We start from the raw sequence: 113,493 nt of genomic DNA on the forward strand, positions 1-113,493 counted from the left end.
GAGGGGGTCGCCCCCCTTCGGCAGCCGGTGATGGGTCAGGGGAGGTTCCACCGTTGGTTGGCGCCGCCGTTGCAGGTGTAGATCGTCAGTCTCGTGCCGTTCGCGGTTGCGCTCGCCGGATCGTCGAGGCACTTGCCGGAGCCGGGGTTGACCAAGCTGCCGTTGGCCTGCGACTGCCACACCTGGGCGGAGCCGCCGTTGCAGGTGTAGAGCTCCACCTGGGTTCCGTCAGCAGTGCCCGCGCCTGTGACGTCCAGGCACTTGCCCAGGACCCGCAGGGTGCTGTCGGCCGATACGGTCCACGCCTGGGCAGTGCTGCCGTTGCAGCCCCAGAGCTGGATCGCCGTGCCGTCCGCCGCGCTCGCCGCGTTGTCGTCGACACACAGTGCGGTCGACAGAGCCGAGGTGATCGGACCGACATGAACGGTGGGAGCGGTGCTTGCGCCGGTCCACTGCTGGTTGGCGCCGCCGTTGCAGGTGTAGAGCTCCAGGCCGCTGCCATTGGGGTTGGCGGAGCCGGTGACGTCGAGGCACAGGCCGGACTGGACGCCGGTGATCGTGCCGTCGGCATTGCGGAGCCACTGCTGGTTCGCGCCGCCGTTGCAGTCGTAGATGTCGACGGGTGTGCCGGTCGTGGTTCCCGCGCCGAAGGCGTCCAGGCACTTACCCTCCAGGCCCAGCGCCTTGGTCGAGGCGTTGTAGGTCACGCTCTGGTTCGGACCGTTGTTGCAGTCCCAGACCTCCACCTGCACACCGTTGTAGTTGCTGCCCAGCGGCAAGTCCGCGCAGCGCCCGGAGAGTTTGCTGACCAGGGGTGCCCCGATGGTGCCGTGCCCGGTGGTCGGGGTGACCCGCAGGACTGCGGAGCCCTGGCTGGGGAGCGAGGTGCTGTAGGAGGTGGTGGAGGTGCCGAGGTCGGTGTGGCTCCACAGGTTCCGGATCGTGGCGCTGCCGGTGAAGCCCAGGTCGGAGAAGTTCGCGGTGACGTTGGCCGTGGTGCCGGCGAGGTTGAACAGGCCCACGGTGTAGGTGCCGTCGCCGTTGTAGGCCCACCAGGTCTGCTGCTGTGCGCCTTGGACTACCGGGTGGGCGGGTTTGCCGGAGCGGTCGACGCCGAGGATCTCGTCGTTGGTCAGTAGCGCCAGGTCGCCGGAGTCCATTTTGGTCAGGTCGGTTCCCAGGACCAGCGGGGCTGAGGAGATGGCCCACAGGCTCATCTGGGTCCTGCGCTCGTCGTCGCTCAGCCCCACGGAGGAGCCGTTGCCCAGTTCGACCGAGTCCGGGTCGGCCCAGCCGCCCGATCCGTCGTACTGCACCCAGGCCGGTAGATCGTTGAACCGCACCGAGACCTTTCCCCAGTTGGTCAGGGTGCTGCAGTAGCACTCGATGTCGTCGTCGACGCGCCAGCCGTTGGCCAGGCTCTTCCAGGTCGGGCCGTTCTTGACGTCCAGGGAGTTCGACAGCTGGAAGTGGATGGTGCGGCCCGACTGGTTCAGGGCCTGCGACCAGTGCTGCACGTCGGCGATGTCGCCGCCGGAGCCGCCGACCCCGTCGATCTTGAGGTAGTCCACCCCCCAGGACGCGTAGAGATCGGCCCACGAGTTGAGGAACGCCTGTGCGGCCGCGGGGTTCTTGGCGTAGTCGATGTAGTACATCGCGCCTTCGTGGAAATTGTAGTTCGGCTCGTAGCTGGTGGTGTTGGAGACGATGTCGCGGGCGTGGAACGAGGTTCCCTGGATCGGGGTGTTCTGGTTGTACGCGGCCACCGGGATGCCCGGGGTCACGTACATGCCGAACTTCTCCCCCTTGGCGTGCACGTAGTCGGCGACCGGCTTCATCCCGTGCGGGAAGTGGGCCGGGTCGATCGCCCAGCGCCCGTAGGTATCGACGGTGGTGCCGGGGTTGAGGTAGTAGAAGTCGTCGACGTTGATGTAGGTGAACCCATGGGACACCAGGCCGCTCGACGCCATCGCATCAGCCTGCGCCTCGATGTTCGCCTCGGTCGGGTTGTACCGGACCGAGCTCCAACTGCTCCATCCCGCCTGGGGCGTGGCCGCCGCGCCGTTCCCCTCGGCGACTGCGGGTGCGGCGGTAACGCCCACACCGAGCAGGGACGAGGCGAACAGGGAGGCCGCACCCAGGAGCCCCCACCTGCCCCGGTTCCTCCTGCTGCCGGAAATCCGGGTCGATGGCTGCGGAACAGAACTCACGCAGTGCTCCTTCCAGAACGGTGAGGGGAGGACCTGGATGCCCGACTCATGACGAGCAAGAGGACTCGTCGCATATTGAAAGGTTCTGGTGAATTACTGTCAATGATTCTGACGTAATCCAACAAAATTACGCAGGTGGCGTGACGAAGCACCAGGTCGGGCAACGGAGCTCATCGTTGGGTTGAGCATCTGCAACTCGGAGGCTCGCTGTAGTTGGCAACCTCGGGTCTGGCGGGTGGAAATCATGAGCCGGTCGGCGAGCGCCGCGATGAGCACCGAACGTGATGCCTCGCACGCCAGCGTCCTGGCCCAGATGCGCACCCTGCACGCCTCCTCCCTGGACGCCGCGGAGCAGCGCTCCCAGGCCAGTGTCGAAGCGATCCACCTTCGCTACGCCGCAGCCCTGGTGCGGCTGCAGGCGCGCTGTTGAGCTCTTCGTCCAGGCGTGAGGACACAGGGCCGAACCTCGATCGCCTAGGCGCGCCGGGTCGCGGCTCCCCGCCGGGCCCGTACCCCAGGCCCAGGTGCATCGCGAGCTTCGTTATCGCCGATTGTTTCGCCTCAGAGGTCATGGCCGCCGTCTACGCGGCCAGCGCCGTTGCACCAGTGGTTGCGACCCAGACCGTCACGACTGTCCGCACCCCGATCCCGGCGGCGGTGGTGCGGGCTGACGAGGGGTGCGCCTGCCCGGTCGGCCTGGTGGCCCTGAACGGGCGGGAGCCCCCGCTTTCGGACGGAGGCTCCCAGTGCCGAGGCAGGGGACGAGGCTGCCCGGCTACCGGCGTAACCGTGCCCTGGAACGCACCGGCACCAGCAGCGTCCCCGTAGGGGGTGCCCGGATCAAGGACCGTGGGCCGCATGGGTGTGTCGCGAACATGCGAAAGCCCCCGGGTGTCCACTCGGGGGCTTGCGCGCCGGGGCGGACGACACCCGGCTGTGCTGGGCTCTTGGGAGGCCCTGCGGGACCATGCTCGGCCGCACAGGGCACGGGGTCAACTCGCTTGTGGGCCGAACGGGTCCAGGCATGCGAATGGCCCCCGCACGCGGGGGCCATTCCACGAACCGGGTGTCTGAGGCCCCGGTCGGTGCCCCGCAGCCGCCTCCAGAAACAGGACACACCACCATCAAGCCCCAGCCGCCAGTGGGGTGCGAGCCGGGTGGGCTGTTCGGGCGGACACCCAGGCCCCTACCGCGACTGGTTGGGGCCGCCGCCCTGCCACTCCACGGCCCCCGGCTCGTAGAGGCTCAGCTCACCCAGGCCCGCGGATCGCGTACATCTCCATGGGCCTCAGCATGGGCGGCGTCGAGATGGAACCCAGGACATCGAGCACCTCGCCCTGGCCCTTGAGGCCTACCTGCCGAAGCTGCGCCAGCTCGCCGCCCAACTGGTCAAGATCCGGACACAGGACCCTGGCGACCCTACTGCGAGGGCCTGATGCCCCGGCAAGCCGTGACAGGCCCGTAGGATGCGCGCGGGGGTCCTGGCCGAGGTCGAGCAGGGGGCTTCCCCCCGGCCTCGGCCTCGGCCCGCCGCAGAAGTGCGCCGGTATTGTGCGCCAGCACACTCCAGAGGCCCACTATCCGGGTCGGCGGCTGCGTCCTAAGCTGACCGTGCTGCCCAGGACCCCGACCGTGCGTTGCTGATGTGTGTGGACGAAGGCCGGCTTGGAGGGGAAGGCGGCATTTTGCGTTGCCGGTACTCCCTACTCCGATCCGGGCACGCCAGCGGCCGACGCTGGGCAAGCCGAGGGACCGCGTAGCCGTGGTGCGGAAATGGGTTCTCCATCAGGCGCTGCGCGTGCCGTCGAATGGGAGATTCGACAGCAGACGGCCCGTACCGGAAGGCGCCCGGTACGGGTCGTCCTCTGACAGCATCACTGCGCCGCCAGGGTCACACCGGGAAGGTGTGGCGTGCTGCCTTGTACCCCGCATCACCCGTGCCACCGCGATCAAAGCGCGATGCACCCAGCAAGCGCCTAGGCGTCTCGGGCACAGGTTGAGCTACTTGGCGGCCTTCCGCTTGGCGAGCTGCGCGGCGGAGGGCGCGAAGATACGAATGGCGTCGTTCTTCGTGCCGGCCTGCGTGCCCTCGACCAGGACGGTGTCGCCGCTCTTGAGGACCGACTCGGTGGTCTTCTTCCCGTCGCGGGTGATCTTCAGCTTCGGGTCCGCGTTCCAGGCCCAGGACGTGCCGTCCGCGCTCTTGACCGTCACGGTGGTGCCGGACACGGCGGTGACCTGGCCGCGCTGCCACTCACGGGTCACGTACTGCCCGGTCTTGACGTTCTTGACGGTGCGCTGGCCGTGGACGCCGCGCGGGGCGTGGCGGTGCGCCTGCTTGTGCTTGGCCTTCGCCGTGGTGGTGGTGGCCTTGGCCGTGGTGGTGCTGGTGGCGGCGGAGGCGGTGGCGCCGCCGGCTACCAGCACACCGGTCACGGCCAGCGCCGCGATCACAGTGCCGCGGCGACGCAGGGTCAGCTTGCCCATGGTGGTCTCCATCCTTGAGCTGCCGCCATCTTGAAGTTGCTGGTCAGGGTGCTGGCGTGATGTCTCCTTGGAGTGCTCGGGCTGGTGGTGGGCGGTTGTCTGCTGTGTAGATCGTCTGTCAGCGGTTCACTTCGAGGTTGGTCAGGACGAGCAGGGCGCGCAGGAGGCCGGTGGCCTTGGCGGGGTCGGTGCGGAGCTTGGTGAGCACGCGCCAGTTCTTCAGGTGGGCGAAGCCGTGTTCAACGGGCGCGCGTCCGGCTGCCAGGATCCGGTTGGCGGTCTTCTGACCTGTGGTGATCTTGCGGTAGCGGGTGGCCTTGTAGCCGGTGACGATCACCTGGTCATCGGGGTCCTTCGGTTTGTCGACGCCGATGAAGCCCAGGTCGCCCAGTGCGCCGAGCCCGGCGGCCTTCAGGTGTTCGACGATCTTGTCGTGGCGGGTGGCGGTGGCGTCGTGGGTGCGGCCGGGCCGGGCGGCGGAGATCCACACCAGCTTGCCCCTCTCGTCGGTCAGGGCGAGGAAGTGCAGGCCATGGCGGTGGTGCTTGCCCGAGTAGTTCGCCTTGTTGTCCTTGCCGGTGCGGCGCCGGGTGGGCACGAGGGTGCCGTCGATCAGGACCAGTTCCCCGCCGCGCTTCACAATCTTCTTCAGGGCGCGGTCCAGGCGCGGGGCCTGCCCGGCCAGCAGGAGGACCATCTCGTCGCGCCACCGGCGCACGGTGGATTCGGCGATGCCGTTTCCGCCGGCCATGTCGGCCAGGCGCTGGTCGTGGCGCAGGACGGCGAGCACGATCAGTGCGATCCGGCGCGGCGGGAGCGAGCGCCAACGCGAGCCTATGGCTTTGAGGCGGCGTATCAGCAGGTCAGCGAGGTGCTCGATGGTGCTCTTGGACAGCGGCAGGCGGCACTGGTAGACAAGGGAGTCGGTGCCCTCGGAACGCTCTTTGTTTTTCGTCACACAAATCCAACGAGCCCCGGGGGCACCTCAGTTACGGTCCTGTGGTGATGATGCAGGTCACAGGCCGGTGCTGTACCGCCCATCGGGCAGCTTGCGCAGCCAGCCGCGGTCGGCGAGCTTGGTCAACTTCCCGCGCAGCGGCTCCAGCTTCCCGCGCACCTCGGTGTCCAGGCCGAGTATCACTGCGACCTGCCGCATCATCACCGGACCTGCGGCCTTACGCACGGCAGCCATGATCCGCTGGTACTCAGGCGGCAGCGCCGACTCGGCAACCCCCGGCGCGCGGTACGGAACCTGCAGCACCGCAGCACCGGCGACCTGCACCGATACCGGCGCGGCAACGGCGCGCTCGGTAGCGAACTGCTCACGCATCCGGGCCCGGACCCGCTCGGCCGCGGCGAGGTCGCCCCGCTCGGCCCGCAGCTCTTCCAACTGCTTGACCAGTTGTTCCTCCAGCTCGTCCAGTTCTGCGCGGCGCGCGGCGATCCGCTCTGCGATCTCGGTGTCCGACATCCCTGGAGCGTAGAAGCGGTGCTGATCGCAACGGACAGGAACCAGCGAACCGGCCCTGCCGGACGATCTACATGCCAGACTCTTGCCGACCACCAGCACGAGTTCACGAACCGACCATCACGCAACCATTCTGACCAGCGACTTCAAGATGGCTGATCTTCAATGAACTCGGCGATCTGGGCCAGCATCGCGGTCCGTTCATGGCCGATGGGATCGAAGTCGAATCCCATGCTGTTGCTCCAGGCCATAGAGCCCAGGCTGGCCCAGGCCGGATCTTCGGCGAAGAACAGTTCCAGTTCTACGCTCCAACGCTGCGGCTGCCAGAACTCTTCATCGCGGTCATCCTCGTCGTTCACCGCGAACTGCCGGGTGAAGACCAGGGCGGGGCAGTTGTCGTTCCAACCCCACCGCCCCCACTGCACGATGAATCCATCGCCGTCGTCCTCGGCAGGCTCGATCCCGTCGACTGGCACCTGGACGAACTCCTGGAACGCAGACCACGCCCGCGCGACGTCATCGACTGCGTCCGGGTCCAGCCCATGGCGTCGGAGGATCAGCGCGAACATCTCGGGACTGCTCTTCCAGTGCGTGGCCATGCCGGATGCTAACCGATCACCGCCAGCTCCAGGACGGTGCCCGGCAACGAATCATCAGAGGGCGGCGACAACCGGCAGGACTTCGACTCGATGCAGCATTCGCAACAACATCCCGAACTGGGAAATAGCCATCAGGGAATCCGCGAACCGCGGATAACCGAGGGTCCGAGCAGGATCACGTTCTCCGCCTTCGCGACGAACGTGCCGGTGGCCAGGTGCGCGAGGACGTCGCGCCGCAGTGAGGGCAGATGGTCGAGGTTGAAGTCCTCCAGGGTTTTGACCTGCGGAAAGTGGGCGGTGCGGATGCGCATCGTGGTGCCCTTGGACTCCCGGTCGGCGACCTGGCGCTGCAGTACGGCGGCGAGGTACTCCTCGTGGGACCAGTTCTGGTCGCGGGCCTGGTCGGCGAGCTCCTCCCAGAAGGCACCGATCGTGGGCATCTTCAGGACCCGGGTGAGGTAGGCGAGCATGGACGGCATGCCGTCCTTGGGTCCGGTCGCCGCAGTGGACGGCTTGGGTTTGGCAGTCGTGGTCATGTCTCACTTCGCTTTCGTGGAGGGCGGGTTGAAGTCGACGCCGAACAGCGCGTCGTAGTCCGGCAGGGCCCGCAGTGCGACGCTGTGGCCGTCGGAGTGCTGGCGGGTGGCCGCGGCGCGTCTTTCACGATCCAGCGCAAGGGCCTGCCGCATCCGGGCGGCGGTGACGGCGTGGACCGGGTCGGTGACCACGGCCTGCCGGGCCCAGGACCTGGTGTGACGGGCGACGAGCTGGCCCTCGCAGAGGACCCGCACCTCGTGTGCCGAGGCGGTGACATCGACGAAGCGGCCGATCGCCTGCGGGTCGACGGAGTAGTCGACCGTGTCGAGGCGGACGTAGTAGTCCCGTCCCAGCCGGATGCGGTGGCTCAGTCCGACCGTCGGGTCCAGGGGCGGCAGTGGGAGCATCGACAGGAGGTCGGTCTCCAGCAGGTCCACCGGGCGGCCCTGGATCGAGCGGACGGTGCGGGTGTTCGCCTTGACTAGCCAGTCGCCGAGCTGGTCGTTGAAGTCCGTCGGCGAGGCGAACTGGCGGCCGGGCAGGAACGAGGTCTCCAGGTACTGGTTGTTGCGCTCGACGATTCCCTTGTATTCCGGATCGCGGGGCGGCGCGAGCTTGATCTTGGTGGCCAGGGTACCGGCGAACGCCGCGGCCGGGACGGTCACCTTTCCGGTTCCGCCGATCGCTGACTCGCGGTCCCAGACCAGGGTCCTGGTGACCCGGCCAACACCGCTGATCAGCAGCCACATCCCCGCTAGGATGTCTCCGGCCTGGCGGGTGGGGATCATCGTGGCGGTCATGAACCGGGAGAAGCCCAGCGCCATCACCAGCACCGGCAGGACCCGTTCCTGGCCGGCGGCGACCTGGACCCGGGTCTCGGGGAACCACAGGTCGCACTGGGTGATCTCGCCGGGTTCGTAGACCGTACGGTCGACCGGGTCGATGCCGGTGTACTGCGGCCGGATGACCGCCAGCCGCTTGCGCAGCGGTGGCATCGAGTGGGGCCAGCCGATCCGCTCGGCGATCACCGGCGCGGGCATCCGTGGCCACTCGTTCAGCAGGATCCGGATCCGTGGTTCGAACGCGTCCGCCACCGAGCCGCGTGGGGCCCGCTCGTACTTCGGCGGGTTCTCCGAGGACAGCGCGGCCCGCACCGTGTTGCGAGCCACCCCCAGCCGCCGAGCGATCTCCTTGATGGGCACGCCTTCCGCTCGATGCAGCCGGCGTATCTCTGCCCAGTCCTCCACGTTCAACATCCTCCAAGCTTCCGGAGGGGGTCAACTTTCGGAGACTGCCTGGGGGTCAGTTTTCACGAAGCAGCGACAACCGCTGTCGGTCTCCCTGGACAGGCCACCCTCGGTGAGGATGCCCGCCTTCAGGAACGCCTTCACCAGGTCCAGGACCCGCCGGTCCCCGACTCGCCGACGCACCCTGTCCATCAGGGCAGCGTGGTCGATCGAGTCGAAGCACGCCTCGATGTCACCCTCCACCATCCACTCGTACGAGCTTCTGGCGAAATGGTGCGCCTCGGCAAGCGCGTCATGAGCCCGGCGCTCGGGGCGGAACCCGTAGGAGCACGGGAGGAAATCCGCCTCGAAGATCGGCTCCAACACCAGCTTCAGGGAAGCCTGGACGACCCTGTCCCGCACAGTAGGCATGGTGGCTTCATACTGCCCCTCCTGCTGTGATTGTTCGGGTTGTGAGGTCGGATTTGACGCTCTGGTCGGCGAGTTGGAGGCAGAGGGCCTCGTTGTCGCTGGTCCAGGGGATGCTCAGGCGGCCGTCGGCTGGGCGGTGGGCGTCCAGGTAGCCGCGGGCGATCCAGTAGTAGACCGCGCCGGCGCGGACACCGAGCCGTGCGGCGACTTGTTGGATGCTCAGTTCGCCGCACTCGGTGGCGGTGGCGGGAAGTGGGTGGCTGCCGGGACCGGTGGGGCCGGGGTGTTTGGGCCGGTCCAGGTCGGCCCGCAGTTCGGCCGCGATCTGATCATTCCAGGGGATGGCGATGCGGCCGCCGGGGGTGCGGTGCGCGGGCAGGCGTCCGATGCGGACCTGGTAGCGCACGGCCGCGTCGAGGACGCCGAGGCGGGCGGCAGCCTCCGGGATGCTGATCTCGTCGGTGCGGGCGGCCTCGGCGGGCAGCGGGCGGCGTCCGGTGGGAACGAACTGCTCGGGGTGGGTGATCCAGTCCCGGCAGGCGGCCTCGACCTGCGCGTCCCAGGGGATGCACCAGCGGCCCCCGACGTCCTTGCGCGCGGTCAGCCGTCCGCAGCGGATCCAGTAGTAGAGGGCGTGCTCGACCACCCCGAGGCGGGCGGCGCCCTGCTGGACGCTGACCTCGCCGGGCAGCGTCTGCGGCGGTGTGGCAGGGCGCGGGGTGAGGTGGCCGGAGGCGTCGATCTGGCGTCGGCAGTCGGCTTCGACCTGCGGATTCCAGGGGATGCACCAGCGTCCGCCGACGTCCTTGCGGGCGTCCAGGCGCCTGTGGGTGAGCCAGTAGTAGACGGCGTCGGCGGTAATGCCCAGGGTTCGGGCGGCCTGGTTGACGCAGATCTCCCCGTCGTGGAAGGGGACCTGCGCGGGGATCTTGTAGGCGTGGCCCACCCATTTGACGGCCGCCACGTCGTAGGGGCGCCCGGTCCCGGTGGTCAATTGGGCGTCGGCGAGCGCGGCGACGATCTGCTTGTCGCTATGGCTCGGACGCAGGGCGGCGATCAGCTCCCGCGCCGCCGCCGGGGTGCGCATCACCTCCGGTGAAGTCCGCGGCCGGGCCAGGGCCAGTTCGTCGGTGGCACCGGTGTGCCAGCGCACCCCGACTCGGGCGCGGGCCCGGTCGGTCTCGGGCAGCAGGGTCACATCCGAGATCAGTGTCCGCAGCAGGCGCTTGCGGTCGCGGTCCCTGGTGGCAGGGGCGTGCCACAATCCGGGCAGGTCAGCGGCCAGGGCCTGCAGTGCGGAGCGGTCCGGCAGCACAGGTCTGGCTTCGCGGGCGCTGTTCAGGGCGGCGTGGGCCTGGTCGAGTGCGGCAAGTCGGGCCTCCCAGCGGGCCTCCAGGGTGCAGGCGACCATGCGGTTCTCCGGCTCGACGGCGGTGAAGGTGCGCTCGGCGCGGTCCGCGTCCCACTGGGCGCGCTCCACCGCCAGTTCGGCGGCGCGGTGCGAGCGGGTATGGCGGTCGGTGACCTCGTCGGCCGCGGCCAAGGCGACCTCGATCTGCCCCGGGCTGAGGGTGGTCAGGAGTTTGGCGACCACGGCGTCGTCCACGATGTCGGCGCGGATCGAGCGGCAGGTCGGTGTGGCCTCGTGGTCGGCCCGTGACAGCGAGCACCCATAGGCCGCCTGGCCGTCGTGGTGGTAGCGGGTGGTCATCGGACGTCCGCACGATCCGCAGAACATGATTCCCTGACACAGCGCCAGGCCCTCACGCGCGGGGCGTGCGCCGTCGTGGGTGCAGTTGGCCTTCAGTTTCGCCTCGGCCGCCAGGAAATCCGCCCAGGTCCAGTAGCCCTCGTGGTGGTCGTGCAGGACCACCGGCCACTGCTCGCGGGGCACCCGCGCCAAGCTGGTGTGCACGCTGCCGTCCGGCTGGACCCGGCGCCGGGTGATGTTGCGGCCGTAGACATAGGTGCCCGCGTAGCAGGGGTTGCTCAGCACTCCCAGCGCCCGGGCGTGGGTGAGCTTGCCCCACCGCAGCTGACCTGCCCAGGCTCCTCCATAAGCGCGGAGCGGGAAGCGTCGACCGACGAACGCCGCCACGACCTGGTAGACCGAGCCGCCGGCCGCGAACGCGGCGAAGACGTCGCGGATCGCGGCCTGCACCTCCGTATCCGGGTCGATCACGCACATCCCCTCGTCGTCGTAGACGTAGCCCACCGGCAGCGGGGAGCGCAGGTCGCCGAGCTCGGCCGCGGCCCGCTTCGCGCCCTGCAACCGGCTCGAAAGTATGTGCAATTCGGCCTCTGACATGCTGCCTTTCAAGCCGAGCAACAACCGGTCGTTGAAGTTGGTCAGGTCGTAGACCCCGTCGTCGTCGATCAGTAGCACGTCCGTCAGCCGCGCGAGTTCCAGCAGCCGGGCGAAGTCCGCCGAGGACCGCGCGAGCCGCGAGACCTCCAGACCGAAGATCGCGCCGACCTCGCCCAGGCAAACCTTGGCGACCAGGTCGCGGAAGCCCTCGCGGACCTGCCCGAACTTCCCCGACAGTCCCAGGTCCGCGTCGATGACCAGCACGTCCTCGCGGTCCCAGCCCAGCCTCACCGCCTCGTCGCCCAACGCGTACTGCCGCAGCGTGGACTCGGTGTTGTCCCTGACCTGGACCAACGTGCTCTGCCGCAAGTAGACCGCCGCCGTCCTGGAGCGGTGGGACGCGGTGATCTTCGAGGTCCCGTTCACGATCACGGCTGCCTCCCAACGCAGACTCGACCATGTTCGCCCACGCCATCACCATCTCGACGCGGCACTGCGGTGACGGCGGCACGGCCCCTCGATTCCGCCCACGACAGGGCTGGTGCCCGACACAACTGTCGTAGCATCAGGATCCCTCCCCGTCCGCGTCGCCACCACGGCTCACCAGGGCATCCACCAGCGCACGCAGCGCACCGAGCCCCTCGACCGCGAGCCGGTCCCCGGATGCCTCCCCGCCACGATCCGTCCACTCCTGCGGCAGCGTCACGCTCCGGCCCGCGCCGTACGCGCAGACGAACACCAGCGCACCGCTCCGGCGCTTGACGAACAGAATGTCCAACTGCTGGCCGGCCAGCGCGTGGAACGGATGGGTCACCGTCAAGGAACCCAAGGACTGCCTGGACGACCCGGCACTATGCCGTGTCCGTCGGGATACCCAACCGGCGGCTTGGCCGTTCCCGGCTTGGGGATCATCCTCTCCCGCACGGGCAGAGGCCGAAAGGCCCACCCCCGCAGATCAGAGCGCACCTCGTCGAGGAAGACCTCGACCCCGTGCCCGGCCTCCACGGAGCGGGCGGTCTGCCCGTCCACCCCAGCCGAGCGTGCGCCCCTGTTGCTCCGCACCCGAGCCCACGCGACCAGCAGGAACGCGGAATCAGCAACGAGATTGAACAGGTCGTCGAACCGGCGATCACGATCGCCGTTCGCCCAACAGTGCAGCTTGGTCTGCATCTCCAGTACCCGGCGCTCGGCCTTGAACACGGCGATCTCCAGCGCGTCGGTATTCACCAACGACCTCCCGGCATTGCAGTCTCCTCCCCGCCGACCTGCTGGCCCCCTTCGCCATGTACGGAGCTTTCCTCCGCTCGGACTAATACGGGGCCTCCGCCCCACCTGCGGCCATCAGCCGGCAACGGGCCTGTCCCCGACGGTCCGGACTGGCTGTCCGGTTCCAGGGACGACCGCAGGCGGTTCCCACGTTCACCATGCACCGATCGGCCAGGTCGGCGTCCCGCTACTACCCCGGCAGCATCGCCACGCCTACGCCGCAGACCTTCAACGTGGCCGCCCCACCGGCAGTTGGAGACCGGCTTCGGAGTTGACCACCCCAACCAGCAGGGGGTCACGCACTGCACCCCGGCCCACATCCTCCAGGTTGGAGCCGGTGACAAGACTTACGGGGCTTTACACGGATTCCTCTTCGTACGCCTTCTGGCCTCGCTTGCCGGACCCGGCACGTCTGGAAGTGCCGCACCGTCCCGGCGTTGTCAGGGCTGCTTGCCATCCTCCCCGGCGCTCCCCGGATCAGACTGCCCTCAGCTTCTACCCGGCCGCTGCGACGGCCCGGCGATGAAGGTCTCGCACCTCCACTCGGTCACACAGCGCCTCGTGGCGCACCCAGCCGTTCTTCCGCTTCGCGTCCGACAGCAGCCCCTGGACCACATCCGCGAACACCTCCCGCGGCTCCGGCCGCGCGAACAAGTGCCCGAAACCGTCCAGCAAGATCGCTAACTCCTCAGCCCAGCAGCCGAGTTGCTCCTCCGTCACACCATCCAGCATGACCGATCAACGACACACCCGATCACCAGTCACATGATCTGCTGCTGTAGTACCTGGTGCGTCGACAGCGACATCCCCGAAGTATGCCGCCACCACCGTCGACCGCTGGTGGCTCGGGATCGCCTCGTTCATAGCCGCCAGCCACGGCAACGCCAAAAGCGAGGGCATCAATTGCATGATCAAGCTCACCGACCGTACCGCACATGGTTTCCGCACCCCACCAACCAACGCCTACGCTGCGTCGCCACCCACCGAGCCTGCAAACACCTCCACACCGCCTAAATTTGAAGACCCGGCGACCGACAGTGCGCCAGTGGTGACCATGACTCACACGCGGCTGAGAATCATGAACCGGCCGCGATCTGTCGAGCTGAAATAGAAACTCGTGAGCTTCCAGCCCGGGCAATCTCGAAAGCTGCCAGACTGGCCTCGGTGATTCACGAGCCCTTGGCGTGTGGTGACTGAGCGTCACCTGGATGCAGAGACGGTGCCCCTACCTGCAATGATGCGAGTTATCTAGAAACGTATCGTCGCGAGGTGGGGCACCGAATCCGTGGGGAAGAATACTGGACGTCTGACCGATCTGGCCATGTCGGCTGACAGGAGGCGGCAGGTCGGGCATGCGGGTGGGGTGCATCTGCAGGTGCTGGCCGAGCGGGCGGGGCTGGCAGGGGCGCTGACGCAGGCGATGCGGCGCCCGGGTTTCCGGCCGGGGCACGAGCGGGGGCGGGTGCTGGTGGACCTGGCCTGCGCGATCGTGCTGGGGGCGGTGGCGATCGGCGACATCGCGGTGCTGGAGCATCAGCGCGAGGTGATGGCGGGCGGCCCGGCGGTGGCGTCGCCGCCCACGGTGTGGCGGGTCCTGGACGAGGTTGGCGAGCTGCAGGTGCGCCGGGTCGCCCGGGCCCGGGCGACGGTGCGCCGGCAGGTGTGGTCCTGGCTGGAGAACCGGCCGCAGGGGTTCCCGTGGATCGTGGTGGACGGTGCGGCGCTGACCGGTTGGACGGTGATCGACTCCGATGCCACGCCGGTGGCCTGCGCCTCGGAGAAGGAGGGCGCGGCCGGGACGTACAAGAAGGGCGTCTACGGCCTGTGCCCCATGATCGCTTTCTGTGACAACACCGGGGAGATGCTCGCGCAGGAGCTGCGTCCCGGCGACGCGGGCTGCAACAGCGCCGAGGACAACATCGCCTGCTTCGCCGCCGCGGTCGAGCAGCTGCCCGCCGCCTACCGCCGCAAGATCTTGTTCCGGATCGACGGGGCCGGGTTCTCCCACGGGCTCCTGACGTGGATCGCGAAGGCCGGTGGCCGTCGCCACCCCTCCTTCACCTGGCAGTACTCGACCGGCTGGGCGTTCACCGACCGTGAGATGACGGCCGTGACGGCGCTGGACGAACTGGAGAAGCAGGAGCGCAAGCAGGGCCGTTCGGTGTGGCAGGCCGCCCTCGACGCCGACGGTGCCGCGCGTGAGGACGCGCAGGTCGCCGACATCACCGGACTGCTCGGCGACCTCTCGCTCTGGCCGCCCGGGCACCGGGTGATCGTGCGCCGCGAACCGCTGCACCCGCGCTACGTCAAGGACGCCTCACCCTACGAGCTCGAACACGGCATGCGGCTGCAGACGTTCGCGACCAACACTCCCGACCGTCAGGCCTCATGGCTCGATGCCCGCCACAGGACTCACGCCCGGGTCGAGGCGAAGATCCGCGACAGCAAGGACGCGGGCCTGAACCGGTTCCCCTCGCGCCACATGAAGGTCAACCAGGCGTGGCTGCTGGCCACCGCGCTGGCCTGCGACCTCCGCAACTGGCTCCAACTCCTCGGCTGTGAGGGCGAGATGGCCAAAGCCACCCCAAAGACCCTGCGCTTCCGCTTCCTGCACGTGCCCGCCGTGATCGTGCGCGGCCAGCGCAAACGCACCCTCAAGATCCCCAGAACCTGGCCCTGGGCGAACGCGGTCGTCCAGGCCTTCCGCCGCCTCATGGCCCTGCCCTACCCAACCTGACCTGGGCAAACCGCCCAGCAGAGCATCGAGAGGAGGCCGACCCGCAGTCCCCGGGCCCGTGGAACCCGGCGCCACCGACGCGACAGTCGACGCGCAGCCCTACCCGGCGAAGCCCGCCAGGCAGAGCAAAAGCGACAACCCGGGCACACGATCAACGGGCCGCTGCGGTGAAAGATTCAGGCCAGGCCATCCGAATCATGGCCATGGACTTGGAAGACGCCGGTATCAAGGCCAAGTACCTGATCCGGGACCGGGACACGAAGTTCACCGACGCCTTTGACGCCGTCCTGGCCGACGCCGGCATCCAGGTCGTCCTCAGCGGCATCCGGATGCCCCGCATGAACTCGATCATGGAGCGGTGGGTGCAGACCTGCCGCCACGAACTCCTCGACCGCACTCTCATCTGGAACCAGGCCCATCTCCTGAGAGCACTGCGCGAGTTCGAGACTCATCACAACGGGCACCGGCCCCACCAGGCCATGCGCCAGGCGTCGCCACTCCGCGCAGTCCCCGAACCGATCACCGAACCAGGGCGAATCGCTCACCTCGACATACGCCGGCACGACAGACTCGGCGGCACCCTGCACGAGTACCGGCATGCCTCCTGACCAGCACGGACGGGTTTTCGGCAGGCGCAGGGTCGACAGTTGCCGACGGGCTTGGTGCACATGCTGGCCGGTGATCGGGAGGTGGACCGCGGCTGCGGCGCAGAGCATGGGCGGTTGCGGGGAGGCGTCCACCGTCACGGTGGCCTCGTTGCCCTCCAGTTCGATGCGCCCGGCACCCGACCCGGTCACGTGGTTGGTCGGCACCGGGCCCAACGAACCGGAGAACACCTGACTCCCGGTACCGGGGGCCGTCGGCGTGAGCCGCGGACAAGGGCACCAGGCCCAAGGGCCGAACCTCCCGCCAACGTGGGGACCGCCAGGGGGACTGCGGGCCGGTCCGTGCCCCCCATCCCCGGAATGGGCAATCGAGTGGCGTGTGGGGCAGGACAAGGTGGGCGCATCCACCCGCCACTCTTTTGGCCGTCAAATTCTGCCCGCTCCGGGTTTCTCGGTTGGGGGCCGCTGCACGTGCGAGTGCCCGGTCTGCGCCGTGGGCAGGACGCTCCGGTCACCCTTGGCCCGGATGTCGTGTGTGGCGGGGTGCAGTGCGTCGACGACGAGGTCGAGCAGTCGCCCGGTCTGCTCGGTGGTGGTGTTGGCTGCCGTGGACAGGAACACGCCGAAGATCATCGCGACGACGTCCTGGGGGGCGACGTCGTCGCGCAGTGATCCGGCTTTCGCGCCCGCGGTGAGGATCGTGGCGATCGCCGTGGTGAGCCGTTCGCGGACGGGCGGTGTCGCGATGCGCCCGGAGGCGTAGCCGGCGCGCAGGGTGTCGATCATCCCGCGTTTGGTCGCGGTGAACTGGGCGTAGCGGCCCATCCACGCGCGCAGTGCGGCGTCGGGTTGGTGCTGGTCCAGGAGGGTGGCGGCGCTGTTGGTGATGTCGTCGAGTTCGGCGGCGTAGACGGCTTCGACCAGTGCCTCGCGGGTGGGGAAGTGGCGGTAGAGGGTGGCGATGCCGACCGCGGCCGCGCGGGCGATGTCCTCGATCGGGACGGTGTCGTCGGCGGCGGCGAAGGCGGCCCGTGCGGCGGCGACGAGCCTGTCGCGGTTGCGCCGCGCGTCCGCGCGCAGCGGGCGGTCGGCCGGCGCGTCGAGGGGCGCCCGTTCGAGCGGAGTCAAAACGGAACCTCCTCCGGTAGTGTTACAGTCGCTTGAGCGGAGGGACCTCCACTTCCGTCATCTTCTCATAGGGCAGGAGCTTCGCGATGCCCAGCAGTACCCCCTCCGCGAGTACGACAGCGACAGGTGCCGCGCGTCCCGGTGGCCCGGGCCAGCTGGCCGGGCGCACGGTCTCGCGCGTCGGTTACGGTGCGATGCAGCTCGCCCGCCTGCACCAGGACCGCAGCGCCGCCCTGGCCCTGCTGCGCCGCGCGGTGGAGCTGGGGGTCGACCACATCGACACCGCCCAGTTCTACGGCGAGGGCCTGGTCAACGCCCTGATCCGCGAGGCCCTGCGGCCCGAGGATCAGGTTCAGCTGGTCAGCAAGGTCGGAGCCGAGCCGGACCCCGGCGGCCCCCGCCCCTTCCGTGCCGCGCAACGCCCCGAGCAGCTGCGCGCAGGGGTGGAGGCCAACCTCAGGGGGCTTGGTGTCGACCGGATTCCGGTGGTGAACCTGCGCCGGATGGACAGCGGTCCGGGGCTGCGGGCCCAGGGTGACCAGGTAGTGGACCTTGAGGACCAGCTCGCGGTGATGACCGCTCTGCGCGAGGAGGGCAAGATCGGCGCCATCGGGCTGAGCTCCGTCACCATCGACGGGCTGCGCCGGGCTCTGCCCGCGGGCATCGCGTGCGTGCAGAATGCCTACAGCCTGGTGGATCGCGGGGACGAGGACATGCTCGCGCTGTGCGCCGCGCACGACATCGCCTGGGTGCCGTACTTCCCGCTCGGCAGTGCCGTCCCCCACCTGCCTAAGGTCACCGACGAACCGGCGGTCCAAGCCGCCGCCGAGGCCCTGGGCTTCACCCCCTCGCAGGTCGGTCTGGCCTGGCTGCTGCACCACGCCCCGAACGCGCACCTGATCCCGGGCACCGCGACCATCGCCCACCTGGAGGCGAACATCGCCGCGGGCGCCGTCGCCCTGGACCAGACAACGCTGGCCGCGCTGGACGCCGTCCCTCCGCGCCCGGCGGCACGCATCGGCTGACCGGTCCCCAGAACCGCGGTACGTCCCCCGCGCGACCCGCCTGAGGACGTCCATTCGCACCTGACCCAGACCGCACCACGCGAGGAGCATCATGAGCGTCGTCGTCACCGGGGCAACCGGCCAGCTGGGGCGCCTCGTCATTTCCGAGCTGCTTGCCACGGTTTCCGCCGAGCACGTCGTCGCGCTGGTGCGTGACAAGACGAAGGCGGCCGACCTGGCCGAGCGCGGCGTGGAACTGCGCGTCGGCGACTACAACGACCCGCAGAGTCTTGACGGCGCCTTCCGGGCCGGTGACGTGGTCCTGCTGATCTCCGGCAACCAGACCGGGCAGCGCATCGCCCAGCACCGGGCCGTGATCGACGCCGCCACCGAAGCCGGGGTGGCCCGCCTGGCCTACACCGGCATCCTGGGTGGGCCGGCCGCCGACTACGACCTCGCCGAGGAGCACCAGGCCACAGAGCAGGCCGTCCTGGACTGCGGCCTGGCCTACACGTTCCTGCGCAACGGCTGGTACAACGAGAACTACACCGCGCAGATCCCCGCCCAGCTCCAGTACGGCCTGGTCGCCAGCGCCGGCCAGGGGCGTGTGGGCTCAGCATCGCGCGCCGACTACGCGGCGGCGGCGGCCACCGTCCTGACCACCGGCGGGCACGAGAACAAGGCGTACGAGTTGAGCGGCGACAACGCCTGGACACTGGTCGAGTACGCGGCGGAGCTCTCCCGGCAGTCCGGCAGGACCCTGGAGTACCAGGACGTGCCCCCGAGGTCCTGCTCGGCATCCTGACCCGCGCCGGGCTGCCCGAGCCGATGCCCCGCCTCCTGGTCGACGTCGACGTGCGCGGCATCAGGACCGGACTGCTCCAAGGCGGCACCGGGGACCTGAGCCGCCTCATCGGCCGACCCACCACCCCGATCGCCAGCAGCATCACCGCAGCCCTGAACCCCTGACGCCCGCCAGGACTCGGTGGCACCCGGCCAGTGCCTGCGCCTGCGCGCTCCGCCGCTGACCGAGACCGGGCGGTCAGCGGCAGAGCAGTACGCACAAGCGCTTGCCCCCTTCGCGCACGCCTCTCCACCGGAATGCGTGCTGGTGGGCCTGGACGCAGTCTTCGACCCCGAGGGGGTCGTCTTCGAGCGCAAACGTCCCGCGCCGGGGGCGCGCGAAGTCCCCAGCGCTCCACTTCCGACAGCGAGCCACCGTTCCTCTGAAGTCCTCCCAGTACATTCTGACGTTCCGACAAAGGGGCCCCCGGTATGCATGTGCGATCTCTTGGGCTTCGGCGCGCGCTGTCCTTGGGCGCGGCCTCCGCGGCCCTGCTGGCCGGGGCGGGCACCTGGTCCGCCCTCGCAGTGCACGGGCCCGCCCCGGTGCAGCGCACCGATCAGGTGCTGGCCCTGCCGCAGTCCCCCGGCAGCAGCCGGACCGTGGGCGTCGACACCTCCTACTTCACGTCCGGCAGCCCCGGGCAGCGCCGTCCGGCGGTGCTGCTGGCGCACGGTTTCGGGGGCAGCAAGGACGCGATGACCGCGCAGGCCCAGTCGATGGCCCGCCAGGGCTATGCGGTGATGACCTGGTCGGCGCGCGGCTTCGGCGCGTCGGGCGGCGACATCGGACTGAACGACCCGACCCGCGAGGTCGCCGACGTCAGCGGCCTGATCGACTGGCTGGCCAAGCAGCCCACCGTCCAGCTGGACGCGCCGGGCGACCCCCGGGTCGGGGTGGCCGGGGCCTCCTACGGCGGCGCGGTGTCGCTGCTGGCCGCCGGGTACGACAAGCGGGTGGACGCCATCGCCCCGGAGATCACCTACTGGAACCTGGCCGACGCGCTGTTCCCCGACGGGGTGTTCAAGAAGCTGTGGGCCGGAGTCTTCTTCACCACCGGGTCGACCGACGCCACCGCAGGGGCAGCGGCCCCGAAGGCCACGGCCGCCGCCCACTCCGCCTGCGGCCGCTTCGCCCCCGACCTGTGCGCGATGTACCAGCGGGTGGCCCTCTCCGGGAAGCCGGACGCGGCAGCCGAGCAGTTGCTTGGGCAGCGCAGCCCTTCCGCGGTGGCCAAGCAGATCAAGGTGCCGACGCTGCTGATCCAGGGTCAGACCGACTCGCTCTTCCCCCTGGACCAGGCCGACCAGGCCGCAGCGGCGATCAAGGCCAACGGCGCGCCGGTGTCGGTGGACTGGATCTCCGGTGGCCACGACGGCGGCGACACCGAGCCGGCCCGGGTCCAGCAGCGGACCGCCGCCTGGTTCGACCGCTACCTCAAGGACGACAAGTCCGTCGGCACCGGACCGGCCTTCCGGGTCAGCCGCAGCGGCGGCATCGACAGCACCAGCGGCACCGTCCCGCTGCAGGGCGCCACCGCCCCCCGCTACCCGGGCCTGGAGGGCGACCCGGTGGCGGTCGCCCTGTCCGGACCGCCGCAGACCTTCGCCAACCCGCCCGGCGGCACACCGCCGTCGATCTCCGCGGTGCCGGGCATCGGCGGGCTGAGCCAGCTCTCCGGTCTCGGCGTGGGGCTGTCCCTGGACTTCCCAGGCCAGTCGGCCCACTTCCTCTCCCGACCGTTGACCACCGCGCTCCAGATCACCGGCTCGCCCACCGTGCGCATCCACGTCTCCGCCGACTCCGACGACGCGGTGCTGTTCGCCAAGCTCTACGACGTCGCCCCCGGCACCGGCGGAAGCAAGGTGCTGCCCTCGCAGTTGGTCACCCCGCTGCGGGTGACCGGCGCCAGGGCGGGCGCCGACGTCCTGGTGCGGCTGCCCGCGATCGACCACCGGGTCGCCGCCGGGCACCGGCTGGACCTGGTGCTGTCCGCCACCGACCTCGCCTACGCCTCCCCCGCCGCACCGGCCAACTACACCGTCACCCTGCTCGGCAATACCTTGAGCGTGCCCACCGACCCCGACCTGGCCACCGCCACCGCTGCACTGCCCTGGTGGGTCTGGGGCCTGCCGCTGCTGGCCCTCGCCCTCGCCGCGCTGCTGCTGCTCACCGGCCGCCGCGGGCATCTCCCGGCTGCGCCCACGGCCGGGCAGGTGCCGGGCCTTGACCTGGTCCCGCTGCGGATCGAGGGTCTGTCCAAGCGCTACGCGGGTTCCGCTGACCGCTACGCGGTACGCGACCTGTCGTTCCAGGTCGGGCCAGGGCAGGTGCTGGGCCTGCTCGGGCCCAACGGCGCCGGCAAGACCACCACCCTGCGGATGCTGATGGGCCTGATCGTCGCGGACCAGGGCGAGATCCGGGTCTTCGGGCAGACGATCCGCCCCGGCGCCCCGGTGCTCTCGCGGGTCGGCGCGTTCGTCGAGGGCCCCGGCTTCCTGCCGCACCTGTCGGGCCTGGCCAACCTGGAGCTCTACTGGGCCGCCACCGGCCGCCCGCCCAAGGACGCACACCTGGACGAGGCCCTGAAGATCGCGGCCCTCGGCGACGCCGTGCACCGCGCGGTCCGCACCTACTCCCAGGGCATGCGGCAGCGCCTGGCCATCGCCCAGGCCATGCTGGGCCTGCCCGACCTCCTCATCCTGGACGAACCCCTCAACGGCCTGGACCCCCCGCAGATCCGCGAGATGCGCGACGTCATCACCGGCTACGCCGCGAGGGGGCGCACCGTCATCGTCTCCAGCCACCTGCTCGCCGAGGTCGAGCAGACCTGCACCGACCTGGTGGTCATGGACCACGGCCGACTCGCCCAGGCGGGACCGGTCGCCGAGATCATCGGCTCCGGCGACACCCTGCTGGTCGGCACCCCCCAGCCGCTGGACCCCGACCTGATCGGCAAGATCACCGCATTGCCCGGGATCGCCACCGCCGAACCGGCCCCCGAAGGACTGCTGGTACGGCTGGACGGCGCCTCGGCCGCCGAGCTCATGGTCCACCTGGTCCGACTTCAGGTCCCCGTGCACAGCCTGGGACCGCACCAACGCCTGGAGGACGCCTTCCTCACCCTGATCGCAGGAGCAACCCGATGACCACCACCGCGAACACACCCCCTGTCCCCGCCGGTCCTACCGCCGCCGCAGGCTTCCGCAGCCGCCGCACGCTGCCGCTGCGGGTAGAAGCGGTGCGCCAACTGCGGCGGCGCCGCACCGCGGCGATGGCCGCGCTGGTGGTGCTGCTGCCGCTGATCATCCTGGCGGCATTCGAGGTCGGCGGCACCCCCAGCGGGACCGGCTACCAGTCCGGGCTGCTGACCGTGGCGACCGCCTCGGGGCCGAACTTCGCGGCGACCTGCCTGTTCCTGTCCTGCGGCTTCTTCCTGGTGGTCCCCATCGCCCTGTTCTTCGGCGACACCGTGGCCTCCGAGGCCGGCTGGTCCTCGCTGCGCTACCTGCTCGCCGCCCCCGTGCCCCGATCACGGCTGCTGGTGAGCAAACTGACGGTAGCCGCGGGCTTCGGGGTGGCCGCGGCACTACTGGTGCCCCTGGTCGCACTCGCAGCCGGCACCGCCGCCTACGGCTGGGGCCCACTGCAACTGCCCCTCGGCGGCACGCTGCCGCCCGGCACCGCCACCCTGCGACTCCTGGAAGCCCTGGCGTTCATCGCGCTGAGCGAACTGGCCACCGCCGCACTGGCGTTCTGGCTCTCCACCGTCACCGACGCACCCCTGGGCGCGGTCGGCGGCGCACTGGGCCTGACCATCCTCGGCAACATCCTCGGGGCCATCACCGCCCTGGGCGGCCTGCGCGACTTCCTGCCCACCTACTGGACCTACTCCTGGGTCGACCTCCTGCAGACCGACCCACAATGGACCGGCATGGCCAAGAGCGTGTCGGTCTCACTCAGCTACGCAATCGTCCTGTTCGCACTCGCCTTCCGACACTTCCGCACCAAGGACATCGTGTCCTGACCACCCGACGAGCACCGCACAACACCACAGGTCGTCGCCCACCGCACCCCACAGCAGCCCGCGCGACCCACGACCCGCCTTCGCCCGCCCGGACAGGACTAAGCCATGCTCAGCTACCTGCCAGGGGGACGTGGATTACATCTTTTGAAATCTGTAACCACAGCAGGTAGGATTCGGTCCATGCAGAATCGGCACACGGAAGCCGGTGCCATCGCACTCCCTGCCCACGGCACGGCCCCTCGCACCCGTTGCCCGAGCCCGTCGGCCGGATCGGCGAGGTGGGACTGATGGCCGGGACCACGGTGCTGGACGCCGAAACGGTACTGACCGCCGCCGAGGAGGTGCTGCGCCGATTCGGGCCGGCGAAGGCCACCGTGACCGATGCCGCGCGGGTGCTGGGTGTCAGCCACGCCGCCGTCTACCGGTACTTCCCCTCCAAGGCGGCACTGCGCGAGGCAGTGACCCGGCGCTGGCTGGAACGGGCGCACAACGGCCTCGCACAGATCGCCGAGGACACCGGGCAGCCACCGCCGCAGCGGCTGCGGGCCTGGATCATCGCACTGTGTGCCGACAAGCAGGCACGGGCAACCACCGACCCCGAACTCTTCGCCGCCTACCGGGAACTGGCCGCCGAGCACGGCAACGCGGTCGCCGACCACCTCGCCACCCTCCTGGCACAACTGCGCGGCATCATCGCCGACGGCATCGCGTGCGGCGACTTCACCCCCTGCGACCCGAATGTGACCGCGCTGGCCGTCTTCGAGGCAACCGCCGCCTTCCACCACCCCGCCCACGCCGCCGCCTGGCCCCAGGAAGGGACGGCGGACCGCCCTCGCGGCAGTCTGCGCCCTCATCCTCGACGGGCTGCGCCCACACTGCCCCCTCCCGTGCCCCGGCCCCGGCCCCGGGCCCGGGCCCGGGTAAGCGCGCATCGACAAGAACCATCCGCACAACCTGGAGGACCCCATGTCACTGAACCGGGAAGAACAGCAGCGCACCAGCGGAGAACTGCACGCCAACATCCAGCTCTGCGGCACGCCACCGGAACAGCTCGCCGAGCAACTCGGCTTCAGCGCAGACCAGCTGGAGGACACCCTCAATATGGGCGGCGCCTGCCAGCCGCAGGACGTGTGGCTGCTGCGCGACCACCTCCAGGACCTGGTCCTGGCCCAGGGCAGGACCCCTGTCCCCTACAGCGTCCTGACCGAGCAGGCCCGCCGGGCCGCAGCCGTGTGGTTCCCGCTGCACCCGCTCTCACGCCCGTAACGCAGACCCCAGCCCGCAGCTCCCGCAGCAATCGATTCAGACAAGGCACCTCACACCATGACCGACACGATATCCACACTGGACCCGAGGCGGTGGAAGGCCCTGGCCTTCATCGCCCTGGCGCAGCTGATGGTCGTCCTTGACGGCACCATCGTCAACATCGCGCTGCCCTCGGCGCAGCACGACCTGGGATTCTCGGACGCCAACCGCCAGTGGGTGGTCACCGCCTACGCGCTGGCGTTCGGCGGGCTGCTGCTGTTCGGCGGCCGGATCTCGGACCGCTGGGGGCGCCGCCGCGCCTTCATCATCGGCCTGATCGGCTTCGCGGGCGCCTCGGCCCTGGGCGGCGCGGCAGTGAACACCGGCATGCTGCTGGGCGCGCGTGCGCTCCAGGGCGCGTTCGGCGCGATCCTCGCCCCGGCAGCGCTGTCGCTGCTGACGGTGATGTTCACCCAGCCCAAGGAACGCGCCAAGGCCTTCGGCATCTACGGCGCGATCTCCGGCGGCGGCGCCGCGATCGGCCTGATCCTGGGCGGCGTGCTCACCGAGTACGCCAACTGGCGCTGGACCCTGTACGTCAACGTCTTCTTCGCAGCCATCGCCCTGGCCGGCGCAATCTTCGAAATCAAGGAACCCGAAGGCGGCCGACAGACCGCCCGCCTCGACATCCCCGGCATCGTGCTGGCCGGCACCGGCCTCGCCAGTCTGGTCTACGGCTTCAGCAGGGCCGAGACCGACGGCTGGACCGCGACCAGCACCCTCGGCTTCATCCTGGCAGCCGTGGTGCTGCTCGCCGCGTTCGTGGTGGTGCAGTCCCGCACCAGGTCCCCGCTGCTGCCGCTGCGCGTGGTCCTGGACCGCAACCGCGGCGGCGCCTACCTCACCATCGGCATCTCGGTGGTGGGCATGTTCGGCGCCTTCCTCTTCCTCACCTACTACCTGCAGGTCGTCCTCCACTACAGCCCGATGACCAGCGGGTTCGCGTTCCTGCCGATGGTGGTCGGGATGATGCTCGGCGCCACCCAGGTCGCGGTGCGGCTGCTGCCCAGGGTCCCGGCCCGGTTCCTGATGGCCCCGGGCGCGTTCATCGCGGCCGGCGCCATGCTGATCCTCACCCAGATCAGCGCCGGCGGCTCCTACACCACCCACGTGCTGCCCGCCCTGCTGATGCTCGGCTTCGGCATGGGCCTGGTGTTCATGCCCGCGATGAACCTGGCCACCCTCGGGGTGCAGCGCCAGGACGCCGGCGTGGCCTCGGCCATGGTCAGCACCTCCCAGCAGATCGGCGGCGCCATCGGCACCTCCCTGCTGAGCACCATCGCCAACAGCGCCACCACCACCTACACCAAGGGACACGCAGCCACCGTCCACTCCGCAGCCGACGCCACACTGCTGAGGTCGAACGCCATGGTGCACGGCTTCACCACCGCCTATTGGGTCGCCGCAGCCCTGCTCGTCCTGGCCGGCCTGTCCGCAGCACTGCTCGTCAACGCCCCGCCACTGAGCGGACGCCACGGGGAAACCGGGTCCGACGACAAAACCGCAGACATCGCACCCGTACTGGCACACTGACTCGCGTCGGCCGCCCCCTGTCGGCTGCCGCCCGATCCCCCGGGCCAGCCGACAGCGCCCGCACACAGATCTGCCGACGCGTGGCCGGACACACCCAGGCCACGCGTCGGCGCTCGAACGGGCGCTGCGCCTCAGGCGCCCACGCCCCGGCGCCCGGCAACGCCATCCCCGACGCACTGCTGCGCACGCCGCCGCCGGGGATCTCGGTGATGATGCTGGAGCTGGCCCGGTACGGCACGCACAGGGGGCGGGTGGCGGGGAAGCCGGCGAACAACCGCGAGCTGTACCGGCGCCGTCCGAGGCGACTGCTCGCGAGCCGGCACCGACGGGATCCCGAAGTCGGCGGCGAGGTGGACGCAGATGGACCCAGGTCACCGCCGCGAGGGCGGTCCGCCGCTGGCCATCGTGTTCACCGGACGGCAGTGGCGGCTCGGGGCCTGATGGTGTGCGGCACAGGGGCGATGGCGGTCTTGGCGTGCGGTGTCAGTGTGCCGTCGTCGGCACTGCGTGGCCCGTGTCGTGGGCCCGGGCCTTGGAGTCGTCCGAGGGACCGTGCTGGCCGCGAAGCGGACCGGTGTTGATCAGCAGCGCCGCAGACAGTGCGGCCAGGGCCAGGAGTGCGGCCGCGAGCCAGTAGGCCGTGGTGAAGCCGTGCACCATGGCGTTCGACCTCAGCAGTGTGGCGTCGGCTGCGGAGTGGACGGTGGCTGCGTGTCCCTTGGTGTAGGTGGTGGTGGCGCTGTTGGCGATGGTGCTCAGCAGGGAGGTGCCGATGGCGCCGCCGATCTGCTGGGAGGTGCTGACCATGGCCGAGGCCACGCCGGCGTCCTGGCGCTGCACCCCGAGGGTGGCCAGGTTCATCGCGGGCATGAACACCAGGCCCATGCCGAAGCCCAGCATCAGCAGGGCGGGCAGCACGTGCGTGGTGTAGGAGCCGGCCGCCGAGATCTGGGTGAGCAGCAGCATGGCGCACGCCGCGAGGAACGCGCCGGGGGCCATCAGGAGGCGCGGCGCGATCCTGGGCAGCAGTCGCACCGCGACCTGGGTCGAGCCCGCGACCATGCCTACGACCATCGGCAGGAACGCCAGTCCGCTGAGCAGCGGGCTGTAGCCGAGCACTTCCTGGAGGTAGTAGGTCAGGAACAGGAACGCGCCTAACATGCCGACGACCGAGATGCCGAGGGTGAGGTAGGCGCCGCCGCGGTTGCGGTCCAGCACGACCCGCAGCGGCAGCAGCGGGGACTTGCTGCGGACCTGCACCAGCACGAAGACTGCGAGCAGCACCACGCCGCCGGTGATGAAGCCCAGCGTGCTGACCGCGCTCCAGCCGGCCGACTGGGCCTTGCTGAAGCCGTAGACCAGGGCGGCGAGGCCGGAGCTGGCCAGGATGATGCCGGGGATGTCCAGGCCGGTGGTGTGCCGTGCGCGCTGGGGCTCCTTGATTTCACGACGACTCGGCCGCCGATTAGGAAGTGCGAGCAAGTCGCTGAGTAGAGCAATGCCGGCGAGGTCGTCCGTGGTACGAACAACATGAACACGCACGTCAGGAGCACGATGAGCCGGATATGGGTGGGGATCGACAGTCGGAAGGGGCACCATCACGGCCTCGCGGTGGATGCCGACGGCAAGAGCCTGCTGTCGCGGCGGGTCGCCAACGACGAGCCCGAGCTGCTGAAACTGATCGGCGACGTGCTGGCCCTGGCCGAGGGCCGTGAGGTCACCTGGGCCATCGATATGACCGGCGGGGAGCCCGCGCTGCTGCTGTCTCTGCTGGTCGGCCACGGTCAGGAGGTCCTCTACATCCCCGGCCGCCTGGTCAACCGGGCCTCCGACGGCTACCGCGGCGAGGGCAAGACCGACGCCCGCGACGCCTACGTCATCGCGGACCAGGCCAGGATGCGCCGCGACCTGCGGCCGATCCGCCCCGGTGACGAGGCCGTGATCGAACTGCGGCTGCTGACCGGACGCCGGGCCGACCTGGTCGAGGACCGCACCCGCAGCGTGAACCGGCTGCGCGGCACGCTCCTGAGCATGTTCCCAGCCCTGGAACGGGCCCTGGACGTGACCAACGTCGGCCCGCTCAAGCTGCTGACCGGCTACCAGATCCCGGCCGCGATCCGCCGCGCAGGCGTCGCCCGGCTCGCGAAATGGTTGAGCAACCGCAAGGTCAGAAACGCGGTGGCGTGAAATGAGCGTGACGATCAGGGACGGTGTGGCGGCGACCGCGGAGAGCACCAGCAGGCTTGTCCGGTTGACTGAGGTAAGGGGCCGAGCGGTGCTGCCGAGCGTGCCGGGCACCAGCAGGATGGAGAACAGCGGGGCGGCCCCGGCGTTCCGACGCCACGGGCGCTTTTGCCAGGCTCTGATACCTCAGCGACCGTGCTGCGCGGCGAAGTTCGAAAGGATGTGTGGGGGTGCGGGGCGGTGGGGCCCCGGCGGGACTGCGCGGATTCGGGATGTCCGCCGAGCTTTGAGCGGCGTGGGTGGTGCCGTCCGCACAAGACGATGCCCGGCTGGCAAGACTCGGTCAAGGTCGCGCGCAACAGAAGTTGAAAGACTCTGAAACATCTTTCCTCCCGGGTCGGTCCAGGTGCCCGTCACCTTCGCTTCAGGGCCGCGACTCCGCCCGAAGGTGACACCTTCGATGCGGTAAGTCGCCGATTGCAAGGGTCTTTACGCGGTGCTTGCCCGTCAGTAATCTCATGATGATTCTTGCAGTGACCTGTGCAAGATGTGGCGGTCCCGGTGGAGACCGCTGTCATCAGTCACCTGTCGGGAAGTCGGCTCACCAGTCGACTCGGGAGGCTGCGGAGCGGGGCGTGAGTTGCCTGCCGTCCGCTTGACCTACCCGTTCCTACCCGAGGGGTACCTCTTGATATCGCCATCACGTCGCAGAACAGGGCCGACGGTCCTGGTGCTGACCGCGGCGGCCGGCCTCACGGCCACGCTGCTGTCGTCCGCGCCGACCGTCACGGCCCACGCCGGGACCGCACCGGCCGCACAGAGTGCCACCGCCAACACGGCGACGGTGTTCTACTACACCAAGACCCGCAACTGGCCCGCGTACAACCTGCACTACTCGCCCGACGGCGGGAGCTGGACCGCGGTGCCGGGCGTAGCCATGGCGGCCGCGTGCACGGACTGGGTGAAGACCACCGTCGACCTCGGCTCGGCGGCCGGCCTGCAGGCCACCTTCAACAACGGCCAGGGAACCTGGGACAACAACGGGGGCAAGAACTACAACCTGGGCACCGGCGCGATCACCGTCCAGGACGGTGTCATCGCCCACAGCGACCCGTGCGGCGGCACTGGCCCCTCGCCCAGCCCCACCCCCTCACCCAGTTCCAGCCCTTCCGGCAGCCCGACGCCGACGCCGACGCCGAGCACGGGCAGCTCCACCTCCACGGTCTTCTACTCCACTGCGGTGGTGGGCTGGAGCACTGTCAACCTGCACTACGCGCCGACCGGCGGCGCCTGGACGACCGCGCCGGGCATCGGCATGACGCTCGCCTGTCCGGGCTGGTTCAAGAAGACCGTCGGGCTCGGTTCGGCGACGACCATGGCCGCGACCTTCAACAACGGCAACGGCACCTGGGACAACAACAACGGCGCCAACTACACCGTCCCGGCCGGCATCGTCACCGTCCAGAACAGCAAGGTCACCGCGAACGCCGTGGACCCCTGCGCCGCTGTCGTGCCGGACACCACACCGCCCACCGTGCCGACCGCGCTCAGCGCCTCGGCCACCGGTACCTCGATCGTGCTCACCTGGAACCCGTCCACCGACGACCACGCGGTGACGGGCTATCAGGTCTCGCGGACCGGCGGCACCAAGGGCGCGATGGTCTACGACCTCGGCTCCACCGTGTACTCCGACGCCAACCTGGAGGAGAACACGCTCTACAGCTACACGGTGAAGGCCCTCGACGCGGCCGGCAACGCTTCCGCCGCGAGCCTGCCAGCCGCCGCGACCACCGGCGCCGCGCCGCCTCCTGCCAAACAGGGCACGATGCTCGGCACCGATCCGCGCAAGGACCCCATCTACTTCGTCCTGACCGCACGCTTCAACGACGGCGACTCCTCCAACAACCGCGGCGGCAACCAGGACGTGAAGTCCGGGAACGCGGCCAACCACGACCCGATGTTCCGCGGCGACTTCAAGGGCCTGGTGCAGAAACTCGACTACATCAAGGGCCTGGGCTTCTCCGCCATCTGGATCACCCCGGTGGTACTGAACCGCTCCGACTACGACTACCACGGGTACCACGGGTACGACTTCTACCGGGTCGACCCGCGCCTGGAGTCCGCCGGGGCCTCCTACCAGGACCTGATCAACGCCGCCCACGCCAAGAGCGTCAAGATCTACCAGGACGTGGTCTACAACCACAGCTCCCGCTGGGGCGCCAAGGGCCTGTTCGTGCCCACCGTCTACGGCGTCCGCGACGCGCAGTGGTCCTGGTACTACGACGAGAAGCAGCCCGGATTCGAGTACGACGGCCTGACCGTGGACCCGAAGACCGGAAAGTCGTACTACAACGGCGACCTGTGGTCGACCACCAAGCCCGCCGACTCCACCTGCGTGGGCTGGGGCACCCCCACCCAGTACAAGAGCCCCGAGGGCTACACGATCTACAACTGCCAGTGGCCCAGCCCCACATCGGGAATGTTCCCGGCCAAGTACTACCACCAGTGCTGGATCGGCAACTGGGAGGGCGAGGACTCGCGCTCCTGCTGGCTCGCCGACGACCTCGCCGACTTCAACACCGAGAACCCCGAGGTCCAGAACTACCTGATCGGCGCCTACAACAAGTACATCGACATGGGCGTGGACGGCTTCCGGGTCGACACGGCCGTGCACATCCCCCGCGTCACCTGGAACCGCCGCTTCCTGCCGGCCATCCAGCAGCGCGTCACCCAGGACTGGGAGCCCGCCAAGGCGCAGAACTTCTTCGTCTTCGGCGAGGTCGCCGCGTTCGTCAACGACAAGTGGAACCGCGGCTCGGTCAACCACTCCGCCCAGTTCTACACCTGGAAGGAACGCAAGGACTACACCGCCGACGACACCCAGGCCGCACTGGACCAGTACACCTACGAAGAGCAGCTGGGCACCGGAAACCAGCCCACCAGCACCAACGCGTTCCTGACCGGGAACGCGTTCCACACACCGGACCACTCGAAGTTCTCCGGCATGAACATCATCGACATGCGCATGCACATGAACTTCGGCGACGCCCACAACGCGTTCAACACCGGCAAGGACTCCGACGACTCGAACAACGACGCCACGTACAACGTGGTCTACGTCGACAGCCACGACTACGGCCCCAACAAGTCCTCCGTGCGCTACAACGGCGGCACCGACGCCTGGGCCGAGAACATGGCACTGATGTGGACCTTCCGCGGCATCCCCACGCTGTACTACGGCTCGGAGATCGAGTTCCAGGCCGGCAAGACCATCGACTGCGGTCCCTCGTGCCCGCTGGCCACCACCGGCCGCGCCTACTACGGCGACAAGATCGCCGGAAACGTGACGGCCAGTGACTTCTCGGTCGTCTCCTCGGCGGACGGCGCCGTCGCCACCACCCTGCAGCAACCGCTGGTCAAACAGGTCCAGCGACTGAACCAGATCCGCCGCGCCATCCCGGCGCTGCAGATGGGCCAGTACTCCACCGACGGTGTCACCGGAGGCGGCATGTCGTTCAAGCGCCGCTACACCGACGCCCCCACCGGAGTGGACAGCTTCGCCCTGGTCACCGTCACCGACGCCGCGACCTTCACCGCCATCCCCAACGGCACCTACACGGACGCCGTCTCCGGGGACGTCAGGGTCGTCACCGACGGCACCCTCGCGATCACCGCCCCCGGCAAGGGCGACCTGCGGGTCTACGTCCTGGACCTCGGCGGCAAGAACACGGCACCGGGCAAGATCGGCGTCGACGGACCCTACCTGAAGTAGCCGACCCGAGCAGCCGGGGGACACCGCCGAACAGCGGCGCCCCCCGGCCACGCCCGCGTGAGGTCACCGAACGACACGAGCGAGGGAAACCGACATGTCGCAAGTGCGCCGCCCCCACAGTCGCACGCACGGGCCCACAGCCCGGGACGTGGGCGCCGCGGCGGGTGTCTCCCGCACCTCGGTGTCGTTCGCGTTCAACGACCCGCAACAGCTGTCAACCACCGGGAACTCATCCTGCGGGTGGCACAGGAGATCGGCTACCGGCCGCCCGCCCTGGCCCGGATGCTCCGGTGCGGCCGGACCCGATCCATCGGTGTCCTGCTTCCCCAGAACCTCTCGACGATCATGAGCAATGCGTACTATACGGACTGGAGGACATGTTGTCGGCGCGGATGCGTCAGGTGACCCGGTCTCTGTATCAGGACCATTTGACGCTGCGGGCGGTGACCGAGACCCGTCTTCCCCGAGGCGCTGCCCGACTGGGTGTCCTTGGGCCGCCGCTCCCGGTTGGAGCCCTTCGTCAATCTGCAACGGGCCATCGTCAAGCAATGGGCCGCCATCACCGCTGCGGCCCAGCACGCCATGAGCAACGGGATCGTGGAGAGCATGAACACCAAGATCCGCCTAATGACGCGCAGGGCCTTCGGCTTCAAGGACTCCGCAGCGCTCATCGCCCTCGCCATGCTCAGCCTCGGCGGCCACCGACCCTACTATCCAGGCCGTCAAGCCGCATGAAAACACCCACGGAAGCGACAGGAGAGCCCGTTTACGAGCCTGAGTGATCGCGCTGGCCGACGCCGGTGTCCAAGACGCGTCCCCGCAACTCCACTTGTCCAGTGGCCCGGCGTTCGCACGGACCAGAAGTCGGTCCGTGCGAACAGCGCGTTCAATCAGGAACGATGGTCACGACTCGGTTCGTCAGGCCACCGTGACGCCGGACCCGAGGGTCCACTTCTGGTTGGCGCCTCCGGTGCAGTTCCACAACTCCAGGCCGGCGCCGTTGGGGTTGGTGGCCCCGGTGACGTCGAGGCAGAGACCGGACTGAACGCCGGTGATCGTGCCGTTGGAGTTGGCGTTCCACTGCTGGTTGGCGCCTCCGTTGCAGTCGTAGATCTCAACGTGTGTACCGGCGGTGGTAGCGCCGCTGTGGGCGTCGAAGCACTTGCCCAGCACGTTGAGCGTCTTGGCCGAGGAGCTGTAGGTGATCTTCTGGTTGGTGCCGCCGTTGCAGTCCCACACGTCCAGCTGGGTGCCGTTCACCAGGGTGCTGTTCGGGTCGTCGGCACAGCGGCCGGTGAGGCCACTGGTCAGGTTGCCGCCGACCGGAGTCGAGGTGCCGGACGGGGTGACCTTGAACAACGCGGACTCGTGCGGGGCCAGACTGCGGCTGACGGAGTTGGTGAGGGTCTCGTTCGACTTGCCCCAGAGGTTGCGCACCGTGGCGGAACCGCTGAACCCGAGGTCGGAGAAGTTAGCCGTCACCGTCTCGTTGCCTGCCCGGTCGGAGCGGTTGAACAACGCCACCGTGTAGCTGCCGTCCGGGTTCTTCTGCTTCGTGGCCCACACCTGCAGATCATTGTTGTTCGAGATCTGGCTGGCCACCACGGAGTCGGTCTGGTTGACGTTGGTCACCTCGGCGTTCTTCAGCATGTTGAGGTCACCGGCGTCCAGGTTGGTCAGGTCGCTCCCAGCATCATCACCGACCGCGTGACCGCCCACAGAGTGATCACGCTCTGCCGCTCGTTCACGGTCAGACCATTGTGGTCACCGTTGCCGACCTCAACCGAGTCGGGGTCGTTCCAGCCACCCTGACCGCCGTACTGCCCCCACTGAGCCAGGTTCGCCCAACGCGGCCCGACGTTGCTCCAGTTGGTGAGGGTCGAGCAGTAGCACTCGATGTCGCCTCCCGTCCGCCAGCTGTTGGCGTACTGCTGCCAGGTCTTGATGTTGTTGATGTCCAGGGTGTTCGACAGGCCGTAGTGGATGGTGCGGCCGGTCTGGTTCAGCGCCTTCGACCAGGCGATGACGTCGTTCTGATCGCTGGTGTGCACGCCGTCGATCTTGATGTAGTCGACCCCGTAGGAGGCGAACAGGTTCGCCCACGAGTTCACGAACGCCTGAGCCGCGGTGGGGTTCTTGTTGTAGTCGATGAAGTACATGACATTGCCCCACCCCCCGTAGTTCGACTCGAACGTCGACGTGCTCGAGACGATGTCCCGTGCGTGGTACGACGTGCCCTCGATCGGGGTGTTCTGGTCATAAGCCGCCTTCGGGATGCCCGGCGTCACGTACATGCCGAACTTCTCACCCAGCCCGTGGACGAAGTCACCCAGGTTCTTCATACCGTCCGGGAACTTGCCGGTGTCGACGACCCAGCGACCGTACTGATCGACGGTGGTGCCGGGGTTCTTGATGTAGTAATCGTCCAGGTTGATGTACTTGTAACCCGCGGCCAACAGGCCCGAGTCGTGCATCGCCTGAGCCTGGTTCTTGAGCTTGGCCTCGCTCGGGTCGTATCTGAGGGAGCTCCAGCTGCTCCATCCCATCGGCGGCGTCTGCGACGCACCGTTGTCCTGGGCTTGCGCGGGCGCCGAGCCCGTCAGGGTGGATATGAACAGCGACGATGCCAGGGCAACCGTCGCGACGAGCGCGCGTTTGTACATGACTCTCCTTTGAGTCGAATCACTTCACGCCAGGAGTTGTCTTACTGTTCTGTATTGAGCCCTAGTGTTCGATCGAGTGTCAATACATCCACACAAGTGGACTCGATCGGACAGATTCGTTCAGTTCCGGACTGACACGCGGCTGCAGTTCGTTGCTTGGTGAGTCGTCGTTGCTGGTCAAGTGCTTGCTGCAGATCCGCCGGGACACGGCCGTGGCTAGGCGCTTCTTCCGGAAACCGCTGAAGGGCGCCGGGTCGGTGCCGCGGGTGGTGGTGACCGACAAGCGGGACTCCTGGCCTTGACAGACCGCTCGACTCAACGGCGAATTCCCCCCACCCTGCACACCCACTTCGCCACCCACTTGGTCGAGTGCCGACTCTTCAGGGGACACGTGCTAACACTCTCGCCCTGATCAAGCAGTCCATGCGCACGGGCCCGCGGCCCCTGCTCAACCGCCTCGCCTACCTCCGACTGAGCCGCTACTCCCAGGGACTTGCCAACTGCAAGCGCACCGAGCCCCCAGCCCACTGCAGCATTCCCGCGGGGCACTCAGGCGAGCACCGCGGTGACGGCGAACGCGAGCAGGGCGGCGCCGGACAGCAGGAAGACCAGGGCGGCTGCCACGGTGCCCGCGGCCCTGTGTCCGACCAGGCGGTAGGCGCCGGGGTCTGCGGCCAGGTAGCACACCTGGTAGCCGCCCACTCCGGGCGCGGCGGGGGCGCGGCCCAGATCGAGCCAGAGGCCGATCCGCCGACCGCCCTGGGCAGTGAAGGCCAGATGGACGAAGGCATGCTCGACCTCGCGGTAGCGCCGTGGGTACCTCCGCGGCACGGGCCCTGGCATCGGCTCCTTGACGGTGTGCGTCTGCCGGCGCCCCGTCTCACAGCGCACCAGCACTCCGTCGCACACGATCCTGGCCGTGCGCACCGCCTCGAACACCACGCCCGACCCGAGAGCGATCATGGTAGTGCCGCCCAGGAGCAGGAACACTGCAAAGACGTACTTCACAGCACCGCCCCCGCCGCGGGCAGCCCGGTGCGCACGGCGTCTGGGCAGGCCGGGACTGTCCCAGTGTCCGGCGGCTGCGCGGGTTGTGAGTTGTTCACAGGGGACCGGTGTATCCGCAGGCGCGCCACAGGGCCTCGCGGTTCTGGTGTACCTCGATCAGTCGCGGCCGCACGCTCCGGCCCGGCGGGTGTTCGGGGGCGAGGAACACGGGACGCAGTAGGAGCAGTACCGGGCCCGTTGGTGCGCGGCCTGCGCGGCGGGTTCCGCTGCCGCCCGGGCGCCAGCGATCCTGTGCCAGCGCACCGGCGCGCGGACCAGTACCCACAGGAACGGGCCGTAGAGCAGCGCGAAGGTGGTGGTGATGATGTGGGCGGCGGTGGCGTGGGGGTGGTGGGCGGCGCTGACCCACAGCGCCACGAAGGGTCCGATGGTGAACAGCGCACCGGCTGCCACCTGCAGGACCAGCTCGGACCAGGGGTCCTTGAAGGGGGACAGGCCGATGCGGGTGTGGGCGCCGACGGGCACCGTCTGCTTGCGTGTCCGATAGGACAGGATGCGCGTGACCTGCGAGTGCCCGTCCCGCCAGGTGGTCTGCTCCTCGATCCGCACCCAGGTGGTGTAGTCCGCGGCGATGGTGTGCACTGGCGTGAGCCGGCCCCGGCGCCCGCAGCCCGGGCAGGCTGGCGCGGGAGCGGCCGGGCTGGTTCCAGACGGTGGAACCACGGGCTCGGTCATGCCGGGAGCATGGTTGCTCACGCCCGCGCCTGCCCTGTCGGGCCTTGACGGTGTTTCTACGCGGCGGGGTCGCCCGCGGTGTCCATGCCTGGGACTGTGACCGGGCGGGTGGTGCCGTCGGTGAGATGGTAGGAGAGGCCGACGACGGCGGTGCGGCCTGCGGCCACGGCGTCGCTGAGTGTGCGGGAGCGGTCCATCAGCAGGTCGACGGTGTGCCGTACGTGCTCGGCTATGAAGTCCTCGTCCTTGGTGTGTCCGGCGGCGCGCGCGGCCAGGACGCTGGGGGTGACACGCTCGATCACGTCGCGCACGTAGCCCTGTGCCGTGGTGCCGTCGGCGACGGCGGCGCGGGCGGCGGCGACCGCGCCGCACGAGTCGTGGCCCAGTACCACCACCAGCGGGCAGTCCAGGACGCTCACGCCGTACTCGATGCTGCCCAGCACCTCGGGCCCCATCACGTGACCGGCCGTGCGCACCACGAATAGGTCCCCCAGCCCCGGTCGAAGATGATCTCGGCGGCCAGGCGTGAGTCGGAGCATCCGAACACCACCGCGAAGGGACGCTGGCCCGGTATGCGGACGTGGACACGCTCGGTTGCCGGGGTCGGGCCACCTCGTTGGCCGGCGTGTGACAGTGCCTCACCAGGTTGCCGACGTCCAGGGCAGAGGCCGCCGCAAGGTCGCGCCCGGGGACCGCGGTTTTCTGCCCGCGGACGAGACACCGATCTTCACCGAGCTGTCCGCGCAGTGGCTCCAAGCCGCCCGCACCCTCCCCGGTCCCCTGGACGCGGAATGGTCGCGGCTGACCGCGGCCCCGCCGCGGGTGACGCCGGACTTCATCCCGGCATCACCCCACCTCGGGGCCGTTGATCGGCCATGATGGCTATGACCACGCGTCATCCTGAGGGGCCTCGCGTTTTCCGGACAGTCACCAGGCGGCTGAACTCTATGCCGTGAGCCGCATGTTGCGATGCTCAAGGTAGGCCTCACGCGGCGTTTGGTATCCAATAGCCGAGTGAAGTCGTTTGCGATTATACCAGAATTCGATGTACCTCGTGATGTCCTGTCGTGCCTCCTCTCGTGTGGCGTATGCCATGCGCGACACGCGTTCGTTCTTGAGGGCGCCGAAAAATGATTCAGCCATGGCGTTGTCATAGCAGATACCCGTTCGACCAGCTGAGCGGCAGAGGTCGAGCTGGTCGAGAGTCTTGCCATATTCTGCGGACATGTAGTTGCTGCCGCGGTCGGAGTGGAATATGGCCTTCTTGGCCAGATTTCGGTTGCGCGCCGCGTTCCTGATAGCCCGAGATATCAACGGGGTTTGATAGTGATCGTCCATGGCGTACCCGATCACTTCTTTGGTACAGCAGTCGATGACGGTCGCCAGATAAAGCCATCCCTCGCCGGTGGGGATGTACGTGATGTCCCGACCATTTTCTCTCCCGGCTTCTCGGCGGTGAAGTTTCGGCCGACGAGGTCGGGGACGGGGAACGGCAGGCCGGCCTTAGTCAGGTTGAACCGCTTGGGCTTGGGCTGGCAGGGGATCAGGCCGAGCTCGCGCATGAGCTGCCGGACCAGCTCCGGTCCTGCCTGCACGTCCCAGCGGCGGAGCTGTGCGTGCACGCGCCGGTGCCCGTATGTGCTATCGGATTCTTCAAATATCTTCGAGATTAGAACTCTAAGCTCTTCCCGGCGGGCCGCGGTGGCGGATTCCGGCCGTTTATGCCACTCGTAGTAGCCGGACCGGGAGACGGCAAGCATAGCGCACATGAAGTCGACGGGGAATGCGTACTTCGCAGTATCGAGCCGCATCTGGTCGATGAACTCGAACTTGTCACTTACCGGTGATCCTTCGCGAAGTCGGGTGGCCCGGGGGAATTTCGCCCCCGGGCTCCCACAGATCCGTACGTGACAGTCTCCCGTCATACGGCTCTTGTCGTCCTGGTCACCAGACCTGGGCGGGCGCTGTCATCCAGACCCAGTGCGCGAAGAACCGGGGATGTCGATCCACCCCGGACCACCACGCACGGAAGGTCGCTGCCCAACTCCGCCGCAGCCTGCGGTACTTCCCACGCAACCACCGGACCAAGTAGGCATTGATCCGTTTCAGGAGGGGAAACAGGGCCGACCTGTTGAAGGCCCCGTAGTACTGCATCCATCCCCGCACGACCGGATTGATCCAGTCGGCGAGGTCTCGGACCTCGCCCTGCACCCAGCGGTGCAGGCGCCAGGAGCGCACCACCTCGCCCATCCGCTTCAGGGCCTGGTCCGAGACCGCCGGAGAGAAACTCCGGAACAGCCCGTTACGCCCGTCCACGGTGCGCTCGCGAAAGTCGTAGCCCAGGAACGTGAACCGCGTGTGCTCGAAGGAGCCCGTGCGGTTCGCGTCCCGGCAGTAGACGATCTGCGTCTTTTCGGGGTGCAACTGAAGGCCGACCGAGTCCATGCGCGCCTCCAGCGCGGCCAGCACCGCTCTCGCCTGGGCGAGACTGCGGCAGTGAATGACCGCGTCGTCGGCATAGCGTTCGAAGCCGATGCCCGGGAAACTCCGGTCCAGCCAGGTATCGAACGCGTAGTGCATGAACAGGTTCGCCAGGACCGGGGAGACCGCCGAACCCTGCGGGGTGCCCGTGGTGCGCTCGATCAGCACACCGTCCGCACGCTGCAGCGGGGCAGCGAGCCACCGCTTGACGTACAGCAGTACCCAGGGGAGCTCGCAGACCGAGCCCACCGCCTTGAGCACCAGGTCCCACGGTACTGAGTCGAAGAACGCCTTGATGTCGAGATCGATCACCCAGTCGTACTTCCAGCACCGCTCCCGGCACCTGCCCACCGCCTCGATCGCCCCGCGCCCCGGGCGGTAGCCGTAGGAGTCCGGATGGAAGATCGGCTCGACCCTCTTCTCCAGCACCATCGCCACCACCGTCTGCGCGACCCGGTCGCCCACGGTCGGCACGCCGAGGACCCTGATGCCGCCGTGCGGCTTCGGGATCTCCACCATGCGTACCGGCGGAGGGAAGTAGCAGCCCGAGGACATCCGATTCCAGACCCGGTACAGGTTGCCCCGCAGGTCCTCCTCGAACTCCTCGATGGCCACCGCGTCCACGCCCGGCGCGCCCTTGTTCGCCCTGACCTTCTCCCAAGCCTCCATCACCAGCAGCCTCGGAATACCGAACGGCTTGACCGGTGCTTTCAACTCATCCACGCCAATTCCTCCCGGAGAACGTCCGGTTGATCGAATGAACAAGCCACGAACGACCCGGCCCCTTCGCTCCATCCTCATTACAAGGGCTTCACCGCTACTACGAACCGGTCCGCCGGCGCACGCCCAATACGGCAGTGCGCCTTCTCCTGTTCCGCACAGATCCCGCAGACCGGGCTCGCGCCACCTTCACGCCGGACACCGCCTGGCCAGAAATACGGACACCCGCCAGACTCATCCCGGGGAGCGTACAAGCCCCGGTTTCGATGTCGTCCAAGCATTTCGACGCATCAGCAGTGGTTCGCTCGCGCTCGCCTTCCCGATCCCCACCTGACGCCCTTTCAAGGACGCCTTTTCCTCCGACGCTCACCACGACGGTCTTCAGCCAACGCAGCAGGAGGCGGTTTGGAGCCTCCCTCCGCAGGAGCGACTCCGAGGGGCCAAAACCCTCATCATCTGTGCAGCATCATCCAGTTGCTACCGGCCTACACCGGCAACCACTTTCCGTTCAGGACACACGTACGCCGCTGCTTTTTTCAAGAATACGTTCTCCATCTCGACTTCGCGGAGACGCCGTTCGAGCTCCTTCAGGCGTGCGCGCTCACTCACCGTCAGCTCCGAGTCAGCGGCAGGCTGAGTCCCCTTCTCATGCTTCTTAACCCAGCTCCGCAGAGTTTCCGGATTCAGGTCAAGCTCGCGAGCGCTCTCCGAGATCGTCTTGCTCGACCCCAGTGCGATCCGTACTGCTTCCTCGCGAAACTCCGGCGAGTACTTGCTCGGTGGCGCCATTTCTACCTCGTTCCCTTTCAGAGAGATCCTATTGGGTCTCTGTCCGGGAACCTCAGGGCACCTCATCCTTCCGGCGTAGGCCCGGCACCAGGGAAGGTCACCATCACTACCCCGCCCCACCCAGACCAAGGATGCCAGGTCCGCCACCGCCCGGACGGGCGCGTCGGTCCGATCCTTGGCCAGCTCGTGGAGCACCTCAGCTTCAACGACGTCTTCGGGCGCTGCCGCGTCTTCGTCCGCCCCATCGGGGGCGGCATCGAATTCGAGGCCGACCTCCAGGACCTGGGCCTGACCTGACCGGCCCGCCCCTGCGCCAATCAGGCCTGACGCTGCGGATGGCGGGGGCGCGGCGGTTGCGGTGAGATCCGCGATGTCGGCCACGGTGGTTCCGGGGGGTAATGCGGCACTGCCGCCATTCGGCAGCGAGTTCTCCTGCGCCACAAACGTGGCCGCGTCAATGCCTCGTTGCAGCCTTGGGGTACTGAAACAATTTTCAACGCCAGGCCCCCGCCGGCCGAAGGGAGCAAGCTGGGGCGCCCCACTGCACGCGCAACCCCTTCAGCGCATTCTTTTACCTGCTCAGATGCCATCGGATGGCTTCGTCCCACTCGTGCTCACTTGCGCGGAGCACCCGGCACGGTCACATCGCGAGCGGAGCAAACCACCACTGGGCGCTCATAGGAGCGTCTTTCGACTATTGAAGGCAGATTCGTTCCAGCCGCGGAAATTACACCTCGATCCCCATGCGACGCAGGATCGGCGCGAGGTTGAATACAAGACTTGAACGCTTGCTGGGGTCAGTGGGTGGTGCTGGCCTGCTTCACAGGCCTGCGCTTTCGACCTGCCGCACGAACCGCCAGGAGTGTCGCCTTGTACGTGTCGTTGGAGCCGCGTTGGTCAGTGGACATTCCCACCCGGACCGCGGCCAGGTGGACGGGGGTGCACACGTTCATCATCGGGGCGGCCACGCGGGACGAGGCTGTCGATGCCGCCTAGCGGCAGGCCACCAGCAGCGACGGTGCCCGGCATCGCAGCGGCGCACCACCGCCTGATCGCCCACTGGTACCCGGCGGGCTTCTTGTGGCGACTTTCCGCTGGGCGGCCGCGCGCACACCTTCGACGCCCCACCCGAGCGGCAGCGGTGCCGCTCGGCTACGGCCCCTGATGGCCCTTCGGCGGCCGACGCAGACCCCCGGGTTCGCTCATTCGGGGACCGGGCCGGTGGTTCCGCGTACGACCAGGTGGGTGGCCAGTTCGATGTGCAGGGTGTCGACGGCATGGCCATCCATGAGGCGCACCAGCAGGGAGACGGCCATGCGGCCCATCTCCTGCAGGGGTTGGCTCACGGTGGTGAGCTGGGGTTCGGTGCTGCGGCTGAGGTCGATGTCGTCGAATCCGGTGACGGACAGGTCCTGCGGAATGCGCAGGCCGCGCTCGCGGGCGGCGCGCATGGCACCGACTGCGACCTTGTCGTTGAAGGCGACCAGGGCGGTGGGGCGCCGGGGCAGGTCCAGGAGTCGCGCTGCTACGGCGTAGCCGCCGTCCAGGGTGGGTTCGAGGTGGTGGATGAGTTCGGGGTCGGGCAGGGTGCCGGTGTCGGCCAGGGCCGAGGTGTGCCCCACGGTGCGCGCGCGGCCGGCGAGCCAGTTGCTGGGGCCGCCGATGACGCCGATGCGCCGGTGGCCCAGCCCGGTCAGGTGGGCGCTGAGGTTGCGGGCGCCGGTGAAGTGGGCGGCGGAGATGGAGGCGATATCGCGCGGCAGGTCGGTGCGCGGGTCGACCACCACGAAGGGGAAGCCCTGGGCGTGCAGGGCCTCCAGCTCCCCACTCGATTCAGGGGGCAGGATCAGGATCGCCCCGGCGATGCCCGGGTCCTTGGGCAGCGATCCCAGGACCGGGGTGTGCTGGGCGGCCTCGCCCGCGTCCAGGATCAACCGGCGCCCGTGCAGGCTGACCGTCTCGGCGATCGAGGACACGATCAGGCCGAAGTAGTCGGTCAGCACGTACGGGCAGCGCAGGTAGACCGCCCCGGTTCCGCGCCTGATGGGGGCAGGCGCGCCAAGGCGCGTCATGGCCTTCTGCACCAGGTCGCGGGTCTGTTCGGCGACCTGGTGGTGTCCGTTGATCACGCGCGAGACGGTCGCGATCGACACCCCCGCCTCGGCGGCCACGGCTCGCACCGTCACTTTGCCGCTGACCGGCCTAGCCACCTGTTACACCATTCCGTTTCATGGCCGGAAGCATAGGCGATCACTGCGGGCTCTGGTTCCGGGACTTGAAGAAATCCTTGACAGGGAATGAACGTGCCGCTTTCCTGATGTCCGCAGCAACGTTCCATAAAGTGTTTCATTCCGTTTCATGGAGTCGTTGCCGTGCGCGTCGAAGGCCTCGTCCACTCCCCGGGTGCCTTACCACCCCGACGAAGGAGCAGCAGATCTTGTCCCGCACCAGATTCATCCAGGCCTCGCTTGCCGCGGCGGCGCTGATCACCGGGTCGGTGACGGCGATGGGCACCGCGGCCCACGCCGCCTCCGGTACCGCGGTCTCCGTGTGGGAGACCACCGCCGACCAGAGCCGGCTCCTGGCCCCGCAGGCCGGCGCCACCTTCGCCTCCGGCAGCAGCAGCGCCTCCCAGACGATCACGGTGGACCCCACCAAGACCTATCAGTCGATGACCGGGTTCGGCGCCTCACTGACCGACTCCTCGGCCTGGCTGATCGCCAACTCCCCGCAGCGCAACACGATCATGTCCAAGCTCTTCGACCCCAACTCCGGTATCGGCCTGGACTTCCTGCGCCAGCCGGTCGGGGCCTCGGACTTCGCCCGCTCGGTGTACAGCTACGACGACATGCCCTCGGGGCAGAGCGATCCGTCGCTGTCCAACTTCTCCATCGCGCACGACAACGCCTACATCCTGCCCGTCCTGCAGCAGGCCCTGCAGCTCAACCCGTCCACCACGGTCATGGCCACCCCGTGGAGCCCGCCGGGTTGGATGAAGACCAGCGGCAACATGATCGGCGGCTCGCTCAGCAGCTCCAACTACCAGGCATACGCCAACTACCTGGTGAAGTACCTGCAGGCCTACAAGAACGCGGGTGTGCCGATCTCGCTGCTGACCGCGCAGAACGAGCCTGAGTACTCGCCCTCCAGCTACCCCGGCTCCACGTTCTCCTCCAACGACGAGGCGAACCTGATCGGCAACTACCTGGGCCCGGCGATCAAGGCCGCCGGCTTGAACACCGGGATCCTTGGCTACGACCACAACTGGGACGACCCGGGCTACCCCGAGACGATCCTGGGCAACTCCACCGCCTCCCAGTACACGGTCGGTACCGCCTGGCACTGCTACGGCGGCACCTCGGACGCGCAGACCACCGTCCACAACGCGTTCCCGAACAAGGACGCTTACTTCACCGAGTGCTCCGGCATCAAGTCCTCCAACACGTTCTCGGACTCCCTGCTGTGGCAGACCGAGAACCTGGTCATCGGCGCCACCCGCAACTGGGCCAAGTCCGTGGTCACCTGGAACATGGCCCTTGACCCCAGCGGCGGCCCCTCGATGGGCTGCAACACCTGCGCCGGTGTGGTAACCGTCGACAACGGCAACGGCACCGCGAGCTACAACGCCGAGTACTACGGCCTGGGCCAGGCCTCGAAGTTCGTCAAGCCCGGAGCGGTGCGCATCGACTCCAACACCTTCGGGTCCGGAAACATCGAGGACGTCGCCTTCAAGAACCCCGACGGCTCCACCGCCCTGCTGGTCGAGAACGCGGACACCTCCAACGCACACACCTTCGGCGTCAACCAGAGCGGCCAGTCCTTCACCTACACCCTGCCCGCCAAGTCGGTTGCCACCTTCACCTGGCCCGCCCTCGGCTCGGGCACCGGCGGCAGTGACACGACCGCGCCGAGCAACCCCTCGGGTCTTTCCGCCGGTGCTACCACCGCGAGCTCCATCTCGCTGAACTGGTCGGCGTCCACGGACAACGTGGGTGTGACCGGGTACAACGTGTACCGTGGCGGCGCCCAGGTGGGTACCGCCACCGGCACCAGCTACACCGACTCCGGCCTGAGCGCTTCGACGGCCTACAGCTACACGGTCAAGGCGTTCGACGCGGCCGGGAACCTGTCCGCGGCATCCAACACCGCCACCGTCACCACATCCGCCTCCGGCGGAGGCGGTGGTGGGGGGAGCATCAACGCTTCTGCCTGGTACACCGTCACCAACGCCAACAGCGGCAAGTGCGTGGACGCACAGGGCGGTGGGACGGGTAACGGCACCGCGGTCCAGCAGTGGGCCTGCGGGGCCGGTAACACGAACCAGCAGTGGCAGTTCCAGCCCACCGACAGCGGCTACTACAAGGTCGTCTCCCACAACGCCACCTCCGAGGCGTGGGACGTCAGTGGCGGACCGGGTTCCACCGGCAACGGCGTCCAGATCCAGCTGTGGTCCTACGGTGGCGGCACCAACCAGCAGTGGAAGCCCACCCAGAACGCCAACGGCTCCTACACCTTCACCCCCCGCAACAGCGGCACCCAGTGCCTGGACGCCGCGTCCACCTCCGACGGCGCCCGCACGCAGCAGTGGACCTGCAACGGCAACACCGCCCAAGCCTTCACCCTCGCCGCCCAGTAGAGCGGCCCGCCAGCACCGGTCGCCGGGTTCGCCCCCGGGGGACGCGAACCCGGCGACCGGCACCACCGCCTCCCCCCTGGCGCACCGTTCGGCCTTGATCTCAAGGCCGGGTGCTCCAGACGGGGCTGAGGTCAGGCTCCACCCTGTCAGGCGGGCCGCCACCCAACGGCCCGAAGCATCACCTCGTCCCGGGAAGGACGCACGATGCAACACGCTCTGAACCACCGCACCACCCTTCGAGGCAAGGCCGCAGCCTTAAGCGTTGTCACCGCCCTGGCCGCCGTGGCCCTGGGCACTGTCACCGCAGGCCCCGCGCACGCGGCCAGCGGCCCGACGATCTCGGCGTGGATCACCACCCCGGACCGAACCAACCTGCTCACCCCCGGCGCCGGCACCACCCTGGGCACCGGCACCTCCCAGGGAAACACCATCACGGTGGACCCCTCCCAGACCTACCAGAGCATCGACGGGTTCGGCGCCTCCATCACCGACGCCTCCGCCACCCTGCTCTCCGCCCTGCCCCAGGGGCAGCGCGACTCGGTGATGGGATCGATATTCAGCCCCACCGCCGGCATCGGCATGAGCATGCTGCGCCAGCCGCTCGGGTCATCCGACTTCGTCAACGGCCCCTTCTACACCTACGACGACCTGCCCTCGGGGCAGAGCGACCCCACCCTGGCGCACTTCTCCATCGCCCACGACCAGGCGCAGATCATCCCCCTGCTGAAGCAGGCCATCAGCCTGAACCCGAAGCTGAAGGTCGTCGTCGCCCCCTGGGGCCAGCCGGCGTGGATGAAGGACAACAACTCCGTGGTCGGCGGCCACATCCTGCCCGCCGACTACCAGGTCTACGCCAACTACCTTCTCAAGAGCGTGCAGGCCTACCAGGCCGCCGGCGTGCCGGTCTACGCGATGAGCGTGGAGAACGAGCCCCAGAACCGCACCCCGCTGGGCTACCCCGCCACCGACGTGCCCGTCGCCGCCGAGACCGCGATCATCAACGCCCTGGGCCCGCTACTGCAGGCCAACGGCCTGGGCAACGTCAAGATCATGGCGTACGACCACAACTGGGCCGAGCACCCCAACGACACCGCCTCCGCCGCCAAGCTCGGGGAGGCCCCCGAGCTGAACTACGCCAGCGACATCCTCAACAGCTCCGCCGCCCAGTACATCTCCGGCGACGCGTTCCACTGCTACTACGGCGACGCCGGCGCGCAGACCGCGATCCACAACCAGTTCCCCACCAAGGACGTCTGGTTCACCGAGTGCTCCGGCAGCCACGACGCCGGACAGCCCCTGTCGCAGTACTTCTCCGACACGCTGAACTGGCAGTCCAACAACGTCACGATCCCGGCCCTGCAGAACTGGTCCAAGTCGGTCCTGCTGTGGAACCTGGCCCTGGACTCCAACGGCAGCCCCCACAACCAGGGCTGCGGCACCTGCACCGGCACCATCGCCATCGACGGAACCAACGTCACCTACAACGCCGAGTACTACCTCACCGGGCACCTGAGCAAGTTCATCCAGCCCGGCGCGATCCACATCGGCTCCAACAACGCCGGCGACCTGCACAACGTCGCCTTCAAGAACCCGACGGCACCATCGCCCTGGTCGTGAACAACATCGGCGGCGGCACCCAGACCTTCGGCATCAGCACCGGCGGCCAGAACGCCAACTACACCCTGCCCCCCAACGCCCTGGCCACCTTCACCTGGACCCCCAGCGGTGGTGGTGGTGGTGACGTCATCGCGCCCAGCGCCCCGACCGGCCTGGCCACTACTGGCACCACCGCCACCTCCACCACCCTGAACTGGGGTGCGTCCACGGACAACGTGGGCGTGACCGGGTACAACGTGTACCGCGGCGGTGCGCAGGTGGGCGCCACCACCGGTGCCACCAGCTACACCGACACCGGGCTGAGCGCCTCGACCGCCTACTCCTACACGGTCAAGGCCTTCGACGCCGCCGGAAACCTGTCGGCCCCATCCAACACGGCCTCGGTCACCACCGCCGCCTCGGGCACCGGCGGCGGCATCAACGCCTCGGCCTGGTACACCGTCACCAACGCCAACAGCGGCAAGTGCGTGGACGCGCAGGGCGGCGGCACCGGCAACGGCACCGCGGTCCAGCAGTGGGCCTGCGGCGCCGGGAACACCAACCAGCAGTGGCAGTTCCAGCCCACCGACAGCGGCTACTACAAGGTCGTCTCCCACAACGCCACCACCGAGGCCTGGGACGTGGCCGGTGGACCCGGATCCACCGGCAACGGCGCCCAGATCCAGCTCTGGACCTACGGCGGCGGCACCAACCAGCAGTGGAAGCCCACCCAGAACGCCAACGGCTCCTACACCTTCACCCCCCGCAACAGCGCCACCCAGTGCCTGGACGTCACCAACCTGTCCACCTCCGACGGCACCCGCCTGCAGCAGTGGACCTGCAACGGCAACACCGCCCAAGCCTTCACCCTCACCGCCCAGTAACCCCCAACCAACCCCAACTACCCACACCCCATCGCGGGTCGCGGCCGCCCTCCCCGGCAGCCGCGACCCGCACCCCCGTCTATGCCCTTCCTCACGATGCGGAGACCCACCACCGATGCGCACCTCCCGCAGAAGCCTGCTGCTCGCTGCCAGCAGCACCCTTGTCGCCACCGCGATCGCCGGCACCGGCCTGGCGAACGCCTCCGCCTCCGCCGACCACCACCCCGGCCCCCCTCGCGCGGCCGGTTCGGCGCAGGTGTGGGTCACCACCCCCGACGGCACCGACACGATGGCCGACCTTGGCACCGTCGCCTTCACCCGCACGCCCGCGGATCCCGCCACCGCCCCGCCCACCGTCGTGGTCGACCCGAACCGCACCTACCAGACCATGACCGGCTTCGGCGCCTCCCTCACCGACTCCTCCGCCTCCGTGCTCTCCACCCTGGCTCCCGCAGCCCGCGACGCCGCCATGACCTCCCTGTTCGACCCGCGCACCGGCGACGGCCTGAACTACCTGCGCCAGCCCATCGGCGCCTCCGACTTCACCGCCGGCCCCGCCTACACCTACGACGACGTCCCCGCCGGACAGAGCGACTACACCCTGGCGCACTTCACCATCGCCCACGACCAGGCCCAGATCCTGCCCCTGCTGCGCCAGGCCCGCCAGCTCAACCCGGCCCTGCAGATCCTGGCCACCCCCTGGAGTCCGCCCGCGTGGATGAAGACCGGCGGCTCGCTGACCGGCGGGCGCCTGATCGATGACCCCCGCGTCTACCGTGCCTACGCCGCCTACCTGGTGAAGTTCATCCAGGCCTACCATGCCAACGGTGTCGAGGTGGACCAGATCACCGTGCAGAACGAGCCGCAGAACCGCACCCCGTCCGGCTACCCCGGCACCGACATGCCCTCCTGGCAGGAGGCCAAGGTCATCGAGCAGCTCGGCCCGATGCTCCGCGAGGAGGGCCTGCGGACGAAGATCCTGGGGTACGACCACAACTGGGCCGAGCACCCCAACGACGTGGCGTCCGCCCCGCCGGACGAGAGCGCCGACGCCGGGGACTACCCCCAGCAACTCCTGCAGTCCAGCGCCGCAAAGTACGTCTCCGGCACCGCGTTCCACTGCTACTACGGGGACCCCAGTGCGATGACCGCGCTGCACAACCAGTTCCCGACCAAGGACATCTACTTCACCGAGTGCTCCGGCAGCCAGTCCGGCGTCCCGGCGAACACCTTCTCCGACACCCTCAAGTGGCACACCCGCAACCTGGTCATCGGCGCGACCCGCAACTGGGCCAAGACCGTCGTCAACTGGAACATCGCCCTGGACCCGGCCGGTGGCCCGCACACCGGCGGCTGCACCGGCTGCACCGCCGTGTTGACCGTCAACGGCGACGGCACGGTGACGCGCAACGCCGAGTACTACACCCTGGGGGCGCTGGCCCGCTTCGTGAAGCCCGGCGCGGTCCGTATCGCCAGCACCTCGTTCGGCACCACCGGCTGGAACGGCCAGGTCCAGGACACCGCCTTCCGCAACCGGGACGGCAGCACCGTGCTGGTGGCCCACAACGAGAACGACAACCCGCAGACCTTCGCCATCCAGGAAGGCGACCGGCACCTGACCTACACCCTGCCCGGCGGGGCCCTGGCCACCTTCGTGTGGAACAGCAGCCACGGCACCGAGGACAGCCTTCGGCAGAGCGACCCCACCGGCTGGACGGCCACCTCCAACACCACCGGCACCACTGACACCGCGGCCGCGGCGGTCGACGACGACGCCAGCACCCGCTTCTCCTCCGGCGCCGCCCAGGCCCCGGGGCAGTACCTGCAGGCCGACCTGGGCAAGGTGCAGCGCCTGCAGCAGGTCGTCTTCGACACCGGCGCCTCCACCGGCGACTACCCGCGCGGCTACGCCGTCACCACCAGCACCGACGGCACGAACTGGACCACCGCGGTCGCCGACGCGACCGGCACCGGCCAGTTCACCACCGTCGACCTGGACAACCAGCCCGTGCGCTACATCCGGATCACCCTGACCGCGGCCAGCGGCAGCTGGTGGAGCATCGCCGACATCCGCACCTACCACGCAGACCGCTAAGAAGCACCCTTGATGAAGCGCCACGGGCACCCGGCATCCCCGTCGGGCCCGTGGCGATTCGCCCTCCGGCGGCGCCCCAGCTCGCCCGGGCACCCAGCCACCGGCCCAACCTTCGCGACGCCCCCTGGCAGTACCCGGAACACCATCAGGACAGGCACACCTTGGACGACGACGCCGACCGCCACCGCCCATCCGCGCACGCCCTGGAGGGCCGGCCCGATACCACCGGCCAGGCACTGGACCTGACCCGGACTTTCCTGCGCGGGCATGTGCCGGGACTGGATCCGCGCACGGCCCAGGACACGCTGCTGGTGGTGGCGGAGCTGGTCACCAACGCGGTGCGGCACGCGCCGGGCCCGCACACGCTGACACTGACCGGTGACAGCAGCGGCACCGTCGAGATCGCCGTCAGCGACCGCCACACCAGTGCGCCCGTGGCCCATCCCCCCGAACTGCTCGGCATCGAGGGGGGCCACGGGTGGCACCTGGTCAACCAGCTCGCCGACCACGTGGAGATCCGCTGGGAACCGGGCCACGGCAAGACCATCACCGTGCGCCTGCACCACCACGCATAACCCACCGAAGGACAGGGACCGTCGGCGAGCCGCCCCGGCCACCGCAAAAGCGCACCAGGAGAACCCCGTGACAAGCAGCGACATCAAGGCGCGACCAGCCCCGGACACACCACCGAAGGGGCCCCTGGCTGAGCCCGCGTTAGTCCACCCGGTCACGGCCGGGGCGCGGGCACCGGTGCCCGGGGCTTCGGAGCGGGTGCCGGTGGACTTCGCCGGGCCGGGCGAAGGCGTGGGCGAACTGACCTGGGGGATGTGGTCGATCTGGCACGCGATGGTGGCGCAGGGCAACTCGCTGCCCATCGGCGGCAGTACACCCCACTGCCGCCCGGGACCACCGTGGCCGACATCGCAGAGGAACTGCGCTACCTGATGGACCGGTTCCCCTCCATGCGCACCCTGATCAGGACCGACGCGCACCAGTGGCCCACCCAGGAGCTGTTCGAGCACGGCACCACGCACCTGGAGGTCTACGAAGCGGAGGCCCACACCGATCCAGGGCAGCTCGCGGCAGCGATCGAGGAGCACTGGCGCCAAACGCCCTTCGACTACGCGCACGAGTGGCCGGTGCGGATGGCCGTAGTTTGCCGCGACGGCCTGACCGTGCACCTGGTCACCATCATGAGCCACCTGGTCACCGACGCAGCCGGCGCGGAACTGATGCTGAGCCAGGTCAAAGTACGCGACAGCGCCCCCGCCACCGGACTGCAGCAGTTGGAGCAGGCCCGCTGGCAGGCATCGGCCGCCGGACAGCGGCAGAACGCCATGGCCCTGCGGTACTGGGAGAAGGTCCTGCGCAGCGTGCCCGCACAGCGCTTCCCCGCCTCCAAGGATCCGCGCGCACCGCGGTTTTGGAGCTGCGCCCTGGACTCGAAGGCGCTGCACGCGGCGCTGCCGGTGATCGCGGCCAGGACCGGCGCCGACACCCGCACGGTGCTGGTGGCCCTGTTCGCGATCTGCGTGCACCGGATCACTGCGTTGAACCCGGTGCTGGTGCGTCCGGTGGTCGGCAACCGGTTCCGGCCGGGGCTGGGTGACGTGGTGTGCACCATCGCCCAGTCCGGCGCCCTGATGGTGGACCTCAGCGACACCGCCGGGACCAAGGGCGGCGCAGAGCCCGGTGAGCGGGAGCGGACTGTTGACCAGGCGGTCGAGCAGGTCCGGCGCACCACGCTGGCCCTGTTCAAGCACGCCTACTTCCATCCGCAGGCCCTGGAGGCGCTGATCGGCACGCTTTCGCGTGAGCGCGGGGAGCAGATCCAGACGGCGGTGTTCTTCAACGACCGCAGCAGCCACCTGGCCGCCCCGGACCACGTTGCGCCGGCCGCAGGGGAGCTGGTCGAGATGCTGGACCAGGCGCGCAGGGAAAGCCACTTCCGCTGGACCGCGGCGCGCGACGGGCGGGCGACCTGCTGCACGTCAGCGTCGAGGACACCGCCACCGGTGGCCTGCGCGTCGACGTCCACGCGGACTCCCACTCCCTCTCCCCGGCAGACGCGGAAGCACTGGCCCGCGGCATCGAGGATGTTGCCGTCGAGGCCGCGACCAACCCCGGCGCCCTCACCCGGGCACCGGGCGAGCGAGTCGACCCGTCCCGGTGACCGGGCCCTGCGGCGAAGCCATAGGGCCCAATGCACCGCGACGCCGTCCCGGGGCACGGCCACCGCGCTGTCTTCGTACACGTGCGATCTCACTGCCACGCCCTGGCAGAGCCCCTCGCTACGACCCGCCTCCCGGCTTGCCCGCTCAGGCAACTGCCCGTAGGCCTCACCCACTGAACCCGTTTCATCCTGAAGTGGCTGGTCGGGGGTCTGGTGTGGTGACCGCTGGGTGTACTCGTGCTGGCAGGGCGGCATGATCGCTGGGCTTGATCATCTGTCAGCGGGTGGCCTGGAGGCCGGTGAGTACCAGCAAAGCCCGCAGCAGCGTGGTCGCGTACGCCGCGCTCATGCGGACCTTCGTCAGCACGCGCCATGCCTTCAAGTTCGCAAAGCCGTGCTCGTTGGCCGCGCGTTCGCGGCTGACCAGGCGGTTCGCCTCCTTCTGGGCGGCGGTCAGCGGCTTGCCGCGCGCAGCCTTGCGGCCGGTGATGATCACGGGGTTCTCGGGGTCGTCGTCCAGGCCGACGAAGCCGAGGTCGGCGATCGCGCCCAGGCCGGCCTTGCGCAGCTGCGCGGTGATCTTGTTGCGGCGGGCGGTGGTGATCTCGCTGGAGCGTCCCGGTGCGGCCGATGATATCCAGATCAGGTTGCCCTTCTCGTCGGTCAGGGCGAGGAAGAGCAGGCCGTGGGCCTTGTGCTTCCTCGAGTAGTTGGGCCGGTCCCGGTCCCCGGTCCGGCGTCGGGTGCGCACCAGAGTGCCGTCCAGCAGCACCACGACACCGCCCTTCGCGGCGATCTTCTTCAAGGCGCGGTCCAGCCGCGGGGCCTGCTCAGCCAGCAGGCCGATCACCTCGATCACCCAGCGCCGCAGGGTCGCCGCCGAGATGCCGTTGCCGCCGGCCAGGTCGGCCAGGCGCTGGTCATGGCGCAGGAACGCCAGGACCAGCAGGGCCTGCCGCCCCGGGTCGAGCTTGCGCCAGCGCGAGTCGATCGCCTTGCGCCGAGCCCGTATCAGGCCTGCGACGTGGTTCACCACGCTGGTGGACAGGGAGAGTTTGACTTGGTAAATCAGTGGGGGTGAGCCCTCGGCCGGGCTGTTGTTGTTGGTCACACGACGCCAACACCCGCCGGGGGCCACGCTGTTACGGCCCGATCCAGCCGTTCGGCACCGACCGGGCCTGCGGGGGGATCAGCTGGGCGGTGTGAACAGTCCCGGAGCCGTCTCGCGCAGCCAGCCCCGGTCCGTCAGGCGCTTCGTCCGCGCGCGCATCGCCTCCACCTTGCGCGGCTCGGTGCCGATCCCCAGCCGCTCGCACAGCTGTTTGCACCGCACCGGGGCGCCCGCCTCCGCCATCTCCGCCAGCACCCGCTGGTACTCGGCCGACAGATCACCAGGTCCGGCCGCATCCTTGCGGTAGGGCACCACCCGTGACGGCTCCACGCCGGCGACCATGGCCGGATCCTCTTCCCCGGCCGCCCCGTGCTCGGCGAGCAACTGCCCCACGACCTGCTCCGCCGAGACGACCCGGGCCAGCTCGGCCTGGGCCTCCGTCAGCTGCTTGCCCAGCAGTTCGACCTGCTCGGCGAGGTAGGCGCGCCGCGCGCTGATCCGCTGCAGTACCGGGTCCACTGAGCCCCCTGCTGCTCGAGTAGTGCTCTTGTTACGGATCGTAGGCGACCCGCACCCGGCATACGGGAAGAACAGACAGTCACCCAAGGATCCGTGGCGGACGATCAAGCCCGGCGATCATGCTCCCCTGCCAGCACGAGTACACCCAGCCGTCACCACACCAGACCCCCTACCAGCCACTTCAGGATGAAACGGGCTCACTGGGACGGATAGCCGCCCGCTACGGGATGTCGGCCACTGATCTGCGGGCATCGTGGGAGTGGGGGAACAACCCGCCACGCTCCCCCGGGATCGATGGGGTGCGCCCCGACGCCGAGGTGCTGTTCGACGCTGCCGGGCAGGACCTGCTGGCGGCCATCTGCCGCACCGACGCCGCCATCCTGCGACGCGCCCTGCCCACCTGGACCCATGAGCCGGCCCTGTTCACCGCGCCGGTCACCGAAGGCCGCCCGCAGGGCCGCTGGCAGATCGGAGCAGCGGCCCACGGCCCGGTCGCCTACGGGTGCCGGCTGTGCACCGCCCGGCGCACCGGGCAGCAGGTCGTCGCTATGCGCTACCGCGAACAGTGGCAGCGCGTCTGCCGGCGCCACCGGCGCTGGACCCTGGGTGCGGGCGAGGGTCACGACCTGGAGCACCTCGACCTGGGCGCCTGCCCGGAGATCGTGGCGGCGCAGCGGCGGTGGCCGGTCGTGGTCCGAGGGGCGGCGATGGCGGAGGTGGCGCCGGGGGCGGTGTTCGCGGTCGCGCGGGCGGTGGTGTGCCAGTGGTGGGAGCTCGCCCTGGAATGGAACGACGAGCGAATCTGGCCCGCCCGCCTGCACCGGCTGACCGGAGGCGACGCCGGTCCGCAGTTCTGGTGGTGGCGCGCGGTCGCCCGCGAGGCGGCAATCTTCCCCGAGGTCATGGCCCTGGCCCAGGCCCTGCTCGACCCGGCTGTCACGGAAATGGTGTGGCAGGACAGCGGCGCGCACAGCATCCGGCCCTTCCCGCCCGACGGACGGTTCGGCCAGGAACTCGGACGCAGGCTCGACCGGCCCTGGCTGGGAGCAGTTGGCGCGATCCCCGACAGCAGCGCACTGAACGCCTGGTGGGGCGCCCTGGTACGCCAGCGCCGCGGCACCGGACAACCTGGCGACTGGGGGCAGGACCCCTGGTGGATCAAACGCGACGACCAACCCCTCTCCACCGCCGCGCAGCTGCGGACCCTGGCCCAACGCGCGGACGGCACCATCACCTGGCGCGCCTCCATCCCCCGGCCAGAACGCAGCTGGATCAACGACCGGGTCCGCGACGCCACCGACCTCCTGGCCACCCTCGACGTCCACGACACCGCACCCCTGGCCACCACCACCCAGGACCTGATCGACACCCTCCACCAGGCCATCGCCACCCTCGACCAAGCCATCACCGCCATCGCCAGCTCCGCCCACACCGCCGGCATCCCCATCCACCAACTCGCCGACTGGACCCACACACCCGCCCAAGACCTCCAACAGAACATCGACGACCACCAAGCCGACATCGAAGACCAGTACGGCTACCGCCGCGGCCCAGCACCGGCTTGAGACCATCGGTACTGACGGCCCAGTGCGGCCGGGGCGGACGAGCTCAGGCCAGCGAGCTGTCGACGCCTGGGGTCTCGGCTTCAACGGGGGCCGGCGCACCGGGGTCGACGAAGAGGGCCAGGTACCGGAACTCCCCCGCGGCCCCAGCCTGGAGCGAGTACGGCCGCCAGCGCAGCGGGTAGGCACCGCGCAGGACCCGGGTATTGGGCGCGTAGTCGCCCCCGCCCCACAGCAGCGTCCCGCTCAGTTCGCCGCCCTCGTGCAGGCGGAACTCACGGTCGCGCGACTGCTTGCCCGCCAGCTTCGGCTCCTGCCACAAGGCCGGCTCGTTGCTGACCAGCAGCGCCAGGCCGTTCTGGTCGGGGCGGTCGCAGAACTTCTCCAGCCGGGCGACGTCGAAGACGAAGTCGCGCCTGGCCAGATCAGGGGCCCCGTGCGACTTCAACGCGTACCGCTCCTGCACCGGGCCAGTGCCCAGCACACCGTTCCAGGAACGCTTCACATACTTGAACTCCACCGCCGTGCGCCCCAACGGACCGACACACAGCAAGTCCAGATGCTCGACACCCGCTGAGACGGTCTGCCGCACCTCCAGACGACACTGCACCTCGCGATCCAGCTCCCACAGCACCCGCGCGAACCCGTGCTGCAGATCCGCCTCCGAATGGAAGACCGGCCGCGCCGCCGCCAGCCGCGCCATCACCTCCGACAATGCCACTCGTCCGGCTATCAGGCCGGAAGGGTCACCCGGCATACGGACGATCGGTGCCTCGGACGGGCGCTCAGCGGGCACGACAGCCTCCTGGAGGGTGATCGAGGTTGAGCCTGATCCGGCCCCGGGCCCCGCAGATCCTCTGGGGCAGCGCCGGTGCTCCTGCGTTACAGGGCGTCGGAGAGCTTGCGCTGCGCCGCGCGCAGCCAGCGGTCGATGACTGCGAAGTCCGTGCCGATCAGACCTGCGGCTGAGTCCACCCGGTGCAGCAGGGCCGGTTCTGGATAGTGCGCAGCCACCCAGTCCCGGTCGGTGTCGGTGATCTCGTCGTCCACCCAGACGAAAGGCTGCCCGCGGACCCAGTCGAGCAGGCTCCGGGTCTTCCAGTGCAGGCTGTTGTGCCCGTCCTCGTCCGACGGCTCCGGCCACAGCACCACAGGCAACTGCGGCAGGCCGATCCGCGGGCCCACCCACTCGTTCGCGTCGTCCGTCCAAGCCGTGGCCCAGACCAGCTCGCACCCCAGCATCAGCAGCCGCGGTCCGAGAGCGGGATCAAGCCTATCCAGCAGAGGATTCGCATCGACCTCACCCATCCCGGGGCCGACCGGATAGGTCCGGTAGCCGCCCGGCAACTGACGGGACGTGGCACCAAAGGGGATCAGCGGACCGTCCACATCGAGGAAGAGCAGCGGACGCCACGCAGAATCGCTCACCGCCGCACCATAGCCCAGGGGCCGCAAACTTCCGACTCCGGCAACTGGCTTGTGCGGAAGGGGCGGAGCAGCCGGGCACGGAGCCGTCGATCGGATCGCTCACCGGCTGTCGGGCCGAATGAACAGCGGGGATTGTTGATCTTCGTGGTTGGGCATCGCTTCACAGGCAGTAGTGCCGCTGACGGCCGGACCGGATGAAGGGGCGCTGTCGCGGGGAGGGCAGGTTCGGCCAGGGGAGGGCCAGATGGCACGGCAGAAGTCGATGGCGCAGCAGTTACTCGACGCCTACCAGGCGAAGCAGAAGGCGAAGGCCGCCGCTGTGAAGAAGGGGGCGGCGGAACGCGATCGGCTGGCCAAGAAGGCCGAGCGGGACCGGCTCCAGCGCGAGCGCCGGACCTTTCCCGTCCGGACCTTCTGGGCCGCAGGAAGTACGCCCAGTCTTCCGTGGCGCTGTTGCACAGGGTCCGCGAGCAGAGCGACTCGGGTGTCCTGGCACTGATCGGGCCGTGGGGATCAGGAAAGTCGTCGGTCCTGGAGATGACGATCGGCCTGCTGAAGGAAGCCACAGCCGACCAGTGGCTCGTCGCCGACCTCAACCCGTGGCTGTACCCGGATCTGGATTCCTTGACAGCTGCGCTGTTTACCGAGATCCGTAACGCCCTGCCCAAGGACAAGCGATGGTCGAAGTCGAGGGAGAGCCTCGCTGAGTTCGGTAAGGAGATCGCGCCCCTGGGCAGCCTGGCCAGGATTGTCGGTGTCGACGGGAAATCGATCTTGCAGGTCATCTCCAAGCGGGTCGGTGGTGACACCAGTGCGTCCGCCGCGAAGCGCAAGGTCGAAGCAGCTCTGCGTGAGGCCAACCAGCCGATCCTGGTCGTGATGGACGACCTGGACCGGCTCACCCCAGCCGAGCTCCTGCTCGTCTTCAAGCTCGTACGGCTGGTCGGACGCCTGCCAAACGTGAACTACCTGCTGAGCTACGACGAGCACACCCTGCTGGACGTACTGCGGCGCAGCGACCTGGTCGGCGGTGAGGAGTCGCGGGCTCGTGACTTCCTGGAAAAGATCGTCCAGGTGCGGCTGGACCTGCCCGCGTTCCGCGAGCGCGACGCGGTGAAGTTGATGGATCAGTACCTGACGGAGGTCTTGGAGGATCACGGCCAGCAGTTGACTTCCTCGGGTCTCTCCCGATTCGCCGAGGCATACAACGGCCACCTGCAGATGCGGCTGAACACGCCACGTGCGATCAAGCGGTTCATGGCGCAGGTCGATGCGAGCCTGGGCTCAGTGGTCGAGGACGTCGACCTGGTCGACTTCCTGCTCGTCACGTTTCTGCGCACGATGGAGCCCGGCATCTACGCCATGCTCAAGCTCCACCGCGCCGAACTGACGGGCACCACCTACACCCCGCAGGGCAACAACCCGCAGGAAAAACTGGAGCGCTGGCATGACCGGGTCCGGAAGGCAGGTGTGGCCGACAACCATGTCGATGAAGTGCTGGGGCTGCTCGCCGTCATGTTCACCCCGATCGCCGCGGTAGTCGACACCTGGAGCACCAGCGCCGCGAGCGATGCGGACCGTCGGCACGGAATCGGGAGCGACGACTACTTCGACCGCTACACCGCGTTCACTGTCCCCGACGACGACCTGTCCGAGGCCGCGTTCGACCGCGCGCTGACCCAGGTCGCCTCCGGCGCGCCCGGCGATGAACACGCCGCGCTGGTGGCACGACTTCGTGACGACACCCACCGAGTCACCCGCAGGATCCTGCTCCGGCTGCCCCTCGACGCGGAGACGAGCACGGGGCTGCTGGCACTTCTCGCCGACGAGTACGGCAACGCGGCCGGTCCGCCCGAGGCCTTCGGCCTTCTCCGTCCGGCAGCCGCGGTCCAAAACGCCGCCCGACACATCCTCGCCCAGCTCCCGTCCCAGGGACGCCCCGCCGCGCTCGCCCGCATGGCGCAGACCGCGGACGGAGCGGTACTCGCTGTCCAGACCCTGCGGAACACCGTCTACCCGCAGGACACGGCACCCGCCGGAGACCTCGCGACCGACACGAGCCTCGACACCTGGGCCCGCACCAGCAGGGACGACCTGTCCCGCCTCCTTCCCACACACCTGGCAACTGCCGCGCAAGCGCCCGCAGACCGCATCACACCCCTGGAACGGGAACTCCTCCTCGCATGGCGCCTACTCGCCCCGGACCAAGCAAAGTCCTGGATCAACGAGCGCCTGGACGACCACACCTGGGACCTCCTCCCCCTCCTGGTCAGCCTCACTGCCCCGGAACTGCTGCGCTCCAGCAGCAGCAGCCGCCGCGTGGTACTCGGCCCCGTAGACCTCGACCTGTTCGATGCGCTGGTAGGACTCAGCCGTATCACCACTCACCTGGCGACCGAGATCGACGCAGCCCCACCGCAGCTCCCGCTCACCGCATCCCTGGCAACCCCGGGCCTGGAGCAGCAGAGTGTCCTGAGCGCACTTCGCCGCCATCGCGACCAAAACCCCACACCACCCGCCCCGTAGCCACAAGGAGCAACCTACCCATCCGCGCCCACTGAACCTGAACAGCGATCAGGACACCGCACACCCCTCCGACGGACATCCTCTGCCTACGAGCCAGCCCGGGCGACGCCTCGGCACCCGGAGCCGCGCCATCGACCGGTGTCCGCGCAACCAGGGCGGCCAACCACACCATCTGCTCGTGATGATCGGAACGGCGCTCGTGGTCTCGGTGAGCCTGCGAGTACCGCGGAGAAGATCAACCGACGAGGCGGCGTCGCCAGTCCAGCGCGCAGATGGTGACGGCCCGCTCCGGGGTGCCGTCCCACTCCACCAGAAGCCCGGCCGTCTCGAGAGCCGCCGCGACCTCCCGGCCGATGGCCGCGGTGGTCTGGGCAGAACCGTCGAATCCGCCGTACAGGAGCTCCAGGCCCCGTCCGGCAGCAGCCGCGTCCGTGCACTGCCGATGGAAGTACACGAAGCCGCGCGCGCCCGGCGCCGCCTCGGCCCCGATCTCAGCCTGTCCGCAGTTACGGCAGCAGGTGAAGTTCTCCCGCGCCGTGATCCCCGCCGCCTCCAGCGCGCTAAAGGCACGGGTGACGCGCTCGGGGTCCGTTTCGCCCTCCCATCGAGACTGCTCCTCAACCCGCTCCAGCCAGAGACGGTCCGCCAGCAGCTTCGCCTGCCTGGGCGAGACGGGCCGGCGGTCCTGCGAGACGAGGTACTCCTCGGCGAGTTCGGCCAGTTCCGCCCGCGAGGCGTACCCGCCGACGATCACCTCGCGGACACGGGCTTCGAGACGCTCACGCTCCCGGCTCTCCAGATCCAGCGAGGGCACCGGCGCAGCAACCGGGACCGGGCCCAGGTCCAGCAGCTCCCAAGCAATCCCGACGTCCCAGTCGTCGTTCAGGCGAGCCCAGCCGGTCATTGCCTCGATCACCCGCTCGGGTCCCTCGATTCTGCTCTGGAAGTGCCGGTCGGGAGCACCGCCGCGGTGCTCCAAGGTGTAGTCCTCCCCCGCGTGGTGCAACACCTGGATGTAGACATCGGGCAGGTCCGGTATCCGCTCGACGACCAGGAACGTATCGCCCGGGGCACCGATCCGGCGGACCAGCGCGGCCAGGTCGACCGCGGGTACCCGCAGATGGCGCCGACTGTTTTCCGTCTGCACGGTGATCGCAAGCATGGAGCACACTCTGACACGCACCCCCGACACTCCGCCCCATCAGGCTACCGACAGGCGAGCAGCCCAGCGTCGGACGCCGTCTTCCCGGCCTGCGGGCATGACGCGGAGACCATCCCACTGGACCTGCGCACCGCCTGGCACAGCCCCCATCTCACCGGCCACCGGGAGCGCCACCGATCAGAACGCAACGCGGGTCCGACTACAGGGACCGGCGAGCACGGCGGAACCGATACCGCACGGCCACCCCACACAAGCGCCGAGAGGACCCCACCCCGAGCCACCCAGCCAACCTGACCAACAGCCAACGAAGCTGACCACCAAACCCCGACCTGCAGTAATCCCGGCAACCCCCGTAGAGATCCCGCAGACTGCCCAACCACCTACATGACCAAGGCCAGCTCAGACCACACAACCACCAGCCATGATCACCGGGTGCGGACACCTGCCGTCAGCCGGCGGAGAAGTAATGGCCGTTGTCCAAATCGGCGAGCAGGCTGGGCTGTGCGGGTTCCCAGCCGAGGGTCCGGCGGGTGATGAGGTTGGACGCCGGGTAGTTCTGCGTGACTATGTTCGCGAGGAACCCGAAGTATCCCGGCACCATCAGTACGTCCGCGGGAATGCTCACGGCGGGCAGGCCCAGGCGGCTGCCGATGGCCTCGGCGATCTCGCGGAACGCGATGGCGCCGTCCCCGACCGCGTGCCAGTATTTGCCGGCCGGCCCCTTCTCCAGCGCGATGCGGAACAAGGAGGCGACATCGCGGGTGTGCACGGCGTTCCACAGGTTCGCGCCGTCTGCGGGGTAGCCGACGACGCCCTTTTCCTTCGCGAGCGCGATCAGCGTGGGGAGGAAGCCGGTGCGGTCGGTCGTGCTGTGCGCGATGTTGGCGATCCGCACGACCGAAGACCGCACTCCGCGCTCGGCGAGGCCGATGACGGCGGTTTCCACGACGTTGCGAACCCGCAGGGTGCCCTTGTACTGGTCGCCGCCGGGAAGGGCCGGGTCCTCCTCGGTGGCCGGCCGTCCCAGGTGTTGCCCGGGCGAGCCGATGCTCCCCGCCGTGACCAGGGGCTTTCCGGTTCCCGCGAGTGCCTCGCCGTATGCGAGTATGACCGGGAGCTCCGCGGCGGCCACGGCGTCGATACCGCCGGAGGGAAGCAGGTCCTGCCTGTGCGCGACGTGGATGACGCCCTCGGAGTCCGCGGCCGCCTCCTTGAGTCCGTCGAGATCCTCAAGGTCGCCGCGGCGCACCTTCGCGCCGAGCGCGGCCAGCGTCGCCGCGGCCGCGTCCGATCGGGCCAGGCCGGTGACCTGGTGCCCGGCGGCGATGAGCTCGGGGACGATGTAGGAACCGGAGTGGCCGGTCCCGCCAGTGACGAAAACACGCATGCTGCTGGTCCTTGTGATTGGTGTGGCGCGAGAAGTGGTGGTGCGGGCGCGCTCAGGAGGACGTGTTGATCCCGAGGGTGAAGTTGAAGCCCCCCGCGCCATAGCGGCCCAGGCCGATCATCACCAGGCCCGTTCCCTCCAGCCAGCGCGCCATTGTCAGGGGGCCGGTGTCCATCGGCCGCAGCCCGAGGCTCTTGATGAAGGCCGACACCGTCGCCTTGGCCTCGGCGTCGTCGCCGGCGATGAGCACGTCCAGCGGGTTGCCCTGCGCCAGCATGTGACCGAAGACGGTGTTGAACGCCTTCACGACGTGCGCGCCGGCGGGGGCGGCCTTGGCGATCTCCTGCGCGCCGGAACTGCCGTCGGGGGTGACAAGGCCCTGGGAGTCGGGGGAGGCGGGGTTGGTGATGTCGATGATGACCTTGCCGTGCAGTGCGTCCCCGTACCCGCTGACCACCGCCGCCGCGCTGGCGTACGGCACGGCGAGGACAACGATGTCCCCGGCCGGGGCGGCGCCGGCCGTCCCGACCGTGGCGCCGCCGAGCGCGGCGGCCAATTCCTTGGCCTTAGACCGGTCGCGGCCGATGATCTCGACGGCGTTGCCGCCGGCGAGCGCCCGGCCGGCCAGGGCGCCGGCCATGTTCCCCAGGCCGATAATGCTGATGCTGCTCATGGGTGTGCCTGCTTTCTGAAGCTGGATAGGACGCCATGCCCACCGCGTCGCCGTCAACGGTCGCGTCGTCGGGCGCCGTCGAATGACGCGATGAACGGCGGCCAATTCCTGAGGTGCTCATTCGGGGCCCGGGGCCTGCTGCAATTTCCTATATCGAAGTCTTGTGCCGAATCCGCTTCGCCCCCCGTGGGTACTTATTCGGGTCTTCAAACTTGATGGGCCGTCAGCGGCTTGAGCCAATTGACTGTCACGTTGGGTGACGATGCCGGGTGTGGTGTGCCCCGGATGCAAGGAGCCCGCAGGGATTGGTGATCATGGTTCTTGTCTAGAGAAACCGATCACGAACACCTGCGGGCTCGAACATCAACGATACCTGTGCCGATACGGACGCGACACTGCTGCTGGGCCTGGAGGGGCTGGGGGTGATCAAGGTGGAGGAGGTCGGGCCGGCTCTCGTCGTGCACGTGGCGACGGTGGACGAGGGTGCGCGGGCATGCCCGGAGTGCGGAGTGCTCTCCACGACGAGGAAGGGCCCACGTCTCACCCGCCCCCGCCAACTTCCTTACGGTGGACGACGTGTGGATCTGCACTGGCACAAGTCCCGTTGGTTCTGCGCGGAACCGCTGTGCCCGCGCGGCTCGTTCACCGAGCAGGTCCGCGAGGTGCCAGCGGGGGCCCGGCTGACCCGCGCGCTGCGGCGCGAGGCCGGACGCGTGGTGGCCGACGACGGCCGCACGGTCGTACAGGCCGGCCGTGACCTGGGCATCTCCTGGCCCACTGCCCAAGCTGCCTTCGAACAGTACGCCGAGCTCGTCCTGCCTGATCAGCCGCCCGTGACCGAGGCCGTCGGCATCGACGAGACCCGCAGGGGCAAGCCGGTCTGGCGGGAGAACCCCGAAACGGGCACATGGGAACTGGTCGCCGACGCCTGGCATATCGGCTTCGTCGACGCGGTCGGCGGCCAGGGCCTGCTCGGGCAGGTCGAGGGCCGCAACGCCGCCTCCGTCGCCGCCTGGCTCACCCTCCAGCCCGAGACCTGGAAACAGCGGGTCAGGTACGTGGCCATCGACCTGTGCGCCACCTTCCGCGCCGCCGTGCGCACCGCCCTGCCCCACGCCCGAATCGTCGTGGACTGCTTCCACGTCGTCCAGCTCGCCCAGCGCCACCTGGCCGACCTGCGCCGCCGCCTCACCTGGAGGCACCACGGCCGCCGCGCCCGCAAGGGCGACCCCGTCTGGAGCGTCCGCAAGCTCCTGCGCCGCAACAAGGAAGACCTCACCACCACAGAACTGGCCACGCTTGCCGACGAGTTGACCGATATGGGTACCTACGGCAAGCAGATCCTCGACGGCTGGCGTGCCAAGGAGCTTCCTGCGCGACCTGCTGCGGCTCACCGCCAAGCACGCCCACGTCCTTCCCGACCGCTCCGCGGTCTCCGCCGCCCGCTACCGCTTCCAGGCCTTCTGTGCCGACCGCCCCTACCTGGTCGAACTGGTCACCCTCGCCGAAACCGTCGACCAGTGGTGGCACGGCATCGAGAACTACATCAAAACCGGCATAACGAACGCCGCATCCGAAGGCAACAACCGCGTGATCAAGCTCGAAGCCCGCAAGGCCTACGGCTTCCGAAACCGCCGGAGCCAACGCCTGCGATCACACTGCGCAACCACCCGAAGGGCACGCGGAAAGCTGACGACCCATCAACTTTGATGACCCACTTATTCAGGCTGCCATTGGCCCGAGTGGGCGTCCAATACTTCTTTCAGTCGTGGTGATACCTTGGAGTCATCACCAGGCTGGGAGGCGCCATGGATCTGGACCTGCGCAAACTGCGTTACTTCGTCGCCGTGGCCGAGCAGTTGCACTTCGGCCGGGCCGCCGATCAGCTGCACATCGCGCAGCCGGTCCTCAGCCGGCAGATCCGCGCGCTTGGCTTCGTATGTGAAGTCGGGTTCTTGCAAGATTTTCGTGAAGGGGTGACAGTGCGTCACTTCGGTGCCATCGTCGGTGCTGTGTGACAACCTGCAGGACGTCGTGTTTCCGCACCTGGTGTCGGTTCTGGTGGGGCGGGTGCGTGTGGTGGGCGGGGTGGTGCGGGTCACGGCCCGTACCCGCGATGGGACCGTGCTGTCATGCCCGGACTGCGGCTCCGCGTCGGGCCGGGTCCACAGCCGCTACGAGCGTCACCTGGCCGATATGGCGGTCGGCGGTCGGGCGGTGGTGATCGACCTGACGGTTCGGCGGCTGTTCTGCGACGCGTCCGGGTGTCCGCGCCGGACCTTCGTCGAGCAGGTCCCGGGCCTGTCCCTGCGCTACGGCCGGTACACCCCGTCGCTGCTGGAACTGCTGCAGGCGGTGGGGCTGGCGCTGGCCGGGAGCGCGGGCGCGCGCCTGTTGCGGGTGCTGCACACCGTGGTCAGCCGCGTGACAGTGCTGGCCCTGGTGATGGCGCTGCCCGAGCCGGCGCTCCTGTGTCCGCGGGTGCTGGGTGTGGACGATTTCGCACTCAAGAGGGGCAGGATCTACGCCAGCGTATTGATCGACGGTGACTCCCATCGGCCGGTTGACCTGCTGCCGGACCGTGAGGCCGGCACCCTCGCACGGTGGCTGCGCGCGCATCCCGGTGCTGAGGTGATCTGCCGCGACCGTGCAGGGGCCTACGCGGACGGTGCGCGGACCGGGGCACCGGACGCCCTGCAAGTGGCTGACAGGTGGCATTTATGGCACGTGCGCCGTGAGGCGCTGATTGATCGAGTGGAGGTGGGAGACCTTCGCCGCTGTCCTGTCGCAGCAGGGCGGTGAAGCTGGGGGCAGCCTGACCCGGGAGGTGCCGGGGAGGGTGGCAAGCGGCCCTGACGAAGCCGGGACGTGTCAGCACTGCCAGATGGTGCGGGTCCGGCGAGCGAGACGGAGAGGTATACGAGAGGAACCGGTGTTCGAAGCCTCCTAAGGTGACATCAGCTCGAACCTGGCGGATCTGGGCTGGTTGCGGTGCGTGCTCGCCGGTGCCAAGGCGGGCAACTTCCCGGCGGTTTCTGCCAGAGCGCCGGGGAGGCCACGGTGAAGTGCTGCGGGGTAGCCGTGGCGATGCCGCGGGGGTATAGCCGGGTGCCTACTCCGACGATCGATCAATCAGTGAACACGGGAACCTCCCCGGCTCTGCCCGGGTTCCGCGCGGCCAGCGCGGGAACCGGGCTGGGTCCACCGTCGGCCGACCGGGCCGGGGAGGGGCGGAGCCGCCGTAGTACTCCGAGCCGGGGAGAGCCCGGCGCATGGGGAAGGGCGGCAGCGAGATTGCAAGGGAGGAACTGCAATGTCCGAAGACACCGGGGTGGATGCCCTGGTCGCGTGGCCCTCGGTGCTGGTTGCCGAGGCGCGGGTACGGAAGATGCAGACCAAGCTGCACCGTTGGGCGGTAGCCGATCACGGCTTCCGGTTCGACGATGTGTTCAACTTCGTCTGTGACCCGGCCGTCCTGGTGATGGCGTTTGAGCGGGTCGCGGGCAACACCGGAGCCCGGACAGCAGGCGTGGACGGCGTTCGCGCCGCCGACGTCCTGGCGTCCGGAGTGACAGCGCACCTGAACCACATCCGCGACCAGCTCCGGGCCGGGGCCTTCCAGCCCCTGCCGGTGCGCGAACGGATGATCCCCAAGGCGGGCGGGAAACTGCGCCGGCTGGGGATCCCGACCGTTGCGGACCGGGTGGTGCAGGCTGCGTTGAAGCTGGTCCTGGAGCCCGTGTTCGAGGCGGATTTTCGTCCGTACTCCTACGGGTTCCGGCCCAACCGGCGTGCACACGACGCGATCGCCGAGATCCACCTGTTCGGCTCTCAGGGATACCGCTGGGTGCTGGACGCGGACATCGAGGCGTGCTTCGACCGCATCGACCACACGGCCCTGATGGGCCGTGTCCGGGCGCGGGTGAAGGACAAGCGGGTGCTCGCGCTGGTGAAGGCGTTCCTCAAAGCCGGGATCATGACCGAGCTCGGCGAGCGGAACGAGACCGATTCGGGAACCCCGCAAGGCGGGATCCTCTCGCCGCTGCTGGCCAACATCGCACTGTCCGTGCTCGACGACTTTGCCGCCGAGCAGTGGACCAGCATGATGGGCAGTCGGCGCGATCGCGAGCGGCAACGGCGGCGGGGCCTGCCGACCTGGCGACTGGTCCGCTATGCGGACGACTTCGTCGTCATGGTCCACGGCACCCGCGAGCACGCCGAGGCGCTTCGCGAGCATGTGAGCGAGGTCCTGGCCCCGATGGGCCTGGTGCTGTCAGAGGCCAAGACCCAGGTGGTGCACCTTGCGGACGGGTTCGACTTCCTCGGCTTCCGAATCGTCTGGATGCGGAAACGCGGAACGGACAAGTGGCACGTCTACACGTTCATCGCCGACAAACCGGTCGCGTCGCTGAAACGGAAGATCAAGGCACTGACCCAGAAGTTGTCGCATCTCGATTACAAGATCACGCTGATCCGGATCAACCAGATCCTGCGCGGCTGGGCCAACTACTTCAGGCACGCGGTCGCCAAGCACACCCTGCAGACCCTGCACACCTTCGTCTGGTGGCGCATCGTCCGCTGGGTGATGCACCGGCACCGCATGACGTGGACGGCCATCCGGCGATGGCTCCGCGGCCCCAACGGGCGGTGGAAGCCCATCGAAATGGACGGGATCCAACTGTTCGACCTCGGCAGAGTACCGATCACTCGGTATCGCTACCGAGGCACGAACGGCATCCCCAGCCCTTGGCCGGACGCTCTGGGCAGCCCGTTTCCAACGGATGATCTCGTGGAGAGCCCGGTGCGGTGAGAGCCGCACGCCGGGTTCGGAGGGCGGGTCGGGGAAACCCACCGGGAGTAATCCCGGCAGGGCGCCCCGGCCCGACCCATCAACCTCGGTGAAGCGGTGGAACGCTGCGTCTCCGCCCACCGCGGCTGCCTGCGCGAACCCGAGGACCCCGAGATCCTCGAACCCGCCGCACCGCCGCAGATCCTGGAGCTCCCCGAGCACACCGGCATCAGTGCGAACCGTCCGGCGCACCGCTTCACCGACCGCCTCCAGGAGTGCCACGCTGCTGTCCACGCGGAGCTCGCCACCGGCGCGAGCATGCGTGCGGTCGCCCGAAAACTGGGCCTGGGTCGCAACACTGTCCACAAGTACGCACGGGCCGCGACCTGGCAGGAGATGTTCCACGGTCAGTGGCAGGATCGCACCAGCATCCTGGACCCGCACCGCGAATACCTGCTCCAGCGATGGTCCGAGGGCTGCCACAACGCTCTCGCCCTGCACCGCGAGCTCCAGACCCGCGGTTACCAGGGCAGCTACGGACTGCTCCGCGACTTCGCCCGGCAGCGCTTGCGTGGCCTGCCCGTTCCGATCCGGCCCGCACCCCCGGCCCCACCGACCGTGCGCCAGGCCACCGGCTGGATCGTGGGCCACCCCGACGGCCTGGACGAGGACGCGCATCGCCGACTCAAGGCCGTCCTGGACCGCTGCCCGGAACTCGCCGCCGTCCACGGCCACGTCCACGGCTTCGCCCGGATGCTCACCCAACTCCAGGGGGTCGACCTGCCCTCATGGATGGCCGCCGTCCGCGCCGACCACCTGCCCGGCCTGGACAGCTTCGTCCACGGCCTCGAAATCGACCTCGCGGCCGTCACCGCCGGACTCACCCTGCCCTTCAGCTCCGGCGCCGTCGAAGGCAACGTGAACCGGATCAAGATGCTCAAACGGCAGATGTTCGGCCGCGCCGGCTTCGCCCTGCTACGCAAACGCGTCCTATTGGCTGGCTGACACGAAGCTGCGGCGGTAGGTTGCCGACCGACACGAGAGAAGATCAACCATGGATCCCCGGCTGCCGCGCCTTCGCCGAAAGCTGGCGAAGATTGCCTTCAACCCGCTCCGCAGTCACTCCTTCGGCGAGGAACAGCACCGGTTTCGCCTCGGACCACCACGGTCTGAAGCCCAGGTCACGGCATTCGAGAACAGCAACGGCGTGGAACTGCCCAGCGCCTACCGCACGTTCCTGACCCACATCGGTGCGACAGGAGCCGCTCCGTTCTACGGCCTGCTCCCGCTGGAGAAGTGTCTCCTGTTCACCATGGACCCGAAGACGTCGCCTGCCAGCCCACGCGGCTTCACCGCGCTCGAAGAGGGGCACCGACACGGCGACCTCTTCCTCCACGTCATCGAGGCAGGCTGCAGCGACTTGGTCCTGCTCGGCATCACCGGCCCCTTGACCGGGCGAATCCTGACCGGCAACGCCGACGGATTCTGGGGCCCCACTCTCTCCCAGGCGATGGACTTCATCGCCTGGTACGAACTCTGGCTCGACGAAATGGCAGCCGGACACGACAACCGCGCCCTGGAACTGACCTCACCACAGAACGCCTCTTGATCCAGCACGCTCCGTCACCCCTTCACGAAAATCTTGCAAGAACCTGAGATTTGACTCCACCTGCTGGCGTCGGGCGCTCGGCCGGGGCTGTTCTGGGCAGGCTCCGGATGCGGATCATCGGGCCTTGTTCGAGGAATTGTGCGCGGTGCTGGCGGGGGCCAGGTTCGAGCCTGCGCCGGTTGGCCAGGAGGGCCTGTATGTGGGCCAGGCCGGAGGGCGTCAGGGCTGGCTGGCGTTCGCAGCGCGCGGCCGAGCCTGGTGACGGTCAGCCGGGGCGTGGTCAGGGCGGGGGACGTTGGAGTGCGGGCTGCCCTCGCCGCCGATCACTACGTCCCCTCGGCTCTGAGGTGAGGCGTCACTCCGATTCTTGGACGATCAGCGCAAACCCGACGCCGTTGCAAGTGGGACAGACCGCTCCTGCGGAGCTCCCGCCGCCATGACATTCGCTGCACAGTCCGTCGTGCCAGGTCGATCCGTCCAGTGCGTGGTGGGGGCGCGGATAGTGCGTGTCAGGAAGACCCCGGTCTGCGCAGGCCCCGGTCTGCGCAGGGGTAAGCACCGCCTTACGGCGCGGTGTACGAATAACGATCGTGGTATTGCCCGGACATGAAGCAGGCCGTGCGGTGGAGTGGTGTTGTGACGCATCACCCGGGCCGCACGGCCTTGTCCAAGCGTATCTTCACCGGCCTCCAGCCGCGGCGACTCGGCAAACTCGTCGCCGAACTCGCCGGCGTCTGGACTGCTGCCGAGGAATCCCGGCTGCGTGAACGCCGAGGCCACGAGCGGTTGCGTGCGGCCGGGGCCGGCCCCGACCACGATCTGGTGTTCGTGGACCGGATCATCGTGACCCTGGTGGCGCTGCGCTTCCAGCTCCCGCACGCGGCCCTGGCCGAGCTGTACCGAGTGGACCGCTCCACGGTCACCCGCGCGATCCGTGAGATCAGACCGCTGCTGGCCGCACGCGGATTCGCCGTCAAGGACCATCCCGAGCTGCGGCTTCGCACCCTGGCCGACGTCTTCGCCTACGCGGCGGCCGAGGGCGTCGAGCTGCGATTCGACGGGACCGAGGTCCAGGTCCGCCGCCCGCGCGCCAACAAGCCCGGCCGACGTGCGTTCGTCTCGGGCAAAAAGAAGATGAACACCAAGAAGGCCACCGTCGTCACCGACGGCCAGGGCCGGACTCTGTGGGCCGGGGCGTTCCGCCCCGGGCGGATGCACGACCAGACGGCGGTGCGCACCGAGGGAATCGCCGACCTGTTCAGGCAGTTCCCACAGGTCAAAGCCAAGGTCGACGCCGGATACCGGGGCCTGGCGAAGGAGTTTCCCGACCAGGTCCAGGCTCCGCCGCTCAAACCGAAGAAGGACGCGACACCCCAGGAACTCGCGGCCTGGAACGCGGAACGCCACCAGCAGTCGTCGGAGCGCATCTGCGTGGAGCACGCCAACGCCGAGCACAAGCAATGGCGCACCCTGCAACGCTTCCTCGGCCGCCGCGAAGACTTCGACGAGACCTACACAGCCGTAGCCGGCCTGGTCTCCGACCGCGCTGCCGAGAGGTGATCACCCATCAGACAACCCGCCAGGCCGACACGCCCTGACCTCAATCGCACACAGCGCCGTTACCGCACAACTTGCTCCCACCGGGAAGTCAGTCGAACCCCGTCCACGACCTGACGGACCGCTCGCTGCCGACACTCGCGAGGGCCTCGGGTGCTGCCACCGCCCTGGGTCGGTCGGCGATGTCGGGCCACCTCCAGCGGGCCGGGCCCGCCTTGAACCTCGTAGAGAAAATCTGGACGCACACCCGGCCGACATCGCGGAGTGGGGCGCGCTCAGGTGGGGTAGCGGGTCAGAAGAGCTGGACGCGGGTGATGACGCAGTGGGGTTCGGGTGCGTCGGCGACGATGACGTACTCGGCGACGCCCAGGGAGCCGCCGGGCCCCAGCGGCATGCGCCGCTGCTGGGGCCATCGCTCGGAGGCCGAGCTGTCGGGGACCAGGCCGCGCGTGGTGTTGATCTGCACGGTGGCGGAGAGGATCGCGCTGAAGACGTCGCCGATCACGGCCGGGTCCTGCAACAGGGCCTGGACCTCCGGCGACAGGTAGCAGGGCCACCCGTCGTCATCCTCGGCTCCGTCCTCGCCGTCTTCGTGCGGGATGTTCGAGTCACTCAACGGGCAGGGCCGCCGCGCGCCGGGCCTCGACCGCGTCGGCGACGCTGCGCAGTGGGAGCGTGCCGGCGAGGGCGGCAGCGGTGAGCTGGTCGCCGTGGGCCTGGTCGGCGTCGAGGACCGCCTCGCACCACCAGTACCGCAGTACCGCCTCCGCGTCCTGCGGCGCCGCCGCCAGCAGCTCGCGGTAGAACTCCATCCGCCGCGCCCCGGACAACGCCGCAGCGATCCCCTCGGCGTTGCGCGGCACCGGATCGCCCGCGCCCTCCACATGGACCGACTGCACCGACATGGCCACCTCCCTGCCTCTACGACTCCCCGGCCAGTCTGCCTCCCCAGCACCCCGGACGTCGACACGAACACCGCCCCGGCCGGACCCTGGTCCCGACCTGACGCTATCCGTGCCCCGCACACGACGGGTCCACGGCCCGGAATCTCACCCGATCCAGTGACCACGGAGCGAAATACTCCCAGGTCAACCCGGGTGCGTGCCGTCCAACTCCACAGCCCTGACGCGGGCGCGGAGGTCAGCGATCTGCCCGACGGCCTCGGCCAGCGCGAATTCCAGCGACTCCACGCGAGATGCCAAGCCGCCGAGGGGCACGGTCCCCACGTCCGGGCCGCTGAGCTCTTCCTCGGCGTCGGCGTCGGGGTGCGCGACGAAGGCGCCCTTGCCGGGGCGGGAGACCGCGTAACCGTCCCGCTTCAGCAGGGCCATCGCCTTCTGCACGGACAGGCTGGAGGCCCCGAACTCCGCCATCAGCACCGCCTGCGTCGGCAGCGCATCCCCCGGCATCAGCCCACCGGAGCGGATCCGCTCCCGCAGGGCCTCAGCGATGACCTCGAACGTCAACAGCACCGTGCCGCCCACCGGCCTACGCCCCTGCCTCCCGACCGTCACCGCTGTCCACCTGCCCTCTCCGCGCCACTATCACCGAAATCCGGCCCGTCCAAAACGGGAAACCCAGGCACAGTACCCACACCCCACCAGGCCACCGAAACGGATGAGGAGGGATGCACTTGAATGCGCCGTTGACGCGATGCTACCTTCACGCACCGCTGGTGAACACCACCGCTGACCAGGCCAGACGTCCCCGGCCCACCACCCGCGCCCACCGTTCCCCCGCGCGCTGACCACCCCGGTCACCCCTCTTCCTCCCTCTCTCCCTGCCGGAGGTCTGTCCCCATGCCCGCACAGCCCCAACTCCCCTCCCCCGCAAGCCGAACCTTCGCCGCACTGGCGCGCTCTGGCACGGCCGACGCGTCCACGAACCGCGACTCCGCGCTGGAACATCGGGGGAGGCTGACCGCCCGCTTGGCCAAGCTCGCCGCCGCCGGACACCTCGCGCCCCTGGCCCGCCAGGTCGGCTCCCTGGGCGGCTGCGCCCGCCCGATCCGCCTGACCGGGCACCGCACCCGCCTGGACACCGCCACCGGCCAGATCCTGGACCACCTCGACACCCGCCACCTCCCGGCCGGTGAACTCCTGCTGCGGTGCGGCAACCGCCGCGCCACCCGCTGCCCGTCCTGCTCGAACGTCTACCGCTACGACACCTACCAGCTCATCGCCGCCGGACTGCGCGGCGGCAAGACCGTCCCGACCAGCGTCTCCACCCACCCGCGCGTCTTCGCCACCCTCACCGCCCCCGGCTTCGGCCCCGTCCACAACCAACCCGGCGCATCCCCGTGCACCTGCGGTGCTCGGCACAGTGACGGCGACCCGCTCCTCGGGACGCCGCTGAACCCGCAGCGGTACGACTACACCGGCGCGGTGCTGTGGAACGCCCACGCCCCCGCCCTGTGGGCACGATTCACCACCCACCTGCGCCGCGAGATCGCCCATGTTCGAACATGAGCACGTTGTCGCCGCACACGACGAAGAGCAACCCTCCGGGTTGCCCTCTTCCACATCATCACCACGACCCTGACGCGATCCCGCTCACCCATCACCACAACGAACGTCGCTCAACAGTCAGGGTGGGGAGCGGCAGAGCCCTTCCCGGGTGGGGGCGGGTGAAGCCGGCAGGTGGGACCGGTCCCGGGTGGGGGACTGCCCACCCACCCGCACGCGTACATGCGCCCGTTCACCTGCTCCGGGCCGGGGTCCGCGTCGTAGTGCTGGTGCCATCCGGTCTCTGCCATGGCGTACTGCTCGGGCGGGTCGCAGACTGCCTCTTGGATCTGCCGCCCCACTGCCGTCATCCGGTCCGCGAGCTGCTGCGCGCAGCCGATGTGGTTTACGGCCGTCAACGGGGGACCGCGCGGTGGCCGTGGACACCCCGTGGGCAAGCGCGAGTTCGACACCAGGGAGATCGGGTGGCCTGCTTGGCAGCACGGGGGGCGGCCCTGGCCGGGGCCGTCCCACTATGAGGCGGCCGGCCTAGTCTGGGCCTGGCACGAGCCCAGTTCGACCTGGCCCGTACGGCGCATCTTGCTGGCCCGGTCCGCTCCACCAGCAGGGGAGAGAGCGATGACCGGTGCGCAGGAACGGCAGGAGCTGGCCGTGCGGTAGGAGGGCCAGGCCACCCATGCGTTCTGGCCGGGGCACGGCTCACCTGGAGCGTGCCGAGGCCGGGGGCCGGCAGCACGCCCGCTCAGGGCACCTCATGCGCAAACCAGCTGGGCCCAGGCCCCACACGCAGCCCACAACTGAGCGTGCATCATCGAGCACCAGGAGGAGCAGGATATGACGCCCGAGCAGGAAGCCGTGGTGAAGGTACCGCTGTTCGCGTTTCGACGCGCCGACCTCGGCGCAGGCTTACGTCGACGCGCCGGAGCTGGGCCGCGAGATCGAGACCGTGGCGTCGCTGGAGCGGCAGTTGGAGCCGGAGCACCGTCCCGCGCACGCGGGGCCGGCCACCGTCCCCGCGCGGCGGGAGGTGCTGCTGCGGGTAGCGGCTGCTGCTGACCGGTGGGCGTGGCAGGAGCACGGAGGAGGCCAACAAGCTGGCCGGGCTCAGTGCGTACCAGCTGTGGAAGCACGACTGGGACCAGGAGGAGCCCGGCGGCCATTCGGAGTGCGGGGGCCTGCACGGGGTGCGGTCCCGGGAGTGGGACGCGGCCGGTGCCACCCGCGCCTACGTGCGTCAGGAGTACGCGTTCTGGGTCACCGGTGCCGTGCCGGAGCCGCAGCAGGAGGGCTGAGCGGTGGGGAGTCCGTGGAGGACATCGCAGCTCAGCGGTCCCGCGCGCGGGCATTCACTGAGCACCTGGTCCAAGTCCTGAACGAGGTCCAGGAGGCGGGGGTGCTGCTGTCGGCGCGGGTCGAGGTGGTGGACCACGTGGTGCGGCAGATCGGCGGCCGGTGGTGCCTGAACCTGGGGACCCCCGGCGGCCAGGGCTGACCGGTTGGCCCCGGCCGGGCAGGCCGGGGCCAACCGCGCCGCGTCCGTACATCACCGGTTTTCACGCACATGCCGCCTACCCGGCCTGCGCCGTGGCACCGTTTCCAGAGCTCAAGGGTCGTGGCTTTGACGACCTCGTCGGCGGGTGGGGCGGTCACGGTGACGGGGGTGTTGTAGAGGAAGTCGACCGAGCCAGCGGCAGCGGTCGCGCCGGCTAACCGCAGGACAGCTGAGTCGGCGCCGTTTACTGAGGGGGGCGGTCGTGGTGCGCGGCTGTGCGGGCGGCCCAGTCCGCTGGTGGGGGTGGTCCCACCTGCTCGCTGCAGCCCTCGAGCGCGCCGGGCGGGGCGCCCGCGAGCAGGGCCCGCATCAGTGCCCGGACCTGGGTGTAGGAGCCGTAGAACGGCAGTGCCCACCCGCCGCCCAGGCGCACCAGCAGGCCCTGGTCCAGGGCCCACTGCTCCAGCGGACACCCGGGCGGGTGGAGCAGCACGTGGTTCCACCACTGCCCGCGCAGCAGGGGTGCCGTTGGATCCGCCCCGGCAGCTGCCGCCAGCGCCTGGCGGTACACAGCCGCCAACTCCCCACCGGTCACCGATACGGGGCCTGGGCCGGGAGGTGAATCGGGGGGTGGGTCGTGCGCATCGTCCATACGGAACATGATCACCCCGCAGCACCCCAGCGGCCCCAGCCATTGACCTGTGTGCCGGTCACGATCCAGCCGCAGTCCTATGCCTGTCCCGCCGTCGGGCACTCGTGCGGGTGGAATCCTTCGACCACGCGGGTGGCGCGCACCCGGCACGATGCCCGTGTAGGGGCGAGGATCGAAGGCAGCACTACTACCTGCGATCAAGGAGACTTACCCCTATGTTGGAGCGCACCCGCGGTAAGGGTACGACCTAGGTCACCTTCACCGTCCCCGCCGAGCACCCCTGTGGGCAGGTCAGTGTCGTGGGCGACTTCAACGACTGGCAGCCCGGCGCCCACTCGCTGATCGCGCGTAAGGACGGCACCCGCACCGTCAGCCTGACCCTGCCCGCCGAGCAGACCCACGCCTTCCGCTACCTGGCCCACGGCGACTATTGGTTCGACGAGGACCAGGCCGACGGCCACGACGGGCGCAACAGCATCCTGCACACCTAAAAACCAGCGCCAGGCCAGCCGTCCGGGGACCCCGGGCCCGGGCCGGTGCCGTGTGCGCGGGACAATTCCCGCCATGAACACGCGCACCCCGGCCGGCCGCCGCACCGGCGGCCCGTACTTCCTTGACCGTCTGCCCGGACCGCCGCCCTGCACCGGCCGGGCAGACCTCTACACCGCGGAAACCCCCACCCCCGGGCAGCAACTGACCGCACGGGCCCTGTGCCACCAGTGTCCTGTCCAGGAAGCCTGCCGCACCTACGCCCGCGACCAGCGCCTGTACTACATCTGGGGCGGGGAGAGCACCCGCGCTCGCACCCAGGCCGGCTACCACCCCCGCGGCCGATAACCGCACACACGGCCACCATCGCGCCGCGACCGGTCTACCACCGAGACGTCGTCCCTGTCCCCCATGCAGGGCGCGTCGCGGAGCGCACTGCCAGTCGCGCTGCTGCTGGCTGCACCGGCCTGGAAGGCTGGGGTGACCTTCCCCTCGTAGCGTTGAGGTCGTGACTGAAGGGGAAGTTGGGAGTCATGGCAGAGATGAGACGAAAGTTCGACGCGGAGTTCCGTGAGGGGGCGGTGCGGATCGTCGCCGAGACCGGTAGGCCGATCGGACAGGTCGCCATGGACCTGGGGATCAACGAGACAACCCTGAGCACATGGGTGTCGAGGGCGAAGAAGGCCGGCGGGGACGGGACGCTGAGCGTGCCCGAGCGCGAGGAACTGGCGCGGCTGCGCCGGTTGGACGCGGAGAAGAACAAGCGGATCAAGGAACTGGAGATGGAGCGCGATGTACTCAAACGCTGCATGGTCCTTTGGGTGAAGTAGCTGAAGGGGACCCGGCGTTGCTCGTCGGGGTGATCAGCGACCAGAGGACCGAGCACGGCATCCCGCACCGCGTCGCCTGCCGCGCCCTCGGAGTGTCCGAGGCGTGGTTCTACAAGTGGCGCCGCCGCCCGGCCGAGCCGACGAAACGCGAGGTCAGGAGGACGCGCCTGGAGGCGAGGGTCACGCACTTCTTCCGGGAGTCGGGCGAGACGTACGGGTCGCCGCGGATCACCCTGGACCTGTGGGCCGAGGGCTGGCAGGTCTCGGTGAACACCGTCGCCGAGGTCATGGCCGACCTGGGCCTGCAGGGCCGCAAGCCCCCGCGAAGGCGGCGCTCACTGACCCGGCAGGGCAAGCGCCGGGCAGCCCCTGACCTGGTGCTTCGCCGGTTCGACGCGGTCGCGCCCGACGTGCTGTGGGTGGGCGACATGACCGAGATCGAGACCGGTGAGGGCAAGTTCTACCTGGCCACCGTCCTGGACCTGTTCTCGCGCCGCCTGCTGGGCTACGCGATGGGCGCGCACCACGACGCAGCCCTGGTGGGGGCGTCGCTGAAGATGGCGGCCACCACCCGCGACGGCCAGGTCGACGGCGTGATCTTTCACTCGGATCGCGGCTCGGAATACACCAGTGAGGCGTACAACGACCTGTGCGACAGGCTGGGCGTGGTGCAGTCCATGGGGCGGGTGGGATCAGCCCTGGACAACGCAGCCGCGGAGTCGTTCAACTCGCTGATCAAGGTCGAGTACATCCACCGGCACCACTTCCCCACCCGGGCCGAGGCCCGCCTGAAGATCGCCACCTGGATCACCGACTTCTACAACCCGCGCCGCCGCCACAGCGGGGCCGCCGGCCTACCGCCCATCGAGTTCGAACGAACCATCAGCGAAGCACGCGCCCACCATCAAAGAGACCAAGCCGCATAAGGAAAGCCTCTACGAAACCAGGGGATTGACAGGGGCCTGTTCCGCCATCGTGAAGGGGTCCCGTCATGCGTGTTGAGCCGCCACCGGCCACCGCCTACGGCAGCCTTGCCGTGGCCGAGGCCCGGATGCTTGCCTACCTGGCCTGCGCCGCCGCCGCCGGACAAACCGTCAGCGCGCAGGACCTGGCACTGCTCCCGGCGCTTCGGCGGAGCCACCACGGGCCTGCAGCCGGCCCATGCCGAAACCGAGCGCACCCCGATCACGACGTGGAGACAGTCAAGGCGCCGGCCACGAGACCCGCAATCATGATCGCGGTGGCCGCTGCCTGCACGGCGCCGAAACGGCCAAGACCTCGGAGGTGGCCTGCTGGCGGCACCGGGCCCGGGCGCAGGGCTGCGGCCGGCCGTCAGTGCAGGATGCTGACGGCGCGGGCGATGACCAGGAGCGAGGTGAGCAGGGCGGCGATGCCTTCGATGCTCATCATGAGTTTGGCCCGGGCGGACAGCGGCATGGTGTCGGTCGGGCTGAAGGCGGTCGAGTTGGTGACCGAGACGTAGAGGTAGTCGGTGAAGGCGGGGACCCAGTCGGAGGGGAAATCGAAGCTGCTTCTGCCGGTCAGCTCGGTCATGAGACCTACCCTTCCTGACGCTACGGCTCCATGCCCCACTCACACGTTCGGCCACGAAGCTGGCCCCAGTCGACGGTACGTTCCCGTCGACTTCGACCACCGCTGCGCTTCCCTGCGCTTGGTTGTCTGCCGCGTTCATGCTGGAGGCGTGGTCCGCTCCTTCGTTCCCCGGGGACCGGGCCGACCCGCGCGGGGGACTTCCCTTGAGTCATAGCCGCGGGCCAGTTGCTGGAGGGCGTCTTGGAGATCCGGCTGGTCCAGGACCAGGTCGGCCTGCATCTGCCCAGGTCGGGCCGGGGCCTGCCGGCAGGGACCACGCTCGTCCAGCGCAGCCACGTGGGCGGCCAACTCGTCCAGGCGCTGCAGATGGCGGTGCAGCGCACCCGGCTCCCTGCTCATGGGACCAGTCTCCACCCGGTGCCACGCTCACGCGCGACCGGTGCGGTGTCAGGGTCGTGGACGACCGCTGCTGCGAAGGCTTGATCGTGAAGGCTCTTTGATCGTTAAAACTATCGGCGGATAATCTGCTCATAGGCACGATGAGTGGGAGCAAAGATGAGCGTGCTCGCCTGGGGCCTCGTCCCCGTGGCCGCAGGTCTGTTCGCCGGCGCCTGGGTGACCTGGTCCGCACGGCCCCGTACAACCAAAGACAACGACTCGCTCACCGGGCACCAGCGCTTTCGTGAGGCAATGGAGCGCAGCAGCGACCCGAAGCAGTAAACCGGCGGGCGGTCGCTCTTCGCGCCGGAGGTCGCGTTGCGCTCCTTGAACCTGGCCGCTTGCCAAGGGTTGACCGCGTAAACCCGACTGGACGCAATACACGCCAGGCCGGGCGGGTCTGCAGTACCGGACCGGCCCGGTGCTACCGCCGTCCACCTGCGCAAACGGGAATGCGACATCCTGGACTGACGGTCCGGCAGCCTCCGGCGGCGAGATGATTGAACCCCGTTGAGGTCATATAAGATCCACGCGTCTGTCCTGCCGCCTCGCTGAAATGACGTCAATGCCTACCAAGAGCCACCTTCTCCTCCTGACTGCGGCAGCGCTGGTCCTGCCGCTCAGTGCCTGCTCCTCGTCCACTGCCAGCACCATGGGTGCAACGGCGGGAAGCAGCACCAGTGCGAGCCCCGCAGCAGCAGGCACCAAGGACGCCGATCCGAACGCCGGCCTGAAGACCGGTCCCCAGCTCGCAGCCCTGCTGCTGCCCGCCAGTGCAGCGCCCAAGGGCTACAAGAGCGTCTCCAGCGGCACCGTGAACAGTGGAGCCGGGTTCCAGGCGCCCACCACGGCACCCATGGACCTCTCCTCCGTCTGCGGAAAGTTGGACGGCACCGCCTGGATAGCAGCAACAGGGATAGGCTCCCAGGCCTTTGCCCAGGGTGACTTCATGAACGCCTACCAGGAAGAGTTCAGCCAGGAGATCGACACCTTCCAGGGAACCGGAGCACAGACCACGATGGCCCGGCTGCGGCAAATCTTCACCCACTGCAAGCACTTCACCGAGACCTCCGGCAGCACCACCGCCCACATGACCCTGACCAGCAAGGCAATACCAGGCCTGGGCAACCAGGCCCTGGAGGCCGTCATCTCCTCCCCCACCTACAAGGGCGGCCAGACCCTGGTGGCGGCCCGCGTCGGCAACACCGTGGTGACCACGTTCTACAACGTGCAGGCAAGCAACCTGGGCTCCGCCGACCTCGGCTACACCAAGAAAATCGTGGCCAAGATCAAAGCCGTCGGTTAACCCTGGCCGTCCACGACCTCGCCTACCCGGTCCATGGAGTCCCCCTGGCTCAACGACAACCTCGACGGCCGCTGCTTCTTCCGCTGGCAAGGGTTGCAGCAGTCATCCCCTCCGGGGAGTACTACGCGGGATACAGCTACAACCGCTACACCCGTCACTGGACCTCGATGTGGTGGACCCACCCGCATGGCTGGATCGCTCAGTGGAACGGATTGCTTGGAGACGCGTTGATCGATCGCATGAAGCGCGCTACCGGAGAGCACCTGGGACGAGCACACCTACGACTACCTGGACCCGCTCCACGGCCAGGGCAAGCCGCACACGTGGCTTCCATACCTCTACAGGAACGGACGAGGCCTCGTGGATGTCGCCGGGTGACGCGGGTCGGTACATCCTCACTGGGGCTTCGTATACTGGTCACGACCCTGTCCCTGGCATGCACGGCATCCTGCGCCGGCGTCCTCAGCGAAGACAACTCCGGGAACAAGATCACGAATGACCTGCGGCAGGACGTGTGGCTCGTGTCCTGTTCCCAGGATCGGCCCAACTTTCCCGGGGCCACAAAGATCGGCGCCAAGAATGCGCTGCAGATGGAGGGAGACTGGCTGCCGGCGGATGACCCGGGGGCGGCCTGCTTCATCTCCAGCAGTCCAAGATCCAACCACGCGGGCTTTCAGGGATGCCTGAAAATGCCAACAGCCGATAACGGCCGCTCCCAATACAAGGTCACCGAAGTAGAAAGCGGAGTCACCGAAAGCGCCTGCATGGCCCTGTCGCGCCCCGGTCCACCGTGACGCTGAAGTCGCCGCCCAACTGGTCACCGTGCTGCGGCGCGGCCAGCCCCACCCTCGCCGCCGTCGACAACCCCAAGAACCAGCGGCAGGCCATGCGGGCCGCCGAGTACGATCAGGCGAGGTGGCACCTCCGAGCCGGGCCACTGCCTACCGGGTTTGGAGCGGCGGCACCCCACATTCCGGGGCGACTCAGGGCGACCTGTACAACGAAGCCGCTGTCAAAATCGGCTGTGGAGCGGACAGGCGCCGTCGACCTTAAAACGTGAGGCTTGTTAGGGCGTCACCGGTCGAGGAGTGCTGGGCAATGACGGTGGCCGCGCCAGTGATGTCCAAGACGCGGGCAACGGACGCGGTGACGCCGGCCAAGGCCAGGGAGCCTTGGCGGCTTTGGGCATGCCGGCAGGCGCGGAGCAGGGCGTTCAGGCCCATCGAGTCGCAGAACGTGACGTGCGACAGGTCCAGCACGAGGTGGACGCTGCCGTGGTCGACCAGGTCCAGAAGCGCTTGCTGGAGCGGGGCGTAGGTCTCCATGTCCATCACACCGGCGACGGTCACCACGGCCGCTCGTCGTTCAGGGTGGGCGACGGTGGTGAAGGCGAGCTGTTCAGTCATGGCGTCTAGGACTCCGAAGTCGGAACGTGGCGATGGGATAGGCGCCCCTCTCAGCATCCCCGTTTTCGGAGCCCGGTTCCAGCCCCCTTCCCCACGAGGGCCAGTCGTTGATTCCAGCGGCCTGCGTGCGCCGTCGCGCGCCAGGCCCAATCCAGCGACGCCCGTGGCCCGAACCAGTATCGTATGAAGGCGTTGCGGGCTGACCGGGTGACAGCCGCCCAGGCGGCATGCCGGTGGCACGGGGCAGAGGCCGGCCACGCATGGCGAGCAGAGTCGAGCCGCGGGAGAACGCACCATGGAGCACCACCACCGCACCCCTCTGGCAGGTGTGGCTCCTCTGCGCGTCGGCCTGGACCAGCGCAGCAGCGTCGGTACCGCCCGCGACCGGGCCGCCCGGTTCCTGTCGTGCCCGCCCTGCCCGGTTCCGGCCAGCGCAACCTCGTTCCAGGACGTGCTGCTGGTGGTCTCCGAACTGGTCACCAACGCGCTGCGCCACGCCCCGGGGCCGGCCACCTTGTCCGTGGTGCTCGCCGCGGGCGAGGTGGAGGTCACCGTCCAGGACACCAGTACGCGCCCCCCTGTCGCGCGCGGTGGCGGCCTGGAGCGGGGCACCGGCGGGTTCGGATGGCCCACCGTCCAACACCTGGCAAGCCGGGTGCAGGTCCTGGTGCACCCCGACGGAAAACACGTGCGTGCCGTCCTGCCCTGGTAGCAGCGCGCAGTCCGGCACCGGCGACCGCCGCACGAGGCTCAGGACCGCGGTTGCCTTGAGGCGTTGGGGTCCGGGCGCGGGGCGGTGACGACGGTGCCGAGGAAGAAGTCGTCCAGGCGGGTGACGACGGCCAGGAAGTCATCCAGGACCAGGGGCTTGGTCAGGTAGGCGTTGGCGTGGCGCCGGTAGGAGTCGGCCACGTCGGCCGGAGCCTGCGAGGTCGTCAGGACCACGACCGGAATGGTCAGCAGGGCCGGATCGGTCTTGACCTCTTCCAGGAACTCACGGCCGCCCATGCGGGGCATGTTCCAGTCCAGCACGATCAAGTCCGGCCTGGAGGCGGCCGGGTCCCGCAGATACTCCAGAGCCGCGACACCGTCGGTGACATGGGCGACCGTGTGCGCAGCACCGTTGCTGTCCAGGGCTTCCTGGATCAGCAGCGCATCCGCGTCGTCATCCTCCACCAGCAGCACGACACCCGTACGCGGATCAAGGTCGGCCATCATAGGCTCGCGGCCATCGAAAAGGGGGCAGGGGGCACACGCAGCACACCCTGGCGACGCCCAAGGAACCCGGCGCTCCGTGGATCCTACAGAACAGACCGCCCGGAACGGCCGTCAGCGCCTCTTGAAGGCCTCCGGGACGGCGCGTTCGAAGGACCCCTCGCGAAGCTGATCAAGGGAACGAGCAGCCCGGTGGTGAGTACAGGCCACCTGCTCTTAGCCGCGGAGGCCGCTTGGCGTGGTCCGGTGTCCGGGCGCGGGCGCCGCTCCGAGGGGGCGCCACACGCCGACGCCCACCAGGCGTGTGTACAGCAGGGCGGCCCGAGCGCGGATCGAGGCGACCGCGGCGGCGGTGACCTGGGGCAGCTGGGCGGCGGCCTGGTGGGCCGCCGGTGGGGACGGTTCGCGCTCGCTCATGCCACCCACCCGGGCCCGAGGGCGGCGACACTGCACACGGTGGTCCGCCCAGGTGGCGATGCCTGGGCCGGCCGCGGTCCGGATGTGCGGCGATGGGCGTGCCGGGCCGGCCCCGGTGGTTTTCCGGCCGCGGCCGGATAGGTGTGGGACGCCGGTGACTCCGCGGTCAGATCGGTGCTGCTACCGGGTCGGTGGGGTTCTGGTTGCCGCGCCATTCGCACAGCAGGACGGTGGCGTCGTCCTGCAGTCTGCCGTCGTGGTGATCCATCACGGCGTGGATCAGGCGGCGCAGGGTTTCGGGGACTGGCCTGTCGTCGGCCTGGTGACGCACGATGAAGTCCGCGAAGCGCTCCTCTCCGAACGCCGTCCCGTCGCGGTCGCGGGCCTCGGTGATGCCGTCGGTGTAGAGCAGGACCCGGTCACCCGGTTCCAGCTGCTGGCTACTGACCGTGACCGGCAGTCCCAGCGCGGTGCCCAGCGGGTGCGAGGGTGTGCCGGTCAGCGGGGCAGACCTGCGGCCGCCGCGGATCAGGATCGGTGGCGGGTGGCCGCAGGTGGTCCAGGTCAGCATGCCGGTGTGCATGTCCAGGTCCGCCAGGAGCGCGGTGGTGTAGCGGCTGCGGGCGTACTGCTCGATCAGCAGGGCCTCGATCGCCGCGCTGGTCTGGGCCAGATCGGCGCCCAGCCGGCGCTGGTTGCGGCAGGCGGCAACCGCCAAGCTCGCGGTCAGGCCCGCCGCGGTGTCGTGGCCCATCGCGTCGAACAGCGCCAGGTGGACAAGGTCATCGGCCAGGGCGTAGTCGAACGCGTCCCCGGCGCTCTCGTAGGCGGGCTCCACCGCGGCAGCGATCACCACCCGGTGGTTGGCGAACGTCATCGCCGGCAGCAGGCCCCGCTGCAGCTCGGCGGCCACCGACATCGGGCGCGTGCGCGTCAGCCGGGCGTAGGAGTCGCTGTCGGTGCGCTTGGCCAGCAGCAGCAGCCCCAAGAGCGCGGCCACATCCTCCAGTTCCACGCCGTCGCCCAGACCGCTGCCCGGGTCGGTGTCCACGCGCAACAGCCCCAGGCGCTCAATGCCTTGCACGATCGGCACCCAGTACCGCAGCCGCCCCTCCTGCGGGAGCGACAGGGGCAGGCCTGCGCGGAAGGCGCGCCCGGCCACGGTGGAGTCGATCCGCAGCTCCTCCCCGCCGCGCCCGGCATCTGGTCCCTGGCCGGTGACCTCCCGCAGCACGTCCTGCTGCAGGTCCACCACATACAGGCGCGCCTGGTACAGGCCGGCCTGATCGGCGTGCACAGCCACCAGCTCCGGCAGATCCTCGAAGGTCACCAGCTGGCCCAGGCGCACCAGAGACGACAGCAGACGGGCAGGGTCGAACAATGCCATGACGGACCTGTCGGCCAAGAAAAGGAGCGTGCCCGCGTGCGCCCGTCGGCCGCCTCTGGAACAAGACGGCGCTGTACGGCAGACGAAAACGAGAAGCCGGCGGCTTCACTACCCACCCTACGACCGCAGAACCCCGCCACGACGAGCGCCCCAGCCCGCCCGACTCGCTGACAAAGCCACACAGGTGTAGCCGCCGAGGCCGTCCTGGCTCCTGGTCGCCGTGGAGGTCCGCAGGCGGGGGCGGGTGGGGTTATCGGCGGCCGCCGGGGCGACGTTCGTCGGCCAGTGAGGTCAGTGGGCCGTATTCGTGGGCGAGTTCCTGCCAGGTCAGATTCTGTCCGCAGCGGGCCTGGTGGTGTGCGGGGTCGTAGTTCGGCATGGTCCAGGTGCCGGTGGCCTTGGTGCGCAGCCACAGGTCGCCGTCGCCGTCGACCACGGTCTGCGGGGCCGGGTCGGGTTCGGCCTGATCGGTGGGGGCCCAGGTGACGCGGCCGGGGTGCGAGGCGCGGCGCAGTTCGGTGGCGGCGGTCTGTGCGGCGAGGTCCTGGGCCTGGCCCTGGAGCGCTTGGACCGCGGCGAGCCGGTAGGCGTCGGTGAGGCTGGGCAGGGCTGTGCCCTGGTTACGCTTGGAGCCCATGGGAGTCCTCTCGGGATTCTTCGTCACGGCGTGGTCTGCTGCGGGATCGGGCGGTGCCCGGTCTGCTCGATGCCGCCGGCGCACGGCTTGCACGCTTTCTTGCCCGCCCGCACGGCGTCGGCCTCCGGCACCCATCGCGGTGGATGCAGAGCCCGGCCCAACGTCTCATTGTTGCCCACTGCCCGGTGCCGCCCCGCACAGTCCTCGTTCCGGTGGAAACGCGACCCCTTGGCGCTGTTCGGCAGTTCGCGGGCCGAAGCCGGGGCGGCGCTGGCGGTCTTGGTCGCGCGGTGTGCCTCGAGGGCGAGTTGGTACGCGGCGGAGTGCTCACGTGCGACGGTCGCCGCCGGCGCCGCGGCCGTTGGGCCCGTGTCCGGTCCGGCCTGGTCCTCGGGGGCGCTGACTGCGGCTCCGGTGGCCAGGACCTTGAGCGTGCGGACCGCAGCCGACCGCCAGACCGCCCCGCTGGAGTCGTGGCCAGCTCAGCCGCGCGGGGTGGTGCGCAGGGTGGCGGTGACGGTCTTGCCCTCGCGGTGGGTGGCCACCGTCGTGGTGTCGGCCGTGCGGTCCAGCAGGTGCATGCCCAGGCCGCCGGTCCCCCCGGTCAGGTCCGGGGGCCGCTTCACGGGGACGTCGGTGCTGGTGTCGGTGACCGCGACAACCAAATGGTGGTCCTGGTGCAGCAGGTCCAGGGCGCAGGGTCCGGGTGCGTGGCGGACCGCGTTGGTGACCAGCTCGCTGACGACCAGGACCGCGTCCTGCACCACCACCGGGAGCAGCGGCGGGTGCAGCTGCTGCAGGAAGGCTTCGGTGTGGTGGCGGGCTGTGGTGATGCTGCCGTGGTTCCCGTCCAGTTCGAAGGTGGCCTGGGCGGGCGGGGGCTGAGGGTTCATCGCTGATCCCCATGATCTCTTCTGGTCGGTTTTGTTCTGGACTGTGCGCCTGCCCCCGTCATCGGCGGCGATGCCCGCAGGCGGCGGACTGCCCCGATGGCGTAAAGGGGGTGCTTACTGGCCGGTCAGTCCGCTGGTGTCCGGGCCGGTCGGTCCGCGATCCTTCGGGCAGTACGGTGACCGGCAACAGCCGGTGCACCGTCCCCGTCCCCGAATGTGTGGAGTCGCCCCCTCATGTCCTCCGAGGAACTGTCCTTCACCCTCCTCCAGCGCCATGGCGCGCAGGCTGTGGTCCAGGTCAGCGGCGCCATGGACTACGACACCAGCGCCCCGCTGGAACAGTCCCTGGCCGGCCTGCTCGGCAACGGTGCCCGGCACCTGGTCCTGGACATGGGCGCCGTCACCTTCTGCGACTCCTCCGGTATCAACGCCCTCCTGCGGGTCCTGGCCCGGGCCAAGCAGGACCAGGGCTCCCTGGCCCTGGCCGCCGTCACCACCCAGGTCCAGCACGTCCTACAAACGATCGGCGTGGACGCGGTCATCACCCTGTACCCCACCATCACCCTCGCCCTGGACAGCACACCCGCCTGAACCGGCACCCGGGACACCCGGCTACCGGAACCAGTGGTTCCTCCTAAGCCGGGGCGGGCGACCTCCCGGTAGAGCGCAGCAGGACCGTTTTGGGTCCGAAGCGCCGTCGGCCTGGTCGGTGCCGACTCCCATAGCCCGGCCGCTGTCAAACGACGCTGCCACCTCTGACGACACGCCCGCCTCCAGGGGCGGCAGCACGTCGTACTTGATGATCACCACCGCGTCATAGTCGCTTTCGCCGTTCATCTGGTGGACCTGGCTGCCGGCCCGGAGCAGTACGTTGAGGTGCACCTGGGACCCTATGTCCTGTTCGGTGACATTCCAGGTCAGCTTGACGTCGTCGCCCTGCACGAGGCCGTCCAGCAGGCGCGCGTAGGTCCATGCCGCGGGCCCGGCGATGGCGGGCCATAGTGATGGAAAGCAGTCGTCACCAGGAAAGGACCGCGAACGATGAGCCCCAAGACTGTCCTGATCACCGGCACGTCCTCCGGCATAGGGCTGGCCACCGCCGTCGCCGCTGCACGGAGTGGCTGGCACGTCGTCGCCACGATGCGCGACACCGCCAAGGCGGACGCGCTGCGCGCCGCGGCCCGGGCGGCCTCGGTGAGCGTGGAAGTCCGCGCGTTGGATGTGACCGACCCGGCCTCGGTCGCGGCCTGCCTGGACGGCCTGGACAGGCTGGACGCTCTGGTCAACAACGCAGGCTCGGGCCACCTCGGCACCCTGGAGCAGGAGAGCGTGCAGGACGTGCGCGCCGTCATGGAGGTCAACTTCTTCGGCGTCCTGCACGTCACCAAGGCGGCCCTGCCCCTGCTGCGTACAAGCGGGGGCCGGGTACTGACCGTGACGAGCGTGGGCGGCGTGGTCGGCCAGCCGTTCAACGAGGCCTACTGCGCAGCCAAGTTCGCCGTCGAGGGCTTCATGGAGTCCCTCGCCCCGGTGGCGGCCAGCGTCGGGGTGAGCGTCAGTGTGGTCGAGCCGGGCGCGGTGGCCAGCGAGTTCGTCAGCAACGCGGGCGGCCGTGACGCCCTGCTGGCACAGGCCGGACCGTATGCCCCGGCCCTGGACGCCTACCTCGAGCGCACCGCGATGGCATTCGACAACGCCCAGACCCCCGGCCAAGCCGCCGCCACGGTCATCGAAGCCCTCACCACGGACCAGCCCGCCTTCCGGTTGCAGACCTCCCCAGCAGCCCGCCAGTTCACCGCCACCAAGCTCACCGACCTCGACGGCTCCGCCGTCCAGGCTCTCACTGGCACCTGGATCCACTGACCACCGCCCCAGCGGCCCCAGCGCCACCATCGGCCCCTGACCCAAGGTCATGGCGGGCAGCCAACGCATTTCCGCTGGTGGCAGTGGCCTAGGCGTCGGGTCGTGAGGCGGGCAACAAGATCCTGGGCCCCAGGTAGTCCACCCAAGACTGCTGACCCGGGAGTAGCGCATCGATGGCGGCGGTCAGGCAATGTGCTCCCGCCAGCGGGCTAGCTGTGGTGTCTCAGGAGGTTGGTTTCACCGGGGCACCCAGATGACTCCTCACTGCGTTGGCTGCGTGCTGATGAAGCTTGGGACGTGGATCCTGATCCCGCCCATGCTGACCGCGTGCGTCCTGGCCCTGGGTCCGAGCACATGATCACGGCAAGGGCAGCGTGCAGGGAGCCGGCTATCCGGGCGGTGCAGCAGCCAGGCGACCGGGCGCAGTGGTGCCGGCGCGCAGGAAGCGCAGCAGCAGCCATAGCAGCGGGCATTCCACCGCATTGTGCCCTCGTTGCAGAGCTCCGCAGGCTGGCAGGGCTTCAATGCAGGTCACGGGCCATGTCAGCGGGTTTCGACATAGCTCGGACATGGGGTATGCGTCTGGGTGGTGTGTCGGGTCGTTCCGGGGCCGGACTACTGATCCTGGACCAGGCGCTGGACGGTGGCCGCCAGGGTGGAAAGGACCACGGTCTGTTCGCTCTGGCCGGCGGCCAGGCCTTCAAGAACACGCCCCTGGTCGAGCTGTCCGGCTGTCAGGTCATCGACGACATCAGCCACGTTCTCCAGCATCCGGGCGATAGCCCCCAGGACCTGGCCCTGGTCGAGCTGGGTGGCGCCCAGCGCGACCAGGAGGCGGGTGTGGGCGTTCTCCTCGCGCAGCCGGTCCACGTCGGCCGCCAGTTCCTCCACCTGCCGCCGCAGCTCCTCCAGTTCGCTCATGCCCACCAGTCTCCCAGTCCGCCGCCGTGCCTGGGCGCTGTCGGACGGGGGTGCGGTGGGGCGGGTCGGGGTGGCGCGGGGTTCAGTCCGCCCAATGACCCAACCCGCCCCGTGGGCGCGGGTCTGGTCACGCTCCCCCAGGCCTGCCCTGCCCGGGGGAGCCGGTGCAGGCCTGAACGGCAGGTGCCCCCGGCGAAGTAATCCATGCTCAACGGCAAGGCACCGGGGGCGTAGCGCGCCATACGGGCGCGCTAGAACGAACGTACCAATGCCAGCGCTGCCCCGCTATCGACACACGTCGAGCAGGCCGCCGATCCGGGACCGGTCACCGTCCACCCGCGGCGCGGGTGGAAATCTCGTAGCCGAACCCGGCGTTGCCTCACCTGGAGAGCCACCCCGCCCTATCGGCGGCGAGCCCCGCAGCAAGAGATGAACGAGGGTGCGGCGGAACGCGGATGCCGTGGCGGCGGTCACGACGAGGGTGGCGGCGGCCAGGACGGTGAGTGAGCGCTTGGCGGTGCGAATCTTCATGATGGATTCCTTGGTGGCGTCGGGTTGTCGGGCGAGTGGTGTGCCTTCGTTCAGGGCAGGAGGATGATCTTGCCGAGGGCGGTGCGGCTGGAGGATTCGGACAGTTCCAGGGCCGCGGCGGCCTGGGCCAGCGGGAAGCGGGCGGCGATCTGCGCGGTGAGCGCGCCGTCGCGCAACAGGCCGAAGACGTGGGTGAGGTCGGTGCGCATCCGGGTCCGGAAGGCCTCCCGCTTGGCCGAGCCCGGCTTGCCGTGGCGCGCCCAGACGTCGTAGAAGCTCGCATGCCTGCGCGTGGGCAGGTAGTTCCAGACCGCCAGTTTCGCCAGCAGCCTCATGAAGTCGAAGATGATGGGGCTGGTGTCGTTGAGCTTGGCCGCGATGCTGTAGACCACCAGTGTTCCGGTGCGGTTGAGCAGTCGGTAGGAGCGGTTGACGCTCGCGTCGCCACGGTGGTCGAACACGGCGTCCACGCCGTCGGGGGCCAGCGCCCGGACCCTGACCGCCAGGTCGGGGTCCCGGTAGTCGATCGGCTCCACTCCCAGCGCGCGCAGCGCCTGGTGGTGGCGCGGGCTGGCCGTGCCGATCACGCGGACGCCCGCGTGGCGGGCAAGCTGCACCAGGATCGTGCCCACCCCGCCGCTGGCGCCCAGCACCAGCACCGTCTGCCCGGCCTGCACCTTCGCGCTGCTGTGCAGCATCTGATACGCGGTCAGGCCGTTGACGACCAGCGTCTCCGCCTCGGCCGCCTCGATCCCGTCGGGCACCTCCACCAGGTCGGCGGCGCTCAGCAGGACGGCCGTGGCCCAGCCACCGGTCTTGGTCAGAGCGGCGACGCGACGGCCGAGCAGCGCACGGTCCACCCCGGGGCCGACGTCCGCGACGACGCCGACCAGGTCGTAGCCGGGCACGAAGGGGAAAGCCGGCTGGCCGTAGTAGCGACCCCTGCGCATCGCGCTCTCGGCGAAGGACACGGCCGTCGCCTCGACCCGCACCAGGGCCTGCCCGGCGGCCGGTGCCGGCAGTTCGCGCTGGTCCAGCCGCAGGCCCGAGGCCTCGACCTTGCCCGGCAGCACCATCTCGGTCGCTGTCACAGTCGTCCCGGCGGTGGCGTTCATCCCGCTCATAGTGGACTCTCCGCATCTATGCGATTTAGCGTTGCTCTGTTACTAGTCATAACTATGAGGCTATGTGTCACACTGCGTCAAGCAGAAACTTTGAAGTGGGGTGAAGGGTGATGCCCGAGCCGGAGCCGACCCGACGCGAGCGGTACCGACGGCAGACCGTGGCGCAGATCAAGGCCGCGGCCATGGGTTCGTCCCCCGCGGCACAAGTCAGGGCGGTCTCCCACGCCTACCGGCACTGGGCCCTGGCGCAGCCCCACGCCTACCACCTGGCCTACGGAACGAGCTACGGCACCGGCGCCGAACGCGCCGACCAGCGCATCGCGCTGGCAGCGCAGCGGGGCATGGACGTGCTGCTGGGCGTCGTGGCCAAGGCCGGCCGCCCGCCCGCCGCACCGATCCCGGCCGCACTGCACCAACAGATCCGGCACTGGTACGACCACGGCGAGCAGGACGGCCCGCCGACCTGGGTGCTGCATTTCGGACTGGTCTGGTGGAGCCGGCTGCACGGCCTGATCAGCCTGGAACTGGGTCGGCACCTGGCAGCCACCGGGATCGAACCCGCGCTGCTCTACCGAACCGAGGTCGAGGCCATGCTGGCGGGCCTGGGCGGCGAGCGCCGCGCCACGGCATGACACCGCTCAGAGCGTTACTGGGCGTAGTGGAACGAGATGCCGGTCCGAACTCGTGGTGCTCGTTACACTGCGAAGATGGATAACACGTCTCCGACCATGAACCGGCGCGAGCGGCTGCGGGCGCAGACCCTGCGGGAGATCGAGGAGGCGTCCTTCGCGATCATCGACGCGGAGGGCGTGGACTCCCTGTCGATCGCGGCGATCGGGCGGAGCATGGCGATGTCCGCCCCCGCGGTCTACCGCTACTTCCCGTCCCGCGACGCGCTCGTGGCGCACCTGGTGACCCTGTCCTACCAGCAGCTCACCACAGCAATGGGCCAAGCCGTGCAGGGCGGCGGCCCTGAGCCGCGCGAACGGGTGCGGGTCCTGGTCGCCGCCTACCGGGGCTGGGCGCTGCGGCACCGCCGACGCTACGGAATGCTCTTCGGCGAGCGCGCCGGCCACCTGCCCGCGTCGGTGACCACCCGGACCCCGCTGGACCAGGCGATGGCACTGCTCATCGACATGCTGCTGGCCGCCAAGGGCGACGCGCCCGCCAGCACCGGCAACGCAACCCTGGACGGCCAGCTGCAGGCGTGGGCCCGCACCCAGGAACGACCCGACACCCCGCCGAGCGCCGCCCTCGCCGCCGTCCTGATCTGGACCCGGGTCCACGGCATCGTGAGCCTCGAACTCACCGGCATCTTCGATGACCACACCATCCAGGCCCAGCGACTGATCGACCTGGAGATCGACGGAGCCATCCGCACCCCGGGGCCGGCCAACTGACGCCCGGGTTGCGGACCGCCATGAGCATCGCCCACGCACACGACCAGACCCTCCAACCACGATCGGTCGCATGGGGCAGCCGGTCCACGGTGGAACGGCAGAACCGCTTATCGAAGTCCCGGACCGCCCTGCCCGCCAGACGCCGCACCTTGGCCGAGGCCGGCAGCTCGACGAAGTCACTGCGACAGCGGGCCACCACCGCCTCCGACAACCGGTCACCCGACAGTTCCACCCCGCACAGCCCGGCCGTCAGCCACTCGGCCAGCCGCTCTTGGTCCTCCTCCGTGCCCGCCCGCAACCCGAACGCCTCACGGATCTCCTCGCGGTGGCGCTTGATCCGGTCGCCCTGCAAGTCGTACGACACCCCACGAGCGAGCCCGGACTGTCCGCAGCCGGCTCCGCCAACTGTCCGTCGGCAGTTCCGCCATTTACGAATCCGCATCCCTCTATGACCTCGCACGGCCGACAACCCGACCGCCATCTGTCAGTCGTGGTCACACCAAGATCGGCTGAGGCTCGCGGCGTGTCCACCGAGTGGTACACCGAGGCCGGGAGCACCGTTGCATGACATGAGCCGTTGCGAGCTGGACAACCAGATCAGGAGTGCCATCCGCCTGGATGGGGGCCACTGGCTGTGGGCGGGCAGTACCGACCGCCACGGGCGGCCCGTCGTCCACCATGACGAGCACACGGTGGTGGTCCGGCGCTGGCTGTGGGAACAGCAGGCAGGCGTGCCGGCCGGTGGGCTGGTGGTGCGCAGGACCTGCTCCCACTCAGCCTGTGTGCGCCCCGCGCACGCAAGGGCGACCGGGCGTGGCGCGTCGGGCGGTACCGTCACCGAGCGCCTGGCGCGCAGGCTGGTGCCGACTGCGGGCGGCTGCCTACTGGTCGACGGCCAGAGTGATGCCAGGCGGGCCCCTGCCGTCGATGTGGACGGCAGGCGCACCACCATGGCGCGGGCCCTGTGGCAGGAGCGCGTCGGCCCGGTCCCCCCGGACCTGCGTGTCGCCCGCACTTGCGAGCAGCTCGCCTGCGTAGCACCCGCCCACCTGTACCTGACCACCGCGCTCGCGCGGGTGCGGGCCACCGCCCAACGCGGCGGCTTTGCCGGCGAAGCCCACTGGAACCACAAACTGACCGAGGACCAGGTCCGGCAGATCCGCGCCGAACCCGCCACCCCGGCCACCGAACTCGCCGCCCGCTACCACGTCAGCTCTGCGACCATCGGCGACGCACGCGCCCGACGCCACTGGGCCCACCTGTAGTGGTGTGGGCCCCCCGCTGGCTCCGTCCCTACTGCTTCCGCTTCCGCGGCGGCCTGCCGCTGCGCAGGTGTTTGAGCGCCAGCTGGGCCAGGGACTTCTCTCCGTGGTGATCACCGTAGTCGGGGAAGAGGTGTTGTCACGTTGTCTGGCGGCGGTAGGATGATCTTGTAGTTGCTCGTTGTCGGGAGGGTCGTTTCGTGGTGTCTGTGCCGCCGTCGTACAGCAATCACCGGTACCCGGCGGAGGTGATCTCGCACTGCGTGTGGCTGTACTTCCGGTTCCCGCTCAGCTTCCGCGAGGTCGAGGAGCTGATGCTGGAGCGCGGGGTGGTCGTGTCCTACGAGACGATCCGCCGGTGGACGCTGAAGTTCGGGCAGGACTACGCGAACGCGCTGCGCCGCAGGCGCCCTCGGCCCGGGGACAAGTGGCACCTGGACGAGGTCTTCATCAAGATCAACGGCGAGCAGAGGTACCTGTGGCGAGCCGTGGACGCCGACGGCGACGTCCTGGACATCCTCGTGCAGAACCGCCGGGACACCGCCGCGGCCAGGCGTTTCTTCCGCAAACTCCTGAAGACCACCGGGTCGATGCCCCGGGTGGTGGTCACCGACAAGCTCCGGTCCTACGGGGCCGCGCTGCGGGAGGTCATGCCCTCGGTCGAACACCGGGCACACAAGGGACTGAACAACCGCGCCGAGAACTCCCACCAACGAACCTGTAAGGAATCAAGTCCGCGTGTCGTGATTCTGGCGATCCATATGTGGTAAGGTGACTGATTACCTGTTACCTGGTCAGGTCGGTGTGGGGATCCAGGCTCCGCGGCCGTCGAAGAGTCGGCGGGTGACGTCGAGGAGGTTCCTGCCCTGTTTGGCGGCGGTGGACAGGTAGCCGCGCATGGCGAGGAACCGCTCGGCGCCCTGGAAGGTGCGCCAACCGTTCGAGATCTTCTGCTGCACCTTCACCATGCGAATCGCCTGCTCGGAGCGGTTGTTGTCGAAGGGGACCCGCCAGTCGAAGGCGAAGCGGAGCACTTGGTCGCGTTCGGTGTCCAGGCGGTCCAGCAGGTTCGCCGTCTTCGACCGCTTCGATCGGGTCCCGGGTGCGCGGGCCGGGTGCAGTCGGCGTCCGGCGGTGATGAGGGTGTCGTAGCGGTCCGCGTAGCGTTCCAGTTCGTCCAGGCTGAATCCGTTTGCCCACGCGTGTTCGGTGCGGGCGTCCTTGATCGTGTCCCAGATCTCCACCAGCAACTCCGCCAGTTGCGAAGCCCACTCCTGTGGGGCGTCGGGGCCGGCGTTTTCCACCGCACCGGCCAGTTCCCGCAGGTGGTGCGCGTTGCACAGGGCGTGGGCGGCTGCGGTGTAGGTCTTGTAGGGCTTCCAGCCGTCGTGGACGGCGATCCCGGTGAAGCGGGGCAGGACGCCCATCGCCTCGAACGCGAGAACACCGCGCTTGGCGTGCACGGAGTAAAGGGTGAGTGTGCGCGTGCAGGCGGTGTGCACCCAGCAGGTCCGCCCCGCGACCCGGGCCCCGGTCTCGTCGAAGCCGACCACCTCACAGTCGATCAACTGCGCGCGGACGGTGGCGGTGTGCGCCGTCACCGCGTCGGCGGCCTGCTCGTTCCACGCCAGCAGCGAGCCGGTGGCCACCTTCACGCCCAGGCAGTCGGCCAGTAGTTCCGCGCACCGCGCGTAGGGCAGGTGCTGACGGTTGAGCAGGTACACAGCCATCGCCCGAACCCCCGGTCCGTACTGGACCGGGGCCGATACCCCGGCTGGCGCGGGGGCCGCCGTCGTGGTCCCGCATCCGCAGCGACGGTGTTCGATGCGGTGCTCGGTGACCTGCGGTCGGATCTCGGGCAGGTCGAAGACCTGCCGCCGCTCCACGGACACCACCTGCGCGTCCGCCAGCGCGCCCGCGCAGCCCGTGCACGCGAGCGGAACGTGCACCCGGATCCGGTCCGGGGCCTGAACCTGGAGCAATGCCCCGCCCGGCGAACCCTTCGGCTTGCCCGGGCCGCGCCCCGAGGGCTTGCGCAACGACTTCGGCTTGGCCAGGCCGTCACTGGACGGCGGTTTCGAGGAGTTCCGCGAGTTCATCCCCAACTGCCGACGCAGTTCGGTGTTCTCCGCCCGCAACTCCGCAATCTCGACCCTGGCCGCAGCCAGCTCGGCACGCACCTGGGACAATTCGGCCCGCAACTCGCCCACCAGCCCGACGAGTTCCGCATAGCTCGGCAACTCGCTCTCGGACATGACCCCATGATCAACCAGGCAGGCCTACAAGATCAACCCCGGCGAGGACAGGGCAGGTAACCAGTCACGTGGTAAGTAGCCCCGAGCTGCAGCTTTGCGCAGTCAGGCCACCGTTATGGCGTGAAGTCGAGCGGGATCGCAGCGGCGGCTTTGCAGCTCTCAGCCGCTTTCAGCTCATCGGCTGCGAGGCGGCGACACGCGGACTTGATTCTTTACGGGTTCAACCCACCCGGCAGCGCGAACGCGCGATGAAGGGCTTCCGCTCCGTCGGCTCAGCCCAACGGTTCCTGGCCGCGTTCACCGGCATCTCACCCCACTTCCGACCCCGCAGACACCTCCTCACCGCCGGCCGGAACCGCCTCGAAATGACCATCCGCCTCACCATCTGGAACCACATCACCGGCACCACCGCTCTGCCCACAGCTGCCTGAGCAACCGCCACCACCAGGGCCCAGCCATGCCCCGACACACCGTCAGAGAGGCTCTGGCCCGTAATCGGTGGTGGCCCTCCGTGGCTATGACTGGAGCAGGATCCGTTGGCGGAGGAGGGGGAAGGCGGCGCGGCCGTGCATCTGCCTCATGATCTTCTTGGTGCTGGTGTTGACGCCCTCGGTGCGGCCGTTGTGGTACGGGAGAGTGAGGCCGGCGTCGACGGCGGCTCGGTCGAGTTCGAGGCCGTTGGCGAAGGAATGCAGGTGGGGCAGGTCAGCGGCGCGGACCTGGCTGATCCAGGTGGTGAGTTTCGCGTCGTTTCCCTCTATGGGTGTCAGGAGTTGGGCGAACTCGCCTGCAAGTCGGGTGAGTTCGGTCATCTCTGGGCAGGACGTGGTGAGGTTTCGCAGTAGTTCGGTGTCCTTGTCGCGCAGGTTGTCGGGGCGGGTCAGGAGGAGTCGGGCCAGGCGGTTGGGGGTGATGGTGGGCCGGTCGCCCTCGGCGCGGCCCTGGGTGAGGTACCGCACCAGCAGGTTCGCGCTGCCGGTGTAGCCCATTTCCTTGATCTCGCGCAGGAGTTGCGTGGCGGGGACGGCTGGGTCGGTGGCGCGGCGTTCGCGCAGGTGGTCGCGGTAGGGGTCGACCAGCGTGGTCCGGTACTGCGGCACCCGGCGCTGGGGGGCGGGCTCCGTCATGCGGGCGTACCGCTTGACGGTGTTCAGTGCCACGTCCAGGCGGCGGGCGCATTCGAGCAGGCCGACGCCTTTGCCGAGCAGGTCGTGGACGTGCCGCCAGCGCTGGAGGGTGGTCTGCTCGCGGACCCCGGCGGGGCGGGCCGGATTCGCGGTCGCCCAGCACGCGGCGTGGGCGCGGACCTCGGACAGGGCTCTGCCACACAGGTTGATGGGTCGGGCCGGGGCGCCCTGCCGGGATTACTCCCGGTGGGTTTCCCCGACCCGCCCTCCGAACCCGGCGTGCGGCTCTCACCGCACCGGGCTCTCCACGAGATCATCCGTTGGAAACGGGCTGCCCAGAGCGTCCGGCCAAGGGCTGGGGATGCCGTTCGTGCCTCGGTAGCGATACCGAGTGATCGGTACTCTGCCGAGGTCGAACAGTTGGATCCCGTCCATTTCGATGGGCTTCCACCGCCCGTTGGGGCCGCGGAGCCATCGCCGGATGGCCGTCCACGTCATGCGGTGCCGGTGCATCACCCAGCGGACGATGCGCCACCAGACGAAGGTGTGCAGGGTCTGCAGGGTGTGCTTGGCGACCGCGTGCCTGAAGTAGTTGGCCCAGCCGCGCAGGATCTGGTTGATCCGGATCAGCGTGATCTTGTAATCGAGATGCGACAACTTCTGGGTCAGTGCCTTGATCTTCCGTTTCAGCGACGCGACCGGTTTGTCGGCGATGAACGTGTAGACGTGCCACTTGTCCGTTCCGCGTTTCCGCATCCAGACGATTCGGAAGCCGAGGAAGTCGAACCCGTCCGCAAGGTGCACCACCTGGGTCTTGGCCTCTGACAGCACCAGGCCCATCGGGGCCAGGACCTCGCTCACATGCTCGCGAAGCGCCTCGGCGTGCTCGCGGGTGCCGTGGACCATGACGACGAAGTCGTCCGCATAGCGGACCAGTCGCCAGGTCGGCAGGCCCCGCCGCCGTTGCCGCTCGCGATCGCGCCGACTGCCCATCATGCTGGTCCACTGCTCGGCGGCAAAGTCGTCGAGCACGGACAGTGCGATGTTGGCCAGCAGCGGCGAGAGGATCCCGCCTTGCGGGGTTCCCGAATCGGTCTCGTTCCGCTCGCCGAGCTCGGTCATGATCCCGGCTTTGAGGAACGCCTTCACCAGCGCGAGCACCCGCTTGTCCTTCACCCGCGCCCGGACACGGCCCATCAGGGCCGTGTGGTCGATGCGGTCGAAGCACGCCTCGATGTCCGCGTCCAGCACCCAGCGGTATCCCTGAGAGCCGAACAGGTGGATCTCGGCGATCGCGTCGTGTGCACGCCGGTTGGGCCGGAACCCGTAGGAGTACGGACGAAAATCCGCCTCGAACACGGGCTCCAGGACCAGCTTCAACGCAGCCTGCACCACCCGGTCCGCAACGGTCGGGATCCCCAGCCGGCGCAGTTTCCCGCCCGCCTTGGGGATCATCCGTTCGCGCACCGGCAGGGGCTGGAAGGCCCCGGCCCGGAGCTGGTCGCGGATGTGGTTCAGGTGCGCTGTCACTCCGGACGCCAGGACGTCGGCGGCGCGAACGCCGTCCACGCCTGCTGTCCGGGCTCCGGTGTTGCCCGCGACCCGCTCAAACGCCATCACCAGGACGGCCGGGTCACAGACGAAGTTGAACACATCGTCGAACCGGAAGCCGTGATCGGCTACCGCCCAACGGTGCAGCTTGGTCTGCATCTTCCGTACCCGCGCCTCGGCAACCAGCACCGAGGGCCACGCGACCAGGGCATCCACCCCGGTGTCTTCGGACATTGCAGTTCCTCCCTTGCAATCTCGCTGCCGCCCTTCCCCATGCGCCGGGCTCTCCCCGGCTCGGAGTACTACGGCGGCTCCGCCCCTCCCCGGCCCGGTCGGCCGACGGTGGACCCAGCCCGGTTCCCGCGCTGGCCGCGCGGAACCCGGGCAGAGCCGGGGAGGTTCCCGTGTTCACTGATTGATCGATCGTCGGAGTAGGCACCCGGCTATACCCCCGCGGCATCGCCACGGCTACCCCGCAGCACTTCACCGTGGCCTCCCCGGCGCTCTGGCAGAAACCGCCGGGAAGTTGCCCGCCTTGGCACCGGCGAGCACGCACCGCAACCAGCCCAGATCCGCCAGGTTCGAGCTGATGTCACCTTAGGAGGCTTCGAACACCGGTTCCTCTCGTATACCTCTCCGTCTCGCTCGCCGGACCCGCACCATCTGGCAGTGCTGACACGTCCCGGCTTCGTCAGGGCCGCTTGCCACCCTCCCCGGCACCTCCCGGGTCAGGCTGCCCCCAGCTTCACCGCCCTGCTGCGACAGGACAGCGGCGAAGGTCTCCCACCTCCACTCGATCAATCAGCGCCTCACGGCGCACGTGCCATAGATGCCATCGGTCACTGACCTGCACTGCTTCCGGCAGGGATCGGCGGATTGCCTCCCCGTAGGAGCCGGATCCGTCGCGGCACACATACGCGGCTCCGGGGTGCTCGCGCAGCCACTTCGCCAGCGTGTCCGCACTGCGGTCGGGCAGGACATCGATGCGCTCGCCGGTCTCGGCGTCGATGATGTGGCACATCCCGTGAGCTCCCCTGCGGTCGGGTGGGTGATTGCCCCTGTGGTCAGGGCGTTCTTCCTCCTTCGGGTGGCTTGCTGGACGGTGACGTAACTTCGGGATTCCTGAAGCGTTCTCATCTTGTCTGACCGATCTGCGGTCTGGTCGAAGGCGAGGAGGCTCGGGTTGGCTTCGCTGGCGGTCGTGAGGGATCTGCGCGAGTTCCGGGCACCTGTCTCGGCGGGTGAACTGGAGCGATTCGAGACGGACGTGCTGGCCGGCTTCGTGCTCGCGCGGGCGTCGGCGGGCCTGGCGGACAGCACCATCCGCGGCGACGTCGGGAATCTGGAGCAAATGCGGACCTGGTTCGGGCAGCCGTTGTGGGACATGGAGCCGAAGCATGCGGACTCCTACTTCGGCCAGGTCCTGCGAGGGTCGCCCAGCGGCACCCGCCTGGCGCGGTCCCAGGCTCTGACCACGTACTTCGCGTTCCTAGAACTGCGGCACAAGATCGAGATCCACCAGATGACCGGCCGGGTCCTGGAGTGCCCGATCGATGAGATGAACCGGCCTCGCGGGAGCAAGGACGCCCAGCTCCGGATCCCACCGAACACCGCCGAGGTCGCCGCGCTATTCACGGGCTGGGGCGGGGAGTTGGCGACGTGCCGCAAGTTCGGCCCGACGGCCCGGAACTACGCGGCTGCCAGGCTTATGGCCGAGGTCGGGCTGCGGGTCAACGAAGCCTGCCGTCTGGATCTGGGTGACATCAAGTGGGACCTGGGCCGGTTCGGGAAACTACACGTCCGCTATGGCAAGGGCTCGCGGGGTTCGGGCCCGCGTGAGCGCATGGTGCCGTTGATCAACGACGCCGGGCGGACCCTGCAGTGGTTCATCCAGGACGTATGGGCCCAGTTCGGGGGTGACCACACCCGGCCCGGAGTCCCGCTCTTCCCCTCCGAACGCAAGAGCGTGGACGGCTCACCGCGACGGGTCGGCGACGACGCCCTGAGGTCCGGGCTCGCCGACGCGGCGGCAGCCCATCTTCCCGCCTGGACAGACAAGTTGACGCCACATGTGCTGCGGCACTTCTGCGCGTCCGAGTTGTATCTCAACGGCCTGGACCTGATCTCGATCCAGGAAGTACTGGGGCATTCGTGGATCGCCACGACGATGCGCTACGTCCACGTGCACCGCACCCGGGTCGAGGACGCCTGGATGGCCGGCAACGAACGGGCCGCACGGCGGCTGGGAAGTCTGGTCCGATGAAGTGGAACCTGCGGCTGACGGCGGCGAACCATGGCGTCTGGAAGGCTTCCGACCTGCAGCGGAGCCTGGCCGAGCACGGCCTGGTGATCTCAGCGGGGAAGATGTCGGGTCTGTGGTCCGGTCAGCCGGTCTCCCTCAAGCTCGACGATATCGACGTCATCTGTGTGGTCCTAGGCTGCGAGATCACCGACCTCCTGGTCCCCGAGCCCGAGAAGGTGTCCCGGCCAGGACACGGCGACGGGCAGCAGGCGGCGGTGGCTTCCGGCGGGACGGCGCCGAGCGTGGTGCCCCGGCGTCGTGACGGCCGCTCTCTTCCTCCGATGTGACGGGCAACAAGACGATGACACCACCGCGAACGGACAAACCGGCGTCCTCCTGCAAGGCCTGCTTCTCCTGGGGGCAGTTGCCCGGATACTCCTGCCGGGCCTGCTTCACCTTCGCCGGCCTCCACGAGGTGGGCCAGTGCTCGGCCTGCCACCGGTCGGTGCCCACCAAGAAGGGCTACTGCCGGCTGTGCTGGCTGCAGGCGAGCCTGGAGGCCAGGACCAACGGAGATGTCGTCGTTCTCGCGCCCTACCTCGCACAGCTCCAGCACCAGCAGCTGTTCCTGGCCAGGATGCATCGCATCCGCCAGCCCGGCCCCCTGCTGGGCAGGGCGGGCCGCCGTCCCGCGCGGCACGCACCGGAACCCGCACGCTCACCGTCCCCATGGATCCAGATGTCGTTGCTCGACGCGCCCCGGGACTACCGACGCTTCGATCGACGCCGTGACCAGGACCTGGACAACCCCTGGCTCGTCAAGGCACGCCATTTCGCGAGGGAGTTCGGCGAGGCCCGGGGCTGGACGCACTGGACCGCCCGCGACGTGGACCGCGCACTGGTCATCGCCCTGTCGGGCTTCACCGCCGGAGACACCGTGCGCTACTGCGAGTTGCTCCCGGCCCTGCGGGAACGCGGACTGAATACCGGACGCACCATCGAAGTCCTGAACCGGCTCGGCCTGTTCCAGGACGACAAGCCCACCGTCGCCCGATGGCTGGACCGCAAACTCCAGGGCGTCGCCCCCGGGATCCGCCACGATGCCGAGGACTGGGCACGCACCCTTCTCGACGGCGGACCGCGCAGCAGACCGCGGGGCCAGAGCACCGTCTGGCACTACCTCAGCAGCGTCGCACCCGTGCTCCTGGCATGGTCGAATGACCACGACCACCTGCGGGAAGTCACCCGCGAAGAGCTGCGAGCCGTCGCCGAAGCGCGCCAGGGCAGCGAACTCCACCACACACTCAGTTCGCTGCGGTCGCTGTTCCGGCACTGCAAAGCGACCGGGACCATCTTCCGCGATCCCACCGTCCGGATCCGCCGTGGACGCCGCAGTTACGCAGTGATCCTCCCCCTCGAGGCCGGCCAGATCCATCAGGCGGTAGCCGCCGCGACCACCCCCACCGCCAGGGTCGTGATCCTGCTGGCCGCCATCCACGCCGCCCGGTCCAAGACCATCGCCGAACTCCGCCTCGAGGACATCGACCTCGGCCAGCGCACACTCGTCCTCGCCGGACGCGCCCGCCCCCTGGACGATCCCACGCGCCAAGCAATCACCGACTGGCTCGACTGCCGCCGACAGCGATGGCCGAACACCGCCAACCCCCACCTGCTGATCAACCGGCGAACCGCCCTGGGGACCGAGCCGGTCGGCCGGCTCTGGCTCACCAACCCCCTCCGCCACCAGGTCGCCACCCTTGAACGACTCCGCATCGACCGCCAACTCGAAGAAGCCCTGACCCACGGCCCCGACCCGCTCCACCTCGCCGAGGTCTTCGGCATCGCCGAGATGACCGCGATCCGCTATGCCACCGCAGCCCGCCAGATCCTGGAGTCCTCCGCGGAAACCGACTCCTCAGCTTCCTCCCGAACCCACGGGTCCACCAACGACCAGCACACCAACAGACCCTCGGGTTCCCGCTGAGAACCCCTCAGTTCGCCGGAACCCACGGCGGAGTGATCGTCGCGTAGCGGTGGCGGCGTTTGAGTGCGAAGTCGTCGATGCCGATCACCCGCGGCACGCGCAGTGGAGCGATCGGCAGGCGCATGAGCTTGCGCAGGGCCGTCGAACGGGAGACGGCGAAGGCCAGGGAGCGGGAGAGGCGGGAACCCGCCCGGCCCGCTAACTCCTTGACCACAGAGCCGAGTTGTCTGTCAAGGCGGTGGGTGCGGCGCTGGTAGCGCTCCACGAGGCCGGGCACCTGCTCGCGGAATGTCTGCCGCGGGCATCCCAGAACCGGACAGACCAGACGCCGCAGCCGCACCGAGACGACAACCCGCCGCCCGTCCACCGGCACGTCCATCAGGGTCCGGCCGTGGAAGCCGTGCACCTTCGAGGTCAACGTCCCGCAGGCCGGACACGGCACCGGACCGCCCCGCGTCCGCGCCACGACCCGGATCACCTCGACTTCGTCCGCCACATCCTCCACGACCAGCGCAGACAACCCGGAAAAGACCATTGCCACAAGCGAGTTGACGTCAATCATGCCCAATCTTGGCACGCTGTCACTAATCGTCACCACCGATTACGGGCCAGAGCCGTCAGAGACATGCACCCCCGACAACGTGACAACACCCTCCCACCAGCCGACCCGGCAAAGAGAACGCGCGATGAAAGGCTTCCGCTCCCTCGGATCGGCCCAACGGTTCCTGGCCGCGTTCAGCCAGATCTCCCCGCACTCCAGACCCCGCCGACACCTCCTGACCGCACCCGACCACCGCAACGAGATGACCGATCGCTTCACCACCTGGAGGCACCTCACCACCGGCGCCGCCCTGCCCGCGACGGCCTGAACCAAGGACCTCACCGCGACCAGACACGTCCCAACCCGAACCGCGCCATTGCAGGTTCCAGCAAGTTGACAACGCCGGTACCCGTGCCCCGTCTGGACTGTGGACCAGCAGGGGTCGAGCTCAGAGCCGTGTCGCTGTCCCGACGAGGTCGGCCAGGGCCGTGGACCGGCTGCGCGGCGACCAGGCGATGACGGTCGTGACGCTCGGCGCGTCCAGGACGGCCACGGCAGCCAGGTTGCTGTGCAGTTGGGCCCGGCACGACTCCGGGCAGACCGCGCAGGCGCGGCCGAGCGCGACGAGTTGCAGCAGTTGTGCGTGGTCGCGGACCTTCGGCCCGGGACCGGGCGGGTAGGTGCCGTCGGGGCAGGGCCAGCGCGGCAGGGGCAGCCCCGGTAGCCCGGTGATATCGGCCATCCGCACATGGGCGCGAACGGTGAGCGGATGCCCGGCACGCAAGACCGCTACCTGGCCCTCCGTGCCGAGTTCTTCGGTGTCGAACCCGGCCGTCGAGTCGAACGGACGGTGCAGCAGTGCCAGGTCGGCCCGGCCCTCGCGCAGGAGCCGCTCCTGCTCGGTGGGGCCGCACAAGATGACCTCGACGGGAACCGCGCCGGGTTCGGCGGCGTACGCGTCGAGCAGTTTTGCCAGTAGCTCGCTGGACATGCCGGCCTTGGTGACCAGGACCAGACCGGGACGCCCGGTCGCGGAAAGGCCCGCGCGGCGCGTGCGTCGTTCGGCGGCGTCAACCCCTTCCAAGGCTGCCCGGCCCTCGACCAGCAGCACCGAGCCGGCCTCGGTCAGCTTGACCGTGCGACTGGTCCGATCCAGTAGATCCGTCTCCAGCCTGCGCTCCAGTTGCTGAATGGCCCGCGACAAAGGCGGCTGGGCGATCCCCAGCCTCCGCGCGGCGCGTCCGAAGTTCAGCTCCTCGGCAACGGCGAGGAAATAACGCAGTTCCCGGGTCTCCATACCGCCACGGTACCCGGACCGATACCTGACGGGTATCGCCACCCACCCGATCGGTGTTGGACACCCGGTAGGGCGCGATGCAGCATGGTCGCTATGAGCGAACGAAAGATTGCCCTGGTCACCGGTGCCAACAAGGGAATCGGGCTGGAGACGGCCCGGCAGTTGGCGAAGCTGGGCGCGACGGTGCTGATCGGCGCCCGCGATCAGGGGCGCGGCCGACAGGCCGAGGGCCAGTTGCGGCAGGAGGGGGCCGATGCCCACTTCGTCCAGCTCGACGTGACCGACCAGGAGTCCGTCACGAAGGCCGCGGCGTGGATCGAGGCACGGTTCGGGCGCCTGGACATCCTGGTCAACAACGCGGGCACCTCCACCGTGTCGCGACGCATGACCCTGCCGAGCGAGACCTCCATGGAGGACATGCGGGCGGTCTACGACATCAACGTCTTCGGGCTGGTAGCGGTGACCAACGCGATGCTGCCACTGCTGCGCAGGGCCCAGGCGGCGCGGATCGTGAACGTGTCCAGCGAGGTCGGCTCGATCTCCGCCCAGACCAGCACCACCAGCCCCCTGGGACAGATGCGCGCCTCGGCGCAGTACCCCTCCTCCAAGACCGCGGTCAACATGCTCACCGCCATGTACGCCAAGGAACTGCGCGACACCCCGATCAAGGTCAACGCCGCCAACCCCGGCTTCACCGCCACCGACTTCACCAACCACCGCGGTGTACGCACCGCCGCCGAGGGAGCCGAGGCCAGCGTGCACCTGGCCACACTGCCCGACGACGGCCCGTCGGGAATCCTGTGGGGCCACATCTGGACCACCGAAGGCGACGGCGACGGCGGATACGGCCCCATCGCCTGGTAGCACGCGGGACCCGCCTCGACACCGGCGCGGACCGCGGCGACGGATACCGGGCACCGTCGCCCCTATTGTGATCATCCCGTCTTCGCCATCCACGACAGGCGGTCCGGTTCCCACGGCACTGCCAGCCTGTGGCACGGCGCCTCAAGCCGTGGTGCGAGGACCGGCGGGTCAACGTGCGCCGACCACCACAGGCTGATTCACTGCAGTTGCCGGGGCCGTGTCCAACGGCACGCCGCTCTGCGACACCACGGCATACGACACCCGTCGCTACCTTTCACTCCCGCCCCGGCCGGAACCCCCTGGTCGACACAGCAAGGGAAGAACCATGTCCACGATCGTCGTCCTCGGGATCAGCGGCTACGCCGGCGGCCACATCGCCGATGAACTGCTCGCGCGCGGCCACCACGTGGTCGGCGTGGCCCGCAACCCCGACAAGGTCACCCCCAGGGAGCACCTGGAAGTACGGAGCGGCTCCATCTACGACACACGGTTCCTTACCGCTACCGCGGCGGGAGCGGACGCGATCGTCGTGGCCACCGTGCCCCGCCAAGACGATGGGCAGGAGTTGGCGGCGGCTGTCCCGGCGCTGCTGGCCGCGGCCGGCGGTGGACGGCTGGGTGTGGTCGGCGGCGCTGCGAGCCTTCGCGTCTCCGAAGGCGGCCCCCTGGTGATCGACGCGGATTTCCCGCAGGAGTACCGGGCCGATGCCGAGGCCCACGCACGCCTGCTGGATGCCCTGAAAGAGGCGGACACCGGCGTCGACTGGTTCTACCTCAGCCCGGCCGGCTCCTTCGGCTCCTACAACCCGGGGACCAGGACCGGCACCTTCCGCCTGGGCACCGACGTCCTGGTCACCGATGCCGACGGCAACTCGAACATCTCAGGCGCGGACTTCGCCACCGCATTCGCCGACGAACTCGAAAAGCCCGCCCACCACCAGGCACGATTCACCATGGGCTACTAACCAGTAGGTCAACGGCCTCGGCTTGCCGCATGGAGCGCGCCTCCAGTGACACTGACGACGCGACAGTGCGCCCGCGAGAGTGCGCGGGCACACCGCATTCGATCCTGGTCCATGGTCCGACGGATCCGGCGTGGCTGCCGCCGGCCAGAACAGTCCGCTCTGTCGTGCCGGAGGACCAAGCCACCGCTGTGGCTGGATAGGTGTCTTGGCCTGCGCGAGTTGACCTCGAGGGTTGGCGTGCGGTCTATTGGGGTCATGTCCGCTGCGGGATCGCCACCCACCTATGAGGAACTCGCATCACTGGTAGTCGAGTTGGGTATCGAGCTGGCAGCTGCCCGGGCCAAGATTTGCGGACTTGGAGGCCCGGGTGGGGCAGAATTCGAGGAACTCCTCGAAGCCTCCCTCCTCGGACGGGTTGGCGAAGCCCGCCCCCAAGTCCCTGCGCGGGAAGTCCGGCCGGAGTCCGGGCCGCCCGATGGGCCAACCGGGCACCACCTTGCGGCAGGTCGAGCATCCGGACGACACCATCGAGTACCGCCCCCAGGGCGCCTGCCGCCGCTGCGGGACCGATCTGGCCAACGCCCAGGAGGTCGGGGTCGAACGTCGTCAGGTCTTCGACCTGCCCGAACGCATCGGCCTGGAGGTCATCGAGCACCGGATGGTCACCTGCCGGTGCACCTGCGGCCGCACGACCGGGGCCGACGCACCCCAGGGGGTGAACTCGCCGGTGCAGTACGGCCCCCGACTGGCCGCCACCGGCGTCTATCTCATGCACGGCCAGTTCCTGTCCAAGGGCCGCACGGCCACCGCGCTGGGCGAGCTGTTCGACGCACCCGTAGCGCCGGGGACCGTCGCCTCCTGGGTGCGACGCTGCGCAACGTCACTGGACGCCTTCGGCCGCGTGGTCGCGGAACGCATCAGGTCCGCACCGCTGGCGTTCTTCGACGAGACCGGCATGCGTGCCGCCGAGCGCCTGCACTGGCTGCACTCCGCCTCGACGGGCATGTTCGTGCACCTGAGCGTCCACCGCCGACGCGGCACCGGCGGCACCGACGCCGCCGGCATCCTCCCCGGCTTCACCGGCGTGGCCGTGCACGACGCCTGGGCACCGTACGACACCTACAGCCAGGCCACCCACGCCCTGTGCTGCGCGCACGCCCTGCGGGAACTGGTCGCGGTCCTGGAATGCGGCGACGAGGCGGCCCGTTGGGCGGCGGAGCAGACCATCGACGCACTACTGGCACTGAAGAGCGCGGCCGACGCGGCCCGCACGGCCGGAGCCGGGCAGATTCCCGACACCGTCAAGGATCGCGAGCTGGCCGCACTGCGCAGCGCGGTCGCCGAGGGACTGGCCGCCACCGCCCCACGATCCTCCAAGACCCAGGCCAAGCACCACGCCCTGTTCAGGCGTCTGGGCAAGCGCCACGACGACTACCTGCGCTGGGTCCATGACCTGGCACTCCCGTTCGACAACAACGCGGCAGAGCAGACCATCAGAATGGCGAAGCTGCGGATCAAGGTCTCCGGGTGCCTACGCACCCTACGAGGTGCCGAGGACTTCGCCGCCATCCGCACCTACCTCGCCACCGCTGACCGACACGACCAACGCATGCTCAACGTCCTGACCACAGCCATGCGCGGCAGCCCCTGGCTACCTACCCCAGCCTGATCACACCAGCCCCGCCAACCCGCGATCAAGCACGCCTATCCAGTTACTCTTCCGCAAACTCCTGAAGACCACCGGGTCGGTGCCCCGGGTGGTGGTCACCGACAAGCTCCGGTCCTACGGGGCCGCGCTGCGGGAGGTCATGCCCTCGGTCGAACACCGGGCACACAAGGGACTGAACAACCGCGCGGAGAACTCCCACCAGCCGACCCGGCAAAGAGAAACGCGCGATGAAGGGCTTCCGCTCCGTCGGCTCAGCCCAACGGTTCCTGGCCGCGTTCAGCGGCATCTCACCCCACTTCCGACCCCGCAGACACCTCCTGACCGCCCACCAGAACCGCCTCGAAATGACCATCCGCCTCACCGTCTGGAACCACATCACCGGGGCCACCGCCCTGCCCACAACGGCCTGACCCACCGCCACCACCGCGGCCCACCACGCCCCGACACACCAGCAGAGACGTGAACCCCCGACAACGTGACAACACCACCACCGGTACTCGGAGGCATCCACCGGGTGAAGTTTGAGCTGAGCCGCCTTCGCGTAGCCCAGGACGTCGTTCCCTGAAAGCCAGGGTGGGATCCTCACCGCTGCTCCAGGTCCCTGCGACTTACGCTTCACCGCGCCAGTCTACCGATGCTGCGGGATTGCCCCGGGTTTAAGGCTGCGCCTACCGGGCGGTGCAGCGCTCCTCAAGCCTCGCTGGTCGGCTGATCGGAAGGTTGACTGACAGGGACGGCCCAGGGATCGACGAAGCCAGTCTCGGTGAGCCCTTCAGCCCGTGCGTAGGCTTCGCGGGCCTCCGCGAACTTTCCTTTCCCAGAAAGCAGCATGGCCAGGTTCGCCCAGCCGTCGGCCTCGCCAGCCTCGCCAGCTCGTTTGAACCAAGCTGCGGCCTCGTCCTCGCGCCCGGCACCCCCGAGCAGGGCACCCAAGTTGACCATCGCAGGCGGGTATTCGGCCTCGGCCGCCTCAAGCAAGAGGTGCAGTGCCTCGACCCCACGCCCCTGAGAGGTCAGCAGCTCGGCCAGGTTGAGCGACGCCGGGATGTATCCGTTCGCATAAGAGCGCTTGTAGGCAGCCTCCGCCTCGTCGAACTGTCCCCTCTGAGCGAGCAGGAGAGCGAGATTGCTCGCGGCATCAGCCATCCCGGCTCCTTCCGCGCGGCGAAACGTAGATTCAGCGTCGGCTTCGCGCCCGACTGCGGCCAGCAGGAACCCGAGGTTCCCCAGAGCCCCCGCATGGCCGGCGTCCGCGATCTGCTGGAAGACCGCGATCGCCTCATCGATACGGCCGTCCTCCCCGAGCAGCACGCCGAGGTTGTAGCCGGCCTCCCTATCACCGTCGGCCAGTGCCTGGCGGAAGATAGCCTCTGCTTCAGTGATGTGGCCTTGGACGGCTAACTCGATCCCCCGGGCGAGTTCGGGTGTGAGCGACGGGATCTCTGCCCCTGCTGGCGGGGCCATGAGGAAGGTGCGCTGCGATTCTGACGATCGCGGGGTTGCGGATGGCCCAGTGTCGGGATCAGCGATCGGGTCCGGACTTGCCGACTTGCTTCCACGGCGACCGAATAATCCGCCCCACAGCCTCGTCCGGTTCATGGCTTCTCCGTTTCGGTAGACCATCGCGGTGCCGCAATAGCGCGCCGGAGCAACCATTTTCATCTAGCCCTGCCGAGCTGTCAGCCGGTTCACGCAGCCCGGCTGCACCACGGTTGTTGCCTTCTCGGCAACAACTGCGGCCAGTCGTGACCCTCTTGGTCACAAACTGCCAGGACCACCGTACGGGGCGGGTAGGTTGCGGCCATGAACCCTGGCTGGGTGATCACGGATTGAAGTGCGCCTGACGAGGGCGGACAAATCAATCGAACTACACGACACTGTGCGGGTACTGGCCTCCGGCGAGAAGACCGTGGGAGGCCGTCACAGTGGCGCTCTCCCAGAACCTAGACGGGGGGCAACGTCAATGGAACACGCGACGCTGGGACGGTTTGGCTGGGACGAGATAGCCGCCGTGCGGATTCGCGAGCAGCGAGTAGGAACCACCTCGCAGCGCTTCATCGAGCTGGTCCTGCACGATCCGGATGCCTATTTGGCCCGAGCACCCAAGCTCACGCGCCACACCATGTCCCTGAACACCCGACTCGGCTACGGTCTGGCCAACATGCCCATGAGCACCTTGCCGGTGCCACCCGAAACGGTTGTGAACGCGATGCTGTCCCACCACCCCGGACTCACAATCCACCCCTGAGCCCGCCAGCAACACCCGATGACACCGGGCGGCTGCGGAGCAACAGCTGACGCCGAGTCCCCGGTACCCTACGGTGATCCTGGCCCTGATCGAAGCCCAAGTGCCGGCGCAGCGGAACGCGGAACGAGTACGGCCAGCCCGCCGCCGGACAGCCATACCCCGACTGGGAAACTGGGGTCGGCCCGTCCCCGGCCGAAGCCCGGTCGAGCGGCCGGGGACGGCACCCGGGCCCTGTCAGGGCCAAGCGCCAGCGTTGGTGCTGAGCAGCGGCAGTACCCCAGTCGGAGGGAAGTCCATGTCGCTGGGATTGAGCAGCGCCTCAGTCGTTGCTTTCGGGTCAGTCCAATGCTGGGACGGCGTCCAGCGTGCCGACGGTCATGGCGACGGCCCGAGGTGTGGGCCCAGATCCGGACTGCCTGCGAGTAGCCCAAAGCGTCGCCACCGTGCCGGGACCGTCGGCGGGAACGGGGAAATGCGGGGGCGCTGTGGCCTTGAGCGTGTACACCGACCGGGCCGGCAGGCTGTGGCGGATCGCCGAGACGTGCACCCGCTGCGCGGCGCTGATCCCCGACTGCCAGGTCCTGGCCGCAGCCGTTCCCCCCGCCCGCGAGCCGAACAGGGCGCACCGGCCCCGGGCCGGGTACCGGACAGCAGAGCGGCGGGGCGGCCGGGCCGGCTGTGGCCACGGCGGTCTTCTCCGGCACCCGTCCCGCAAGCACCAGTGCCGCGTCATCTGGCGGTGATGCCGCACCAGCGTCTGTTCGAAAGGCCCGCACCGACGCCCCGGCCGCCTCGTGGCGCGTGGGGCAGCGGCAATGGGGGAAGGTCGGACAGTGGATTGTGCCCGCCGGCCTTGAGCCCCTCGACCTGCGCGACGAGCTGATCGACCTCGGGGACGCCTTCCGCGCCTACCATGTGCGGACCCAGCCCGACCTGGCGGCTCTCGCCGCCCTGCACGAACGCAAGGCCCGCGCGTTCGAGACCTGGGCCGCGGTCACCGGCGATCCCAAGCTGCGCCAGGAGGCGCTGCGCGCGGGGAAGGCAGCGGCTGAGACGCACTACCAGCGCACCTCCACCGCCTCCCCCGGGACCGCAACGGACACCGGTGCCGCGGTACGGGCGGGTGCCGGGGTCGGCGGGCCGGTCGTGGATCACCTCCTGACCGCTGGTCAGGCTGCTCACGCGCGCACGGTGCTGGACTACGCCGCGGCCGCCGCTCCCGGTCCCGATGCCGGGCAGCGCCTGGCGGTCCTGATGCTCGTCCTGCGCGCGGCCCGCGCGGGCACCGGCAACATCACCGGCCAGGACCTGACCGGCTGGCTGGGCGGCGACACGCAGCAGGTCCTGGAGCGCCTGGAAGAAGCCGGCTGGCTGACGCTGCCCGGCACCGTCGGCGAGGTGATGGGCTCGCAGCCCGAGGACCCCACCGCGTTCACCGTCCCCTCCCTGCTGCCCGACCAGACCAGCCCCTTCGGCCTCGGGAAGAGCACCCGCTCGCGGATCTCCGGCTGGGCCCAGAAAGTGGTGGGCGACCGGAAGCTGCGCAAGAAGAAGGCGAGCGCAGCGGACCGGCTCCTGGCCCTGTACACCGCCGCCCACACCCGCCCGGGCGGACACCTCGGCCGCGTGACGGACAACGGACTCGACCTCGACCGGGCCGCCGCGTTCTGCACCCTGACCGTGGACCAGGTCGCCGGGCACATCGAGGTGCTGGTCGCCGCCGACTGGCTCACCGACACCACGCTCACCGACGGCCAGCTGTCCGGACAGCTCACCGAACGCGCCCGGCCGCTCGGCGGCCTGCTGTAGAGCGGGTTCGCCGAGCCAGCCGCCTCGATCGACCAGATGACGGTGACGCGCTCAAAGGCCGGCGAGGTCGACGACGGTGACCCCGAGCCCGGTGTAGGTCTTGGGCTCGGCACTGAGGATCACGCAGGAGGACCGGTCGTGGGGCTGCAGACCAGCGGCCTGGACCACGTGGACAGCATGGGCGACCTGCCACGCCACCCCCGCACGGACCAGTTGCTCGATGTGGTGGAAGGCGGCGAAGTCCAATGGCGCGAAGTCGACTCCGCTGTAACCGCCCAGGTCATCAGCCAACCCCTGCTGCGCTCCCTCGCCCAACAGGGCCGCGGTCAGGCACAGCAGTGGCACAGTCACACGGTCGCGGTCGTCGTCGGGGGCATTGACGGCGAAATGCAGCAGCGCCGGGTACCGGCGCAGCCCCGCGACCGCCGTGTGGTCCAGAACGATCACGCTACCTCACCCAGCTCCCCCGCACGGATCCGGCGCAGCATCTCGCGGGCCGCCTCCAGGTCGGCGCCGGTGACCTCCACGCCGAAGCGCTCCCTGGTGTGGGCGATGTTGCGCTCAACGGCGGCCTCGCGCTCGCTGCGGGTGCGGACACTGGCGGCCAGCTGCTCCACCAGCGTGCGGGTGCTGATGCCGCGCTCCTCGGCGACCTCGCGCAGCCGGTCGCGGACTTCCTCGGGATCTTGATCGTGGTGTCAGCCATAGCAAGGAGAATACAGCTGAATACCTTCAGAGGGGAGCGGGTTCACCCGTACGGGTGGCCGGGGCGGCGCGCGGTCATGACACTGAGCGCCGCCCCGGCTTGCAGACCCGGGGGGTGTGGGTCCTACCCAGGCCAACGAGCGGGCCGGGTCGACGTCACGGCGGTGCCCATGGGGACGGCTGCTCAATAGGATCGGCCGCGTGTCCGATGACCAAATACCTGTGCCCGAACTGACCGAACGCCAGTGGACCGCTCTCGGAGAGCTCCGACGGCTGCAAAACCAGGGCCGCACCCCTGGGCGCGGGATGCCGGACCTGCACCTGGCGACGATCCGGCCCCTGGAGGTCCTGGGCCTGGTGAAGCTGGGCGAGACCGGAGAGCCGGACCGCAAGGGACGGCAGTGGACCGCCGTCCTGACCGAGGCCGGCCGCCGCACCCTCGCCCAGGGCGACGCGGAGCCCGCCGACTCCTGACCCGGACCGCGCCCGCCCCGGCCGCCCGCCGGCAGCTGCCTGGGGCGGCGCGACGTCGGCGGCCGGGTACCTCCGGGGCGGTGCCACCGCGGCGAGCGGGGAGTTCCCAGGTGCCTTTGCGTGCTGCGATCGCAGAGCGGGGCGCCACAGCGTGATCCCCGCGATCTTCGACCACACCGCACTGCTCGCCCTGGGGGCCGGTTACCCCGCGCTGTGCCTGACCACCGCCGAAGCCCGCCCGGGAGTCGCCGAAATTGTCGGCGCTCTGCCCGGCCTGGACATCGACGCCCCAGACCTGTCCGCGGCCATCGCGGTCGGCGCCCTGATCGGAGACGGCATCGACTGGCGCATCGCCCACGCTGTACACGCCAGCCCGAAGACCCCCGAGGCGTCCCCGCTATGAGGGGCGAGCGGCATGAAGTGCAGCGTTTGGCCGGTAGGGTGAGCTCGATTCGGACCCCGTTTCGGCTCCAGTAGTGGAAGAGCGTATGGACGACACCCTGACGGTTGCCTCGCCGGCGGTGCTTCCGGCCAGTTTCATCGAACTGCTGTCCAGGATGGACGGTGCCCCGGCCGACCCCCAAGTCTCCGCTCTGGTCGACCGGGCTGTCGAGATGTGGCGCAGGCCCGGCTTCGAGACCTTCCTTTCGCTCCCGCAGCTGGGCTTCACCCCGTTTGGGTACCAGAAGCAGACCGCGTTGACGGTGCTGCGCCGGATGCGGGGCCGGGCGATCCTGGCCGACGAGGTGGGTCTGGGCAAGACCATCGAGGCGTCCCTGGTGCTGGCCGAGTTGCGGTTGCGGGGGCTCGCCGACCGGGTCCTGGTGCTCACCCCGGCGGGCCTGGTCGACCAGTGGCGGCAGGAGCTTGAGCGCAAGTTCGCCCTGCCGACGGTGATCGCAGGCGGGAAGGGGTGGGCGCAAGCGGGGACAGATTCTGGCGCGGACCGTCCCGTGGTGCTGGCCTCGATCGCCTCCGCGCGCCGGGACCCGCTGAAGTCGCTGGTGACCGAGCAGCCCTGGGACCTGGTCATCGCGGACGAGGCGCACCGCCTGCGTAATCCACGCAGTGCCTCGGGCAGGCTCGCCCGAACCCTGCGGGCCCGCTACCTGTTGCTGCTCACCGCGACGCCGGTGGAGAACCGCCTCCAGGACCTGTACGAGCTGATCAGCCTGGTCTCACCGGGACTGCTCGGTACACCCGCGCAGTTCAAGGCCAGGCACATCGGCACCGGGGCCACCGCGGGCGCGGATCCGGCCGCGGCCCGCGACCTGGACGGGCTTCGGGCCCGCACCCGCGAGGTGATGGTCCGCCACCGGCGTAGCGAGGTCGAGGTTCTGCTGCCGCAGCGCCTGGCCGAGACGGTGCTGATCCCGCCCTCCGCCGAGGAGGCCGAGCTCTACAAGGCGATCGTGACCCGGATCAGGGCCGAGGCGAAGACCGCCTCCGCCAGCCGGCTGCTGGCCATGCGGGGTCTGACCCGGCTCGCGGGATCCAGTCCGCAGGCGGCTGCGCCTACCCTGGCCAAGATCGGCTGGCAGGATCTTGCCGACCAAGCGGCTGACGTCATGGGTTCGACGAAGGCCGACGCGGTGCTGGAGCGGGTGCTGCGGCACACGGCCCGGGGCGAGAAGGTGCTGGTCTTCACAGCGTTCCGGCAGACTCTCCAGTCCCTGGCCGACCGCTTCGGCGACGCCGGGGTGGAC

At 69.1% G+C, this 113,493-nt stretch carries 100 protein-coding genes and 20 pseudogenes (1 of these 120 only partly in view); 64 read left to right on the forward strand and 56 right to left on the reverse strand.

What is annotated here, in order from left to right; genetic code table 11:
* Positions 1-35: 35 nt before the first annotated feature.
* The gene (locus ACXKR8_RS01200) at positions 36-2,210 is read right to left on the reverse strand and encodes a ricin-type beta-trefoil lectin domain protein (protein ID WP_458271044.1); all 2,175 of its coding nucleotides are present in this window, start codon (positions 2,208-2,210) and stop codon (positions 36-38) included.
* A gap of 244 nt (positions 2,211-2,454) precedes the next feature.
* On the opposite strand from ACXKR8_RS01200, the gene ACXKR8_RS01205 reads away from it, so the two are divergent.
* Complete coding sequence (locus tag ACXKR8_RS01205; RefSeq protein WP_458271045.1) at positions 2,455-2,640, forward strand: hypothetical protein; 186 nt, start codon at positions 2,455-2,457, stop codon at positions 2,638-2,640.
* A 1,571-nt stretch (positions 2,641-4,211) separates the two neighbouring features.
* On the opposite strand, the gene ACXKR8_RS01210 is transcribed toward ACXKR8_RS01205, so the two are convergent.
* The 11 genes from ACXKR8_RS01210 to ACXKR8_RS01260 form a co-directional block, all read right to left on the reverse strand.
* Entirely contained in the window at positions 4,212-4,697 is a 486-nt protein-coding gene (locus ACXKR8_RS01210) for a hypothetical protein (protein ID WP_458271046.1), read from the reverse strand.
* Positions 4,698-4,815: 118 nt separating this feature from the next.
* Positions 4,816-5,655, reverse strand: a complete 840-nt coding sequence (locus ACXKR8_RS01215) for a transposase family protein (protein WP_458271047.1) — start codon at positions 5,653-5,655, stop codon at positions 4,816-4,818.
* A 57-nt stretch (positions 5,656-5,712) separates the two neighbouring features.
* On the reverse strand, positions 5,713-6,168 hold the full coding sequence (locus tag ACXKR8_RS01220; protein WP_458271048.1) for a hypothetical protein: 456 nt from the start codon (positions 6,166-6,168) through the stop codon (positions 5,713-5,715).
* Between the two features lie 143 nt (positions 6,169-6,311).
* Positions 6,312-6,734 (reverse strand): hypothetical protein, encoded by a 423-nt coding sequence (locus ACXKR8_RS01225; RefSeq protein ID WP_462100226.1) that lies wholly within the window; start codon positions 6,732-6,734, stop codon positions 6,312-6,314.
* A 161-nt stretch (positions 6,735-6,895) separates the two neighbouring features.
* Positions 6,896-7,300, reverse strand: a complete 405-nt coding sequence (locus ACXKR8_RS01230) for an ATP-binding protein (RefSeq protein ID WP_458271050.1) — start codon at positions 7,298-7,300, stop codon at positions 6,896-6,898.
* A 3-nt stretch (positions 7,301-7,303) separates the two neighbouring features.
* Entirely contained in the window at positions 7,304-8,557 is a 1,254-nt protein-coding gene (gene istA, locus ACXKR8_RS01235; RefSeq protein WP_458271051.1) for an IS21 family transposase, read from the reverse strand.
* Positions 8,558-8,578: 21 nt separating this feature from the next.
* Positions 8,579-8,959, reverse strand: a complete 381-nt coding sequence (locus ACXKR8_RS01240) for a reverse transcriptase domain-containing protein (protein ID WP_462100227.1) — start codon at positions 8,957-8,959, stop codon at positions 8,579-8,581.
* Between the two features lie 7 nt (positions 8,960-8,966).
* Positions 8,967-11,699, reverse strand: a complete 2,733-nt coding sequence (locus ACXKR8_RS01245; RefSeq protein ID WP_458271053.1) for a recombinase family protein — start codon at positions 11,697-11,699, stop codon at positions 8,967-8,969.
* 133 nt (positions 11,700-11,832) lie between these two features.
* Positions 11,833-12,081, reverse strand: coding sequence for a DUF5372 family protein (locus ACXKR8_RS01250; RefSeq protein WP_458271054.1), 249 nt, complete (start codon positions 12,079-12,081; stop codon positions 11,833-11,835).
* A gap of 2 nt (positions 12,082-12,083) precedes the next feature.
* Complete coding sequence (locus ACXKR8_RS01255) at positions 12,084-12,494, reverse strand: hypothetical protein (protein ID WP_458271055.1); 411 nt, start codon at positions 12,492-12,494, stop codon at positions 12,084-12,086.
* Positions 12,495-13,028: 534 nt separating this feature from the next.
* Positions 13,029-13,253 (reverse strand): hypothetical protein, encoded by a 225-nt coding sequence (locus ACXKR8_RS01260; protein ID WP_458271056.1) that lies wholly within the window; start codon positions 13,251-13,253, stop codon positions 13,029-13,031.
* Between the two features lie 103 nt (positions 13,254-13,356).
* Here ACXKR8_RS01260 and ACXKR8_RS01265 point away from each other — a divergent pair.
* The 3 genes and pseudogenes from ACXKR8_RS01265 to ACXKR8_RS01275 all read left to right on the forward strand — a co-directional run.
* Positions 13,357-13,644, forward strand: a pseudogene (locus tag ACXKR8_RS01265) (transposase); the annotation flags it as partial.
* Positions 13,645-13,854: 210 nt separating this feature from the next.
* Positions 13,855-15,270 (forward strand): IS1380 family transposase, encoded by a 1,416-nt coding sequence (locus ACXKR8_RS01270; RefSeq protein WP_458267506.1) that lies wholly within the window; start codon positions 13,855-13,857, stop codon positions 15,268-15,270.
* 200 nt (positions 15,271-15,470) lie between these two features.
* Positions 15,471-15,878, forward strand: a pseudogene (locus ACXKR8_RS01275) (integrase core domain-containing protein); the annotation flags it as partial.
* Between the two features lie 423 nt (positions 15,879-16,301).
* Here the strand turns inward: ACXKR8_RS01275 and ACXKR8_RS01280 are convergent.
* Positions 16,302-17,003 carry a TetR/AcrR family transcriptional regulator gene (locus ACXKR8_RS01280; RefSeq protein ID WP_458271057.1) on the reverse strand — a complete coding sequence of 234 codons (702 nt, stop codon included), beginning with the start codon at positions 17,001-17,003 and terminating at the stop codon, positions 16,302-16,304.
* 86 nt (positions 17,004-17,089) lie between these two features.
* Here ACXKR8_RS01280 and ACXKR8_RS01285 point away from each other — a divergent pair, with 86 nt between their 5' ends.
* The 7 genes and pseudogenes from ACXKR8_RS01285 (at position 17,090) to ACXKR8_RS01315 (ending at position 25,716) form a co-directional block, all read left to right on the forward strand.
* Positions 17,090-18,028 (forward strand): aldo/keto reductase, encoded by a 939-nt coding sequence (locus tag ACXKR8_RS01285; protein WP_458271058.1) that lies wholly within the window; start codon positions 17,090-17,092, stop codon positions 18,026-18,028.
* A gap of 91 nt (positions 18,029-18,119) precedes the next feature.
* Positions 18,120-18,976: pseudogene (locus ACXKR8_RS01290) on the forward strand (SDR family oxidoreductase).
* Positions 18,977-19,282: 306 nt separating this feature from the next.
* Entirely contained in the window at positions 19,283-22,000 is a 2,718-nt protein-coding gene (locus ACXKR8_RS01295) for an alpha/beta fold hydrolase (RefSeq protein ID WP_458271060.1), read from the forward strand.
* Positions 21,997-22,878, forward strand: a complete 882-nt coding sequence (locus ACXKR8_RS01300; RefSeq protein WP_458271061.1) for an ABC transporter permease — start codon at positions 21,997-21,999, stop codon at positions 22,876-22,878. Before ACXKR8_RS01295 ends, ACXKR8_RS01300 begins: the two co-directional genes overlap by 4 nt.
* Before the next feature lie 287 nt (positions 22,879-23,165).
* Positions 23,166-23,651 (forward strand): annotated as a pseudogene (locus tag ACXKR8_RS01305) (TetR/AcrR family transcriptional regulator); the annotation flags it as partial.
* A 193-nt stretch (positions 23,652-23,844) separates the two neighbouring features.
* Positions 23,845-24,144 (forward strand): DUF2316 family protein, encoded by a 300-nt coding sequence (locus ACXKR8_RS01310; protein WP_458271063.1) that lies wholly within the window; start codon positions 23,845-23,847, stop codon positions 24,142-24,144.
* A gap of 57 nt (positions 24,145-24,201) precedes the next feature.
* Positions 24,202-25,716 carry an MFS transporter gene (locus tag ACXKR8_RS01315; protein WP_458271064.1) on the forward strand — a complete coding sequence of 505 codons (1,515 nt, stop codon included), beginning with the start codon at positions 24,202-24,204 and terminating at the stop codon, positions 25,714-25,716.
* Between the two features lie 483 nt (positions 25,717-26,199).
* Here the strand turns inward: ACXKR8_RS01315 and ACXKR8_RS01320 are convergent, their stop codons facing one another.
* On the reverse strand, positions 26,200-27,198 hold the full coding sequence (locus ACXKR8_RS01320; protein WP_458271065.1) for an MFS transporter: 999 nt from the start codon (positions 27,196-27,198) through the stop codon (positions 26,200-26,202).
* Positions 27,199-27,270: 72 nt separating this feature from the next.
* Between ACXKR8_RS01320 and ACXKR8_RS01325 the strand changes: the two are divergent.
* From ACXKR8_RS01325 to ACXKR8_RS01335, 3 genes and pseudogenes are all read left to right on the forward strand, one after another.
* Positions 27,271-27,900, forward strand: a pseudogene (locus ACXKR8_RS01325) (IS110 family transposase); the annotation flags it as partial.
* A gap of 691 nt (positions 27,901-28,591) precedes the next feature.
* On the forward strand, positions 28,592-31,672 hold the full coding sequence (locus ACXKR8_RS01330) for a carbohydrate binding domain-containing protein (protein WP_462100748.1): 3,081 nt from the start codon (positions 28,592-28,594) through the stop codon (positions 31,670-31,672).
* A 468-nt stretch (positions 31,673-32,140) separates the two neighbouring features.
* Positions 32,141-32,407: pseudogene (locus ACXKR8_RS01335) on the forward strand (transposase); the annotation flags it as partial.
* A gap of 183 nt (positions 32,408-32,590) precedes the next feature.
* Here the strand turns inward: ACXKR8_RS01335 and ACXKR8_RS01340 are convergent.
* Entirely contained in the window at positions 32,591-33,391 is an 801-nt protein-coding gene (locus tag ACXKR8_RS01340; RefSeq protein ID WP_462100228.1) for a ricin-type beta-trefoil lectin domain protein, read from the reverse strand.
* Positions 33,349-34,335, reverse strand: coding sequence for a glycoside hydrolase family 27 protein (locus tag ACXKR8_RS01345; RefSeq protein ID WP_462100229.1), 987 nt, complete (start codon positions 34,333-34,335; stop codon positions 33,349-33,351). Before ACXKR8_RS01345 ends, ACXKR8_RS01340 begins: the two co-directional genes overlap by 43 nt.
* Positions 34,336-34,520: 185 nt before the next feature.
* Between ACXKR8_RS01345 and ACXKR8_RS01350 the strand changes: the two are divergent.
* Positions 34,521-34,619 (forward strand): annotated as a pseudogene (locus ACXKR8_RS01350) (IS6 family transposase); the annotation flags it as partial.
* 265 nt (positions 34,620-34,884) lie between these two features.
* Here ACXKR8_RS01350 and ACXKR8_RS01355 read toward each other — a convergent pair.
* The 3 genes and pseudogenes from ACXKR8_RS01355 to ACXKR8_RS01365 form a co-directional block, all read right to left on the reverse strand.
* Positions 34,885-35,298, reverse strand: a complete 414-nt coding sequence (locus ACXKR8_RS01355; protein WP_458271068.1) for a hypothetical protein — start codon at positions 35,296-35,298, stop codon at positions 34,885-34,887.
* Positions 35,299-35,499: 201 nt separating this feature from the next.
* Positions 35,500-35,985 carry a hypothetical protein gene (locus ACXKR8_RS01360; protein ID WP_458271069.1) on the reverse strand — a complete coding sequence of 162 codons (486 nt, stop codon included), beginning with the start codon at positions 35,983-35,985 and terminating at the stop codon, positions 35,500-35,502.
* Between the two features lie 149 nt (positions 35,986-36,134).
* Positions 36,135-36,712, reverse strand: a pseudogene (locus ACXKR8_RS01365) (carbonic anhydrase).
* Here ACXKR8_RS01365 and ACXKR8_RS01370 point away from each other — a divergent pair.
* A complete protein-coding gene (locus ACXKR8_RS01370; protein WP_462100775.1) occupies positions 36,712-36,957 on the forward strand; it encodes a hypothetical protein in 246 nt (81 codons plus the stop codon). The pseudogene ACXKR8_RS01365 and the gene ACXKR8_RS01370 overlap by 1 nt on opposite strands.
* Positions 36,958-37,023: 66 nt before the next feature.
* On the opposite strand, the gene ACXKR8_RS01375 is transcribed toward ACXKR8_RS01370, so the two are convergent.
* From ACXKR8_RS01375 to ACXKR8_RS01395, 5 genes are all read right to left on the reverse strand, one after another.
* Positions 37,024-37,500 carry an IS3 family transposase gene (locus ACXKR8_RS01375; RefSeq protein WP_462100749.1) on the reverse strand — a complete coding sequence of 159 codons (477 nt, stop codon included), beginning with the start codon at positions 37,498-37,500 and terminating at the stop codon, positions 37,024-37,026.
* Positions 37,428-37,889, reverse strand: coding sequence for an IS3 family transposase (locus ACXKR8_RS01380; RefSeq protein ID WP_462100230.1), 462 nt, complete (start codon positions 37,887-37,889; stop codon positions 37,428-37,430). The genes ACXKR8_RS01375 and ACXKR8_RS01380 overlap by 73 nt, the downstream gene beginning before the upstream one ends.
* 133 nt (positions 37,890-38,022) lie before the next feature.
* The gene (gene ltrA / locus ACXKR8_RS01385; RefSeq protein ID WP_462100231.1) at positions 38,023-39,282 is read right to left on the reverse strand and encodes a group II intron reverse transcriptase/maturase; all 1,260 of its coding nucleotides are present in this window, start codon (positions 39,280-39,282) and stop codon (positions 38,023-38,025) included.
* A gap of 474 nt (positions 39,283-39,756) precedes the next feature.
* Positions 39,757-40,263: a transposase gene (locus ACXKR8_RS01390; protein WP_458271072.1), complete on the reverse strand. Its 507-nt coding sequence runs from the start codon at positions 40,261-40,263 to the stop codon at positions 39,757-39,759.
* A 1,007-nt stretch (positions 40,264-41,270) separates the two neighbouring features.
* Positions 41,271-42,278, reverse strand: a complete 1,008-nt coding sequence (locus tag ACXKR8_RS01395) for a LacI family DNA-binding transcriptional regulator (protein ID WP_458271073.1) — start codon at positions 42,276-42,278, stop codon at positions 41,271-41,273.
* A gap of 227 nt (positions 42,279-42,505) precedes the next feature.
* Here ACXKR8_RS01395 and ACXKR8_RS01400 point away from each other — a divergent pair, with 227 nt between their 5' ends.
* From ACXKR8_RS01400 to ACXKR8_RS01425, 6 genes are all read left to right on the forward strand, one after another.
* Positions 42,506-44,704: an RICIN domain-containing protein gene (locus ACXKR8_RS01400; RefSeq protein WP_458271074.1), complete on the forward strand. Its 2,199-nt coding sequence runs from the start codon at positions 42,506-42,508 to the stop codon at positions 44,702-44,704.
* A gap of 204 nt (positions 44,705-44,908) precedes the next feature.
* Positions 44,909-46,321 carry a glycoside hydrolase family 30 protein gene (locus ACXKR8_RS01405; protein WP_462100232.1) on the forward strand — a complete coding sequence of 471 codons (1,413 nt, stop codon included), beginning with the start codon at positions 44,909-44,911 and terminating at the stop codon, positions 46,319-46,321.
* Positions 46,318-47,184: an RICIN domain-containing protein gene (locus ACXKR8_RS01410; protein ID WP_462100233.1), complete on the forward strand. Its 867-nt coding sequence runs from the start codon at positions 46,318-46,320 to the stop codon at positions 47,182-47,184. The genes ACXKR8_RS01405 and ACXKR8_RS01410 overlap by 4 nt, the downstream gene beginning before the upstream one ends.
* A 115-nt stretch (positions 47,185-47,299) precedes the next feature.
* Positions 47,300-49,279, forward strand: a complete 1,980-nt coding sequence (locus ACXKR8_RS01415) for a discoidin domain-containing protein (protein WP_458271076.1) — start codon at positions 47,300-47,302, stop codon at positions 49,277-49,279.
* A gap of 161 nt (positions 49,280-49,440) precedes the next feature.
* Positions 49,441-49,854 carry an ATP-binding protein gene (locus ACXKR8_RS01420; RefSeq protein WP_458271077.1) on the forward strand — a complete coding sequence of 138 codons (414 nt, stop codon included), beginning with the start codon at positions 49,441-49,443 and terminating at the stop codon, positions 49,852-49,854.
* Between the two features lie 336 nt (positions 49,855-50,190).
* Positions 50,191-51,615 (forward strand): condensation domain-containing protein, encoded by a 1,425-nt coding sequence (locus tag ACXKR8_RS01425; RefSeq protein WP_462100234.1) that lies wholly within the window; start codon positions 50,191-50,193, stop codon positions 51,613-51,615.
* Positions 51,616-51,729: 114 nt separating this feature from the next.
* Here the strand turns inward: ACXKR8_RS01425 and ACXKR8_RS01430 are convergent, their stop codons facing one another.
* The gene (locus ACXKR8_RS01430; RefSeq protein WP_458271042.1) at positions 51,730-52,563 is read right to left on the reverse strand and encodes a transposase family protein; all 834 of its coding nucleotides are present in this window, start codon (positions 52,561-52,563) and stop codon (positions 51,730-51,732) included.
* Between the two features lie 78 nt (positions 52,564-52,641).
* On the reverse strand, positions 52,642-53,082 hold the full coding sequence (locus ACXKR8_RS01435; RefSeq protein WP_458271041.1) for a hypothetical protein: 441 nt from the start codon (positions 53,080-53,082) through the stop codon (positions 52,642-52,644).
* Positions 53,083-53,381: 299 nt separating this feature from the next.
* Between ACXKR8_RS01435 and ACXKR8_RS01440 the strand changes: the two genes are divergently transcribed.
* The gene (locus ACXKR8_RS01440; protein WP_458271079.1) at positions 53,382-54,647 is read left to right on the forward strand and encodes a DNA-binding protein; all 1,266 of its coding nucleotides are present in this window, start codon (positions 53,382-53,384) and stop codon (positions 54,645-54,647) included.
* A gap of 43 nt (positions 54,648-54,690) precedes the next feature.
* Here ACXKR8_RS01440 and ACXKR8_RS01445 read toward each other — a convergent pair whose 3' ends face one another.
* Both ACXKR8_RS01445 and ACXKR8_RS01450 read right to left on the reverse strand, forming a co-directional pair.
* Positions 54,691-55,440, reverse strand: coding sequence for a hypothetical protein (locus ACXKR8_RS01445; protein WP_458271080.1), 750 nt, complete (start codon positions 55,438-55,440; stop codon positions 54,691-54,693).
* Between the two features lie 86 nt (positions 55,441-55,526).
* The gene (locus tag ACXKR8_RS01450; RefSeq protein WP_458271081.1) at positions 55,527-56,072 is read right to left on the reverse strand and encodes an HAD domain-containing protein; all 546 of its coding nucleotides are present in this window, start codon (positions 56,070-56,072) and stop codon (positions 55,527-55,529) included.
* A 244-nt stretch (positions 56,073-56,316) separates the two neighbouring features.
* On the opposite strand from ACXKR8_RS01450, the gene ACXKR8_RS01455 reads away from it, so the two are divergent.
* Positions 56,317-56,571 (forward strand): hypothetical protein, encoded by a 255-nt coding sequence (locus tag ACXKR8_RS01455; protein ID WP_458271082.1) that lies wholly within the window; start codon positions 56,317-56,319, stop codon positions 56,569-56,571.
* Complete coding sequence (locus ACXKR8_RS01460; RefSeq protein ID WP_458271083.1) at positions 56,517-58,598, forward strand: KAP family P-loop NTPase fold protein; 2,082 nt, start codon at positions 56,517-56,519, stop codon at positions 58,596-58,598. The genes ACXKR8_RS01455 and ACXKR8_RS01460 overlap by 55 nt, the downstream gene beginning before the upstream one ends.
* Before the next feature lie 235 nt (positions 58,599-58,833).
* Here ACXKR8_RS01460 and ACXKR8_RS01465 read toward each other — a convergent pair whose 3' ends face one another.
* From ACXKR8_RS01465 to ACXKR8_RS01475, 3 genes are all read right to left on the reverse strand, one after another.
* Positions 58,834-59,760 (reverse strand): DUF6891 domain-containing protein, encoded by a 927-nt coding sequence (locus tag ACXKR8_RS01465; RefSeq protein WP_458271084.1) that lies wholly within the window; start codon positions 59,758-59,760, stop codon positions 58,834-58,836.
* Between the two features lie 448 nt (positions 59,761-60,208).
* Positions 60,209-61,147: an SDR family oxidoreductase gene (locus tag ACXKR8_RS01470; protein WP_458271085.1), complete on the reverse strand. Its 939-nt coding sequence runs from the start codon at positions 61,145-61,147 to the stop codon at positions 60,209-60,211.
* Between the two features lie 52 nt (positions 61,148-61,199).
* Positions 61,200-61,820: an NADPH-dependent F420 reductase gene (locus tag ACXKR8_RS01475; RefSeq protein ID WP_458271086.1), complete on the reverse strand. Its 621-nt coding sequence runs from the start codon at positions 61,818-61,820 to the stop codon at positions 61,200-61,202.
* Positions 61,821-62,329: 509 nt separating this feature from the next.
* On the opposite strand from ACXKR8_RS01475, the pseudogene ACXKR8_RS01480 reads away from it, so the two are divergent.
* The 8 genes and pseudogenes from ACXKR8_RS01480 to ACXKR8_RS01515 all read left to right on the forward strand — a co-directional run.
* A pseudogene (locus ACXKR8_RS01480) lies at positions 62,330-63,079 on the forward strand (transposase); the annotation flags it as partial.
* Positions 63,080-63,176: 97 nt separating this feature from the next.
* The gene (locus ACXKR8_RS01485) at positions 63,177-63,530 is read left to right on the forward strand and encodes a transposase (protein ID WP_462100235.1); all 354 of its coding nucleotides are present in this window, start codon (positions 63,177-63,179) and stop codon (positions 63,528-63,530) included.
* Between the two features lie 98 nt (positions 63,531-63,628).
* Positions 63,629-63,752, forward strand: a pseudogene (locus ACXKR8_RS01490) (LysR family transcriptional regulator); the annotation flags it as partial.
* A 78-nt stretch (positions 63,753-63,830) separates the two neighbouring features.
* Positions 63,831-64,574: pseudogene (locus ACXKR8_RS01495) on the forward strand (ISL3 family transposase); the annotation flags it as partial.
* Between the two features lie 559 nt (positions 64,575-65,133).
* Positions 65,134-66,630 (forward strand): group II intron reverse transcriptase/maturase, encoded by a 1,497-nt coding sequence (gene ltrA, locus ACXKR8_RS01500; RefSeq protein WP_458271087.1) that lies wholly within the window; start codon positions 65,134-65,136, stop codon positions 66,628-66,630.
* Between the two features lie 96 nt (positions 66,631-66,726).
* Positions 66,727-67,614, forward strand: a complete 888-nt coding sequence (locus tag ACXKR8_RS01505; protein ID WP_458271088.1) for a transposase — start codon at positions 66,727-66,729, stop codon at positions 67,612-67,614.
* Positions 67,615-67,663: 49 nt separating this feature from the next.
* A complete protein-coding gene (locus ACXKR8_RS01510) occupies positions 67,664-68,218 on the forward strand; it encodes an SMI1/KNR4 family protein (RefSeq protein WP_458271089.1) in 555 nt (184 codons plus the stop codon).
* Positions 68,219-68,824: 606 nt separating this feature from the next.
* A complete protein-coding gene (locus tag ACXKR8_RS01515; protein ID WP_458266773.1) occupies positions 68,825-69,778 on the forward strand; it encodes a transposase family protein in 954 nt (317 codons plus the stop codon).
* A gap of 289 nt (positions 69,779-70,067) precedes the next feature.
* On the opposite strand, the gene ACXKR8_RS01520 is transcribed toward ACXKR8_RS01515, so the two are convergent.
* The 3 genes from ACXKR8_RS01520 to ACXKR8_RS01530 form a co-directional block, all read right to left on the reverse strand.
* Positions 70,068-70,391 (reverse strand): hypothetical protein, encoded by a 324-nt coding sequence (locus tag ACXKR8_RS01520; protein WP_458271090.1) that lies wholly within the window; start codon positions 70,389-70,391, stop codon positions 70,068-70,070.
* Positions 70,384-70,680, reverse strand: a complete 297-nt coding sequence (locus ACXKR8_RS01525; protein ID WP_458271091.1) for a hypothetical protein — start codon at positions 70,678-70,680, stop codon at positions 70,384-70,386. The genes ACXKR8_RS01520 and ACXKR8_RS01525 overlap by 8 nt, the downstream gene beginning before the upstream one ends.
* Before the next feature lie 183 nt (positions 70,681-70,863).
* Positions 70,864-71,289 (reverse strand): winged helix-turn-helix domain-containing protein, encoded by a 426-nt coding sequence (locus ACXKR8_RS01530; protein ID WP_458271092.1) that lies wholly within the window; start codon positions 71,287-71,289, stop codon positions 70,864-70,866.
* A gap of 384 nt (positions 71,290-71,673) precedes the next feature.
* Here ACXKR8_RS01530 and ACXKR8_RS01535 point away from each other — a divergent pair.
* A pseudogene (locus ACXKR8_RS01535) lies at positions 71,674-72,228 on the forward strand (replication initiator); the annotation flags it as partial.
* Between the two features lie 1,318 nt (positions 72,229-73,546).
* A complete protein-coding gene (locus ACXKR8_RS01540) occupies positions 73,547-73,732 on the forward strand; it encodes a hypothetical protein (RefSeq protein ID WP_458271093.1) in 186 nt (61 codons plus the stop codon).
* Between the two features lie 244 nt (positions 73,733-73,976).
* Here ACXKR8_RS01540 and ACXKR8_RS01545 read toward each other — a convergent pair whose 3' ends face one another.
* Entirely contained in the window at positions 73,977-74,312 is a 336-nt protein-coding gene (locus ACXKR8_RS01545) for a hypothetical protein (protein WP_458271094.1), read from the reverse strand.
* 371 nt (positions 74,313-74,683) lie between these two features.
* On the opposite strand from ACXKR8_RS01545, the gene ACXKR8_RS01550 reads away from it, so the two are divergent.
* From ACXKR8_RS01550 to ACXKR8_RS01565, 4 genes are all read left to right on the forward strand, one after another.
* Entirely contained in the window at positions 74,684-74,875 is a 192-nt protein-coding gene (locus tag ACXKR8_RS01550; RefSeq protein ID WP_458271095.1) for an isoamylase early set domain-containing protein, read from the forward strand.
* A 73-nt stretch (positions 74,876-74,948) separates the two neighbouring features.
* Positions 74,949-75,221, forward strand: a complete 273-nt coding sequence (locus tag ACXKR8_RS01555; protein WP_458271096.1) for a WhiB family transcriptional regulator — start codon at positions 74,949-74,951, stop codon at positions 75,219-75,221.
* Positions 75,222-75,415: 194 nt separating this feature from the next.
* Positions 75,416-75,703: a transposase gene (locus ACXKR8_RS01560; RefSeq protein ID WP_458267499.1), complete on the forward strand. Its 288-nt coding sequence runs from the start codon at positions 75,416-75,418 to the stop codon at positions 75,701-75,703.
* A 29-nt stretch (positions 75,704-75,732) separates the two neighbouring features.
* A complete protein-coding gene (locus ACXKR8_RS01565; protein WP_458267500.1) occupies positions 75,733-76,629 on the forward strand; it encodes an IS3 family transposase in 897 nt (298 codons plus the stop codon).
* A 406-nt stretch (positions 76,630-77,035) separates the two neighbouring features.
* Here ACXKR8_RS01565 and ACXKR8_RS01570 read toward each other — a convergent pair whose 3' ends face one another.
* Both ACXKR8_RS01570 and ACXKR8_RS01575 read right to left on the reverse strand, forming a co-directional pair.
* A complete protein-coding gene (locus ACXKR8_RS01570; protein ID WP_458271097.1) occupies positions 77,036-77,257 on the reverse strand; it encodes a hypothetical protein in 222 nt (73 codons plus the stop codon).
* Positions 77,258-77,392: 135 nt separating this feature from the next.
* A complete protein-coding gene (locus tag ACXKR8_RS01575) occupies positions 77,393-77,656 on the reverse strand; it encodes a hypothetical protein (protein WP_458271098.1) in 264 nt (87 codons plus the stop codon).
* Positions 77,657-77,812: 156 nt separating this feature from the next.
* Between ACXKR8_RS01575 and ACXKR8_RS01580 the strand changes: the two genes are divergently transcribed.
* The 3 genes from ACXKR8_RS01580 (at position 77,813) to ACXKR8_RS01590 (ending at position 79,795) form a co-directional block, all read left to right on the forward strand.
* Positions 77,813-77,977, forward strand: coding sequence for a hypothetical protein (locus tag ACXKR8_RS01580; protein ID WP_458271099.1), 165 nt, complete (start codon positions 77,813-77,815; stop codon positions 77,975-77,977).
* Between the two features lie 283 nt (positions 77,978-78,260).
* Positions 78,261-79,001, forward strand: a complete 741-nt coding sequence (locus tag ACXKR8_RS01585; protein WP_458271100.1) for a hypothetical protein — start codon at positions 78,261-78,263, stop codon at positions 78,999-79,001.
* 374 nt (positions 79,002-79,375) lie between these two features.
* Entirely contained in the window at positions 79,376-79,795 is a 420-nt protein-coding gene (locus ACXKR8_RS01590) for a hypothetical protein (RefSeq protein ID WP_458271101.1), read from the forward strand.
* A 255-nt stretch (positions 79,796-80,050) separates the two neighbouring features.
* Here the strand turns inward: ACXKR8_RS01590 and ACXKR8_RS01595 are convergent, their stop codons facing one another.
* Positions 80,051-80,407 carry an STAS domain-containing protein gene (locus tag ACXKR8_RS01595; RefSeq protein WP_458271102.1) on the reverse strand — a complete coding sequence of 119 codons (357 nt, stop codon included), beginning with the start codon at positions 80,405-80,407 and terminating at the stop codon, positions 80,051-80,053.
* Between the two features lie 295 nt (positions 80,408-80,702).
* Between ACXKR8_RS01595 and ACXKR8_RS01600 the strand changes: the two genes are divergently transcribed.
* Positions 80,703-81,119: an ATP-binding protein gene (locus tag ACXKR8_RS01600; protein WP_458271103.1), complete on the forward strand. Its 417-nt coding sequence runs from the start codon at positions 80,703-80,705 to the stop codon at positions 81,117-81,119.
* Between the two features lie 38 nt (positions 81,120-81,157).
* Here the strand turns inward: ACXKR8_RS01600 and ACXKR8_RS01605 are convergent, their stop codons facing one another.
* The 5 genes from ACXKR8_RS01605 to ACXKR8_RS01625 all read right to left on the reverse strand — a co-directional run bounded on the left by ACXKR8_RS01605 (position 81,158) and on the right by ACXKR8_RS01625 (position 84,956).
* Positions 81,158-81,622: a response regulator gene (locus ACXKR8_RS01605; RefSeq protein ID WP_458271104.1), complete on the reverse strand. Its 465-nt coding sequence runs from the start codon at positions 81,620-81,622 to the stop codon at positions 81,158-81,160.
* Between the two features lie 216 nt (positions 81,623-81,838).
* Positions 81,839-82,039, reverse strand: coding sequence for a hypothetical protein (locus tag ACXKR8_RS01610; RefSeq protein WP_458271105.1), 201 nt, complete (start codon positions 82,037-82,039; stop codon positions 81,839-81,841).
* A 166-nt stretch (positions 82,040-82,205) separates the two neighbouring features.
* On the reverse strand, positions 82,206-83,426 hold the full coding sequence (locus ACXKR8_RS01615; protein WP_458271106.1) for a PP2C family protein-serine/threonine phosphatase: 1,221 nt from the start codon (positions 83,424-83,426) through the stop codon (positions 82,206-82,208).
* Between the two features lie 250 nt (positions 83,427-83,676).
* A complete protein-coding gene (locus ACXKR8_RS01620; protein WP_458271107.1) occupies positions 83,677-84,063 on the reverse strand; it encodes a hypothetical protein in 387 nt (128 codons plus the stop codon).
* Positions 84,064-84,545: 482 nt separating this feature from the next.
* Positions 84,546-84,956 (reverse strand): ATP-binding protein, encoded by a 411-nt coding sequence (locus ACXKR8_RS01625; protein ID WP_458271108.1) that lies wholly within the window; start codon positions 84,954-84,956, stop codon positions 84,546-84,548.
* A gap of 234 nt (positions 84,957-85,190) precedes the next feature.
* Between ACXKR8_RS01625 and ACXKR8_RS01630 the strand changes: the two genes are divergently transcribed.
* The gene (locus tag ACXKR8_RS01630) at positions 85,191-85,547 is read left to right on the forward strand and encodes an STAS domain-containing protein (protein WP_458271109.1); all 357 of its coding nucleotides are present in this window, start codon (positions 85,191-85,193) and stop codon (positions 85,545-85,547) included.
* Positions 85,548-85,568: 21 nt separating this feature from the next.
* Here ACXKR8_RS01630 and ACXKR8_RS01635 read toward each other — a convergent pair whose 3' ends face one another.
* Positions 85,569-85,898: a hypothetical protein gene (locus ACXKR8_RS01635; RefSeq protein ID WP_458271110.1), complete on the reverse strand. Its 330-nt coding sequence runs from the start codon at positions 85,896-85,898 to the stop codon at positions 85,569-85,571.
* Positions 85,899-85,985: 87 nt separating this feature from the next.
* On the opposite strand from ACXKR8_RS01635, the pseudogene ACXKR8_RS01640 reads away from it, so the two are divergent.
* Positions 85,986-86,819, forward strand: a pseudogene (locus tag ACXKR8_RS01640) (SDR family NAD(P)-dependent oxidoreductase); the annotation flags it as partial.
* Positions 86,820-87,434: 615 nt separating this feature from the next.
* Here ACXKR8_RS01640 and ACXKR8_RS01645 read toward each other — a convergent pair.
* Both ACXKR8_RS01645 and ACXKR8_RS01650 read right to left on the reverse strand, forming a co-directional pair.
* Positions 87,435-87,740: a hypothetical protein gene (locus ACXKR8_RS01645; protein WP_458271111.1), complete on the reverse strand. Its 306-nt coding sequence runs from the start codon at positions 87,738-87,740 to the stop codon at positions 87,435-87,437.
* A 581-nt stretch (positions 87,741-88,321) separates the two neighbouring features.
* On the reverse strand, positions 88,322-89,386 hold the full coding sequence (locus tag ACXKR8_RS01650; protein ID WP_458275278.1) for a medium chain dehydrogenase/reductase family protein: 1,065 nt from the start codon (positions 89,384-89,386) through the stop codon (positions 88,322-88,324).
* Positions 89,387-89,505: 119 nt separating this feature from the next.
* Between ACXKR8_RS01650 and ACXKR8_RS01655 the strand changes: the two genes are divergently transcribed.
* Together ACXKR8_RS01655 and ACXKR8_RS01660 are read left to right on the forward strand one after the other, a co-directional pair.
* A complete protein-coding gene (locus tag ACXKR8_RS01655) occupies positions 89,506-90,027 on the forward strand; it encodes a TetR-like C-terminal domain-containing protein (RefSeq protein ID WP_458271112.1) in 522 nt (173 codons plus the stop codon).
* 75 nt (positions 90,028-90,102) lie between these two features.
* Complete coding sequence (locus ACXKR8_RS01660; protein ID WP_458271113.1) at positions 90,103-90,795, forward strand: TetR/AcrR family transcriptional regulator; 693 nt, start codon at positions 90,103-90,105, stop codon at positions 90,793-90,795.
* Here ACXKR8_RS01660 and ACXKR8_RS01665 read toward each other — a convergent pair.
* Positions 90,701-91,276 (reverse strand): DUF4158 domain-containing protein, encoded by a 576-nt coding sequence (locus tag ACXKR8_RS01665; RefSeq protein ID WP_458271114.1) that lies wholly within the window; start codon positions 91,274-91,276, stop codon positions 90,701-90,703. The genes ACXKR8_RS01660 and ACXKR8_RS01665 overlap by 95 nt on opposite strands.
* Positions 91,277-91,364: 88 nt before the next feature.
* On the opposite strand from ACXKR8_RS01665, the gene ACXKR8_RS01670 reads away from it, so the two are divergent.
* A complete protein-coding gene (locus ACXKR8_RS01670) occupies positions 91,365-92,060 on the forward strand; it encodes a hypothetical protein (RefSeq protein ID WP_458271115.1) in 696 nt (231 codons plus the stop codon).
* A 197-nt stretch (positions 92,061-92,257) separates the two neighbouring features.
* Positions 92,258-92,770, forward strand: a pseudogene (locus ACXKR8_RS01675) (IS6 family transposase); the annotation flags it as partial.
* 81 nt (positions 92,771-92,851) lie between these two features.
* On the opposite strand, the gene tnpC (ACXKR8_RS01680) reads toward ACXKR8_RS01675, so the two are convergent.
* Positions 92,852-94,312, reverse strand: a complete 1,461-nt coding sequence (gene tnpC, locus ACXKR8_RS01680; protein ID WP_458271116.1) for an IS66 family transposase — start codon at positions 94,310-94,312, stop codon at positions 92,852-92,854.
* A gap of 221 nt (positions 94,313-94,533) precedes the next feature.
* Here tnpC (ACXKR8_RS01680) and ACXKR8_RS01685 point away from each other — a divergent pair.
* Positions 94,534-94,743, forward strand: a pseudogene (locus tag ACXKR8_RS01685) (IS6 family transposase); the annotation flags it as partial.
* Positions 94,744-94,827: 84 nt separating this feature from the next.
* On the opposite strand, the pseudogene ACXKR8_RS01690 reads toward ACXKR8_RS01685, so the two are convergent.
* The 3 genes and pseudogenes from ACXKR8_RS01690 to ACXKR8_RS01700 form a co-directional block, all read right to left on the reverse strand.
* Positions 94,828-95,646 (reverse strand): annotated as a pseudogene (locus ACXKR8_RS01690) (transposase); the annotation flags it as partial.
* Positions 95,647-95,727: 81 nt separating this feature from the next.
* Entirely contained in the window at positions 95,728-97,224 is a 1,497-nt protein-coding gene (gene ltrA, locus ACXKR8_RS01695) for a group II intron reverse transcriptase/maturase (protein ID WP_458271087.1), read from the reverse strand.
* A 556-nt stretch (positions 97,225-97,780) separates the two neighbouring features.
* Positions 97,781-98,002: pseudogene (locus tag ACXKR8_RS01700) on the reverse strand (transposase); the annotation flags it as partial.
* A 171-nt stretch (positions 98,003-98,173) separates the two neighbouring features.
* On the opposite strand from ACXKR8_RS01700, the gene ACXKR8_RS01705 reads away from it, so the two are divergent.
* The 3 genes from ACXKR8_RS01705 to ACXKR8_RS01715 are packed head-to-tail and all read left to right on the forward strand — an operon-like array spanning position 98,174 to position 101,216.
* A complete protein-coding gene (locus tag ACXKR8_RS01705; protein WP_458271117.1) occupies positions 98,174-99,253 on the forward strand; it encodes a tyrosine-type recombinase/integrase in 1,080 nt (359 codons plus the stop codon).
* Positions 99,250-99,579: a helix-turn-helix domain-containing protein gene (locus ACXKR8_RS01710; protein ID WP_458271118.1), complete on the forward strand. Its 330-nt coding sequence runs from the start codon at positions 99,250-99,252 to the stop codon at positions 99,577-99,579. Before ACXKR8_RS01705 ends, ACXKR8_RS01710 begins: the two co-directional genes overlap by 4 nt.
* 14 nt (positions 99,580-99,593) lie before the next feature.
* Positions 99,594-101,216 carry a hypothetical protein gene (locus tag ACXKR8_RS01715; RefSeq protein ID WP_458271119.1) on the forward strand — a complete coding sequence of 541 codons (1,623 nt, stop codon included), beginning with the start codon at positions 99,594-99,596 and terminating at the stop codon, positions 101,214-101,216.
* Between the two features lie 34 nt (positions 101,217-101,250).
* Here ACXKR8_RS01715 and ACXKR8_RS01720 read toward each other — a convergent pair.
* Positions 101,251-101,778, reverse strand: a pseudogene (locus ACXKR8_RS01720) (transposase family protein); the annotation flags it as partial.
* A gap of 73 nt (positions 101,779-101,851) precedes the next feature.
* On the opposite strand from ACXKR8_RS01720, the pseudogene ACXKR8_RS01725 reads away from it, so the two are divergent.
* A pseudogene (locus ACXKR8_RS01725) lies at positions 101,852-102,085 on the forward strand (IS6 family transposase); the annotation flags it as partial.
* A 120-nt stretch (positions 102,086-102,205) separates the two neighbouring features.
* Here ACXKR8_RS01725 and ACXKR8_RS01730 read toward each other — a convergent pair.
* On the reverse strand, positions 102,206-103,054 hold the full coding sequence (locus ACXKR8_RS01730; protein WP_458271120.1) for a LysR family transcriptional regulator: 849 nt from the start codon (positions 103,052-103,054) through the stop codon (positions 102,206-102,208).
* 93 nt (positions 103,055-103,147) lie between these two features.
* On the opposite strand from ACXKR8_RS01730, the gene ACXKR8_RS01735 reads away from it, so the two are divergent.
* The 4 genes and pseudogenes from ACXKR8_RS01735 to ACXKR8_RS01750 all read left to right on the forward strand — a co-directional run.
* Positions 103,148-103,918, forward strand: coding sequence for an SDR family oxidoreductase (locus ACXKR8_RS01735; RefSeq protein WP_458271121.1), 771 nt, complete (start codon positions 103,148-103,150; stop codon positions 103,916-103,918).
* A 325-nt stretch (positions 103,919-104,243) separates the two neighbouring features.
* Entirely contained in the window at positions 104,244-104,882 is a 639-nt protein-coding gene (locus tag ACXKR8_RS01740; protein ID WP_458271122.1) for an NAD(P)-dependent oxidoreductase, read from the forward strand.
* Between the two features lie 355 nt (positions 104,883-105,237).
* Positions 105,238-106,551, forward strand: coding sequence for an IS66 family transposase (gene tnpC, locus ACXKR8_RS01745; protein WP_462100236.1), 1,314 nt, complete (start codon positions 105,238-105,240; stop codon positions 106,549-106,551).
* A 52-nt stretch (positions 106,552-106,603) separates the two neighbouring features.
* A pseudogene (locus tag ACXKR8_RS01750) lies at positions 106,604-106,961 on the forward strand (DDE-type integrase/transposase/recombinase); the annotation flags it as partial.
* Between the two features lie 280 nt (positions 106,962-107,241).
* Here the strand turns inward: ACXKR8_RS01750 and ACXKR8_RS01755 are convergent.
* Entirely contained in the window at positions 107,242-108,015 is a 774-nt protein-coding gene (locus tag ACXKR8_RS01755) for a tetratricopeptide repeat protein (RefSeq protein ID WP_462100237.1), read from the reverse strand.
* A gap of 499 nt (positions 108,016-108,514) precedes the next feature.
* Between ACXKR8_RS01755 and ACXKR8_RS01760 the strand changes: the two genes are divergently transcribed.
* From ACXKR8_RS01760 to ACXKR8_RS01770, 3 genes are all read left to right on the forward strand, one after another.
* On the forward strand, positions 108,515-108,799 hold the full coding sequence (locus ACXKR8_RS01760; RefSeq protein WP_458271125.1) for a hypothetical protein: 285 nt from the start codon (positions 108,515-108,517) through the stop codon (positions 108,797-108,799).
* Positions 108,800-109,290: 491 nt separating this feature from the next.
* Complete coding sequence (locus ACXKR8_RS01765; RefSeq protein ID WP_458271126.1) at positions 109,291-109,542, forward strand: hypothetical protein; 252 nt, start codon at positions 109,291-109,293, stop codon at positions 109,540-109,542.
* 97 nt (positions 109,543-109,639) lie between these two features.
* Entirely contained in the window at positions 109,640-110,608 is a 969-nt protein-coding gene (locus ACXKR8_RS01770; protein ID WP_458271127.1) for a hypothetical protein, read from the forward strand.
* Positions 110,609-110,659: 51 nt separating this feature from the next.
* Here the strand turns inward: ACXKR8_RS01770 and ACXKR8_RS01775 are convergent, their stop codons facing one another.
* Positions 110,660-111,055: a PIN domain-containing protein gene (locus ACXKR8_RS01775; RefSeq protein ID WP_458271128.1), complete on the reverse strand. Its 396-nt coding sequence runs from the start codon at positions 111,053-111,055 to the stop codon at positions 110,660-110,662.
* Positions 111,052-111,225 (reverse strand): hypothetical protein, encoded by a 174-nt coding sequence (locus tag ACXKR8_RS01780; RefSeq protein WP_462100238.1) that lies wholly within the window; start codon positions 111,223-111,225, stop codon positions 111,052-111,054. Before ACXKR8_RS01780 ends, ACXKR8_RS01775 begins: the two co-directional genes overlap by 4 nt.
* Positions 111,226-111,514: 289 nt before the next feature.
* On the opposite strand from ACXKR8_RS01780, the gene ACXKR8_RS01785 reads away from it, so the two are divergent.
* The 3 genes from ACXKR8_RS01785 to ACXKR8_RS01795 all read left to right on the forward strand — a co-directional run.
* The gene (locus ACXKR8_RS01785; RefSeq protein ID WP_458271130.1) at positions 111,515-111,787 is read left to right on the forward strand and encodes a hypothetical protein; all 273 of its coding nucleotides are present in this window, start codon (positions 111,515-111,517) and stop codon (positions 111,785-111,787) included.
* A gap of 151 nt (positions 111,788-111,938) precedes the next feature.
* Positions 111,939-112,190 carry a hypothetical protein gene (locus ACXKR8_RS01790; protein WP_458271131.1) on the forward strand — a complete coding sequence of 84 codons (252 nt, stop codon included), beginning with the start codon at positions 111,939-111,941 and terminating at the stop codon, positions 112,188-112,190.
* Positions 112,191-112,275: 85 nt separating this feature from the next.
* Positions 112,276-113,493, forward strand: the 5' portion of a protein-coding gene (locus ACXKR8_RS01795) for a DEAD/DEAH box helicase (RefSeq protein ID WP_458271132.1). The gene runs 537 nt beyond the window's last position; only the first 1,218 of its 1,755 coding nucleotides appear in the window; the start codon lies at positions 112,276-112,278; its stop codon lies off the right edge, out of view.

This window comes from Streptacidiphilus sp. PAMC 29251, from assembly GCF_054208735.2.

Bases quoted from the DNA above. Each gene is read 5' to 3' on its own strand.
- ACXKR8_RS01285 (WP_458271058.1), top strand. From the start codon at position 17,090: ATGCCCAGCAGTACCCCCTCCGCGAGTACGACAGCGACAGGTGCCGCG.
- ACXKR8_RS01310 (WP_458271063.1), top strand. From the start codon at position 23,845: ATGTCACTGAACCGGGAAGAACAGCAGCGCACCAGCGGAGAACTGCAC.
- ACXKR8_RS01630 (WP_458271109.1), top strand. From the start codon at position 85,191: ATGTCCTCCGAGGAACTGTCCTTCACCCTCCTCCAGCGCCATGGCGCG.
- ACXKR8_RS01570 (WP_458271097.1), bottom strand. From the start codon at position 77,257: ATGACCGAGCTGACCGGCAGAAGCAGCTTCGATTTCCCCTCCGACTGG.
- ACXKR8_RS01240 (WP_462100227.1), bottom strand. From the start codon at position 8,959: ATGCCTACTGTGCGGGACAGGGTCGTCCAGGCTTCCCTGAAGCTGGTG.
- ltrA (WP_458271087.1), top strand. From the start codon at position 65,134: ATGTCCGAAGACACCGGGGTGGATGCCCTGGTCGCGTGGCCCTCGGTG.
- ltrA (WP_458271087.1), bottom strand. From the start codon at position 97,224: ATGTCCGAAGACACCGGGGTGGATGCCCTGGTCGCGTGGCCCTCGGTG.
- ACXKR8_RS01755 (WP_462100237.1), bottom strand. From the start codon at position 108,015: ATGGCCCCGCCAGCAGGGGCAGAGATCCCGTCGCTCACACCCGAACTC.
- istA (WP_458271051.1), bottom strand. From the start codon at position 8,557: ATGTTGAACGTGGAGGACTGGGCAGAGATACGCCGGCTGCATCGAGCG.
- ACXKR8_RS01760 (WP_458271125.1), top strand. From the start codon at position 108,515: ATGGAACACGCGACGCTGGGACGGTTTGGCTGGGACGAGATAGCCGCC.
- ACXKR8_RS01560 (WP_458267499.1), top strand. From the start codon at position 75,416: ATGAGACGAAAGTTCGACGCGGAGTTCCGTGAGGGGGCGGTGCGGATC.
- ACXKR8_RS01295 (WP_458271060.1), top strand. From the start codon at position 19,283: ATGCATGTGCGATCTCTTGGGCTTCGGCGCGCGCTGTCCTTGGGCGCG.
- ACXKR8_RS01575 (WP_458271098.1), bottom strand. From the start codon at position 77,656: ATGAGCAGGGAGCCGGGTGCGCTGCACCGCCATCTGCAGCGCCTGGAC.
- ACXKR8_RS01710 (WP_458271118.1), top strand. From the start codon at position 99,250: ATGAAGTGGAACCTGCGGCTGACGGCGGCGAACCATGGCGTCTGGAAG.
- ACXKR8_RS01315 (WP_458271064.1), top strand. From the start codon at position 24,202: ATGACCGACACGATATCCACACTGGACCCGAGGCGGTGGAAGGCCCTG.
- ACXKR8_RS01660 (WP_458271113.1), top strand. From the start codon at position 90,103: ATGGATAACACGTCTCCGACCATGAACCGGCGCGAGCGGCTGCGGGCG.
- ACXKR8_RS01455 (WP_458271082.1), top strand. From the start codon at position 56,317: ATGGCACGGCAGAAGTCGATGGCGCAGCAGTTACTCGACGCCTACCAG.
- ACXKR8_RS01555 (WP_458271096.1), top strand. From the start codon at position 74,949: ATGAACACGCGCACCCCGGCCGGCCGCCGCACCGGCGGCCCGTACTTC.
- ACXKR8_RS01355 (WP_458271068.1), bottom strand. From the start codon at position 35,298: ATGATCGCTCTCGGGTCGGGCGTGGTGTTCGAGGCGGTGCGCACGGCC.
- ACXKR8_RS01730 (WP_458271120.1), bottom strand. From the start codon at position 103,054: ATGGAGACCCGGGAACTGCGTTATTTCCTCGCCGTTGCCGAGGAGCTG.
- ACXKR8_RS01210 (WP_458271046.1), bottom strand. From the start codon at position 4,697: ATGGGCAAGCTGACCCTGCGTCGCCGCGGCACTGTGATCGCGGCGCTG.
- ACXKR8_RS01510 (WP_458271089.1), top strand. From the start codon at position 67,664: ATGGATCCCCGGCTGCCGCGCCTTCGCCGAAAGCTGGCGAAGATTGCC.
- ACXKR8_RS01645 (WP_458271111.1), bottom strand. From the start codon at position 87,740: ATGAGCGAACTGGAGGAGCTGCGGCGGCAGGTGGAGGAACTGGCGGCC.
- ACXKR8_RS01740 (WP_458271122.1), top strand. From the start codon at position 104,244: ATGTCCACGATCGTCGTCCTCGGGATCAGCGGCTACGCCGGCGGCCAC.
- ACXKR8_RS01525 (WP_458271091.1), bottom strand. From the start codon at position 70,680: ATGTCGGTGCAGTCGGTCCATGTGGAGGGCGCGGGCGATCCGGTGCCG.
- ACXKR8_RS01600 (WP_458271103.1), top strand. From the start codon at position 80,703: ATGGAGCACCACCACCGCACCCCTCTGGCAGGTGTGGCTCCTCTGCGC.
- ACXKR8_RS01405 (WP_462100232.1), top strand. From the start codon at position 44,909: ATGCAACACGCTCTGAACCACCGCACCACCCTTCGAGGCAAGGCCGCA.
- ACXKR8_RS01605 (WP_458271104.1), bottom strand. From the start codon at position 81,622: ATGGCCGACCTTGATCCGCGTACGGGTGTCGTGCTGCTGGTGGAGGAT.
- ACXKR8_RS01465 (WP_458271084.1), bottom strand. From the start codon at position 59,760: ATGCTTGCGATCACCGTGCAGACGGAAAACAGTCGGCGCCATCTGCGG.
- tnpC (WP_458271116.1), bottom strand. From the start codon at position 94,312: ATGTCCGAGAGCGAGTTGCCGAGCTATGCGGAACTCGTCGGGCTGGTG.
- ACXKR8_RS01585 (WP_458271100.1), top strand. From the start codon at position 78,261: ATGCCTACCAAGAGCCACCTTCTCCTCCTGACTGCGGCAGCGCTGGTC.
- ACXKR8_RS01735 (WP_458271121.1), top strand. From the start codon at position 103,148: ATGAGCGAACGAAAGATTGCCCTGGTCACCGGTGCCAACAAGGGAATC.
- ACXKR8_RS01345 (WP_462100229.1), bottom strand. From the start codon at position 34,335: ATGTACAAACGCGCGCTCGTCGCGACGGTTGCCCTGGCATCGTCGCTG.
- ACXKR8_RS01715 (WP_458271119.1), top strand. From the start codon at position 99,594: ATGACACCACCGCGAACGGACAAACCGGCGTCCTCCTGCAAGGCCTGC.
- ACXKR8_RS01220 (WP_458271048.1), bottom strand. From the start codon at position 6,168: ATGTCGGACACCGAGATCGCAGAGCGGATCGCCGCGCGCCGCGCAGAA.
- ACXKR8_RS01380 (WP_462100230.1), bottom strand. From the start codon at position 37,889: ATGCGGCTCGATACTGCGAAGTACGCATTCCCCGTCGACTTCATGTGC.
- ACXKR8_RS01515 (WP_458266773.1), top strand. From the start codon at position 68,825: ATGAAGCAGGCCGTGCGGTGGAGTGGTGTTGTGACGCATCACCCGGGC.
- ACXKR8_RS01670 (WP_458271115.1), top strand. From the start codon at position 91,365: ATGAGCCGTTGCGAGCTGGACAACCAGATCAGGAGTGCCATCCGCCTG.
- ACXKR8_RS01225 (WP_462100226.1), bottom strand. From the start codon at position 6,734: ATGTTCGCGCTGATCCTCCGACGCCATGGGCTGGACCCGGACGCAGTC.
- ACXKR8_RS01655 (WP_458271112.1), top strand. From the start codon at position 89,506: ATGCCCGAGCCGGAGCCGACCCGACGCGAGCGGTACCGACGGCAGACC.
- ACXKR8_RS01270 (WP_458267506.1), top strand. From the start codon at position 13,855: ATGTCGGCTGACAGGAGGCGGCAGGTCGGGCATGCGGGTGGGGTGCAT.
- ACXKR8_RS01300 (WP_458271061.1), top strand. From the start codon at position 21,997: ATGACCACCACCGCGAACACACCCCCTGTCCCCGCCGGTCCTACCGCC.
- ACXKR8_RS01610 (WP_458271105.1), bottom strand. From the start codon at position 82,039: ATGAGCGAGCGCGAACCGTCCCCACCGGCGGCCCACCAGGCCGCCGCC.
- ACXKR8_RS01205 (WP_458271045.1), top strand. From the start codon at position 2,455: ATGAGCCGGTCGGCGAGCGCCGCGATGAGCACCGAACGTGATGCCTCG.
- ACXKR8_RS01475 (WP_458271086.1), bottom strand. From the start codon at position 61,820: ATGAGCAGCATCAGCATTATCGGCCTGGGGAACATGGCCGGCGCCCTG.
- ACXKR8_RS01230 (WP_458271050.1), bottom strand. From the start codon at position 7,300: ATGACCACGACTGCCAAACCCAAGCCGTCCACTGCGGCGACCGGACCC.
- ACXKR8_RS01615 (WP_458271106.1), bottom strand. From the start codon at position 83,426: ATGGCATTGTTCGACCCTGCCCGTCTGCTGTCGTCTCTGGTGCGCCTG.
- ACXKR8_RS01620 (WP_458271107.1), bottom strand. From the start codon at position 84,063: ATGGGCTCCAAGCGTAACCAGGGCACAGCCCTGCCCAGCCTCACCGAC.
- ACXKR8_RS01595 (WP_458271102.1), bottom strand. From the start codon at position 80,407: ATGACTGAACAGCTCGCCTTCACCACCGTCGCCCACCCTGAACGACGA.
- ACXKR8_RS01625 (WP_458271108.1), bottom strand. From the start codon at position 84,956: ATGAACCCTCAGCCCCCGCCCGCCCAGGCCACCTTCGAACTGGACGGG.
- ACXKR8_RS01580 (WP_458271099.1), top strand. From the start codon at position 77,813: ATGAGCGTGCTCGCCTGGGGCCTCGTCCCCGTGGCCGCAGGTCTGTTC.
- ACXKR8_RS01650 (WP_458275278.1), bottom strand. From the start codon at position 89,386: ATGAACGCCACCGCCGGGACGACTGTGACAGCGACCGAGATGGTGCTG.
- ACXKR8_RS01470 (WP_458271085.1), bottom strand. From the start codon at position 61,147: ATGCGTGTTTTCGTCACTGGCGGGACCGGCCACTCCGGTTCCTACATC.
- ACXKR8_RS01665 (WP_458271114.1), bottom strand. From the start codon at position 91,276: ATGGCGGTCGGGTTGTCGGCCGTGCGAGGTCATAGAGGGATGCGGATT.
- ACXKR8_RS01415 (WP_458271076.1), top strand. From the start codon at position 47,300: ATGCGCACCTCCCGCAGAAGCCTGCTGCTCGCTGCCAGCAGCACCCTT.